This is a genomic window from Pantoea sp. GL120224-02, assembly GCF_900215395.1.
GTDB lineage: Bacteria > Pseudomonadota > Gammaproteobacteria > Enterobacterales > Enterobacteriaceae > Pantoea > Pantoea communis.
Map to the genome: position 1 here is coordinate 1 of NZ_OBEC01000015.1, position 113,676 is coordinate 113,676.

Consider the following 113,676-nt stretch of genomic DNA (forward strand, 5'->3'; position numbering starts at 1 on the left):
AATGCCGCACTCTTCTTTCCGGCAGCACCAGCCCTGGCGCCATCGCCATTATCTCTTCCATTATCCGCGGTATTTTTCCCCCTGAGATGCCCGGTAGCAGGCTCAGATGACTTCTCAGATACAGTGCGGACTGCTTAAAACTCATCTGATAAGGTTCCACGCCTTTCAGGCTGTACGCCATCTGCGCCATCATGAACCTCAGAAGGTTATAGGCCAGGACCACGCCCCACAGCTCCTGACGCACAAGTTCTGGCTTTTTGCTTCTCAGCGTCAGCTCATTATTCAGCAGGTGTTGTTTCATCTCGCGGAACCCATGCTCTATTTCCCAGCGATGGCCGTATAAGTCCACGACATCTGCTTTGGGATACCTCAGGGGGTCGCACATGGATGTCAGGATTTGAACCGTTTTTCCGTTGAGCTCTTTGCTGATAAGCCTCGCCGTCAGCGTATCTGTAGCACCCTGCCATTTTTTCTTCGCCTGCGGCGACAGCTGTAATTCCACCAACTCCTGCCCGGCTCCTAAGCTACGGACTACACGGTACTGTGCTCCTTTGCGCAGTGGCAGCATCCAGTGTCTTTCCGTTCCCGCCGACTGCCAGGCGTGCAGCAGACCCAGTGCATAAAAACCTTTATCAAAGAGGGTCAGAGAGTAGTCGGGGGTCTGTGGGATAAGCTGAGCGGCAAGATCGGCTTCGCCGGCAGCTGAGACGCTGTCGAACGCGGCTGCTGACAGCAGGTGACTGGTGACTTCCATCTGGCAGACCATGCGCACCTGCGGCCACTCAGAGCACTTATTCGTATTGGCCGTTCGCCCGAAAGCGGCATCATTTTCTGGTGTGTCAGGGGGGCGCCATACGGTGCCATCCACCGCCATCAGCGTCAGTCCGTTCCAGTGCGACAGCGGTGTCTTTTCAAACCAGAGGCGCTGCGTTTTCTCAAACATTAACCGGATAACATCTTCTCCAAAACGCTGCCGGGCCTGCACAACCGCGCTAGGCGCGACAAAGGGCCTTTTCCCCGGCAGAAGGATATCCAGATGTGAGACGAGCTGGGTCATCGAATGGGAGCGAAAAAGTGCCATGCCGGTCACAGCCCAGACCATCATTTCCATCGATAACCGGCGCTTTCGTAACGTCACTGTGCCGGTATCAGCAAGACACTCATCAATGAGCTCAGGAGAAAGGAGATCAGAAAGCGTCGAGAATTCCTGAGGCGTAAAGTGATGAACGATATCGAGAGCCTGACTGAGAAGCATAAAAAAATCCGTAATCCCTGAGAGATTACGGATTTTTGCAGAACTGCCAGATCGTTCAACCGATCATTTTTGTCTTAACTGATCGGCATTACGCCTCGACGGGGTTTTTTATTTCCGTTAACCGGCGACGACCACCAGTTTTTGATTCGCAAACTCCTTCAGGCCAAGATCGGACAACTCCCGTCCATAGCCTGAGCGTTTCACGCCACCAAACGGCAACTCCGCGGCGGTATCGCTTTGAGAGTTGATAAACACCATACCGGTCTCGATCTGCGATGCCATGTTGCGCCCACGCAAAATATCGCGCGTCCACACTGAACCGCCCAGACCGTAGTGCGAATCATTGGCCAGTGCGATGGCGGTGCGATCGTCAGCCACCACATAAACCTGTGCCACCGGTCCAAAGAACTCCTGGTAATAGGCGGGATTTTGCGGTGTGAGGCCAGTCAGTATCGTTGGCTGATAATAACAACCCACGCCTTCTATCACTTTTCCGCCCAGTTCAACATGCGCACCCTGCTTAACCGCATCCTCAACCTGTTTCACTAAACGGTCGCGAGCCTCTTTCGATGAAAGCGGACCCAGCGTGGTGCTTTCATCCAGTGGATCCCCCGGTTTGGCCGATTGCAGGGCCGCACTAAACTTCACCATAAACTCCGTCGCGATTTTTTCGTGCAGGATAAAGCGCTTCGCTGCGGTACATACCTGACCACAGTTACTTAATCGCGCCTGCGCGCCCTGGCGCACGGCTTCGTCAATATCGGCATCGTCCAGCACCACGAATACGTCATTGCCGCCTAACTCCAGCGTGGACTTTTTCAGATGCTTTCCGGCCTGCTCCGCCACAGCGCTACCGGCACGTTCAGAGCCCGTTAGCGCGACACCTTGCACGCGCGGATCGGCAATTAGATCGGCGACTTGTTGATTAGAGATAAACAGATTGCTCCACGCACCCTTTGGCGCACCCGCTTCTTCAACCAGTTTTTCGAAGACATCCGCACAGTGCGGCACAATATTGGCATGTTTCGCCAGAACCGGATTTCCCAATGCCAGATTTGGCGCCAGCACGCGCATCAACTGGTAATAAGGGAAGTTCCAGGGCTCGACGGCGACCACCACGCCAATCGGGTGATACTCAAGCCAGGCATCGCCCACCGTGCTGGGATAAGGTTGTGCCTGTAATAAGTGAGCCGCATGTTCGGCATAGTACCGAGCGATCTGCGCGCAGATTTTTACTTCCCCCCGGCTTTGACCAATTAACTTGCCCATCTCACGACTGGCAATCTCAGCTAATTCGTCAACGCGCTGATCAATCAAATCGGCCAGTCGGTGCAGCACCTGCAGACGTGGCTGCATATCGCCTTTACACCACGTAGAGTGGTAGAGTTCGTCAGCCGCGCTGAGTGCCTGCTGCATATAGGTGTCATCGTGATCAGGCCAGGATTTCAGCAACTGATTATTGGCCGGGTTGATGCTTTGGTAGGCTGACATAAAGGGCTCCTTGGCAGAAAAAATGACAAAGGCGGGACATGCCCGCCTGCGTGTTAAACGTTTTTACGCTCGACTGTTTTGTCGTCCCACGTCAGAACGTCCTGATCGGTCTTATCAAAAGCGCGGAGCAGCACATCGTCGCTACCTTGCTGACGCCAGATTTCTTCCGCGAGTCGTTCGTCATAATTCGCCACCTCAAAAATGGCTTCAGCAATTTCAGGTGAGGTGTGGCGCAGCGTGGCCCATTCGCCCACGTGGTGAGCTTTCGACTGTTCTGTGGCCATAAAGGTCTCCTGTTGTGGATTTATCCTTGCAGTTTTACCGCCAGTCCGGCGACGTATTGGCCCTGATAGCGGGCAATTCCCAGTTCTTCTGCTGACGGTTGGCGTGAGCCGTCACCGCCCGCAATGGTGGTGGCGCCATAAGGCGTGCCGCCGCGTACCTGAGAAATATCGAAAAGTTCTTTGGTGCCATAACCGATGGGGACGATAACCATGCCGTGATGGGCGAGGGTGGTCCAAACGGAGGTGATGGTTTGTTCCTGGCCGCCACCGGTGCCGGTAGAGGCGAACACACTGGCGAGTTTGCCGTACAGCGCGCCTGAGGCCCATAATCCGCCGGTGCGATCCCAGAAATTACGCATCTGACCGGCCATATTGCCAAAGCGGGTTGGCGTACCCACGATGATGGCGTCGTACTGGGTTAAATCTTCAGGTTTTGCTTCAGCCGCCGCCTGATTCACCTTGCCGCCCACCTGCGCAAATCTCTCCGCATCCATGCTTTCCGGTACACGAAGAATGGTGACTTCCGCACCGCTCACACTCTTTGCGCCTTCAGCCACGGCTTGCGCCATGGTTTCGATATGTCCATACATTGAGTAATAAAGCACCAAAACTTTTGCCATGGTTTTCTATCCTGCTGAGGGTGATGAGTATTCAGAAGTATAGAAGAGACTGCGTAAGGTGCCGGAAGGGAGGATAGATGGATACGTCTAGCGCTGCGCTTTTAACCCGGCTAACCGCTTGTAAGCTGGATGTTAATCTGGTTTATGATAGAAAAATAAGTGAATTATATGTTTCAAAGTATGAATATTAGCCGAATATCAGACTGGCCTGGCTATCCTTTTATCAGGTGGCGCGAATACTCCGCCGCCTTGCTTTTCACCACATTGGATGAAAAGGCCTAACCACAGATGCTCAATCCCTGGAGGAAATGATGGCACAACATCGTGGAGGATCAGGCAATTTCGCGGAAGATCGCGAGAGAGCCGCGGAAGCCGGTCGTAAAGGCGGAAAAAATAGCGGCGGTAATTTCAGGAATGACCCGCAACGCGCTTCCGAAGCAGGTGAAAAAGGGGGACGCAGTCGCAGCAAGAAATAATGTGATTGTGTTTGATCCCCCCCTCCGCCGGGTTCTCCCGGCGGTAACAAAGATTGCTTTTCCCCTCCTGACCAGGCAAAAATGATCGCCAATCGATTATTGTGGTGCGTTATGTCTGCTTCAAATTCCCGTCTCAGCCTGCGTATTACGCGTCAGGAACTCGTTCTCATCTTCATTACCATGGTTTGGGGTGGCACCTTTTTAGTGGTGCACCGGGCGATGGCACATTCCGGTCCCTTTTTCTTTGTGGGGCTGCGCTTTGCCACGGCATCGTTATTGCTGGCCTTTTTCTTCCGCCGTTATCTGAGGCACATGACATGGCTCGAAGTGAAAGCCGGTGCGTTGATTGGCCTGTCGATTGCGGGTGGCTACGGCTTACAAACCTGGGGGATGCAAACCATCTCCAGCAGCCAGTCGGCGTTTCTGACCGCGCTATATGTGCCGGTGGTACCGTTACTGCAATGGGTATTTCTGCGCCGTCCGCCAGGGTTAATGGCATGGATTGGCATTATGCTGGCGTTTACCGGTTTAGTGCTGGTGGCCGGGCCACAAGACGGTAGCCTGACGTTGAACGCGGGCGAGATAGCGACGTTACTCAGTACACTGGCGATTGCGGCTGAAATTATTCTGATCAGTCGCTTTGCAGGCCAGGTTGATGTGCGTCGCGTGACGCTGATCCAACTGATGGTCGCATCGGCTTGCGCTTTTGTCTTTATGATCCCTAATGGCGAATCGGTCCCAACGATCTCAACGCCATTGCTATTGAGTGCGCTGGGTCTGGGTGCGGCCAGTGCACTGATTCAGGTGACAATGAACTGGGCGCAGCGCAGCGTGTCACCGACGCGGGCTACGGTGATTTACGCCGGTGAACCGGTCTGGGCAGGGGTGGTTGGACGGATTGCGGGTGAACGTTTACCGGCCGCTGCCTTGTTGGGCGGTGTGCTGATCGTTTGTGGGGTGATCGTCAGTGAGCTACGACTTCGCCGCAAGAAAGCGGTGCCTGAGCAGGCACCGCTGGAGCCTTAAGGATGCTGTCGTGCCGCCTGGTTTGCCAGCGCGGCACCCCGACGTTTAAGAATGGCATTAAGAATAATGGCACCGAAGGTCGCGGTGCCAATTCCGCCAATGGTAAAACTGCCGATCTTTAAAGCAAAATCGCCAGCACCCAGCACTAACGTGGTGGCCACCATGATCAAATTGCCGTTCTGACTGAAATCAACGTTGTTTTGCACCCAGATCCGCGCACCTGCCACGGCAATTAAACCGAATACCACAATAGAGGCACCGCCAATCACCGGGCCGGGAATGGTATGGATCAAGGCACCAAACTTCGGTGAAAAGCCGAGTATCAGCGCAATCACTGCTGCCGCGACAAACGCCAGTGTCGAATAGACTTTGGTGACCGCCATTACGCCAATATTCTCGGCGTAAGTTGTCACGCCGCTGCCTCCCATCGAACCTGACAGCATGGTGGCGAGGCCATCCCCGACAAACGCACGTCCCATCCAGGGATCAAGATTGCGTCCCGTCATACCGGCGACGGCTTTAATATGCCCAAGATTTTCAGCCACCAGAATGATGGCGACAGGGGCAATCATCACTATCGCCTGCATATCAAATACCGGCGCGGTGGTGTGTGGTAAACCAAACCAGGGCGCACTGGCGACACCGCTAAAATCGACTGGCTTACCGAGGCCAAACACATTGGTGAGCAAGGCGTAGATCGTCCAGGCGACAATCAGGCCAACCAGAATCAGCAAGCGCTGAACCAAACCGCGTGTGAAGACCGCGACCACGCCAATGCACAGCACGGTCATGACGGCCATCCAGCTATCGAACATTGATGCTGATACGCCATGGACAGCAATTGGTGCCAGGTTCAGGCCAATTGCCATCACCACTGCACCCGTGACGACAGGGGGCATGAGCCGCTCAATCCAATCCGTACCCACCTTCATAACGATCAGGCCAATGAAGGTATAAAGCGCGCCGCAGGCAATGACGCCGCCTAGCGCCAGCGACAGATTAGGGTTCAATCCCTGGCCGTTGAATCCGGTCACCGCGATAATCACCCCGACAAAGGCGGCGCTGGATCCAAGATAACTCGGCACGCGTCCGCCAGTGACCACAAAGAACAGCAGCGTGCCGATACCGGAAACCAGAATCGCCAGGTTGGGGTCGAGTCCCATCAACAACGGCATTAGCACCGTCGCGCCAAACATTGCTACAGCATGCTGCAGGCCCATGACAAACGTCTGCCCGAACGGCAGGGTTTCATCCGGTGCAATCAGCCCATCTTCGGTCATGGCTGACTTTTTCTGCCAGCGGGGGAACCAGGAATTCGCCATCGTTTTCTCCAGGATATCGGTGGAACCGGACCGCGCAGAGCGGCGTTAGCGGGCGTCCTGCCGTAAAAGGTGATGATATCCACGGTCAAACCACGCCAGGCCATGGGAATCATCGTTATGTACCAGCGCAAGTGCTTCACACATCAAAACGTCGTGTGTGCCAACACTGACCACCTGGGTGATTTTGCAATCGAACGACACGGTGGCACCCTCCAGCAGCGGTGAACCGCTGGCCAGCGTGTGCCAGTTAGCCGCAGCAAAACGCTGATCCATCGGCGTTTTACCACCAAACAGTGTCGAAAGATCTTCATGACCGGCCGCCAGGGTGTTGACGCACAGATAGCCATTGTCCCGAAAGGTCGGCCAGACTGAGGCCGAACGATTCAGACACACCAGCAAAGTGGGCGGCGTATCCGTCACGCTGCAGACAGCAGATGCGGTGAATCCGGCGCGACCAGCCGGACCGTCGGTGGTGATAATATTGACCGCCGCCCCCAGTCGTGCCATGGCATGGCGGAAAGCATCGCGATCTACATTCGGTACAAGCGGCAGTTCAAGCACACTCATGGTTTCACTCCTCTGTTCAACTGGCGGCGCGCTGTGCAGGTGCAGCCGTTTCGGCCAGCCACCCCAGCAGCAGAGCGTTAAACTTATCGGCATCGGTCACGCTCATCGCATGCCCGCCCCACGGCATCTCAATCAGACTGCCATTCGGCAGCGCCTGGGCCAGTTGTGGAGAGCAGCTCCACGGCACCAGCAGATCGTCCTGGCTACAAATGGCTAACACAGGCTGATGAATCCGCGCCGCATGCGTACGGAAATCACTGTTCATTAATGCATGCAAGCGGCGCAGCAGATTTTCCATGCCCTGAAAATGGGTCACGTGATGGGCATCTTCAGCGGTGATGCGCGCCTGATGGCGCGCCAGCCATTCAGCCGGATAGAGGAACAGTGGCTGCGCTCGCACGAAGGCTTCAACGCCTACGTTGAGCAGGAGATCCTGCCGCACCTGGAAGCAGCGTTGCGTATGAGGATCCAACGAGAGCCAGCCATTAATCACCACGACGCGGCCGACACGATCGGGACAATCCAGCGCCAGCTGCAGGCCAATCAGGCCACCCAGTGCGTGGCCAATAATGTCGTAATGGTGAATGTCATGCTGCGCCAGTAGCTCAGCCAGTTCGGCGGCCATCATCGCCATACTGTAGCCTTCAGGCAGCGTATCGGCACTGCGACCGGTACCGCGCTGATCGTAAGTTACCACGCGATAATGGGGAGCGAGCGCCGCCAGCTGGGGTTGCCAAAAGCCCGCCACGCCACCCAGGCCGGACGACAGCACCAGTGTTGGCGCGTCGGCAGCGGTTAAACCATGAATCTCAAGGTGCATTACGCCTCCTGCGGCCCGATGTGCGCGACGCTGGCAATTTCAATCAGCGCATCTGGTTTAACCAATCCACACTGAATGCAAAAGCGCGCGGGTTTGTCGCCGGGGAAATACTCGGCGTAGACCTGGTTAATCGCGGCGTAATGGCTCCAGTCGGTGAGGAAAATAGAGTTGAAAGTGACGTCACTCATGCTGCCACCGGCGGTCTCGATCACCTTTTTGATGGTTTCCAGTACGTGTCGGGTTTGTGCCGCGGCATCGCCGACGTGGACGACATTGTTACTGGCATCGAACGGTAGCGTGCCTGACACGTACACCACGCCATCGGCCAGGGTTCCTGGCACAAAGGGCGCAATCGGGGTGCCGCTGCCGGCAGGAATAATCACACTTTTAGGCATCGTCGCAGTTCCTTATCGTTATGGTTTTGCAGGTGAGATGGACCCTAAGCTTTCAGAGCTTCACAAAAAGTGTCCGTGTCGCTAACCCAGCCAAAGAAGGTTTCGATGTTGAAAATCGCCGCTTGTTGGGCAAATGCCGGTCCGGCCTGATAAGTGGCGTCTTCCAGCACCACGCCAAAATATTCGAGGAAGAAGCCATCGCGCAGTGTCGACTCAACGCACACGTTGGTGGCAATGCCGGTGAACATCAGGTGGCGGATACCGCGGCTGCGCAGCATGCTATCGAGTGGCGTATTGAAGAAGCCACTGTAGCGCGGTTTGGGCAGCACGATGTCTCCTGCCTGCGGCACCAGTTCATCCACCAGCGCATAATCCCACCCGCCTTTCGACAGCAGCGTGCCCTGTAACTCCGGGCGCTTACGCATGGTTTTCAGTGCATTCGATTTATGGAAGTTAGGCGAGCCGGCATCACCCGCTTCAACGTACTGGTCATCCCAGCCGTTCTGGAACCAGATAATCTGCATGCCAGCGGCGCGCGCCGCGGTTACCGCCTGATGAATTTTGGCGATCACTGGCTTTGTGGCGGAGACATCAAAACCAGCAAGATCCAGATAACCCCCTTCGGTGGCATAGGCATTCTGCATATCGACGACGATTAAGGCGCTTTGCGTCGGCGGCAGTGCAATCGCTTCTGGTCGGGCGGGCAGGGTGATATTGGACAAACTCGACGTATGGGCGCAAGTCACGGTACTCATCAGGCAACCTCCTTCTGCGAAGTGATAACGTTTTGACGACACTGCATTAATGGCTGGATACGCTCACCGAAATCTTCAATACCTTGCAGGAAGTCATCGAAGGTCAGAAGCACGCCCTGTGTGCCGTCAACCTCAGCGACTTCATCCAACATTCGTGCCACATTGGCGTATGAACCCACCAGGGTGCCCATATTGATGTTCACGGCTGATGTGGGATCGGCCATCTGACGCACGTTGGTGTCGCTGCCGGACTTGGTATCCTGCTGACTTTGTGTGGTGAGCCAGGCGAGCGCTTCTTCATCAGCACCCGCTTTGTAATGCTCCCATTTGGCGCGTGCGGCTTCGTCGCTTTCGGCAGCAATGATCATAAACAGCACATAGGAACCGACATCCCGTCCGGCTTTATCTGCTGCGACTTTCATGCGGCTGGCGGTCGGGGCGAAGGCGGTAGGCGTGTTGACCCCTTTACCGAAACAGAAGTTGTAATCGGCATGCTGCGCGGAGAATGCCATGCCGGCATCGCTCTGACCGGCGCAGATCACCTTCATCGGTTTCTGCGGTTGCGGGCTCACGCGGCAGTCGTTCATGGTGAAAAATTCACCCTTGAAGTCACTCTGACCGGTGCCCCATAAATCGCGCAGCACGGTGACGTACTCGGTGAGGTATTGGTAACGGCTGGAGAAGTATTCATCACCCGGCCACAATCCCATCTGTTCGTATTCGGGTTTCTGCCAGCCGGTGACCAGATTGACACCGAAACGACCATTGGAAATCGAATCGATGGTGGCGGCCATGCGCGCCACAATTGCTGGGGGCAGCGTCAGAGTGGCTGCCGTGGCATAGATTTCAATTCTTGAGGTCACCGCCGCGAGCCCCGCCATCAATGTGAAGGATTCGAGATTGTGATCCCAGAATTCGGTTTTACCCCCGAAGCCGCGCAGTTTGATCATCGAGAGCGCAAAGTCGAAGTGATAATGCTCGGCCTTCAGCACAATCTCTTTATTCAGTTCAAAAGTCGGTTTGTACTGCGGCGCATGGGTGGAGATGAGCCAGCCATTATTGCCAATCGGGATAAATACGCCAATTTTCATGTGAAACCTCTCTGCATTGAACGGGCATTGCTCTACGCGCTGCACTGCTTCCTGCACGCATCCTGCGAGCGGCGCTCAGTCACAAAACTGCAAAGCCTGTGCCACATTTTTAAATACCTTGTACAACAATGTGTTAAAACCCATGGAAGGATGAAAGTGGAGTGGTTGGTCTAAATCAGACCGTTTGGTCAAAACTTTTTGCACGTTTTTCATGCGCACGGTGGTCAAAAAAGGTGCAGGGAGAGCGATTAGGCAGGAAAGAGGGGCTTTGTTATGATGCGAACAGGCAGGATTGAGGAGGTAACAGTGTGAAAAGCGATGAAAAACAACCGGGCCGACGTTCACGTGCCGTTGCCGCAAAACGGGCTGCGATACTGGAAGCGGCGTTAAGCTTCTTCTCGCAGTTCGGTATTCACGGTACCAGCCTCGATAAAGTGGCAGAGCGTGCCGACGTCTCCAAGACCAATTTGCTTTACTACTATCCCTCAAAAGAGGTGCTGTATATCGCGGTTCTGAAGGAGATCCTTGATGTCTGGCTGGCTCCACTGCGCGCACTGCGCCACGATCAGGACCCACTGACCGCCATTCGGAAATATATCCGTCTTAAGCTGGAGGTGTCGCGCGATCACCCGCAGGCCTCGCGCTTGTTCTGTCTGGAAATGCTCCAGGGTGCGCCGTTACTCAAAGGTGAACTGGCCGGGGATTTAAAAGCGCTGGTGGATGAGAAGGCGGCGATCATCGAGCAGTGGATTGCGGAAGGGCGGTTAGCCGGGGTGCAGCCGCAGCATCTGTTTTTCCTGCTGTGGGCCACCACGCAACATTACGCGGATTTTGCGTCACAGGTTGAGGCGATCACCGGCCAGACCCTGAGTGACCCGGAATTTTTCGAGCAAACGCTGGAGAATGTACAGCGCATGATTATTGAAGGGATCCGCGTGCGTTGATCCCGCTTTAACCAGGAGAGTGCATGGATTCGCTATCACAACTGACGTTGGGCGCGGCGGTCACCGTCGCGGTGATGGGCAAGCGCGTGCCGCTATGGCAATCGGCGCTGGTGGGTGCGATTGCCGGCACCTTGCCCGATCTGGATGTGTTTATCGATCATGGCGATGCGATTCGCAATATGACGCTGCATCGAACTGAGAGTCATGCGCTGATATGGCTCACGCTAGTTGCGCCTCTGCTGGCCTGGCTGATCGCAGGTGCAACACGCAGTCGCTCCCACTGGCGCGGCTGGTGTCTGGCAATTTGGCTGGCCCTGATCACGCATCCGTTGCTTGATCTGACAACGGTGTACGGCACGCAGCTGGGGTTGCCGTTTACCGATTTCCCCTACGCGATTGGCAGCATGTACATCATCGATCCGTTGTATACCTTGCCGTTGCTGATCGCGCTGGGGGTGGCGCTATGGCGGCGTGATGGAGTCGGACTGCGCTGGAATCAGGCGGGTTTGCTGATCAGTACGCTGTATCTTGGCTGGAGCATGGTGGTGCAGGGCGTGGCGACGCAGCATATCGATCGTGATTTAACTGATCAATCCATCAAGCCGCAGCAGGTGCTGGTGACGCCAACGGCATTTAATACCCTGGTGTGGCGAACCGTGATTATGACCCCCGATCGTTACGGTGAGGCCTATTGGTCACTGTTGTCACCCGATCGAGCACTGGAAATTCATTGGCACCCGCGCAACCCGCAACTGTTCGATGCGTTTAAAGGTGACTGGTATGCCGAGCGGGTGGCGTGGTTCAGCCATGGTTTTTACGCCATGCGCCAGCAGGGTGAAGAGACCTTGATTTCGGATTTAAGGATGGGGGAAGCACCCAATTACACCTTCACCTTCAATCTGGGATCGGCACATGTTCCCGAACCGGCACCAGAAAGGGAGCCTTCTGTGCGACCTTCACTGGCGCAGGCATGGCATAAATTACGCGAAAGGTTATAAAAAAAAAAGCCCCGAGCATTCGGGGCTTTTTGTCGGCAGTGCTATCAGGCTTTACGACGACGTAACAACCAGCCCATGGTGAGAATGACGAACCACAGCGGCGTGACCATCAACGCCTGACGAGTATCATCCTGCAAGGTCAGCAAGACAATTACAAAGGCGAAGAACGCCATGCACACCCAGCACATCAGCTTGCCCAGCGGCATCTTGAACTTCGACTCAGCGTGACGTTGCGGATGCTGTTTGCGGTAAGCCAGGTAGCTGCACAGGATGATGGTCCAGACGAACATAAACAGAATCGCCGATACCGTGGTGACCATGGTGAATACCGTCATCACATCGGGGATCAGGTAAATCAGCGCAACGCCGCACAGTAGGCAGAAGCAGGAGAAAAACAGCCCGGTGGTGGGAACCGCGCGTGCCGACAGGCGGCCAAATGCTTTGTGTGCCACGCCTTGTTCTGCCAAACCGTACAACATACGGCTGGTGGAGAAAATGCCACTGTTAGCGGATGATGCAGCAGAAGTCAGCACCACGAAGTTAACGATGCTGGCGGCGGCGGGTAATCCGATCAGCACAAACATCTCAACGAAGGGGCTGCGGTCCGGCATGACCTGATTCCACGGCGTCACCGCCATGATCACCAGCAGTGCCAGAACGTAAAACATAATGATACGCACCGGAATAGCGTTAATCGCACGTGGCAGCACCTTGTGCGGATCTTTGGTTTCCGCTGCGGCCGTGCCGACTAACTCAATGCCGACGAAGGCAAACACCGCAATCTGGAAGCCAGCAAAGAAGCCGCTCAATCCTTTCGGGAACATACCACCGTGATCCCAGATATTGCTCAGGGCTGCCGCGCTGCCGCTGGGCGAAGGATAATGCATGCTCACCAGCACGATGCCAGTCACGATCAGGGCAACAATCGCCACGATTTTAATAATCGCGAACCAGAACTCCATCTCACCAAACAATTTCACCGTCGCAATATTGAGTGCCAGGAACACAAATATACACAGCAGTGCACTCATCCAGATGGAGAAGTCGGGGAACCAGAGTTGGAAATAGGCACTAATGGCCACCACATCGGCAATGCCCGTCACCACCCAACAGAACCAGTAAGTCCAGCCGGTAAAATAGCCCGCCCACGGGCCGAGTAAATCGGCGGCAAAATCGCTGAAGGATTTATATTCGAGATTAGAGAGCAGCAATTCGCCCATTGCGCGCATCACGAAGAACAGCATAAAGCCGATGATCATATAAACGAAAATGATCGAGGGGCCGGCCAGGCTGATAGTTTTACCTGAGCCCATAAACAACCCGGTGCCGATCGCGCCACCGATGGCAATCAGTTGGATATGGCGGTTATGTAGATTACGCTGGAGCTTATCGGGCTGCTCGGCCTCGATAAGCGCCTCTTTGGATTGATCAACCATAAATATATCTTTCCTGTTTTGATGTTGTGTCAGCTCTACTGGCTGTTAGATAACGTGCCGTTTGATAGGGCAAGTGGCATAAGATAGTGGAAAGGTTGCAACTCTCGGTAATTGTTTTTTTACAATTGTGACCTTTTGCGGGGTTTACTCTGTCAGTAAATATTTACATGGCATAATCCACGGTGAATTTGCGTAAATCTTCAGCAATTAAGCCTTTTCTGCGTTATCTCTCCATTTTGCCACCTACACTTACGTCTTCTTTTTATGAGTAAACGTGAGGTGTGATGCGCGCATTATTAGCGATTGCTCTGTTGGCATTATGTGGCTGGTGGAGTTTGCCGTGGCTGAAAACGCATCTGCCGCCACAGTGGAATCCATTTACACCGCTGTCGGTGACTGACCCTCCAGGATGGATGATGCGCTACAAATTGCAGCGCCTGGGTCACGATCCTGCGGCATGTATGGCGGTGATGCATCGAGCCAGTCAGCAGGGGTGGGTACAATTTCGCGCCGTGCCAGCACTGCAAGGTGATTGCCCTATTGACCAGCCTTTGCGCGTGAGTGGTTTTGGTGAAGTGACATTGAGCAGCAGCTTTCTTGCCAGTTGCCCGATGGCGGTGAGCAGCACAATGTTTGTCCTCAACAGCACTCACGCCCTTCAGCAGGCAGGTATCAACAGCCCGATTCGGCGAATCACCCACGTCGGCAGTTACGCCTGTCGAAATATCTATCATCGCCAGCAGGGGCGTTTAAGCGAGCATGCAACAGCAGATGCATGGGATGTGACTGGGTTTCAGCTTGCAGATGGACGCTGGCTGCAGGTGGCAAAAAACTGGCATCAACCTGAGGATGCGGCTGCAGGGCTTCGCGCTTTATGGCACAACGGCTGTGCGACCTTTGGTAATGCGTTAGGACCGGATTACAACGCCGCGCATGCCGGACATTTTCACCTGGGGATGCGCGGCGCCGGATACTGTCGTTAGTCAGACGGCGGGATTAAGCCCTCGTTTTATCAGGAAATGATTAGCGGGCCAGGAGAATAGAAAACCGATGATCATGGCCAGTTGTAACATAAACCAGAAAGCCACCAGCAATGGATTGATTTGTTGGTTGAGAACAAATTTTAGTGCCAGTGCCATAAAGATAAAAATACCTAATTGATAAATCAGCAGGGGAAACGTTTCGGTTTTAAACGCTAATAATAACGCCCGGCCAAATGAACGTTTTTCACGTTGACGGATAGCCAGGAACTGGAAAAATAAACCCACCACCAGAGAAACAATCAAGCAAATAATTGCCTGCATCCAGAGCGTTGGCATAATGGCGAACTGATTTAGCAAGGTGATTATTGGTAGGGTCATTATGTCGCCAAATATACAGGCCGCGGCAGATAATGAGGTGGAAATAAATATTGTTTGCCAGCTGGCATTACTCTGAATTTTTTGTGGAACCAGCAGCGCAAGTTTTACCTGACGTGAAGGTTTACGGCCCAGATACCACCAGGCTAACCATCCGATGAACGGCATATAGAGGCCGGTCAGCGGCCAGATGATATTCATGATTGCCACCGGATGCGGGTGACGGAAAAGATCTTTTAAGATCATCAGCGCTGTACAACCGCCCAGTACAAGGAAAGGTAATGCCAGCTGGTTCATCATAGTCAGCCCCGTTATGATGCTCGAATACGCATGACAATGCGCCAGTATGGGTGAGGGCGCAACGTCTTCCCCTGAAAAGTCCACAGCGTCATCCCCCGCACATCCTCTAAGCGTAGCTGGAAAAGAGGGTGACGGAAATCACGTTATACCGCTCACTACAGAAATCACTGGGATTAAGAATGAACCGAATAGCCGTCGTCCCACAAATACCGCTATTACTCTCAGTAACCGCTTTCAAAGTGAGTGATTTTAGTTAATGACGATGCTAAAAATTTATCAATCTAATGATGATTTTCGATGAATAGGGTGATTGAAACTCCTTCGGAAAAATCCTATTCTAATAAGGAAGGAGGATTAAAGTTGTGAAGCTGTTGGCAAAATGTATCTGTTTTCAGTTCCCCATAATGGTAACGCGTTGACAACAGGATAGTTATGATTGTTACCCCGCGGGCTGCTCTCATTTCAATCAATATTTTTTCTCTAGTTAATTTATTTTTTGTGTTAATCAGAACGAATAACAAGTTAAAGCGTGAAACAACGCTGAGGCAATAATGACGACCGATAATTATTTCGTCTGGCGTGGCGAAACTGAAAATGAATTTCAGGCGCTGACGGAAGTGATTCAAGTAAAAACGCTATTACAAAAACACATTGAAGCGATGGGTTTCGATTCATTCGCTTTCCTGGTTCAACATCCCGTGCCTTTTACCCGGCCGCGCGTGTTTTTGTTCAGTACTTACCCGGAAAGCTGGGTTAAGCGCTATGAAAGCGAAAATTATTATGCTGTCGATCCGGTGCTGTTGCTTTGTCAGCGGCCGGGACGAGGCGTGGAATGGACGCGGGATTTATTTACCGGTGCCGGTAATTTATGGGCTGAAGCGAATGCGGCAGGGCTCAACAGCGGCTTTTCTTGTTCGGCAATGGCGCCAAATCGTGCCATTGGTATATTATCTATAGCATCATCGCTTCACAGTCAGACTCAACACTTACGCGTTCAGCTAGAGGTGAAACTGCACCTTCTGGCGGAACTGAGTTTGCGCGTGCTGGAGCGGCTAAATGATAGTTCAATGGCGGTTTTATCTAACGATTTTAGTCAACGCGAACTGGAAATTTTGAAATGGACAGCGGAAGGAAAAACTTCTGCGGAAATTTCACTGATTTTAGCGATTTCAGAACATACGGTGAATTTTCACCAAAAGAATATGCAAAAGCGTTTTAATGTTTCCAATAAAACGCAGATTGCGTGTTATGCGGCGGCAATTGGCCTGATATAGCAAAAAGGCAACTACTAATTTTAGTAGTTCCCACTCTTTAGTCAGTTGTCTACCCTGCGCCGGAACTTTGCCAGGCTGGCGCAAAGAAATCATTGCAAACATGGGGATGTCAGGGGCGCATGATGAAAGTAATTCAAACACAGCTTAAGGATATGCCGTCCTCTCTGTTGGCAGAATTAGGAACGTATCGCTATAGCGTTTTTGCGCGGGGTGAAGGTTGGTCTATCCCGCCGCGCTTAAGTACGCCCGGACAGGAGTATGATCGCTTTGATCGCTCCGATGTCACCTGGATGATCGCCTGGAATGCGCGCCAGGGGATTTGCGGCTGTGCACGTTTGTTGCCCTGGCATGAACCAGAAGTGCCTGAAGGCATGGTGCTGCCGTTCGATCAGGAAAAAGTCTGGGAAATGTCACGCTTTTCAGCACGCCTTGAGGTGGATGCAGAACTGCCACTGACGATTTTGTGGCATGCGGTGCAGTTGGCGGAACTCAGCGGTATGGAGTACCTGATCAGCTCAGCAACGCCGATGCTGGAAAAAATGTTTGAGCAGCACCACGTCGTGTACGAACCTTTATCACCCGGGTTGATTCAATCTGAGGATAATCTGTTTGCCATTCGTATTCCGGTTCATCAACCGGCACTGGCGGACAAGTATCGTGGCACACGCCGGTTTAGCCCGGAAGAGGTGCTGCCGTCACTGGGTGTTTCAGTGAACTGGCAGTCGCACAGTTGACCACCCCGCGCATTGCGCGGGGCTTCACCGCTTACTGACGGTAGGCGGTTTTAATCTGACGAATGGTGTTGCTGAACACTTCCGCCTGCGGCTTATCCGCTAACGCGCTTTGCACATAGCGCTCCATGTTAATGATCACCTTACCGGCATCCGCCTGACCCATCCCTTTCAGAATCAGCGTCACCATCATTTTCAGGCAAGCGACTTCATCGGCCAATGCCTGGGTATCCCGCGATGTTGAAAAGTCTTCATCACTCATCTTTGACTCCTTGGTGGTGTTACTGAATGTAGACACAATATCTGTGTGTAAAAAACAGAGTATATCATATGGTTGAATGAGGAATTTATCCCAGGCGAAGCGGTGGAGATTAAACCTACATTAAATGGATGTTTGCGTTATTAACAGGCAGGAAGAATCAGGCGTTGAAATTATTTTTATTAAGCAAAGCTCAGCGGTCAATGAAAAGAGCATAAATTATAACATAATGATATTAGTCACAATTTCACATTTTAATTCTTGCATGCTAAGCGTTTCACTCAAAAGATATCTGGGATTGAGCTCAATTTGATGTGTATCATTTCATTTGAGATTTATCTGCGTAGCCAGATGTTTTTTCCCCGGCAAACCCGGTAAGATGGCCCTCCTGAAATATATTTTTCCCCTCACTAACCTGCGGAGTAAGTCCCGTTGATCAGTCTGCTTCTTGTTGATGACCATGAACTGGTACGCGCCGGTATTCGCCGCATACTGGAAGATATGAAGGGATTGGTAATTGCCGGGGAAGTGGCTTGTGGTGAAGACGCGGTGAAATGGTGCCGCAGCAATCCGGTCGACGTGGTGCTGATGGACATGAATATGCCGGGCATCGGCGGTCTGGAGGCCACGCGAAAAATTGTGCGCTTCAATCCTGACATCCGCATTATTATGCTGACCATCCATACCGAAAATCCGCTGCCGGCAAAAGTAATGCAAGCCGGTGCGGCGGGTTATCTGAGCAAAGGTGCGGCCCCGCAGGAAGTGGTGAGTGCGATTCGTTCGGTGCACTCAGGCCAGCGCTATATCGCATCAGATATTGCGCAGCAAATGGCGCTTAGCCAAATCGAGCCGCAAAAAGCCGAATCGCCCTTTAGCTGTTTGTCGGAAAGGGAATTGCAGATTATGCTGATGATCACCCGAGGGCAAAAGGTGACGGAAATTTCCGAGCAGCTTAATCTCAGTCCGAAAACCGTTAACAGTTACCGTTATCGTATGTTCAGTAAGTTGAACATCAGTGGCGACGTAGAGTTAACGCATCTGGCCATTCGACATGGTCTCTATAATGCGGAGCCGTTAATCAGTAGTGAGTGACGTTTTCAATTCCAAAGCCTTTCTAAGCACCGTGACCAGTCAGCCCGGCGTCTACCGCATGTATGACGCGACAGGCACGGTGATCTATGTCGGTAAAGCGAAAGACCTCAAAAAGCGCCTGACCAGTTATTTCCGCACTCAGGTGGGCAGCCGAAAAACCGAAGTCCTGGTCAGTAACATCCAAAACATCGACGTGACGGTGACGCATACCGAAACCGAAGCGTTGCTGCTTGAACACAATTACATCAAGCTCTATCAGCCTCGCTATAATGTGCTGCTGCGTGATGATAAATCCTATCCCTATATATTTCTGAGTGCAGACGCGCATCCGCGACTGGCGATGCATCGTGGTGCCAAACACGCGAAAGGGGAATACTTTGGGCCTTTCCCTAATGGCTATGCGGTGCGTGAAACCCTGGCGCTGTTGCAGAAAGTGTTCCCGATTCGACAGTGTGAAAACAGTGTTTATCGCAACCGCTCTCGCCCCTGTTTGCAATATCAGATTGGCCGTTGCCTTGGGCCGTGTGTAGCGGGTTTGGTCAGCGAAGATGAGTATGCGCAGCAAACCGATTACGTGCGGCTGTTTCTCGCCGGTAAAGATGATCAAGTAATCAACCAGCTGGTCAAACGCATGGAAGAGGCCAGCTATGGATTGCGCTTCGAAGAAGCGGCGCGTCTGCGCGATCAGATTCAGGCGGTACGACGCGTCACAGAGAAGCAGTTTGTCTCCAATCAGGGGGATGACCTTGATGTGATGGGGGTGGCATTCGACGCCGGTATGGCTTGTCTGCACGTGCTGTTTATTCGGCAGGGCAAAGTGCTGGGTAGCCGCAGTTATTTCCCGAAAGTGCCTGCTGATACCGATCTCACCGAAGTGGTGCAAACCTTTGTCGGCCAGTTTTATCTGCAGGGGAGCGAAGCACGCACTTTGCCAGCTGATATTCTGCTGGACTTCAGTCTGCCCGAACGTGAGTTGCTGGCCGATTCCTTAAGTGAATTGGCCGGCCGCAAGGTCAATATTCAAAGCAAACCGCGCGGCGATCGGGCACGCTACCTTAAACTGGCGCGCACCAACGCTGCCACCGCTTTGACAACTAAACTGTCTCAGCACTCCACTATTCAGCAGCGACTGGCGGCGCTGGCCGTCTTTCTCGAACTCGACAGCATCAAGCGCATGGAGTGTTTCGACATCAGTCACACCATGGGTGAGCAGACGATAGCTTCGTGTGTGGTCTTTAACCGCGATGGACCGCTGCGTTCGGATTACCGCCGCTATAACATTGAAGGCATCACGCCCGGCGACGATTACGCCGCGATGAACCAGGTATTACGTCGTCGTTATGGTAAAGCGCTGGAGGAGGACAAAATCCCTGATGTGATTATCATCGATGGCGGTAAAGGCCAGCTGGCACAGGCGAAACAGGTGTTCGCAGAGCTGGATGTGCCCTGGGATAAAGATCATCCCATTCTGCTGGGCGTGGCAAAAGGCACTGACCGTAAAGCGGGTCTGGAAACGCTGTTCTTTGAAGCGGAAGGCGAGGGCGTTTCGTTGCCGCCAGATTCGCCTGCACTGCATGTCATTCAACATATTCGTGATGACTCTCACAATCATGCAATTTCGGGGCACCGGAAAAAACGCGCCAAAGTGAAGAACACCAGTGCACTTGAAAGCATTGAAGGGGTAGGGCCAAAACGGCGTCAACAGCTACTTAAGTACATGGGGGGCCTGCAACCCCTGATGAATGCCAGCGTGGATGAGATTGCTAAAGTGCCGGGGATTTCCTTCGCGCTGGCGGAAAAAATCTACTACTCGCTGAAACACTAGCATTGAAACAGGGGGGGCAATGTAGGAACATACGTTAAATTCTACTCACACCAGACAGTTACTGGCATATGCAATTTAACATTCCGACGTGTCTTACCCTGTTTCGAGTTGTACTGATTCCATTCTTTGTGCTGGCATTTTATCTGCCTTTTCAATGGGCACCATTTGCCACTGCATTGATCTTTGTCGTTGCCGCCGTGACTGACTGGTTTGATGGTTTTCTTGCCCGCCGCTGGAAGCAAACTACGCGTTTTGGCGCTTTCCTCGATCCCGTGGCTGACAAAGTGATGGTGGCCATTGCGTTGGTACTGGTCGCCGAGTATTTCCACGCCTGGTGGATTACCTTACCGGCAGCGACCATGATTGCGCGCGAAATTATTATCTCAGCCTTACGTGAGTGGATGGCGGAGATTGGTAAGCGCAGCAGCGTGGCGGTTTCCTGGATTGGCAAAGTGAAAACCACGGCGCAGATGTTCTCCCTGTTCGCCTTGCTGTGGCGTCCAGACGCAACCGTAGTGGGCGTGGGCGTGGTGGCACTGTATATCGCCGCGGTGCTGACCTTCTGGTCAATGTTCCAATATTTAAGCGCCGCACGCGGTGATTTGCTCGATAGCTGATCGATGCGATTTAAAAAGCAGCAAACGGACGCGCTGTGTGGATAATTCTATTGACTCATTGCGTCAGATAAGTAGAATGCATCGCATCGAACGGCAGCGAGTCTGCAAGAAGCTGAATAAAATCAGCGAGTTCGGTGAATTGCGGGAATAGCTCAGTTGGTAGAGCACGACCTTGCCAAGGTCGGGGTCGCGAGTTCGAGTCTCGTTTCCCGCTCCAAAATCTGTTTTAGTTAGTAGTAACCTCTTTGCGGGAATAGCTCAGTTGGTAGAGCACGACCTTGCCAAGGTCGGGGTCGCGAGTTCGAGTCTCGTTTCCCGCTCCAAATTTAGTCCTCCGTTGTTAACGGATGACACATCAGAATAAAGGCGCGTTGGCAGAGTGGCCATGCAACGGATTGCAAATCCGTCTACCTCGGTTCGACTCCGGGACGCGCCTCCAATTTACACCCTGCCCGGGTGGTGAAATCGGTAGACACAAGGGATTTAAAATCCCTCGGCTTATGGCTGTGCGGGTTCAAGTCCCGCCCCGGGTACCATATTTAGTAGTCGCTAAAACCAAATAAAATCAAAGCAATATGCAGTAATGTCGTGACCGCCCAAGGGCGGTTTTTTTGTGCCTGCAATACACTTCCGAATACCCATTCCAGTATCAATCCACGATATCAACTGCTCAGCGGCTCAACGGCTCAACAGCTCAACGGCTCAACAGCTCAACGGCTCTCGGGCACGATTAACCTCAGGCTTGCGGTTGCCCCACAGGCCCTTTGCTCATCGGCCCGCCCGGAATAGGCTGCTCGGTGGGCACGTTGGGGCGTCCATCTGGCCCAATTGGCCTGTCGGATTGCTGGCAGCCTATTAACGTTGCCAGACAAGTGATAATCATCATCCCAGCGAAAAAATGCTTCATCAAAAACGTCCTTTCTTCGGGCAACCCAGCGTTGCCTCCTAAGCGTAGTTGATCTCTCGCTGACTCAAGCACATAAAAAAGCTGTCAGCTCGTTGGAGATGACAGCTCAGAAACTCATCATTCTGGATGAAGTGACTCAAACTCACTTCATTAAAATCATCACCCCAGGTTACCGCTCAGGCGATCGCGGAAATCGCTACTGCGGTTATCCAGTCCGATGACGGTGACTGTTGCACCGTGACGTTGATAGCGGTATTCAATGGCATCCAGTGCCGCGACGCTGGATGCATCCCAGATTTGTGCATGCGTCAGGTCAATGGTGACGACTTTCGGATCGTGGCCGTAATCGAAATGTTCGAATAAATCATTGCTGCTGCCAAAGAACAGCGGGCCGCGCACCGTGTAATAGACCTGTTCACCGTCATCGCTTAACTTGCGCTCAGCATGGATAACATGGGCAATACGACGTGCAAACAGCATCATGGCGAGGATGACGCCAATCAATACGCCCAGCGCCAGGTTGCCAGTCCAAACGGTGACCACAACCGTCAGGGCCATCACCGAGGTTTCTGACCACGGCATACGTTTTAGCGTGGCGGGTTGCAGGCTGTGCCAGTTAACAGTTTTCACTGCGACCACCATCATGATGGCCGCGAGGACCACCATAGGAATCTGCGCCATGATCTGACTCAGTCCGGTGACCAGCAGCAACAGCACAATACCTGCCGCAATGGTTGAGATGCGCGTGCGTGCTTTGCCCAGCTCAACGTTAACAATGGTCTGACCGATCATGGCACAGCCAGCAATACCGCCATAAAAACCGGCCAAAATATTACCGACACCCAGTGCCCAGGACTCGCGGCGCTTACCTGAAGGCGTATCGGTAATATCGTCCACCAGTTTGGCGGTGAGCAGAGATTCCATCAAACCCACGAAGGCGATACTCAGCGCGGTAGGCCAGACAATCTGTAACGTCTGTAAATTAAACGGCACCAGCAGCGTGGTAAATCCGGGCAAGCCTGAACTCATTGGCCCTTCATCGCCAACGTTAGGCAAGCGATAACCCAGCAACAACGCCACCCCGGTGACGACGACAATGGCGACCAGCGGTGACGGGACGCTTTTCAGGATTTTGGGTAACAGCAGCACAATCGCCAGGGTCACGGCAAACAGCACCCATACCAATCCCGATTGCCCCCAGACGTGGGGAACCTGCGCGAAGAAAATCAGAATGCCCAACGCATTCACAAAGCCCAGCATCACTGAACGCGGAATATAGCGCATCATGCGGGACAGCCCGGCAAGACCAAAAATAATCTGAATGATACCGCCGAGGATTACCGCAGGAAGAATGTATTCAACCCCATGCGCGTGCACCATCGGTCCAATCACCAGTGCCACCGATCCCGCTGCTGCCGTGACCATGGCTGGGCGGCCACCTAAAATCGACAAGGTCAGACACAGCACCACCGAGGCGACAAGGCTCACTTTGGGATCGACACCCGCAATAACAGAAAAGGAGATCACTTCCGGGATCAGTGCCAGTGCGGTAATCACTCCCGCCAGACACTCACGGGTAAGCAGCGCAGGCGAGCGTAAAACGCTGCCCACGGTAATATCGTTCGCCGCAGGGGCGTGTTCTGTAGATCGGCTCATAAATGTGCAGGCTCTTTTATTATTTTGCGCATACCGTCACGGCATGGCAGCAACCAGTTGGACACTAAACGCGGATGATGTTAGCGGGCATTGAGGGATGAAGCTAGCGGGAGAGCGAAGAAGAGAGTGAGTCCGTCCCTGGAATCCGGTATTACACCGAGAGATCGTCAGGCGTTTTGTTAACCACCAGTTCGAGAAGATGACGATAAATATCCAGTTGGATCACATCATTTTCCATCTCAAGGCGATTAATCAGCGAAGCGATGATGGCTTTATTGGTGACCGGCATGCCGGCTTGCAGGATTTCAGCGATGATCTGCCCGAAAACTTCCATCTCGGTGCTGTCGCTGTTACCGGCGAGTTTAAAGTAGTCAGCGATAGCGTCACTGCTGGTGGCGGCGTTTTGCATGTATGAAGCCCTTCAGATCGGTCTGATGGCAACCTGGCCTTCAGTTCCATGATGAAAAAACTTACGCGCGGACAGGCGCGTAAGACCCAAACTCATCAACCAACGCAAAAAAGACGCCTCTGAAGGTGGAAATCCAAAAACACCTTCAGAGGCGACGCAAAGTGCATCATTCGTTACGGAGCCAGTCGCTGGCTCACGGGAAATAAACTTATACAATGAACCCTAACTTGTACAATGATATTTTTGAGGGATTTGTGCTTATTATTATTTATCAGTGATTTAAATAATTTGATTTACGCGAAACTTATACAAAATAGCTGTACAGGGATAGGCTTTGTGGCAGGCCGTATCTATTTGAGAACTGAGTGGAAGGGCAGAGGCGCGCGAACTACAGTGCTAATTTAAGCAAACTTTTCATCAGGCTGACACTTTGTTTATAATAACGCACTTGTTTAGTTAGGTCTCTAATCATTAGGCTACTACGTTTTGAGTGACTATCCGCAACCTTTTTCGCGTTTATTACATCTTACGGCACATGCATGGCGGCTGGCAGTCGATCGTCGCCTTAAAGAGAGTGGCTTAAGTATGAGCAGCTGGATGGCCATCGCGACAGTGGCCACGGCCACGGAGCCGCCGACCCAGAAAGCGCTGGCCCAACTGTTGGGATTAGAAGAAGCGAGCGTGGTGCCACTGGTAGATCGACTGGTAAAACAGCAGTTACTGGCGCGCGTGCAGCCGAATGAGGATCGCCGTAAACGCCTGCTGGTGTTGACCGAGCAGGGCAGCGTCGCATTTGCTGAAGTGAAAACCCAGGCAGACAGCTTGCGCGCACAGTTGCTGGCAGACATCGATCCTGAAGCGCTGGCAGTGACCGAGAAGGTTTTGCAACAGCTGCTGGCTCGACTGGGAAGTATCTAATCGTGGCAAAACGCAATCCTTATGCACAACGTGAATGGCTGCCTCATGAAAAACCGATGCTGCCGGGTTCACCTTCCACCCCAATCCACTCGCCCTCAAAGCGCGTGGCGTTTGGCATTATTGGACTGCTGATCTCCATCACCGGCGCGCTCAGTAATGCGCTGGTGACGGCCAATCTCACCAATCTTCAGGGCACCTTTGGCGCTTACAGCAATGAGATTGCCTGGCTGCCGGCTGTCTACGTGATGGGCAACATTTCCATCAACCTGCTGCTGGTTAAATTTCGTCAGCAGTTTGGCCTGCGGCTGTTTACCGAAGCTTTTCTCGTGCTTTACGTCATCGTGGCGTTCTTCCATATCCTGGCCAACGATCTCAGTTCCGCCATTATTGTGCGCACCGCTCACGGGATGGTGGGCGCGGCGCTAAGCTCCCTTGGTATCTATTACCAAATTCAGGCCTGGCCGGCGAAACACCGACTCAAAGCCCTGGTGATCGGCATCACCGCATCGCAGTTGGCGATCCCGCTCGCCCGTTTGTTCTCTACCGAATTGCTCCAGCTGGAAGAGTGGCGCGGTCTTTATCTGTTTGAGTTAGGGCTGGCGATGATAGCGCTCGGTTGTGTTTTGGTGGTGAAGTTGCCGCCGGGCGATCGTATCAAGACCTTTGAAAAGATGGATTTTGTCACCTTTATCCTGCTGGCACCCGGCATGGCACTGCTGTGCGGCGTGCTATCGCTGGGCCGCATCGAGTGGTGGTTTACCACGCCGTGGTTGGGTATTTCATTAGCCCTTTCGTTGGTGCTGATTGTTGCGGCAGTGGTGGTGGAACATAACCGCACGAATCCGCTGATTAACACCCGATGGCTGAGTAACGCCATGATTGTGCGATTGGGCATTGTGATGATCATGATGCGCATTGTGTTGGCTGAGCAAAACACCGGCGCGGTGGGCTTCCTGCAACAGCTTGGGCTGCTGAATGACCAGATGCGTGGCCTGGCTTTAGCGATTATCGCTGGGGTGATTTTTGGCATGATCGCCAGTGCATTGACCATCAAACCGACGCATCTCAGTTGGCCCATCGTCACCTCGCTGGTGGTGATGATCATCGCCTCGTACATGGATGCACAATCCAGCCCAGTGACACGCGGCAACAATTTGTATGTCAGTCAGTTTTTACTCGGCTTTAGCAGCGCGTTCTTCCTCGCGCCCGCGATGCTGTTAGGGATTGGCGGTGTGGTGACGCAGCCGAAAAATCTGGTGAGTTTTGTGGTGCTGTTTGGCATGAGCCAAAATCTGGGCGGGCTGATTGGCTCGGCTATACTCGGCACCTTCCAGACGTGGCGGGAGAAGTACCACTCCAGCCTGCTGGGCGATCAGCTGTCACAGCTTGATCCCAATGTCATCGAGCGCCTCAGCCAATACAGTTCACTGTTTAGCAGCCAGTTGCCCGACAACGTTCTGCTCAGCGCGCAGAGCAGCAGCCAGCTACAAGCTGTGGCCACACTCCAGGCTAACGTGCTGGCCTACAACGACACCTATTTATTGACTGCCGCGATGGCGCTGATCACCCTGATGTGGGTGCTGTGGCGATTGACGCGGCTGCGTTATATCAACTGGCGTCAGGCACGCCATAATTTGACGGAACAGCGTCAGCAAGCTTCAAACCCGACGGAGAATTCATGAGCCAACAGGACGATATTCAGGCTGCGGAGCGCGAACGCGCCAACCGCCGACGCATTCTTTCCATCGCTTTCGGCAGCGGCATAGTGATCGTTGGCGTATTGGTGATTTTATACGCCTGGCAGCTGTGGCCGTTTACCAGCACGATTCAGTCAACGGAGAACGCCTATGTGCGCGGGCAGGTCACCTTTATCAGCCCGCAGGTCAGCGGCTATCTGACCGACGTGAATGTGGTGGATTTACAACCGGTCACCAAAGGGCAGTTACTGATGACCATTGACGATCGTATCTATCGCCAGCGCGTGCATCAGGCGCAAGCGCAGCTGGATATGAAAATCGCTGCGCAAAACAATAACCAACAGCAACGCCGCAGTGCGGAAGCCAATATTCTCAGCAATAAAGCTGCGCTGGAGAATGCCAAAGCCCAGGCGCTGAAAAGCAGCCTTGACCTGAAGCGTGTAGAAAATCTGGCGGCCGATGGGTCGCTCTCCGTGCGTGAACGTGACGCGGCGCGTGCCGCTAACGCGCAGGCGCAAGCGCAACTTCGCCAGGCAGATGCGCAGGTTGCGGTATCGCAGCAGAGTTTACAAACGGTCATAGTGAATCGCGGTTCACTGGAAGGTGATGTCGCCAGCGCTAAAGCCGCACTGGAACTGGCCAATATCGATTTGGCCAACACGCGCATCATTGCGCCGGATAGCGGACAACTGGGTCAATTGTCGGTGCGTAAAGGCACTTATGTTACGGCAGGCACACGCCTGACCTCAGTGGTGCCGGACAACAAGTGGGTGATCGCCAATCTGAAAGAAACACAGCTGGCACGTGTGCGACCAGGATTACCCGTGACGATTCGGGTTGATGCACTGGACGGCAAGCGTTTTGACGGCCGGGTTGAATTTATTTCCCCCGCCGCCGGTTCGGAATTCAGTGCAATTTCACCGGACAATGCCACCGGTAACTTTGTGAAGATCGCACAGCGTATTCCGGTACGTATTCAAATCCTCGGCGATACTGAAGAATTGCGTCCCGGCATGTCGGTTGAAGTCAATATTGATACTGCAGCAGAGCCGCACAAGGATGCGCCATGAAGCGGTTAATCCTCGCCTCGCTGATGACGTTGATGGTCAGCGGCTGCGCGACAGAAGTGGAAAAGGCCCCATCATCCTTACCGATCCCGGACAGTTGGCGCCAGCAGGTTGGCCCATCGGCAGCACCCGAAGCACAGTGGTGGCAACGCTTTGGCGACGATAACCTTAACCGCTTAGTGAACCAGGCGTTGCAACATAACAGCGATATCCTGATTGCCCGTTCACGGGTCGATCAGTACCGCGCGCAATTGCGTGCTGCGCAGGGGGATAATTTCCCCACGCTATCCGCCGGGGTTGCCGCCACACACCAGCGCGCATTGTCGGCAGTAACCGGGCAACCGTATGAGAATGCCGTCTTCCAGGGACTGCTGCAGGCAAACTATGACGTGGACCTCTGGGGCAGTCGCAGCAACAGCATTCTTGCCTCGCAAGCGTCTCTGGATGCCCAGCGTGCTGCAGCTTCCGCGGCTGAATTAACGGTGGCCAGTTCGGTGGCCTCCGGTTACCTCAGTTTGTGCGCGCTGGACGAACAATTGCGTGTCACCGAAGCGACGCTGGCCACGCGTGAAAACTCGTTAAATCTGGCGCAGCGCCAGTTTGAAACCGGCTATACCTCACGACTGGAGTGGATGCAGGCGGCATCGGAATATCAGACCGCCAAAGCGCAGGTGCCGCAGTTACTGCATCAAATCGAACAACAAGAGAATGCACTCAGCGTGCTGGTGGGCATGAATCCGCGCGAGATTGCCCGTACCCGCAACTTCGACCATATCAAACCGCAGACGCTGCCGGCGTTGTTGCCGTCTCAGCTGCTCAACCGCCGCCCGGATATCGTGCAGGCACAGCGTCAGTTGATTGCCGCGGATGCCTCGCTGGCTTCGGCGCAGGCCGATTTATTGCCTTCACTTAATCTGACGGCGACCGGCACGCTGCAAAGTTTTCAACTGCATCAGTTACTCGACAATCCCTTCCGCCTGTGGAGCATTGGCGGCAGCATTCTCGCACCGCTATTAAACCGCGAAGCACTGACGGCGCAGGTGGATGTGGCGATGGCCGCACGTAACCAGGCGCTTTATGGCTATGAGAAAGTGGTACGCGGTGCCTTTTCGGATGTGGATAACGCGTTGGATGCCATTCGCCGCAGTGAGGAACAGCTGACGGAATTGCAGAAGCAAGAAGGCTATGTGACAGAAGCATACCGCATCGCACGTAATCGTTATCAGAACGGTTATGCCTCTTATCTGGATGAACTGGACGCGCAGCGCACCTTGTTTAACACTCAGCTCAATATTGTCTCAGTGAAAAACACTCTGTTGCTCGCACAAATCGATCTTTACCGATCGCTCGGCGGCGGCTGGCAGGGCTAAACATCATGCCACAAGCCGGTTTTGTGGCAGATTTTACGCTGTAAACCCGGCAATTTCTGCTTTTGCCATGAAATGAGGCGCTGCTTAAGTCATTCGTGCTTTTTTTTACTTGTCTTTACATATAGTGGTATTATTCGCGCGCTTTACAAAGTCTGAACGGATCAGTGCAAGTTCAATTACGCACACGGTCGCCATTAGTGGTGATTGGCTACGACAGGGGAAAAAAAGGAAATGATGAATAAAAAAGCGGCGCTTGCCTTAATCGTGACAGCGGCATTAATGACGGGTTGCGCACCGCGCACCGCGCCCATTCAGAACGTGAGCCAGACCGTTGGGCAGAGCTACACGGATAGTCAAATGCAGCGCGCCATTGTTGAAGCCGGTGCGGCCAACCACTGGGTGATTTCCCCGGCAGGCCCAGGCGTGATGAACGGTAAGCTGTCCGAGCGCGGTCATACGGCCGACATTCGCATCACTTATGCTGCAAACAGCTACCGCATTGATTACGTGAGCAGTACCAATCTGAAAGCGGGCAGTGGCCAGATCCATCGTAACTACAACCGCTGGATTCAGAATCTGAACCAGGGTATTCAGACGCGTCTTGCGGTTCAGGCCGTAAAATAAGCGCCATGCGTGATCGCTGACATAATGTTTTAAAGAAAGCGCTAACGCTGCCGAAAGAGAAAACAGGCGGGCCACGTGCCCGCCTTGTTAATCGGCGACATTCGCATGAGACGGATGACGGACTCGAACGCAAGCAGGGAAGGGATGCCGCACAGCGAAAATCTGACCATCCCTGAGGCTGAAGAAAGAATACAGGTATGAAACTCGCTTACACCCTGGTTGACTGGCACGCGATTGCACCAGGTCACAGCACTGCCGATGAGTGGCAGCACTGGGCCGGACAGCAAACCGCGTTGGACGCCACCCTACCGATCGCCAAACCCCAATTTTTGCCGATGATGACTGCACGCCGCCTGAGTGCGGGCAGCCGTGCGGCTGTGGAAAGCGGGCTGGCGCTACTGGCACGTCAAACGGTGGATGCCATTGTGTTTACCAGCCGCCACGGTGAGCTGGAACGTAATCTGCGCATACTCACGGCGTTAAAAGATCAGCAGGCGCTCTCTCCGACCGATTTTGCCATGTCCGTACACAACTCTGCGGTGGGGAGTTTAACCATTGCGGCGCGACAGCCGCTGGTCTCTTCGTCAATTTCAGCGGGCATGGACAGTTTTCAACAGGGTTTGCTTGAGGTCGCGGCTTTGCATCAGGCGGGCTACGCGCAGGTGCTGCTGGTGGATTTTGACGGCGTTGTACCTGCCTATTATCAGCCGTGGCTACCCGAAATTGACCGCTTCAACGCCCCTTACGCGGTGGCTTTGTTGCTGCAATCTGGCAATGAGTGGCGCTGCACAGCAGAGCCCGCGCGCCCCGCAGCCGAGACTTTGCCGCAAAGTCTGCAATTCCTGCAGGCGATGTTGCAAGGTGACGAACGAATGACGATTGCCGGTAAACGTCACCTGTGGCACTGGGAGCGTCATCATGGCGGATAATTCGTTAGCCCTGCGCTGGCGTGCTGGCTGCAACTTTTACTGGCGACTGGTGATGACTGCCGTGAGTTTTACGCTGTTCAGCGTGGGCGGTCTGCTGCTGTCTGTGACCTGGTTTAACCTGCTGTTGCTGATTCAGCGCGATGGCCTGCGTCGTCGTCAGATTGCACGCAGCAGCATTGCCTGGAGCTTCCGCTGTTTCCTGCGCTTTTGTCGCTTTGTCGGTGTCTACGATTATCGGATCATTGGTGCGGAGCTACTGCGCCAGGATCGCGGCTGTCTGATTGTCGCCAATCATCCTTCGTTAATTGATTATGTGATGATTGCTTCGGTGCTTCCGGAAATGGATTGTCTGGTAAAAGCCGAACTGCAGCACAATATTTTTTTTAATGGCGTCATCAAATGTGCCGATTACCTGATTAACAGCGAAGCCGATACCTTGTTGCCCGATAGCCAGCAGCGTTTAGCGCGCGGCGATACCATCCTGATTTTTCCTGAAGGGACGCGTACCCGTTATGGTGAACCGTTAAAGCTGCAACGCGGTGCCGCCAATATCGCGGTGCGTGCCGGATGCGATCTGCGCGTGGTACATATTAGCTGCACCCAGCGTATGCTCGATAAGCAAAGTCGCTGGTATCAGATTCCGCTGGTTAAACCCGTTTTTACTGTACGCGTACAATCGCGTATTGATAGCCAGGCCTTTAGTGAAGCCGAAGAAGATGCGCAGCCGCTCGCCGCGCGTCGCCTGACGCGTCACCTGCAACAGGCGCTGGTCCCTGAAGAGACAAAGTAAGTTATGCAAGCACTGATTGACGACATCAAACTGATGATTATCGACACGCTGAATCTGGAAGATATCAGCCCGGACGATATAGAAACCGACGCACCCTTGTTTGGCGAAGGGTTGGGACTCGATTCAATCGATGCCCTTGAGCTGGGACTGGCGGTGAAAAATCGCTTCGGCGTACAGCTTTCCGCAGAAAGCGAAACCTTACGCGCGCACTTTTTTTCCGTGGCCACGCTGGCCGCGTTTGTTGAACAACAGCAAGCCTGAGAACAGTCAAAATGATGAATAAAGACGAAATTTACCAGGAAGTGGCCTCGCTGCTAACCTCGCTGTTTGAAATTGATGCCGATGATATCCGCCCGGATGCCCGTCTGTATGAAGACCTCGAACTCGACAGCATTGATGCGGTGGACATGGTGGTGCACCTGCAAAAGCGTACCGGCCGAAAAATCAAACCTGAAGCCTTCCGTGCGGTTCGCACCGTGCAGGATGTGGTGGATGCCGTCGATCAACTGATGCGCGACGAAGCCTGATTTCCGGCATGCCAGCCTTTCTGCGCCTGATAAATGGTCTGGCCCTGCTGGCCTGGCCGTTTCTGGTGTGGCTTGCCGTCACCCATCCGCAATGGCGCGGCGTGATTGCTGTGTTAGCCCTGCTGTTTGGCTGGCGCATCTGGCAGTTACGTCATGCGCAGGGCGCGATGGGGCGAGTGATGCTGTCGCTGGCGCTGGTGGGGACCTTACTGTGCCTCGCCAGCATGCTGTTGCGCAGTCAGCATTTGTTGCTGTGGTATCCGGTGGTGGTGAATGGGCTGATGCTGCTGCTGTTTGGCACATCTTTGTGGAGCCCGATGCCGCTGGTCGAGCGTTTAGCGCGGCTGCGTGAAGCGGATTTCCCCGCGCGGGCCGTGCGCTATACGCGGCGCGTGACACAGGTATGGTGTGGATTTTTCATTATTAATGGCAGCGTGGCGTTGGTCACTTGCCTGCTCAATGATCTCTCGCTGTGGACACTCTGGAATGGGTGCATCAGCTATCTGCTGATGGGCACGCTGATGGGCGGCGAATGGTTGCTGCGTCAGCGTATGAGGAACAAGGCATGAAGGTGGTGAGTATCCGCGACTGGCTGGCTGCGCCGGATCGCGTGGTGGCCTGGCAAGGGCAGCAACAGCATTGGTTATCGGAGATGCGTCAGCAGGTGCTGGCGTTAATGGAAAAACTCCAAAGCCAGCCGGGTCAGCACTGGGCGTTGTGCTTCGATAACAGTTATCACTTCACGGCGGCGCTGCTGGCGTTATGGCACGCCGGTAAAACCCCGGTGATCCCCGGACATTGTCGGGCCGCGCAGCTGGAAGAGATGGCAGAACAATTGGATGGCGTGATCAGCGATATGCCGCTGGCGGTGTCCCTGCCACAATTGCGCTGGGACGGTGCACTGGCGCTGGGCGAACTGCCTGCCATCGCCGAAGATGCCGAACTGGTGCTATTCACCTCCGGTTCCACCGGGACGCCGCGTCGCGTGGTGAAATCACTGCGTGCACTCGATCTTGAAGCGCAATGGCTGGCAGCGTTATGGGCCGACCGTCTGCAGCAATGCCACGTGATTGCGTCAGTGAGCCATCAACATCTGTATGGCCTGACGTTTCGCATTGTGTTGCCGATGGCGCTGAGCTTGCCACTTGCCGCTCAGCAAATTTTTTACGGTGAACAGCTCGCCGATCAGCGTCGCGATCGTCGCTATGCCTTTATCAGTAGCCCGGCTTTTTTGCGTCGCCTGGATTCTGCCCTGGATGCACCTTCATGTGCGCTGATTGTTTCGGCTGGCGGGGCATTGCCCTGGGCTGATGCACAGCACGCTCAGCGCGCCTTTGAGTGTGCGGTGGATGAGATTTACGGCAGCACCGAAACTGGCGTGATCGGCTGGCGCTGTGTGCAGGCGGAAAACGCCCCGTGGCACTGTTTCCCCCAAGTTAAGCTGGTACAGCAGGAAGCCGGCTGGCGGGTGTTTTCAGCTCTGCTGGAAACCCCTGAAGGTTGGCCGCTCGACGATCGCATCGTGCAACAGCCCTCCGGCGTATTTCAGCTGGCGGGGCGTCAGGATCGGGTGGTGAAGATAGAAGATAAGCGCGTTTCACTCAGTGAGATCGAGCGAAGACTGCTGGCCTTACCCGGCGTAGAAGACGCGGCCGCTCTGGCGATTCAGCGTCACGGACGCCAGGCGATTGGCGTGGTGCTGGCTTTGCCGGACACGCTGGATGCCGCAACGCTGACCCAACGCAAGAAACAATGGAAAATCGCGCTACAACCCTGGCTGGAGCCAGTCGCCATGCCGCGTTACTGGCGTGTCGTCAACGCGATTCCGGTTACGGCGCAGAGTAAACGCGCCTGGCCCCAAATTGAGGAACTGTTTGATGTTGCCGGTTGAACTCAACGCCCTGCAGCAGGGCGCAACAATGACGCTGCGCCTGCATGCTGCCGCGGATCTGTTTTGGTTCCGCGGCCACTTCCCGACCTTACCGATTTTACCCGGCGTGGCGCAGCTCGACTGGGCTTTACATTACGGCCTGTCACGCCTGGCCATCGGTAAACACTTCCGTTCAATTGAGAACATCAAGTTTCAGCAGCCGGTGCCGCCTGATGCGAAGCTAGAGCTGCAGCTGAGCTGGCAGGAAGACAAATCACTGCTGAGCTTCAGCTACAGCCTGATTTACGCGGACAGCACTGAGATTGCCAGCAGCGGGAAGATTCGCCTGTGCTGAATGCGCCTTTCAAACCCTGTGTGCTGATTCCCTGCTACAACCACGGCGCCATGCTGGCCTCGGTGCTGGCGCGGCTGGCTCCCTTTAATCTGCCGGTGATTATCGTCGATGACGGCAGTGATACGCAGACTCAGCAGCAGATCGCTGACCTTGAGGCTCCACAGCTGGATATCCTCACCTTACCGGTTAATCAGGGCAAAGGTGCGGCGGTAATCGCCGGGATGCGCCGGGCCGCCGCAGCAGGATACAGCCACGCGCTACAACTCGACGCGGATGGTCAGCATCAGGTGGAAGACACGCCGCGCATGCTGGCGGAAGCGGAAAGCCATCCCGATTGCCTGATCTCCGGCCAGCCTGTTTACGATGATTCCATTCCGAAATCCCGCTTGTATGGCCGTTACATCACCCATTTTTGGGTGTGGATTGAAACGCTCTCCTTCTCGCTAAAAGACAGCATGTGCGGTTTTCGCGTCTACCCGCTGCAACCTTCATTGGCACTCTGCGATCGCCACCCGATTGGCCAGCGCATGGATTTCGACACCGAAATCATGGTGCGACTCTACTGGCAGGGCACGCCGAGCCGCTTTATCAGCACGCGCGTCACCTATCCGGAAAGTGGCCTGTCACATTTTGATGCCTTGCACGACAACCTGCGTATCTCATGGATGCACACGCGCCTGTTCTTTGGCATGGTGCTGCGCATCCCACAGTTACTGAGCCGGGGTAAAACGGCGCAGCACTGGGCCGCCACGCCCGAACGTCGGGGTCAGAGCGGGTTGCGTTTTATGCTGTGGTTGTATCGTCGCGCCGGGCGGCTGCCGTTTGTGCTGTTGCTATGGCCGGTGGTGGCGGTTTACTGGTTGAGCGGACGTGAGGCGCGTACCGCTTCTCAGCAATGGCTGACGCGGGTGCAGGCAGAAGCCAGTAAACAGCAGATTGCCCTGCGGACGCCGATCAATAGCTATCGCCACTTTCTGCGCTTTGGTTACAGCATGCTGGACAAAGTCGCCAGCTGGCGCGGAGAGGTGCAGTGGGGACGCGATATTGATTTTGCGCCGGGTGCCGAAGCGGTCATCCGTGCTGCGGAGGGCAAAGGACATTTGATCCTCGCGTCGCATCTGGGTGATATCGAGGCCTGCCGCGCCATGGCAAAGCAGGTCAGTGGGCTGGTGATCAATGCGCTGGTGTTTACCGATAACGCCCAGCGCTTTCGCGAGGTGCTGGAGAGCATTGCACCGCAGGCCGGGGTGAATCTGATGCCGGTCACCGATATCGGCCCGGATACGGCCATCCTGCTGCAGCAAAAACTGGATGCCGGGGAATGGGTGGCGATTGTCGGCGATCGTACCGCCGTGCATCGTCAGCGCGGGGGCGAACGCCGCGTGGTGTGGAGTGCATTTATGGGCCGTCCGGCACCGTTTCCGCAGGGGCCTTTTGTCCTGGCCGCCGCCTTACGCTGTCCGGTGCTGTTGATGTTTGCCTTACGGGAACAGGGCAGACTGCGAGTGCATTGTGAACCCTTTGCCGATCCGATCCTGCTGCCGCGCGCCCAACGACAGGCGGCGCTGCAGGCCACGGTGGATCGCTATGCCGAACGACTGCAGCAGCATGCGCTGATGGCGCCGCTGGACTGGTTTAACTTTTACGATTTCTGGACGTTACCAGAGGAGAAGAGCCGCGATGAGTGAACATATCTGGCGCGCTGAGGTTGAATTAACCGTGTCGTTCCACGACTGCGACCCGATGGGCGTGGTGTGGCACGGCAACTATTTCCGCTTTTTTGAAGTGGCGCGTGAAGCGCTGCTGCGCAGCATCAACTACAGCTACGGTGAGATGACCGCCAGCGGTTTTGTCTGGCCAGTGGTAGATACGCGTGTCAAATATCGCCAGCCGTTACGCTGTGAAGAGGTGATCCGCGTGGAAGCCCGCATTACCGAATACGAAAACCGCCTGCGTATCGATTATGTCATCCGCAATGTGGCGGGCCAGATCACCACCAAAGCACACACGCTGCAGGTGGCGGTTGATGCGGCAAGTCAGGAAATGAATTTCGTTTCACCCGATATTTTATTTGAACGCCTGGGAGTCAAACCGTGATCAGAACTCTTTGTCTGATGCTGACGTTGCTGTGTGCCAGCGCACAGGCCATCACGTTGGATCAGCTGCAGCAGCGTTTTGCCAGCCAGCCGGTGATCCGCGCCAACTTCGAGCAGGTGCGTACCATTTCTGGTATGTCGCAGCCGCTGGTGTCGCGTGGCCAGTTATTAATCGCCCAGCAACAAGGTTTGTGGTGGCATCAGGCCACGCCGTTTGTGATGACCTTGATTCTCGATGATAAGCGCATGGTGCAGAGCATGAGCGGTCAGCTGCCGCAGGTGATCACCGCCGACAGCAATCCGCAGATGTTTCAGTTCAATCATCTGCTGCGCGCCTTGTTTCAGGCCGACGAAAAGGTGCTGCGCGAGAATTTTGAACTCGATTTCCATGATAAAGGGAATGACCAGTGGCAGCTCAGCCTGACGCCTAAGGCGGCACCGCTGAACAAAATCTTCAATCGCATCGATCTACAAGGTGCAGCCTTCCTTAACAGCATTACGCTGGATGATAAGCAGGGCGATAAAACCGCCATCACCTTAAGTGATACCCGCACCAAGCCGAAACAACTGACTGATGAAGAGCGAGCGCGTTTTGCCCCAGCGCAGTGAGAAAACCGCTGCGCTGCTGTGGCTGGCGGTTTGTCTGGCATTGGCGGTGGCCCTGGCCATCCTGTTGCCGCGCAGCCAGCTGAACAGCAGCGTGCTGGCTTTACTGCCGCAACAAAATCTGGGGCAGGCACCCGCTGAAATCCAGCAAGGCTTTATGCAGCGGCTGGATCGTCAGCTGGTGTGGCTGGTGAGCGCCGATAACGATCACGGCGATGAAGCGGCAGAGTGGTGGCAAGCGCAGCTGCAGGCGCTGCCGATGCTGAAACAGGTGAGCGGTGCGCTGGATGATGACCAGATGCAGCGTTGGGGCACCTACGCCTTCCAGCATCGTAACGGCCTGATCGATCCGTTAACGCGCGCCCGTCTGCAAAACGGCGGTACGGCACAAGCCGACTGGATTCTGGCGCAACTGTTTTCAGCGTTTGCCGGTGTGAGCAGTAAAGAAATTCAAAACGATCCGCTGATGCTGGTGCGTGGCGCGCAGCTGGCACTGCAGCAGAATGCCAGCAAAATGGTACTGCATAACGGCTGGTTAACCGTGAATGACGCCCAGCAGCGCCGCTGGTATTTCCTGCACGGTGAACTGGCGAGCAATGCCTTTAGCATTCAGCAAAGTCATCAGTTGGTGACCGCCCTCAACCAGCTTGAACAGCAGTTAAAAACGCGCTGGCCAGATGCGCAGCTGTTAACGCGTGGCACAGTGCTGTTTAGCGATGATGCCAGCCAGCGCGCGCAGCATGATGTCGAGACGCTCGGCAGCGTCACACTGGCCGGCTTGCTGCTGCTGGTGTGGCTGGTGTTCCGCTCGCTGCGGCCCCTGGCGCTGTGTGCGCTCTCGGTGGCGATAGGCGCGATGGCGGGTACGGTGCTGACCTTGATCTTTTTTGGTGAGCTGCATCTCACGACTTTAGTGATGAGCCTCAGCATTGTCGGCATCTCTGCCGATTATACCTTGTACTATCTGACGGAACGCATGGTACACGGCGAACAAAACACGCCGTGGCAAAGCCTGCATAAAGTGCGCGCCACGTTACTGCTGGCACTGGGCACCACGGCGATTGCCTGGTTGCTGATGCTGCTGGCACCGTTCCCCGGTTTGCGCCAACTGGCGGTGTTCGCCGCCAGCGGGTTAAGTGCATCTTGCCTGACGGTGATCTGTTTTTATCCATGGCTGGTGCGTGGCCTGCCGGTGCGACCGATTCCCGGTATGGTGTGGCTGGCGCGCTGGTTAGCGGCATGGCGCCGCAACACGCTGTTAAAAGTCGGATTGCCACTGCTGGTGGCGCTCTATGCATTGAGCGGCATGATTCAGCTGCGCGTCGATGACGATATTGCTCATCTGCAGAGCGCTCCGGCTAAATTGCTGGCTCAGGATCGGCAACTGGCACAGCTCACGGGACAACAGGCCGACCAAACCTGGTTCGTGGTGTGGGGGGATAACGAGCAGCAGGCATTGCAACGTCTCAGCGCACTGACACCCAAGCTACAACTGGCGCAGCAGCAGGGCTGGATGGCAGGTTATCGCGTATTGCCGCTTAATTCGCTGGATCAGCAACAGCAGGATCTGCAGCTGTTGCAGCAGGCTGCGCCGAATATCCTGACGCGGTTAAAACAGGCGGGAATCACGTTAGCCAATGCCGATCTTGCGGCGATGCCAGTCAATGCCGATGACTGGCTGGCAAGTCCGCTGAGCGAGGGCTGGCGTTTGCTGTGGTTGTCGCTGCCGGATGGACGCAGCAGCGTGCTGGTGCCGGTCAATGGCGTGAAAAACAGTGCGGCGTTACTCGATTTAGCAACGCAGCAGGCGGGCGTGAGCTGGGTCGATCGCAAAGCCAGCTACGATGAACTGTTCCGTTTCTGGCGTACGCTGCTGAGTGGCCTGTTGGCGCTGGCGTTGTTGCTGATCACCGTCAGTTACATCGTGCGCCTTGGCCTGCAAGCGGGTTTACGCAGCGCCTTGCCTTCCTGGCTGTCGCTGGCGGCAGCGCTGGCAACATTAGGCTGGATTGGCGCCAGCCTGAACTTATTTGCCTTGCTGGCGCTGATTCTGGTGCTGGGCATCGGCATCAATTACACGCTGTTCTTCAGTAATCCGCGCGGTACGCCGCTGACCTCTATGCTGGCCGTCACGCTGGCGATGATGACCACACTGCTGACGCTGGGCATGCTGGTGTTCAGCAGCACAGCGGCGATCAGTGGTTTTGGTACGGTGCTGTGCAGCGGGATCTTTTGTGCATTCTTGTTAGCGCCGCTGGCGCTGGCACCAGGGAAAAGGAAGCAACGATGAAAACAGGTGCTTTGTTGTTGATGCTGAGCCTGCTGTTAAGCGGTTGTGCGCAGCATGACAGCCCATCCGAACGGCCCACCGCGTGGCTGAAACCGGGCGTGCGCGTCACGTTGCCTGCGCCGGGCATTTCACCCGCGTTTCAGCAGCAGCAACTGCTGACCGGCCACGCCAAAGGTAAAACCCAGTCACTGCTGGTGCTGTTAAGCGCCGATTCACAGCAAATCAGCCTGGCGGGTTTGTCCTCGCTGGGCATTCGCTTGTTCCGTGTGACCTATGATAAAAACGGGATTCATACGCAGCAGATGATGGCGCTGCCCGAAATGCCGCCAGCCAGCCAGGTGCTGGCAGATGTCATGCTGAGCCACTGGCCGCTGAGTGCGTGGCAGCCGCAGTTGCCGCCAGGCTGGCAGTTGATCGACAAGGGCGATCGTCGTGAGTTGCGCGATCCTGCCGGTAACGTGGTGACGTTGATTCGCTACCTGCAACGGGGAACCGTACGTGAACCGATCAGCATCGATCAGCGCGCCTTCGGTTATCAAATTCAAATCCAGCATCTGGACGCATCGTCATGATCTACATTTCGGCGTTTGGCATGGTGAATGCGCTTGGCAACTCATTGGAGCAGATTGCCGCGCAGTTAACCTCAGGCCACGCACCCGGCATGCAGCCGCGCGAAGGCTGGTTGCAGCAAGGTAAAACCTGCTGGCTGGGCGAGGTGCCGGGCGAACTGCCAGCTGTGCCCGCCGCACTTGCCACGCATAACACGCGCAATAATCAGCTGCTGCTGGCGGTGCTGGCGCAGATCCGTCCGGCCGTGGATGCGGCGATTGCCCGCTTTGGTGGTGAACGTGTCGCGGTGGTGCTGGGCACCAGTACCTCGGGCGTGGACGAAGGCGATCGTCAGGTTGACAGAGGCTTACCGGGTTACGATTACCGCATGCAGGAGTTGGGCGATCCGTCGCGTTTCCTGGCGCACTACCTTGAACTGGACGGCCCGGCGTACACGATTTCTACTGCCTGTTCCTCCAGTGCACGCGCGTTGATCAGTGGACAGCGCTTGATTGAGGCCGGTCTGGTGGATGTGGCGCTGGTGGGCGGTGCGGATTCATTGAGCCGCATGCCAATAAACGGTTTTGCCAGCCTGGATTCGTTATCCGAACGCCAGTGTGCACCGTTCAGCGCAGAACGTGACGGTATTTCTATCGGTGAAGCGGGGGCGCTGCTGCTGCTGACGCGTGAGCCGCAGTCGCTGGCGCTGCTTGGTGCGGGTGAGTCATCAGACGCATGGCATATGTCGGCTCCGCATCCAGAAGGCATTGGCGCCGAGCAAGCGATGAAGATGGCGCTGAAGCAGGCCCAATTGCAGCCGCAGGATATCGGCTACATTAATTTGCACGGCACCGCGACACCACTCAACGATCAGGTCGAGTCGGGCGTGGTTCATCGTTTGTTTGGCGATAGCGTGCCCTGTAGTTCCACTAAGCACCTAACGGGCCACACGCTCGGCGCGGCGGGTGCGACCGAGGCGGCGCTGGCGGCACTCATCGTGCAGCAGAATCTGGCGTTACCGGCGCAGGATTTTAGCGCCACTACCCTGGATAGCACGCTGCCGGTTTGCGGACTGCTGACTTTGCCACAGCCGCTGGCGCGTCCCATCATCGCCTCAAACTCTTTTGCCTTTGGCGGGAACAACACCTGCCTGATTGTAGGAAAGCCTCATGACTGATTTTCTGCCGGTGGGCGACTATCTGCCGCACCGTGCACCGATGCTGCTGCTGGATCGCGTGATTCAGGTCAGCGACGAGCGTGTGGTGTGTGAAGTGACCATCAACCACCAGGGCGTACTCGCGCCGTTTCTTAATGCGCAGGGCGAGCTGCCCGCGTGGTTTGGCGTCGAGATCATGGCGCAGACCGTTGGCGTCTGGTCTGGCTTTCATGCCCGACAGCGCGGCGATCGGAATATCCGCCCCGGCATGTTACTGGGGGGACGCGGCTATCGTGCCGCTGCTGCCACCTTTGCCGCAGACAGCACGCTGCGGGTGGAAATGCATCTGCTGATGCGTGACGACAAGCTCGGTAGCTTTGAAGGCGAGATCCGCAGTCAGGATACGGTCCTTGCCAGCGGTCGGCTGAATACCTATCAGCCGGATGAACAGGAACTTAACCAATTACAACAAGGGATGCAGGCATGACGCGCAGCGTATTAGTGACCGGCGCCAGTAAAGGGATTGGCCGCGCCATTGCGCTTCGCCTGGCGCAGGATGGTTTCAACGTGGTGGTGCATTACCACCGTGATGCAGCGGGTGCACAACAGACGCTGGCGGACATCACGAATGCGGGCGGAGTGGGGCGCACTCTGCAGTTTGACGTGGCCGATCGCGAAGCCACACGCACGGCAATTGAAAACGATATCGCCGAACACGGCGCCTATTACGGCGTAGTGAACAATGCCGGTATTACGCGTGACGGCGCTTTCCCGGCCCTGACCGAAGATGAGTGGGACAGCGTGATCCACACCAACCTCGACAGCTTCTACAACGTGATTCATCCCTGTGTGATGCCGATGATTGGTCTGCGTAAAGGCGGCCGAATCGTCACCCTATCCTCGGTGTCCGGTATCATGGGCAATCGCGGTCAGGTGAATTACAGCGCGGCCAAGGCAGGGATTATTGGTGCCACCAAAGCGCTGGCCATCGAGTTAGCAAAACGCAAAATCACCGTGAACTGTATCGCGCCAGGTTTGATTGACACCGGCATGACGGATCTGGAGCCGATGGTGATCGACGAAGCGCTGAAAATCATCCCGATGAAACGGATGGGCGCGGCTGAGGAAGTCGCCGGGCTCGCCAGCTATTTGATGTCGGATATTGCGGGCTACGTAACGCGTCAGGTGATTTCAATTAATGGAGGTATGCTGTGATGCAGCGGGTCGTGGTAACCGGAATGGGGGGCGTCACTGCCTTTGGTGAAAACTGGCCAGCGGTGGCTGCGCGCATTAAGCAGGGGCAAAATGCAGTGCGTAAAATGCCGGAATGGCAGATTTACGACGGCTTACACACCTTGCTCGGTGCCCCGGTCGATAACTTCGAACTGCCTGCGCACTACACGCGCAAACGCATTCGTTCGATGGGGCGAGTGTCGCTAATGGCGACGCGCGCCACCGAGTTGGCGCTGGAACAGGCCGGCTTGATCGATCACCCGGTGCTGACCAGCGGGGAAACCGGTATTGCCTATGGTTCATCTACTGGCAGCACCGGCCCGGTCAGTGAATTTGCCACTATGCTGACAGAAAAACATACCAACAACATTACCGGCACCACCTATGTGCAGATGATGCCGCATACCACGGCGGTGAACGCCGGGCTGTTCTTTGGCCTGCGCGGCCGGGTGATCCCGACTTCCAGCGCCTGCACCTCGGGCAGCCAGGCGATTGGCTATGCGTGGGAAGCGATCCGCCATGGATATCAAGCCGTGATGGTGGCGGGCGGTGCGGAAGAGTTGTGTCCTTCCGAAGCGGCGGTGTTTGACACGTTGTTTGCCACCAGCCAACGCAACGATGCACCGCATTCTTCACCGTCACCTTTTGATCAGCATCGCGATGGGTTGGTGATTGGCGAAGGCGCGGGAACCTTGATCCTCGAATCACTGGAGCATGCCCAGGCACGCGGCGCCACCATTTACGCCGAACTGGTGGGTTTCCACACCAACTGTGATGCGGCGCATATTACCCAGCCGCAGCGTGAAACCATGCAGATCTGCATCGAACGCGCGCTGAAAACGGCGGGTGTGACGCCGGAGCAGATTGGCTATATCAACGCCCATGGCACGGCCACCGATCGCGGCGACATCGCTGAAAGTCAGGCCACCGCGGCGATTTTTGGCAATGACACGCCAATCTCCTCGCTGAAAAGCTATTTTGGTCACACGCTCGGTGCTTGTGGTGCACTGGAAGCCTGGATGAGCATTGAGATGATGCGAGAAGGGTGGTTTGCGCCCACGCTGAATCTAACGCAGCCCGCCGCAGAGTGTGGCGATCTGGACTATATCATCGGCGAATCACGCTCGATCGATACCGATTATATTCAATCCAACAACTTTGCCTTCGGGGGTATCAACACCTCACTGGTGTTTAAACGTTGGCGCGACGCCTGAATTCCCGTCTGTCAGCGGCTTCAATAAGTGAAGCCGCGAAGCCTAAATTCCCACACAGTCAGCGGTTTCAATCAACGAAGTCACAACGCCTAAATCCCCCAGACTGACGGCGGTTTCAATAAACGAAGCCGCGGTACTCTTATTTTTACCGGCCTTAAATCCCCACATTTTCTGAGTGAAATTACAGTGGTCAGGGCAATTAGCGCAGGGTGTTTTCGTTTTCTTAACAAATAAGCGCATCTGACCACGCTGAGTTGAGGAAGTTCAGCGATTTTGCTTGCTTTCGTAATAACACTCCGCATAATCGCAAACCGTAATAAAAATGATTATCAATATATTTCGTATCAGGGGATATCCATGCGTACTTCGCCTTTCAATCCCGGACTGAAACCGACGCTGCTTGCTGTTCTGGTCAGTGCCGGTTGTTTGCCAGTGATGGCTGCTACCACCAACACCACAACGTCTTCAACCGCGGCCAAAAACGAGCAGCAGACGCTGACTGTGACCGCAACGCCACAAGCTGACTTCAAATCCGGCGGCAATGATTTAGTACCCGCGTACCTCGACGGGCAAATCGCCCACGGCGGCCGCCTCGGCATGCTGGGTGAGCAGAATGCCATGGACGTGCCGTTTAACGTCATCGGCTTCACCTCGAAAATGATTCAGGATCAGCAGGCGAAAACCATCGCTGACGTGGTGCGTAATGACGCAGGCGTTCAAAATGTTAAAGGCTACGGTAACTTTGCCGAGGCTTATCGCATCCGTGGCTTTGAATTGGATGGCGACGACATGACCTTCGGTGGTCTGGCAGGCGTGGTGCCGCGTCAGGTGATGGACGCTTCCCTGATTGATCGCGTCGAAATTTTCAAAGGCGCTAACAGCCTGGTTAACGGCGCGGCGTCATCTGGCGTCGGTGGCATGATCAACCTTGAGCCGAAGCACGCGGAAGATACGCCGATTACCCGCGTTGGCGTGGATTACACCTCTTCTTCTCAGGTCGGCGGAACGCTGGACGTGGGTCGTCGTTTCGGTGATAACAACCAGTTTGGCGTACGTTTCAATGCAGTTCATCGCGAAGGTGAGACTGGCGTCGATGGCGAAAAGAAACGCACCACGGCAGCATCATTGGGCCTGGATTATCGTGGCGATCGTCTGCGCACCTCACTGGACGTGGGCTATCAGAAAAAGACCTATCATGATGCGCTGCAAGGCGTGAAATTCGGCGACTTCATTCCAGAAGTTCCCTCCAATTCGCATAACTACAGCCAGAAATGGGTGTATAGCGATATGGAATCCGAATTCGGAATGGCGAAAGCGGAATACGATATCACCGATAGCTGGACGGCCTATGCCGGACTGGGTGCGCAGCACGCCCACGAAACCGGTAACTATGGTTCGCCAACGGTTACCGACACTAATGGTGATGGCACTATCAGCAGCTTCTACTCCAACCGCATACAGGACAACATGAGCGGTATGGTGGGTCTGCGCGGTGATTTCCACACCGGTTTCGTCAGTCATAAAGTCAATGTGGGCTATTCAGCATTAACCACCAATGCCAAAAACGCCTACAACATGTCGCTGGTCGGCACGCCGTTCAACATATACAACAGCGGTGATGTTGCAGAGCCGGCAGCGACCTTCGCCGGTGGTAAATTCTCAGATCCGCTGACGACAGCCCGCACACGTACGCAAGGTTATCTGCTGAGTGACACATTAGGCGTGTTTGACGATACGCTGCTGTTCACCGTGGGTGCGCGTCATCAGAAAGTGGTGGTGCGTAATTATGCTTACGGAACAGGCGCGGAAGATGTCAGTTCTCGTTATACCAATGATCGCTGGATGCCAACTTACGGCGTGGTTTATAAGCCGTGGAAACAGGTGTCCTTCTACGCGAACCACACCGAAGCGTTACAGCCAGGCAGCGTGGCACCTAACACCGCGACTAACTATGGCAGCGTAACGGGTGTTGCACACTCCAAGCAAAACGAAATCGGGGTGAAAACCGACTTCGGTCGTATGGGCGGATCGTTAGGTCTTTTTGAAATCAAGAAACCATCAGGCCTGTTAAACAGCGACGGCGCTTATGTGATGGATGGCGAGCAGCGTCACCGTGGGCTGGAAGCCAACGTCTTTGGTGAGCCGGTTCTGGGTCTGCGCTTGAATGCCAGTGCGACCTGGATCGATCCAGTGATGACGAAAACCTCCGGCGGCACCTATGATGGCAAACAGGCTATCGGTGTGCCTCGTTACAACTATGTGCTGGGTGCTGAGTACGACATCAAGCCTGTTGATGGTTTGACCGCGACAGCCATGCTGAATCACTCCGGTTCGCAGTATGCTAACTCAGCCAATACGTTGAAACTGGGTAGCTATACCACGCTCGATTTGGGTGTGCGTTACCGCATGAAGGTCAGCCAGAACGATCTGGTCTGGCGCGTGGGTGTGGATAACGTGACCAATGAGAAATACTGGGCCAACGTAGATGGTACTGGCACCTATCTGGTGCAGGGCGACCCTCGCACCTTGAAAGTCTCCATGAGCTACGATTTCTAATCCGGCTCTTAACAGGGACGCCATTGCGTCCCTGTTGTCATTTCATACTGAAATAATTCTGTACCTTGCCACGCATTCCATTACACTCAGTGCGGCAATCCCGCGCACAAAAGTCTTTTGTTATTGAGTCGACATGAGTTCACCCGCGCCACCTGACGATCACGACGAGCCTTTACGACAATCTCTGGATGATGCGCACTTCGCTATTGTGGTACTTGCAGTGACCTCTGTTACCCTTATAATCTTCGTCCTGATGGTGACGTTATGGATGAGCTAAGGTCAGCAACAGTTCATGGAAGCCTGCAAGGAGATGTCGATGGAAGCCCGAGATGACAAACTGATTGCCATAATTGGCCTGCTCTCCGCCTGTTTAATTGGCGTGGTGTTCCTGTTCACCATGACATGGCTGACCGATGTGCGCCATCCCGCCGATCCCACGCTTGATGTACAAACCTGTCCGCCAAAAGTTCATCCGACGCAACACTCTTAATTCAGTTTTTCCCGGTTGTGCCACTTAATTTGCTGACTGCGTAGCTCTAACGCCAGGGCTTCGTGTAGCGTGCGATTGCCATTGGGATCGCCCAGGCCAAACAGCGCGCCAGGTGAACGTCGATCGTCTGCCCAGGCCGGATATTCGACTACCGGATAGAGCGAAATGCCTTCCAGCGCCACCCCTTCGTCCAGCGCTAACAGCGCCTGTTCCGTGACATGCCGCAGCCAGGGCGCGCGCGTGTCTCCTTCGGCACCGGTTTCTGCCAGCAGCAATGGACGTTGATAGCGCTGCCAGCATTGCAACAACAGGCGATGCAGCGGTTGATAAGTGGCGTGTTCAGCAGGGATGGTGTCGCCGGAAAAGAACCAGTGGTTATCGGGATAGTAATTCAGGCCGAGAATATCGAGGAAGTCTTCACGCCCGCCCAGCTCTGGCGCATCACGCCCGGCAATCCAGTCCCAGGCTTCAAACTGGGCCTGATGCTGTGCATCTGCGTAGGGTTTGCTGTCGGGGTTGTCGGGGTCGGCGGCGATTTGCACTAGCGGATCGGTGAGTACAAAGCGCGCATCAGGATAAACCTCGCGAACCGCATGCATCGCCGCCAGCGAGGCGCGTACCAGCTGACGTTTTAGCTCGCGGCCGCGCTCGCTGGCATAGGGATCAAGCCAGGAAACATCTGCCCCGGCCCATGACCAAAAGGAGATTTGGTTGATTGGGGTGAAAAAAGGGTGTTCAACGCCTTCATCACGCATCAACTGCGCCATGGCACGTGCGAAACGCTCAAAATGATCGACAAAGGCGCTACGCCAGATATCGAGATGTTCCGGGTAGCCAAAATGCACCAGCTCCCAGATGATTTGCATATCGTGACGTGCGGCGGCATGGACCATCGGTAAAAAGCTGCGCCAGTCATATTCACCAGGCGTGGCTTCGATTAAGTGCCAGCGTGCACCGTCGCGGGCAGTGTGTAATCCTTCCTGCGCCAGCGCAGCGTAATCTTTCTCCAGTAACATATCGTGACCACTACTGATCACCATATCCATACGACGGCCCCCGCTGCGGCAGGCGGTGGAGCAGGGGAAGCTACCCTGGAAGAAACTGCGGAAAAGCTGCGGGTGATGGCGCGGGGATTGCTGAGTCATCATCCTCTCCTCACGGTAAACGTCGGATGCAGAACGCACGCCTAAGTCTAGACTGTAAACTAAAGACGCGTCAGCGAGCGGTAGCAGATATCTCTGATGGCCATCCGATGCGGTAAGACTAACAATAATAGATCCAGTGAATTCAGGGATTCGGTATGAGTGAAGCAGCATCCGTTCAGCAGCCGCCAGCGGGCGAAGGGTTACGAGAGATTGTTGATGCACGTTGTGCGCTGCATCCCGAGATGAGTGGCATCCATCCCCTCAACGATGGTTTAGACGCCTTTGCCGCGCGCTACCTGCTGATGGGCATGGCGCAACACACTATTGATGTGCAGTACTACATCTGGCACAACGACATGTCTGGCCGTCTGTTATTTAGCGCATTGCTGGATGCCGCCGAACGGGGCGTCAAAGTTCGCTTGCTATTAGATGACAATAATACGCCGGGCCTGGATGACACGCTGGCCGAACTCGATCGTCATCCCAATATTGCGGTGCGCTTATTCAATCCCTTTTCCTTTCGCACCCTGCGCGCGCTCGGTTATCTGACTGATTTCGCACGACTTAATCGACGCATGCACAACAAGAGCCTGACGGTGGATGGGGCCGTGACACTGGTCGGTGGGCGCAATATCGGCGACGAATATTTCGGGACTGGCGATGAGCCGCTGTTTACCGATTTGGATGTGCTGGCGATTGGTCCGGTGGTACACCAAGTCGCGCACGATTTCGAGCGCTACTGGCAGAGCAAAGCGGTTTCCCCCTTGCGCGCGGTGGTAGATGTCTCGGGCGATGCCCATCAGGCAGTGCGTTTACCGGCAGAGTGGCAGCAGAGTGAAGCCGTTCAGCGTTATCTGGCGCGGCTGGAGCACTCTTCTTTTGTCAGCCAAATGGAACAGGGATCAATGCAGATGACGTGGGCCGAATCGCGTCTGCTGAGTGATGATCCGCGCAAGGGACTTGGCAAAGCGAAACGTTCCAGCCTGTTGCCGCAACGCATGCTGGAGGTGATTGGCACACCGCAACAGCAGTTCGATATCATTTCGGCGTATTTTGTGCCCACGCGTGCCGGCGTGGCTCATCTGGTCGCACTGAAGCGGCGGGGTGTCAAAATCGCCATACTCACCAATTCACTGGCGGCCAATGATGTGTCCGTGGTGCACGCAGGTTATGCGCGCTGGCGTAAAAAGCTGCTGCGTCATGGAATTGCGCTGTATGAGATGAAGCCACAAGCGAATGCCAGTGAAGCCCCACATGACCGTGGGTTAACCGGTAATTCCGGCTCAAGCTTGCATGCGAAAACCTTCACCGTCGATAACCGAAAGGTGTTTATCGGCTCGTTTAATTTTGATCCCCGCTCTGCGGTGCTGAATACCGAAATGGGACTGGTGATTGAGAGTGAAGCTTTGGCGCAGCAAACCCATCAGCGCTTTATTGCCGGGATGCGCGATCGCGCCTGGGCACTGCGTCTGGACAACTGGGGGCGGGTGAACTGGGTTGAATATCCCGGTGAAGCAGGTGAGGTGGTGCACAAGCATGAGCCGCAGTGTACGTGGATACAACGACTGTTGGTGCGATTGGTGTGGCGCTTACCGGTGGAGTGGTTGTTGTAAATGCCGCAGGACATGCTGGCGCACCGGACAACAATCGCCCCCACATTGTGGGGGCTGATGCCGATTACCGTGTAGCAGAGGGCGTTTTAACTTCATTGCGCTGTGGTTTACCTGAGAACAGGAAACGCAACAGCGGAATGCGCAGATGGATTTCGTACAGCGTAAAAGCAATCCCAAACACCATCAGCAAGCCCACAAAAAAGCCCAGCGTGTTGCTGCTAATGTGTGGGGTGACGTAGATGCCATACAAAATGGTCAGCGGATGGTGCACCAGATAGATAAACAGTGAGGCATTCACTAAATACATGATGCGCGGTGAGTGGCTGTTCAGCAGCTTGTGGCCAAAGCTAAAGCAGACATTCAGCATACAAAGTCCCATCAGGGTTGAGATCACCTCATCGATTTCATACAGCCAGCCATCGCCGCTGCTGTAGCGTTGATTCAGGCTATAGGCGATAAACACCGCAATGGCGCCAAAGCACATCACCGGATTGAAGCGCACAAACAAGGCTTTCAGCGCCTGATGTTTCCATGCCAGCGCACCGAGCATAAAGAACGGCAGGAACGTCAGGGTTTGCATCACGGCCACGCTGAACAGACCGTCGGCGAACACGGCCGGTACGGCATAAAACAGCGCGCGGCGGAGCAGACACCAGACCAATGCATAAGCCAGAAGTGCCAGCGTCAGTTTCCCCCAGCCTACCTGCTGATAATCAATCTTCCGCTGCTGAGTGCTCAGCCAGCGGAAGGTCAGCATGCCGAATGCCGTCAGAATCACTAAAACCAGTAAAAACCACAGGTGAGAAATCAGTTCCCACGCCAGCGTGTTGTACTTGTCATACCAAGAAAAGCTATCCCAATGACCCACTTTGTCGGTCAGATTTTTAAGCATAAAAAACTGCGGCAGGGTAATGAGCGGAATGGCGGTTAACAGCGGGATACCTACACGCTCCATGCGGACCTTCAGCCAGTGTTGTGGCTGATAGCGCAGGTAAAGCATGTAGGAAAAATAACCAGAAATAACAAAGAACACCTGCATGCGGAAGGCGTGGATGAAGTCATTCAAAACGGTTAACCACATTGAGGCATCGTGGCTATTCACGGCCCAGCGCTGTGTGGAGTAAATCAACGAGACGTGAAAGGGCACGCCTAATAACATTAAGTACGCTCGAATGGAGTCGAGAAAATATTCGCGTTCGGGTTTTGCTGAACTCATAAGCTTCCAATTTGTCAGTTTACTTGCCGGTTTCACCCTGAAACCGGATTATGCTGGATGAAAATTCTACCGCCTGTAAACAGCGTATACTATCAGGTGATTCTGTATCTTAACCTGAAGGGTTTAATTATCCGAAAAGCACACTTTCAGCTTACAAATCAGCGGAACAATCTTGTGCATAAGCTGTCGGAAAACCGAATAATCCTTTAAGATAAACGGGTTTGATCTGAGCACACGAAAGGGGGGGATGTGCTAAATAAAGTGAATAAAAAAGTGGGACTGGTAAAAATGCGCTGGGTAGGCGCGGCAGTTCTGCTGGCGTTGTACGCCAACAATAGCTGGGCGTTCAACATTGATGATGTAGCAAAACAAGCCAAGGCGCTGGCAGGGAAGGGTTACGAAGCGCCGAAGAGCAATTTACCCTCTCAGTTTCGTGATATGAAATTTGCGGATTATCAGCAGATCCAGTTTAACCACGACAAAGCATACTGGGGCAAACTGCGCACGCCGTTTAAGCTCGAGTTTTACCATCAGGGCATGTATTTTGATACGCCGGTGAAAATTAATGAAGTCACCGCCTCATCAGTACGTGAAATCAAATATAACCCTGACTATTTCAACTTCGGCAACGTGAAACACGATGCTGATTCCGTCAAGAACCTCGGGTTTGCCGGATTCAAAGTACTGTATCCTTTAAACAAAAAGGGTAAAGACGACGAAATCACCAGTTTCCTGGGCGCCAGCTATTTCCGCGTGATTGGCGAAGGTCAGGTGTATGGTCTTTCAGCGCGCGGCTTAGCGATTGATACTGCACTGCCATCAGGTGAAGAGTTCCCGCGCTTTAAAGAGTTCTGGATTGAACGTCCAAAACCTCAGGACAAGCAGCTGGTGATCTATGCACTGCTGGATTCACCACGTGCGTCCGGTGCTTATCGCTTCATTATCAAGCCGGGCAAAGAGTCGACGGTGGATGTGCAGTCTAAGGTTTACCTGCGTGATAACGTCGGCAAGCTGGGTGTTGCGCCACTCACCAGCATGTTCCTGTTTGGTGCTAACCAGCCTTCACCGGTGACCAACTTCCGTAACGAATTGCACGATTCTAACGGATTGTCGATTCATGCTGGCAACGGCGAGTGGATCTGGCGTCCGCTGAACAACCCGAAACATCTGGCGGTGAGCACGTTCACCGTGGAAAACCCTAAAGGGTTCGGTTTGCTGCAGCGTGGCCGTGATTTCAGCCATTATCAGGATCTCGACGATCGCTACGACCTGCGTCCAAGCGGTTGGGTTGAGCCACAGGGCGACTGGGGTAAGGGCCGAGTTGAACTGGTCGAAATCCCAACGGCCGATGAAACCAACGACAACATCGTGGCCTTCTGGACGCCAGAGTCATTGCCTGAGCCGGGCAAAGAGATGAACTTCCAGTATCGTCTGCACTTCACGCGTGATGAAAACCAACTGCATCAGGATGATGTGGCGTGGGTGAAAAACACGCTGCGTTCTGCGGGTGATGTGAAGCAGTCTAACCTGGTACGTCAGCCGGATGGCTCCATTGCCTTTACCATCGACTTCGTCGGTAAAGCGATGAGCAAATTACCGGACAATACCCAGGTCGCGCCTCAGGTCAGTGTGGGCAACAACGCCGACGTGGTTGAGCAGAGTGTGCGCTACAACCCGGTGACCAAAGGCTGGCGTTTGGTATTGCGTCTGCGCGTGAAAGATAACAAGCAGCCGACCGAAATGCGTGCGGCGCTGGTGAGCGGCGACAAGACATTGACGGAAACCTGGAGCTATCAGCTACCTGCCAATGAATAAATCGACTTTTTTACCTCAATCTTACGTGGAGGCCCTGCCGCTTGATGCGGCGGGGCGCGCTCGTCTGAGTGATTCGTTACAGAATGCCCAGGCGTTCCACGCTATTCATACGGCGCTGGGGCAAGATGTTGCCGCCAGCGATCGCCCGGATGATGCGCCGCTAAAATCGGTGTCATCACGCGTACAGATGGCCTGGCCGGATTCACTGGCCGAGGGTCAACAACTCAGTAAGGATTATCTCGACCGCACCACGCTGAAGGCGATGCCTAAAGTGAAGCGCTCGCTGATGTTCCCTGAGATCTGGCGCACCAACCCGATCGCGCGTGCATGGGATTCTGTGCGTGGGAAAAAATCCACGCCGCGTTATGCCACAGCGGAAGAGCAAAAGACCGAAGATAAGTGGCGTCATGTCGGTTCTATGCGCCGTTATGTCCTGCTGATTCTGACGATTTTACAGACGGTAGTGGCGACCTGGTACATGAAAACCATTCTGCCATATCAGGGCTGGACGCTGCTCGATCCTATCGAGTTGTTTAACCAGAACTGGCTGCAGTCGGTAGAGCTGATCCTGCCTTACATTTTGCAAACCGGGATATTGTTCCTGTTTGCCATTCTGTTCTGCTGGGTGTCCGCTGGTTTCTGGACCGCGTTGATGGGCTTCCTGCAGTTGATGATGGGTCGCGACAAATACAGCATTTCGTATTCGACCACGGGTGATGAGCCGCTCAATCCGGAGCATCGTACTGCGCTGATCATGCCGATCTGTAACGAAGACGTTGAACGCGTATTCGCCGGTCTGCGTGCCACCTGGGAATCGGTGCAGCGCACAGGTAATGCCGAGCACTTCGATGTCTATATCCTGAGCGACAGCTACGATGCCGATATCGCCATCGCTGAGCAGAAAGCCTGGATGGAGCTGGTGCGTGATGTCGGAGGCGCAGGCAAGATTTTCTATCGCCGTCGCCGTCGTCGTGTGAAGCGTAAAAGCGGTAACATCGATGACTTCTGCCGTCGCTGGGGCAGCAATTACAGCTACATGGTGGTGCTGGATGCTGACAGCGTGATGAGCGGTGAGTGTCTCACCGGACTGGTGCGCATGATGGAAGCCAATCCGAACGCCGGTATTATCCAGTCGTCGCCAAAAGCGTCAGGCATGGACACCCTGTATGCGCGTTGTCAGCAGTTCGCGACCCGCGTCTATGGCCCGCTGTTTACCGCCGGTCTGCACTTCTGGCAGTTGGGTGAATCGCACTACTGGGGCCATAACGCCATCATCCGTGTTCAGCCGTTCATCGAGCACTGTGCGTTAGCACCGCTGCCTGGTGAAGGTTCTTTTGCCGGTTCAATTCTGTCACATGACTTCGTTGAAGCCGCGCTGATGCGCCGTGCCGGTTGGGGGGTGTGGATCGCCTATGATCTGCCGGGCTCTTACGAGGAGCTGCCGCCGAACCTGCTGGATGAACTGAAGCGAGACCGTCGCTGGTGCCACGGTAACCTGATGAATTTCCGACTGTTCCTGGTGAAGGGGATGCACCCGGTTCACCGTGCGGTGTTCCTGACCGGTGTGATGTCTTATCTGTCAGCACCGTTGTGGTTTATGTTCCTCGCCTTGTCCACCGCGTTGCAGGTGGTACATACGCTGATGGAACCGACCTACTTCCTGCAACCCCGCCAGCTGTTCCCGGTGTGGCCGCAGTGGCGTCCTGATCTGGCGATCGCGCTGTTCTCTACCACGTTGGTACTGCTGTTCCTGCCGAAGCTGCTCAGTGTGGTGTTGATCTGGTTCAAAGGTGCCAAACCGTATGGTGGTGCCATTCGTCTGTTCTGCTCGCTGATTCTGGAAATGCTGTTCTCGGTGTTGCTGGCACCGGTGCGTATGCTTTTCCACACGGTATTCGTGGTCAGCGCGTTCCTCGGCTGGGAAGTGGTGTGGAACTCACCGCAGCGTGATGACGATGCTACACCATGGGGCGAAGCTTTCCGTCGTCATGGTTCTCAGATGCTGTTAGGTATCGTTTGGGCGGCCGGTATGGGTGTGCTCGATCTGAACTTCTTATGGTGGCTGGCGCCGATTGTGTTCTCACTGATTCTGTCACCGTTTGTGTCGGTGATGTCGAGCCGTGCAACGGTGGGACAGAAGAGTAAGAATGCGAAGCTGTTCCTGATCCCGGAAGAGTATGAACCACCAAAAGAGCTGGTTGATACCGATCACTACCTGCAGTTGAACCGCGAGCGGGCGTTGAAGAATGGCTTTATGCATGCCTTATTCAACCCGGCATTCAATGCACTGGCAACCGCAATGGCCACGTCGCGTCACAAACAGAGTGCGTTGCTGGATCATGCACGCGACCGCCGTGTCGATCAGGCACTGAGCGATGCGCCTGAGAAACTGAACCGCGAGCAGCGTTTGCAGCTCATCAGTGACCCGGTAGTGCTGGCGCGCGTGCACTCACGCCTGTGGGAAAGTGCAGAGAAATATCATCAATGGGTGGAGAGTTATCAGAAATTGACACTCAATCCTGAGGCGCTTCCACAGCGCTAACCTCGAAAACTTAAAAGCGGCAGCGATGCCGCTTTTTTTTTGCCAACATTCTGACTAACACAATCTTTACGCGCACAGGTGTAGTTATTCCACCCGTGACCCGGTTAAACTAACGCCAGTTCATTGTGAGTAAATGTTGTGAATTATTTCCTTAAATTAACCCTATTGTGTGCCACCACACTCGTGTTGAGCGGCTGCGGCAGTATTATCAGCCGAACCATCCCAGGACAGGGACATGGCAGCCAGTATTATCCCGGTGTGCAATGGGATGTGCGTGACGGGCCATGGCGCGTGCTGACCATCCTTGATCTGCCACTCTCGCTGGTGATGGACACGCTGTTGCTGCCCGTCGATGCCAGCCACGGCCCTTACGAGTAACGCTTACGCCCATTTATCCGATGGGCTATCGTCATCTTCCCATTCCTCTGCCGCAGCTTCACCCTCTTCGAGATCGCGTGGTGGCTCCAGCTGGAATTCCCCTTCATCCCACTCGTGCAGGGTGTTTTCCGACTGCCACTCCTGACGCAGTTCCACCTCGTCGAAATCGCCGTCAAATATCGCCTGGGCTGCTTCGCCGCTGCAGATCGGCAGGCATTCACCTTGCTCATCTTCACCGTCAAAGAATTCTGCCTGCCACATGATGTCACCATCCTGCATCACGTACTTTTGTAGCGAGAACTGGCTCACGCTGGCATCGTCCTCGTGCACATCCGTCTGGCTGGCGAGAAACTCCTCGCGTGCGGCGTCGATAGCTTCTTCAAGCGTGCTGTACAAGCTCATAATGAACTCCATGTCTGTTGAAAGGGATTTCACAGAAGAATAGACGAAAAATGGAAGTGTGCAGGGCAGGCATAGAATAACGGCGGGCGGATGAATGCAATTCAACCGCCCAAACCGTTTAGATCATCTTTTGCGGGAAATGCAGTACAGGACGTACTGACTCGCGAATAATAGGAGCAGAGTAACGAATGCAGCATTTAATACAGGGTTTCACCTTTTTAAAATTAATACGAGCGGTTGATAAAGCCTGATTTAAATTATAGAGCGTACCGATAAAAACCATATCCTCCTTAACGGGTAGACGTTTACACTCTTTCCGATGCAAGAGGTGGTAGCCCTCTTGATCGGTACTGATTGTCACGTAGTAATAGATGCCTTTATTCATATTATAGGTTCCTGCGATATATTTGCTGTGTGTAATCTTTTTATATTTTTAGAAGGGCAGTTATTTGGCTAACTGTCACGGTTGAAATTAACTGGAATCGATTTCGCTAACAAATTCCAGAAAGGAATAAGCATAGCTCTCCTTTTGTAGAAACAGAATATAAAGGGGGTGGACTAAGACAATACCTTGTTATGTAAGTTAATTTTACTGGATTGATAAGCGGAGCAAAAGCATTCAGCAATATTAAATAGGAATAGGCCTGGAATGCGTGAAAATTAGATCCGTGACCACCTGTTTCAATTGATGAAGCTTTTTGATGCTGCTGGATGAGAATTCAAAGAGATGCGCATTTTGTTGTTTACATTTCGTTAACAAAGATGAATATTCTACATTTCTACAGGTTATTCTGCTCCATGGATTAAGTTAAAGCTGGACCGAACAATGCCATCAGCCTGAATTCAGACTGGTCCGGTTTGACTAAAATTGACAGACTATCGTCGTGAAATAACGCAAATTTCTTCAGGAAAGCGTGGAGCACAGACTGTGCTCCACATCACATTAATACAGCGATGGTTGACCTTCAGGGCGGGTTTTAAAACGGCGGTGCAACCACATGTACTGCTCTGGTGCCAACAGAACGGTTTCTTCAACCACTTTATTCATCACGATAGCGGTATCAAGTTCATTCTCGAGCGAGAACTTATGGCGAATGTCAGGCATCATTTTAAGCTCATAACCGCGTCCGTTGGGCAGGCGGCGGGCGAGAAACGGGATCACGCTGGGATTGCCCAATCGAATCAACATATGCGTGCCCGTGGTGGTTGCCGCATCCTGCACGGCAAAGAACGGGGCAAACACGCTACTGCGCGGGCCATAATCATGATCAGGCGCGTACCAGATGATGTCGTTGTTCTTCATGGCGCGAATCATGCCTTTGAGATCTTTGCGATCCAGCATGCTCTTATTTGAGCGCATGCGTCCCCAGGTTTGCAGCCAGTCGATGAGCTTATTGTCATTCGGCCGGTAAACGCCAATGCCTGGGTTGTGCATGCCAAACACGCGAGCACCCAGCTCCAGCGTCAGGAAATGCATGCCAATCAATAAAATGCCGCGTTTTTCCGCAAGCGCATGGCTGACATGTTCGAGCCCGGAAGTGGCCACCCATTTTTGAATACGCCAGTCAGGCCAGAACCAAGCCATACCGGTTTCAATCAGCCCCATGCCAACCGATTCAAAGTTGTGCTTCACCATGGCTTCACGTTCGCTAGTAGGCATATCCGGAAAACAGAGTTCCAGGTTACGTTGCGCGACTTCCACACGACGTTTTAAGAAGCGCATGGCAATGCGGCCCAGGCCACAGCCAGTCGTATGCAGCACCGGGTAAGGAAGTAACACCAGCAGATAAAGAAAGCCGATACCTATCCAGGTCAGCCAGTAACGCGGGTGAAGAAGTTCACGGGAAAATTGGGGAAGTTGAGTCATGGAAATGTCAGTATCCTACGTCTTGTGCCAGAGAATCCGGTTTCTGTTATTTGTCGTGATTATGCCATTTTTTCGTGCTGACTGAAATCAAGCATAGCCTGCAGGCGGGTGTAAGGCAGTCAGATTGCGCATTAATCTACCACTGCGGCGGAGAATTGCGTCGGTAATCACGCCATTCAGGATTATCTGACCAGGGGCTTTGCATCGAGCGGAATTCAGGTATCATGTGCGCGCTGAATTTCTCTGATTGCTAACAGGATCGAACACCATGCCAGTGTTACATAACCTTGTTTCCAATAAAGAGCTGAAAGAACGTATGCTGGCTGAAAACGAGCCGCGTACCACAGTCTCTTTTTACAAGTACTTCCAGATTGCCGACCCGAAAGTCTTCCGTGATGCCCTGTACATTGCGCTAACAAAGCTCAAGGTCTTTGGACGCGTCTACGTGGCAAAAGAGGGGATCAACGCGCAAATCAGCGTTCCTGCCAGCCAGTACGAAGCCATGAAAACTGCACTGTATGCGTTTGACCCGGCGTTAAATAACCTGCGAATGAACATTGCGCTGGACGATGATGGCAAATCTTTCTGGGTACTGCGCCTGAAAGTTCGTGAGCGCATTGTGGCCGATGGCATTGAAGATGAAAGCTTTGATGCCAGCGATGTCGGTGCCTATTTAAAAGCCGCAGACGTCAATGCGATGCTGGATGATCCCGATGCGGTGTTTGTCGACATGCGTAATCACTACGAATTCGAAGTGGGCCATTTCGATCAGGCGATGGAAGTCCCGGCCGACACCTTCCGCGATCAGCTGCCGATGGCCGTGGATATGCTGCAGGAGCATAAAGACAAAAAGATTGTCATGTACTGCACCGGCGGGATCCGCTGCGAAAAAGCCAGTGCGTGGATGAAACACAAAGGCTTCAATGATGTTTACCACATTGAAGGCGGCATCATTGAATATACCCGCCGTGCGCGTGAGCAAGGTTTGCCTGTCCGTTTCAAAGGTAAAAACTTTGTGTTTGATGAACGTATGGGCGAACGTATTTCTGACGATATTCTCTCGAGTTGCCACCAGTGCGGCGTGCCGTGCGATAGTCACACTAACTGCGTCAATGACGGATGCCATCTGCTGTTCATTCAGTGCCCGAGCTGTGCGGAGAAATACCACAACTGCTGCAGCCCGCTGTGCATGGAAGAGGCGACATTAACACCGGAAGAGCAGCGTTCACGCCGCGCAGGCCGTGAAAACGGTAATAAGGTGTTCAATAAGTCACGCGGTTTACTCAACATGACGATGGCGATCCCCGCGCCAGAGAAGAAGTAAACTGCATCCAGCCTTAGGCCGCATGACCTCAGGCTGGTTCTGCCTTACTGCCGCACGCCTTCCACTGAGATAATCAGCTCAGCTTTCTGCGATGCCGGTCCAAGATCTTTAGTGATATTAAAATCCTTCAGCACGATCTCACCGTTAGCTTCAAATCCGGCACGATAGCCGCCCCAGGGATCCTTGCCTTCGCCCAGCAGTCGGGCGTCCAGCGTGATCGGCTTTGTCACGCCGTTGAGCGTCAGGTCACCCGTGATCTTGTACTCTTTGCCCTCTTTTTTCACTGCGGTTGAGGCAAAGGTGGCTTGTGGGAATTTGGCGGTGTTAAGGAAATCCGCGCTGCGAATATGCTTGTCACGTTCGGCATGGTTAGTATCGAGGCTGGCGGTGTTCAGGGTCACGTTAACCTTATCGGCCGCTGGGTTGGCTTCGTCAAAAGTAAAAGTGCCGTCAAAATCTTTGAACGTCCCGTATAGCCAGCTGTAACCCAGGTGCTGAATGCGGAACTGAACAAAGGCGTGCTGGCCTTCTTTATCAAATTTATAGTCTGCTGCGCTGGCCAGCAAACTGGTGCCTAACAGGCTGGCGGCACTCAGTGTCAGTAGCGTCTTCTTGAGCATTTTACTTCTCCTTTTCAGAGGTTAACGGGATGCGGTAACCCAGCATCCTTTTCAATGTGACGTCTCGATCAATAAAATGGTGTTTTAATGCCGCCAGCCCATGCAGCGCGGAAAACAGCACTAATCCCCAGGCCAGCCACAAATGCAGATCGCCAGCCAAATCAGCCTGTTCACCTGCTCCACTTAACAGGGCGGGCACTTCGAACCATCCGAACACCGAGATAGCTTTGCCATCGGCGGTCGATATCAGGTAGCCGCTTACCAGTAGCAGCAACAACAAGCCATACAACAGCCCGTGAGCCAGGCTGGCGGAGCGGCGAATTAAGGGAGAATAGTGTGGTAAGAGTGCGGGTGGGGGAGAAATAACACGCCAGCCAAGGCGCAGCAGTAATGTGGCAAATAGGAGCATGCCAATGCCTTTGTGGATTTCCGGGGCGCTGTGATACCAGCCATCGTAATATCCCAATCCGACCATCCACAGACCCAGCGCAAACATGCCGTAAATGACCAGCGCCATTAGCCAATGCAACATAATGGTCATTAGCCCGAAATGTTGTCTGGAGTTACGCCACATAAAAGTGAATCCATATCTGGAAATAGGTGGTAATAAGCATCCATACTTTGAAATATGAAAGCAATTAAGCTTACCTTTCTATAAAATTTAAAAAGACATTCGGAAATTGTGCGTTTATATCGATGTCTGCGTCAGAAATATTGAAGATGGTTGTATAGGTGGCGGGGAAATATAATTGAATTGAATATTGCTACACCTAATGCGGCAATCTTAACGCTTAAATGTCAGGAAAGAACTATTAATGTAAGTTTGCGTCAATATAAGGCTGGCGCCTGAGGCGCCAGCGAGACAACGTTAAGCAAAGCGCGAAAGTGAAAACGGCTTCAGGTCAAAGGAGAAGGGCTTATCCTGGGCAAATTCACTGGCAAGTTCACCTAATACGCTGGCAAATTTAAATCCGTGTCCACTCAAGCCGGTAATAATTAATCGATTTGGCTCGCCTGGAAGGGTATCTATAATAAAGTCTTCGTCAGGTGTGTTGTCATAACTGCAGGCCTCACCGTGTAAGCAAACGCCAACCCCCGGTAAGAACTGACGCAGGAAACTGAAGGCTTCACTGCCGTCTGCAGCGATACTGCCGAAAGGTTTACGATCTTCGGGTTTCTGCATCAGCTGCCCGCCATCGTGACGTCCCACTTTTAATGCATTGTTGTCGGCAGGGAAGCCATAAAAGTGACTGCCATCAGGCATCTCCACCGTGAAGCCAGGAAATTGGTTGTTCTCGCTATAACGTCCATCTGCCTGATACCAGGCAAAGACTTTACGCACCGGTTGTACTGGCAAATCTTTTACCAGCTCACTCACCCAGGTTCCGGCACTGACCAATAATTTACGCGCGCGAAACACGCCGTCGCGGGTAGTGACTTGCTGCAAGTCACCATCGCGTGCGATCTCACTCACCGGGCAATTAAACAGTTGTGCGCAGCCCGCCTGTTCAGCCAGCTGTATCCAGCTACGAACCGCCTGCTCACATTTCAGGAAGCCGGAGTGAGGTTCGAATACCCCAACGTAGCCGTCGGGCACAGAGATCTGCGGCCAGCGCTTGCGCACTTCGTCTGCCTGCAGGATTTTTACTTCCAGTTGATACGTTTTGGCGCTGTCGATGACATTTTGGATAAATGAGGAAGTGAGGGGGGCCAGATTGAGGATGCCGCTTCGATGCATAATGCGTTCACCGCTCTGACGTTCCAGCTCCTCCCACAAGGTTTGTGCGCGCAGCACCAGCGGGACATAGCGTTCACCTTCGCCATAGGCATGGCGGATCAGGCGTGTTTCACCGTGGTGTGTGCCCTGGCTGTGCGGAGGATGGGCACTATCAATCATCAATACCGATAAGCCTGCCTGGGTTGCGTAAAAACCGGCGGCGGCTCCCACCGATCCGCTGCCCACCACAATCAGATCATAAACCATAACCACATCACTCCTGCCAAACGACGAAATTTTTCAACAGCATAGCAAAAAAATCGTGTCCATGAAAAAGGCACCCTATTGGGTGCCCTTTCACGCGAAGTAAGAAATTAGTGCTTTTGATTATCGCGTAGGTATTGCTCTGTGGACTCAATCTTTGCAATGCCAGCTTCGAGTATCGAGATGAACTGTCTGGCTACGTCGGTAGTCAGCCAGTAGGTGGGTCCCACGTCAGCTTCTTCTTCTTTCTGATCCTGCGATGATAGCGAGTGCAGGCGGATCATCATGGCGTCATAACTGTCTACGGTACTGATGTCCCATCCAACCAGCGGATGAGTCTGAATGACGTCTTTATTTCTGTCCATTATAACCTCCTTATTACTCGTTAAACGAAGTGCTTCTTGAGGTTCAATGCGGCTTTTCTTGCACTAGCGGAACAATTATAACATGAAACAGGCGGTACAATAGTTAAAACGTGTGGCGATTAAAAAGAGAACGATAATAAATGCGTTCAGAATGCGACTTTTGTCGAATAATAAAGTGCCCGCTGCTTCGGGCCTTTATTCGATAATCGTGACAGTGGCTACACCTTAGTTATCGGCGGCGTTAGGAGAAAACTTTACGCTGCAGCGACAAGTAAAAAAAGGCCAGTTTCAGGCCTGCGCTTCTGGAGGCAGCTGGCCATTACGCCGCTGAATCTCTTCAGCCAACCGAGTAAAGTGCTGCTGTAACTGTGCGTCGTGGTTCTGATTTTGCGCTTCGAGCGACAGATTATGCACCAGTAACTGACTGGCGCGATCGTCGAGGCAGAACGTCAAACTGGCAAAGGCATTTTCCAGCACCGTTAAACGTCGCTGCTGTTCAGCAATTAATGCCAGCAATTCACCGAAGGTCATCGCCTCTTCTGGTTTTTCAGTAGTCATGTAAAACACCTCCCGTAAGCATGACGAGGCAAGGATAGGGGATCGTTAAACATGAGTCTAGATGCAGCGACTTTATCTGGCGAGAGGGAAATTAAAACAAAAAAACCGGGTGGCGAAACCCGGCAAAAACGGCACAGTGGCAGTTAATCAGTAATAAACCAGTCGTCTGCGCTTTCCCACGTTTCTTGTAAAATATCGCTAATGCGTTCGCGTGACGCTTTACAGCCACCAAATACGCTCAATTGATTGCCGCCCGCATAACGGACTTTGACATGGTGATTATCTTCGGGAAAATCACGGGAAATACGACGGGTGAGTTCGGCACTGAGTGCATCCAGTGCACCTGCGGGAAGGGGCTGAGTTTTCGCTACGGTAATTTCAACACGCATAAAAGCCTCCGGGATAATATACTGGTTATTTGTACAGTAAAATTATCCCAAAGGCAAGCCATGCATTATTATTCTTTGATGCGCCAGTTCAGCGTCTCACCTGCAAGGAACGGCACCAGTGTGTCATCGGTCACATTGATGGTGTCCTGCACTGTCCATGACTCGCGGACCAGCGTCAGCGTGCCTTCATTCAGTGGCAGGCCATAGAAGTTCGGGCCGTTTTCTGAACAGAACGCTTCAAAATGTTCCAGCGCATTCAACTCTTCGAATACCGCGGCATAGGCAGGCAGAGAGGTCGGTGCGTTAAACACGCCGGCACAGCCGCAGCTGGCTTCTTTCAGATGACGCAGATGCGGTGCCGTGTCCGTGCCGAGGAACACGCGACGATTGCCACTCGCCACCAGGGCGCGCAGCGCTTCCTGATGAATATTGCGTTTCAGGATCGGCAGGCAATAGAGATGAGGGCGAACACCGCCCACCAGCATGTGGTTACGGTTAAACATCAAATGCTGTGGTGTAATGGTGGCACCCAGCAGGTCGTTGCCCGCAGCCAGATATTCTGCCGCTTCTTTAGTGGTGATGTGTTCCATCACCACTTTCAGGGCTGGGAAGCGCTGACGCAGCGGTTCCAGCACGGTTTCGATAAAGCGTGCTTCACGGTCAAATATATCGATGTGCGAATCCGTGACTTCACCGTGTACCAGCATCGGCATACCGATCTGCTGCATACGATCCAGCACGCTGGCGATGGAATCAACATTGGTGACGCCGTGGCTGGAGTTAGTGGTGGCATGCGCGGGATAGAGTTTTGCTGCCGTGAAGGTCCCGTCGCGGAAGCCACGCTCAATTTCATCCGCATCTAATGAATCGGTGAGGTAGCAGGTCATCAGTGGCGTAAAAGCGTGTTCAGCGGGCAGCGCAGCCATAATGCGCTCGCGATAGGCAATGGCGGCCTCGACGCTGGTCACCGGTGGAACCAGGTTTGGCATGACAATCGCACGACCATTGACCGCACTGGTATAAGGCAGAACTGCATTAAGCATCGCGCCATCGCGCAGATGGATATGCCAATCGTCAGGGCGGCGAATCGTGATTTGCTGGGGTTGGGCTGTCATTCAAAAAGGCTCCGGCTGAGAAAAAACGAATGGGCACGTTTAGGCCGGGGAGTAATCATAAGGGTGTGAGCAACCGTTTGCACGGGATTTTACTGCCGGAAACAAAAACCGCACCCGAAGGTGCGGTGGTTGAGGTTAATCCGTAAACGGAATCACCAATTGTCCCGGCTTCACTTCAATACCCTTGGCAAATTTCTTCGCCAGTGCTTCCCCTTTACTACGGTCTTCGCTCAGCACATAGGCAGGCTTCTCATTGAAGTAGCGTTTGAGAGACTCATTAAGATAAGGCGTCAGTGTTTTCATGATGGACGCCATCTTTTCTGGTTGTACTTGCGCGTCGACAATTTCAATATCATGCAGATAAATTGCGCCTTCCTGCGCATTGAAAATCGGCTGCGCTTTCATCTTCAGCTGCATCTCAGCCTGCTGTGGACCAAACAGCGAGCTGACATTGATGTTTGCTTTGCCGGAGAGGGTAATCTTACCGGGTTCTTCACGACCAATCTGACTGGTGAGATCGCTGAGCACGATGTGTGCATTAACCAGCCCGGATACGCCGACGTCTTTTTCGAAGTTATTGCGCTTCTGCAGCGCTTGATTCACTTCCTGTTCGCTAATGGTGTATTGCGTCAATTGATTACAGCCGCTCAACAGCACGGCTAAAAACAGGGCTAATAGCCCAGACATCGCCTTTTTCATAGATCCTCATCCTGAACGATACGGCAAAACAGCCATAGCCTGCCTGAAACCGGGCCAGGTGTCACCAGGAGAGGGATGAGAAACGCCGCAGCGTTTCTCATCGGACGGGGCTATGCCGCGATGGAAGAGAGCAGGTTAATCTGGGTTTGCTTCGCCATATTGTCGCGGTAATCCGCTACGCGACTCGGCCATTCGATGCCAGCCACTAAGGTGAGCGAACGCAGGAGCGGAAACAGATTGATATCGTCTTCAGACAGTTCGCCATTCACGGCATTGGGTTTGACGATGAGCTTATCGAGTTGGCGCAGGTCATCACTGATGTTTTTTATCAGCCCGGGCGCGTGTTTACGCAGCTCAGTGAAATCTCCGACGCTGGCCTGTTTTTTCTCACGGAAGTAACTCCGCGCTTCCGGCGTGGCAAATTCCGCAAACGAGGCATCAGCGATGCGCGGAATCAGCAGCTTATTGATATAGCCGTTAACGCGGCGCAGCCATTCGCTGATGGCGGGGTTGTTTTTGCCATTAAGCAGCGGCTCGCGATCCTGCTTATCCACCAATCGGACAATGTCCATACTCTCTGGCATCGCACTGCCATCGGCTTTTTGCAGAATGGGCGCCATCTTCTGCCCGATGAGTTTTTTTGGCATCTGCTCATCGTCATTGAGCATAACGATCAATTCAACCGGCAGGTTCTTTAAGCCAAAAATCATGCGTGCTTTCACGCAGAAAGGGCAGTGATCGTAGATGTAGAGTTTCATCCCGTTTCTCCTGTGTAAATCTAAGGGTGACAAAGGTCACCCTTTTTCCGGACGTGCGGGAAGTATGGAAGAGATCCTCCGAAGGGGCAAACTAGCTGCTGAAGATGATCGGTGCCACCGGGCGCGGCTGGAACTGCCACCACAATGCCAGCAGAGTGATGATGCCAACGCTGCTCAGCAACATCCAGGGCAGTTCAGGCAGAGCCAATTGCTGGCCCATGTCGAACATCCACCCACCACCGGAGTAACCAATCAGACCGCCGATAGCCAGACCTAAACGACTGAATCCCATGTAACTGCCCCGCGCGCGTGAACTGGCCAACGATGCGCTGAGCGTCTCGCGTGCCGGTTCGGCGATGATGGACCCCAGGTAGAACACGCCGATTAACAAAAACAGCGAAGGGAGAGATTGGGTCATGCCGACAGGCAGCAGGCTAAAGGTCATCAGGAATAAACCCGCCATAAGCCGGGTTTCCAGGCGGAAGCGTTTTTCGCTCCAGCGGGCCAGCGGATAGAGCAGGCTGAGCGACAGCATGGCTTCGATGGCGTACATCCATTTCACGGCGGCGGGCGCACCAGCCACCTGATTCACCATCACCGGCAGCATCAGCATGACCTGCACGGCCAGAATGTAGTAGCCGGTCAACGTCAGCACATAGAGGCGAAAACGTTTATCCTGCCAGACACGCTGCATACCTTCGCGCATCGCAATGCGTTCCGTTGAGATGCGCCACGCCGGTAGCCACACGGCGTTAAATATCGCCGCAGCGACAAACACCGCTGCACCCACCCAGCACACCAGGCGGAAATCCCACGCCAGCAACCAACTGCCAATCAGCGCCCCTAGCACCGCTCCCGCGCTGTCCTGCATCATCAGCAGCGAGAAGAAGCGACCGCGTTCACGAGCGCGCACCAGTTTTACCACCATGGCGCTGCGGGGCGGGTCAAACAAGGTGCCACCGAGGCCGGAAAGCAAACAGGCCAGCCACAGCATCCAGGGTTGATGCGCCAGCGCCATGCAGGCAAATCCGGCTGCGCGCATCAGCATGCCCGTCACAATCAGCGGACGTGCGCCAAAACGGTCCGCAATCGCGCCGCCGAAAATGCCTAGCCCCTGCTGTACAAATTGACGCAAACCCAGCGCGATACCCACCATTAACGCCGCCCAGCCCAGTTGCTCAACGAAATGGATAGAAATCAGTGGAAATACCACGAAAAAGCCTAACACTACCAACATGTTATCGACTAAGAGGAATGTTTTACCGAGGCGTCGTGCCCGCGCTACCCGAGACATGCTTAATCCTGAGCAATAGAAGAGAAAAGTGACCAGTTGGTCTATTTTCCGCCTGCGCTGACGGGAAAGACAGCGTATCCAGGATGATATTTTTTCATCGAATCCGCAGAAAAATTAATCCTGGATAAGGATGAATTGCGTGGCAGGGGCTTGAGGGTTTTACCGTAGTGAAAGGGACGGTTATAGTGAGAAGTATCGCCTCAGGCGTACATCTTTCTTAAAGTTATGGATTTCAGGAGTCATGATGTTTGGCTATCGTTCTGCTGGACCCCGCGTGCGCCTGACTACCGATCGTTTGGTGGTCCGTTTAGTTCACGAGCGCGATGCCTGGCGATTGGCAGATTATTATGCAGAGAACCGCGTCTTTCTTAAACCCTGGGAGCCGGTGCGCGACGAGAGCCACTGCTATCCCTCGGGCTGGCAGGCACGCCTTGGACTGATCGCGGATATGCATAAACAGGGCTCTGCCTACTATTTTGTGCTGATGGACCCGGAAGAGCATGAAGTGCGCGGAGTGGCCAATTTTAGCAACGTGCTGCGCGGTTCATTTCACGCCTGTTACCTCGGTTATTCATTAGGCGAGAAGTGGCAGGGGCAAGGCATGATGTTTGAAGCGTTGCAGTCAGCGATTCGCTATATGCAACGACAGCAACGCATTCACCGCATTATGGCTAACTATATGCCGCATAATCAGCGCAGCGGTGATTTGCTGGCGCGTCTCGGATTCGAGAAAGAGGGTTATGCCAAAGATTACCTGCTGATTGATGGACGCTGGCAGGATCACGTGCTGACCGCGCTGACGTGGCAGGAGTGGACCGCGGATCGGCGTGGACAATAAAAGGAAAACCGCATGAAGATGGCTTTATCCGCGCAGGCGCTGCGTGTGATCGGTTGCCTGTTAGAGAAACAGGTCACCACTCCGGATCAATATCCGCTTTCCCTTAACGGCGTGGTCACCGCCTGTAATCAAAAATCCAACCGTGAACCGGTGATGAACCTGAGTGAAATGGAGGTGCAATCTCAGCTTGATGAGCTGGTGAAAAAGCATCTTGCCACCTCCAATAACGGGTTCGGTCAACGCGTCAGTAAGTATGAACAGCGATTCTGTAACTCTGCATTCGGTAATTTGCAGCTTAACAGCGCAGAAGTGGCGGTGCTGACGCTACTGTTCTTACGCGGCGCACAGACGCCGGGTGAGCTGCGTACCCGCAGTGGACGTTTGCATGAGTTCAGCGATATGAATGAGGTCGAGCAAACGTTGAACGGCTTAATCACCCGTGATGACGGCCCGATGGTGGTGCGTCTGGCACGTGAGCCGGGTAAACGCGAAAGCCGTTATATGCATCTGTTCGGCGGCGATGTGGCTGAAGCACCCGCCGCGAGCACGGATGAGATGGACAGTGAAGATTTGGTCAGCCGGGTTGCGCAGTTGGAACAACAGGTGGCTCAGCTGCAATCCCAGCTGGAGCACCTGTTGCAGAAGGAGCAATAACATGACGCTACGTATCGGTATTGTTGGATTAGGCGGCATCGCGCAAAAAGCCTGGTTGCCCGTGTTGTCGCACGCCACCGACTGGCAGCTGGCAGGGGCGTTTTCGCCGAATCAGGCTAAAGCCCAGCCGATTTGCGACAGCTACCGCATGCCATATTTCAGTCAGCTGGACGCGCTGGCAGCCGCCAGTGATGCGGTCTTTGTGCACAGTAGCACCGCCAGTCATTTTGAAGTGGTGCAGGCGTTGCTGCTGGCGGGCAAAGATGTTTGCGTGGATAAACCATTAGCCGAAACCCTGCAGCAGGCGGAAGCGCTGGTGGCTTTAGCGGAGAAGCGCAAACGCAAACTGATGGTGGCGTTTAATCGTCGCTTTGCGCCACGCTATCAACAGTTGAAAGCGGAAATGCCGCGAGCGGCTTCACTGCGTATTGAGAAGCATCGTGCGGATAGCGTGGGTCCACAGGATCTGCGTTTCACTTTGTTGGATGACTACCTGCACGTGGTGGATACAGCGCTGTGGCTGGCAGGGAGCAAACTGACGCGTGAGCAGGGCTTTATTGAAACTAACGAGGAGGGGGCGATGCTGTATGCCGAGCATCACTTCTCGGCGGGGGCACTGCAAATCACCACCAGCATGCATCGTCGCGCGGGCACGCAGCGCGAGGTGGTGAGCGCCATCTGCGACGGTGACTACATCGAAATTAATGAGATGCGTGACTGGCAGCAGGAGAACCTCGGCGGCTTACGCACCGATCCGGTAGCCTCCTGGCAAAGCCATCTTGCTCAGCGTGGTTTCAGCGGTGCGGCACAGCATTTTATCCAGTGCGTACAAAATCAGACGATGCCTGAAACCAGCGGTGAACAGGCGCTGGCAGCGCAGCGTCTGGTGGAAAAACTGTGGCGCGATGCCGAACAGGAATAACCCCTTGTAACACTCAATGCTGGTCATTTCCCGCCGTGGCAGTAGACTATCGCCGGACATCAGCAGATGTCCGCGCTAAGTTGCTCATTTATCCGACACTTTTCAGGATGCGCCACTCAAAATGAATTTGTTGAAATCGCTGGCTGCGGTCAGTTCGATGACCCTTTTTTCCCGCGTGCTGGGCTTTGCCCGTGATGCCATAGTGGCACGCGTTTTCGGTGCCGGTATGGCCACCGATGCCTTCTTCGTGGCCTTTAAACTGCCCAATCTGCTGCGCCGTATCTTTGCGGAAGGCGCCTTTTCTCAGGCGTTTGTGCCCATTCTTGCCGAATACAAAAGCAAGCAGGGAGAAGAGGCCACACGCGTATTTGTGGCCTACGTTTCCGGTTTGCTGACGCTGGTGCTGGCGGTGGTGACGGTGCTCGGCATGATTGCCGCGCCCTGGGTGATTATGGTCACTGCGCCCGGATTTGCTGATACCGCCGATAAATTCGCGCTGACCAGTTCGCTACTACGCGTTACCTTTCCTTATATTCTGCTGATCTCCCTGGCGTCGCTGGCCGGTGCGATACTCAACACCTGGAATCGTTTCTCGGTTCCGGCATTTGCGCCGACGTTATTAAACATCAGCATGATTGGCTTTGCGGTGTTTGCTGCCCCGCATTTCCATCCACCGGTGATGGCGCTGGCATGGGCTGTGGTGGTCGGTGGGGTGTTGCAACTGTTCTACCAACTGCCGCACTTGAAGAAAATCGGCATGCTGGTGTTGCCGCGCCTCAACCTGCGTGACGCCGGCGTATGGCGCGTCATGCGCCAAATGGGACCGGCGATTCTTGGCGTATCGGTGAGCCAAATATCCCTGATCATCAACACCATTTTCGCCTCATTCCTCGTCTCGGGTTCAGTGTCGTGGATGTACTATGCTGACCGTTTGATGGAGTTCCCGTCGGGCGTATTGGGTGTCGCACTGGGCACGATTTTGCTGCCATCGTTAGCGAAGAGTTTCGCCAGCGGCAATCATGATGAGTACTCGCGTCTGATGGATTGGGGCCTGCGCCTCTGCTTCCTGTTGGCCCTACCGAGCGCTGTTGCCCTCGGCATCCTCTCTGGCCCACTGACCGTGGCGCTGTTCCAGTACGGTAAATTCACCGCGTTCGATGCCGCCATGACGCAGCGTGCGCTGGTGGCGTATTCGGTAGGATTGATGGGGCTGATTGTGGTCAAAGTGCTGGCGCCCGGATTCTATTCGCGTCAGGACATTAAGACCCCGGTGAAGATTGCGATTGTGACGCTGATCATGACGCAGGTGATGAACCTGGCGTTTATCGGCCCGCTCAAACATGCCGGATTGTCGTTGTCGATTGGATTAGCGGCTTGTTTGAATGCCGCGCTGCTGTACTGGCAATTACGTAAACAGGATATCTTCCAGCCGCAGCCGGGTTGGTTTAGCTTCCTGGTGCGTCTGATGATTGCGGTTGTGGTCATGGCAGCAGCGCTGCTGGGCATTCTGCATGTGATGCCGGCCTGGGAAGAAGGGCAGATGTGGTGGCGGTTACTGCGTCTGGCTGCAGTCTGTGCTATTGGCGGTGGTGCTTACTTTGTCATGCTGGGTCTGTTGGGCTTCCGCCCGAGAGATTTTGCCCGCCGCACGCTGGCATAAAAAAATCCCGCCTCGGCGGGATTTTTCTTTATTAGCCTTTGCGGCTGAGCGTCGACTGACCTTTGCCTAATCCATCGGGACCGTAAAACGCCTGAGTCTGGTGCGGTTTCAGTACCGAGAGCGCATCATTAGTGAAGCTGATTTGATGCTGCAGCAGAATACCGTTATGAGTGTTGGTATCGCGCAAACGGCGGGTATGCTGCTGAATGCTCTGCCAGCGGCGTTCACGATCGCTGTGACCATCATAGGGCGCCTGAGTACCGAGTGATTTTTCGGTATTTCGGCGCATGTCGTCCAGATAATTCAACGTCGTCAGCAGCGCGCTTTTATCTTCTGATATGCGCTGCAACAGGTTGCCATTAACCTGGCCGGCAGACAGTTGCTGTTGCTCTTCATCCATCACCACAGTGAGTGAAGCCAGCACGTCCTGCATTTTATCTAAGGTGGTCAGCAGATTGTCCATTGGGATTAGTTACCCTCTAAATACGCCTTGGTATCGGCGATCAGCGCGTCGGCGATCTTACCGGTATCCATTTTCAGTTCGCCATTACGAATAGCGGTTTTCAGTTGTTCAACACGTGCAGTGTTGATGTCTTTGCTGCCCGGCTGCATTAACTGCGCCTGAGCCGTGCTCAACTTCACTTCGGCACCGCTTTCGCTGGTGCTGGCGTTGGTTGAAGCAGTCACGTTTTGGCGCACCTTGCCGTTGTTATCGTTGGTGTCGCGGGATTGTACAGTGCTCACCGGAATTAAAGGCTGCGTTCTGTCGATGCTCATGGTCGTGCTCCTGTAAGGTCAGCTGAGGGTCAGTCAACTGAGTCAGCATAGGGTAATGTCTGTGTTGATATCTCTATCGGCAGAACAACAAGGTTCTTTAACGCTTTATAGCGATATCAGAATATTCCCATCCGCGTCGACGCGCCCACTGACAACCTGACCATTTCCCATGCGCACGCGCACCATTTGTGCCGCGCTGGCGTTGTTCAGCGCACGTCCTTCGCTACTGGCATTAAACCCGTTTCCGCTGGCTACCACCATCACATTTTGTCCTGCTTTGACCCGCCAGGGCTGACGCAGCATCATTGCGGTCACCGGCTGTCCAGGCGGGATATCGCGCAGCGCAATCGCATCGGTCACGCTGTTGTTATCGAACAGGGCTCGCGGAGGCAGTTCATCCAGACGCCCGGTCTCGAGACGGAAATCATTCGGGTCGAGGGTACTGCCACGGGCGACCTGACGGCTGGCAACTAAATACTGACCGGTCACCTGTACCTGAACTTGCAGGAAACGACGATTCTGATCGCAACTGGCGGCAATGCTGAGATTACCCCACTGGCGGCTGTTGCCCGGCAGTTGTAACGCCGGTGCCTCGCAGGTCGGCCACTGCTCTTTGGGTGTGCGCACCACCACGGTCATCCCCGCGGCATGTTGCGGATCGCGCGCTTTAAAAAACTGCGTTAACTGTGCGGTCAGGTCCGCCGCATGGCCGGGCAGCGCGAAGGCCAACAACAACGTGGCCAGCAAAGATAAAGAACTGCGCATAAACGCCTCCTGTCGAGAAGATGGCCTGAGTCTACTCTTCGCGCGAAAAATTCAATGTCAAAAATAGCCGTGATTTTTGCTGCTATTCAGACGATCGCCCTTGCATTTGTCCACTTAAGCTGTCAGCTCGAAATTCTCATTCGCGGAGGAAGCATGCTCGACAAACTCGATGCCGCGCTGCGATTTGGTACAGAAGCGTTAAATCTGCGTGCTCAGCGCCAGGAAATCCTGGCGTCCAATATTGCCAACGCCGATACCCCGGGCTACCAGGCGCGGGATATCGACTTTGCCAGCCAGCTGAGCAAGGTGATGGAAAATGGTCGCGCGGAGGGGAGCAGCATGGCGCTGAAAGTCACCTCTTCACGCCACATCGCTGCTGAAACCAACTCTCAGCCATCCATGGGCCTGATGTACCGCATTCCCGATCAACCTGCCGCGGATGGCAACACCGTGGATATGGATCGTGAACGTACCCAGTTTGCTGATAACAGCCTGAAATACCAAACCGATCTCACCCTCATCAGTAGCCAAATCAAAGGCATGATGAGCGTTCTGCAGGGGCAATAACCATGGCATTGCTGAATATTTTTGATATCGCCGGTTCTGCGATGACCGCGCAATCACAGCGCCTCAACGTCAGTGCCAGTAACCTGGCCAACGCCGACAGCGTCACCGGGCCGGATGGCCAGCCTTATGTGGCAAAACAGGTGATATTCCAGACCGATGCCGCTCCTGGCGCGGCGACCGGTGGCGTCAAAGTCGCGGGCGTGGTGAACGATCCTACCCCGGCCAAATTGGTGTATGACCCCGGTAATCCGATGGCGGATGAGAAGGGTTACGTCAAGATGCCAAACGTCGATGTCGTATCAGAAACCGTCAACACCATGTCAGCGTCCCGCAGTTATCAGGCCAACGTCGAAGTGTTGAACACGGTGAAATCAATGATGATGAAAACCCTGACGATGGGTCAATAACGGAGCACGAACATGAGCGTAGCAGTCGGCGTTAATGCCAATCTTGACCCAACGGTACTGAGTTCGTCCAGTTCAACAGGGACGGGAAACAGTGCTCAGGACTTGCAGAACCAGTTCCTGACCATGCTGGTGACGCAGTTGCAGAACCAGGATCCCACCAACCCAATGGACAACAGCCAGCTCACCACTCAGCTGGCGCAGATTAACACCCTGAGCGGCATTGAGAAGCTGAATACCACATTGGGTTCTATCTCTGGTCAGCTCACCACCAGCCAGTCACTGCAGAGTACGACGCTGATTGGGCATGGTGTGATGATTGATGGCAGCCAGATCCTGGTGGGCAGTGGTACCACGACACCTTTCGGTGTGGAGTTGAGTACAGCCTCTACCGCCACCACCGCGACCATCAAAGATTCGAACGGCACTGTGGTTCGCACTGTCGATTTGGGCGCATTGACGTCCGGCGTTCACGCCTTCTCCTGGGACGGCAAAGATGCGAATGGCACGACAGTGGCTGATGGTAAATATTCTGTATCAATTGCCGCCAGTAATGGCAGCACACAATTGGTGGCACAACCGCTTAATTACGCTTACGTGAATGGCGTGAGTACGGTGGATAACACCTCAAAACTGGACCTCGGCACCATGGGCTCCGCCACTCTTGATGAAGTTCGTCAGATTCTCTAATTCAATTTTAGCAGGAGACACGTTATGTCTTTTTCTCAAGCTGTCAGTGGTATGAATGCGGCCTCCAGTAACCTGGATGTCATTGGTAACAACATCGCCAACTCCGCGACCGCGGGTTTCAAATCCAGCACCATTTCGTTCGCGGATATGTTTGCTGGTTCAAATATCGGTATGGGTACCAAGGTCGCTGCGGTTATTCAGAACTTCAACGACGGTACCACGACCTCAACCAGCCGTGGTCTGGACGTGGCACTGAGCGGTAACGGTTTCTTCCGAATGACCGATGCCGCGGGTAGCGTGTACTACTCTCGTAATGGTCAGTTCACGCTGGATGCCAACCGTAACCTGGTGAACACTCAGGGCATGAGCGTGACCGGCTATCCGGCAACCGGTACCCCGCCGACCATTCAGACGGGTGCAAACCCGGTGGCATTGAGCGTACCGACGACGCAGATGTCGGCGCGCGCGACCACGACCGCCGGTTTGGTGTCTAACCTGAACTCCACAGATAGCGTGCCAACAGTGGCAACCTTCAGCTCGTCAGACGTCGATAGCTACAACGCCAAAAGCACCGTCACTGTGTATGACTCACAGGGTAACGATCATGCTCTCGACCTCTATTATGTGAAAACCAGTGATAACAACTGGGATGTGCACGCGATTGATTCCACGACTGGAACGTCAGCAGGTGATTTCTCCATGACCTTTGACTCCAACGGTAAGCTGCAATCTATCACAAGCGGCGGGACAACCACCGCAGGCGCAACCACTGTTGGCTTGACTATTCAGGGATCTAATGGTGCTGCGGCTAATCAGGCCATCACGTTGAGCGTACTTGGAAGCCAGCAACAAAACACCGGCACCACGTCATTCGGAAACCCAACGCAGGATGGTTATGCGCCGGGCGACCTGACCAGCTACGCCATCAACGATGACGGCACCATTACCGGTACCTATTCGAACCAGAAAACTCAGCTGCTGGGTCAAATCGTTCTGGCCAGCTTCTCTAACCCGGAAGGCCTGCAGTCAGAAGGCGATAACGTCTGGTCTGCGACCAACTCTTCGGGTCAGGCAGCTATCGGTTTGGCTAACACCGGCACTTACGGTTCACTGACTTCAGGTGCACTGGAAGCCTCCAACGTCGATCTGAGTAAAGAGCTGGTCAACATGATCGTTGCACAACGTAACTATCAGGCGAACAGCCAGACGATTAAAACGCAGGATCAGATCCTCAACACCCTGATCAACTTACGTTAATTCGCTAACGGGATTGCATTATGGATCACGCAATATATACCGCGATGGGCGCCGCCAGTCAGACGATGGAACAACAATCGGTGACCGCCAGCAACCTCGCCAACGCCTCAACGCCGGGCTTCCGCGCCCAGCTCAACGCGTTGCGCGCGGTGCCGGTCAACGGCTGGTCGCTGCCGACGCGCACCTTAGTGGCTGCCTCAACGCCGGGTGCCGATATGACGCCAGGCGCCATGGACAACACCGGACGCCCGCTCGATGTGGCGGTACAGCAAGATGGCTGGCTGGCGGTGCGTACCGCTGACGGTTCTGAAGCCTATACCCGCAACGGCAACATGCAGATCAGCTCGACCGGTATTTTGACCATTCAGGGCAATCCCGTGATGGGCGATGGCGGTCCAATCGCCATTCCACAAGGCTCCGAGCTGACTATCGCGGCTGACGGTACCATCACCTCGCGTAATGCGGGTGATGCGCCAAACGCCACGGTACAGATTGGCAAGCTGAAGCTGGTTAAGGCCACGGGCAAAGAGTTACAGCGCGGTGACGACGGTATGTTCCGTCCAACCCAGGCGACGCAGGCGACACGCGGTGCGGCTTTAGCCCCTGATGCAACTGTCGCCGTTATGCCAGGCGTGCTGGAAGGCAGCAACGTTAAGCCAGTGGAAACCATGGTCGACATGATCGCCAACGCCCGACGTTTCGAGATGCAGATGAAAGTCATCACTAACGTCGATGAAAACGAACAAAAAGCCAATCAACTGCTCAACATGAGCAGCTAAGGCGTAAGGAAAACAACATGATTCGTTCTTTATGGATCGCTAAAACCGGCCTTGACGCCCAGCAAACCAATATGGACGTCATTTCGAACAACCTTGCGAACGTTTCAACCAACGGGTTTAAACGTTCGCGTGCCGTGTTCGAAGATCTGATGTATCAGACGCTGCGTCAGCCGGGCACGCAGTCATCGGAACAGACCACATTGCCTTCAGGCTTGCAGATTGGTACCGGTGTGCGCCCAGTGACCACCGAGCGTCTGCATACCCAGGGCAACCTGTCGCAGACCAGCAACTCAAAAGACGTGGCGATCAACGGTCAGGGTTATTTCGAAGTGCAGATGCCAGACGGTACCTCTTCATATACGCGTGACGGTTCATTCCAGGTAGATCAGAACGGTCAGCTGGTGACCAACGCCGGCTATCCGGTTCAGCCTGGGATCACTATTCCGGCGAACGCCACCAGCATCACCATCTCGCGTGACGGTGTGGTGAGCGTGACGCAGCAGGGGCAGACCAACCCAGCGCAGGTGGGACAGTTGACGCTGAGCACCTTTATGAACGATGCGGGCCTCGATAGCCTGGGTGAAAACCTCTATCAGGAAACGCAGGCATCCGGTGCGGCGACGCAGAGTACGCCAGGGCAGAACGGCGCTGGTTTGCTGTATCAGGGTTATGTTGAAACCTCTAACGTCAACGTGGCGGAAGAGTTGGTCACCATGATTCAGACGCAGCGTGCTTATGAAATCAACAGCAAAGCGATCACCACCTCTGATCAGATGCTGCAGAAATTAACCCAGGTTTAATCTGGGGCCGTTGGGCCAGCCTGGCTGGCCCGATTAAGAACATGAATAAGGTCAGAACTCCGTGGCGAAGCAAGTGATTCTCAAGCCTGGGCATTGGTTAGTAGCCACGCTGCTACTGACATTAAACGGTTGTGCGTTAGTCCCGCGTACGCCTCTGGTGCAGGGTGCCACAACGGCAGAACCCACGCCTTCCGCACCGCCAGTGGTAAACGGTTCCATTTTCCAGGGCGTTGCGCCACTGAACTATGGCTATCAGCCGCTGTTCGAAGACCGCCGTCCACGTAACATTGGCGATACTCTGACGATTACGCTGCAAGAAAATGTCAGCGCCAGCAAAAGTTCTTCAGCCAATGCGAGCCGCGATGGCAGCAACAGCTTTGGCGTGAGCACTGTGCCAACCGGCCTGAGCGGTCTGGTCGGCGCCGCCGGTGAGAAAGCCGGACTGGATGCCAATGGCAAAAATGACTTCGCTGGCAAAGGTGGCGCAACGGCCAATAACACCTTTACCGGCACCATCACCGTCACCGTGAATCAGGTGTTGTCGAATGGCAACCTGCGCGTGGTCGGTGAGAAACAGATCGAAATTAACCAGGGAACCGAATTTATTCGCTTCTCCGGTGTGGTTAACCCACGCACCATCAGCGCCAGCAACGCCGTGTTGTCAACGCAGGTGGCCGATGCACGTATTGAGTATGTCGGAAACGGGTATATCAATGAGGCGCAAACCATGGGCTGGTTCCAGCGTTTCTTCCTGAACGTGTCGCCGATGTAATCGAGGTAATGATGAAAATGAACACTCTGCTGCGTCTGAGCCTGAGCCTGCTGCTCGGTGTCAGTCTGATGGCCCAGGCTGACCGCATTCGCGATCTGACATCCGTACAGGGCGTGCGCGAAAACCAGCTGATCGGTTACGGCCTGGTGGTGGGGCTTGATGGGACAGGTGACCAGACAACGCAAACCCCGTTTACCACCCAGACGGTAAGCAACATGCTGTCGCAGCTCGGTATCACCGTGCCTACCGGCACCAATATGCAGCTGAAAAACGTGGCGGCGGTGATGGTCACGGCGAAGCTGCCGTCGTTTGCGCGGCAGGGGCAGAATATTGACGTGGTGGTCTCTTCGCTGGGTAACGCCAAAAGCCTGCGCGGTGGCACGCTGTTAATGACGCCGATGAAAGGGGTCGATAACCAGGTGTACGCGCTGGCGCAGGGAAATATTCTGGTGGGCGGTGCAGGTGCATCTGCAGGCGGCAGCAGTGTGCAGGTTAACCAGCTAAACGGTGGCCGCATTACTAATGGTGCAACGGTAGAGCGCGAGCTGCAAAGTAACTTTGGCAGCCAAAACACCATCAATCTCCAACTGAATACTGAAGATTTCACCATGGCGCAGCGTATTGCCGATGCGATTAATAGCCGTGGCGTGGGTTCAGCGCAGCCACTTGATGCGCGTACCGTGCAGATTCGCGTTTCACCCAACAACAGTTCACAGGTGCGCCTGCTGTCAGAAATCCAGAATATAGACGTTTCCGTGCCGGTTGAAGATGCCAAAGTCATCATCAACTCGCGTACCGGTTCGGTGGTCATGAACCGCGAGGTGACGCTCAATACCTGTGCTGTGGCGCAAGGCAACTTGTCGGTGACAGTGAATCAGCAGCAGAACGTCAGCCAGCCGAACACGCCGTTCGCCGGTGGACAAACCGTGGCGACGACGCAGACGCAGATCGACTTGCGCCAGAGCGGCGGAGCCTTGCAGCGTGTTAACGCCAGCGCCAACCTTAATAACGTGGTCCGTGCACTTAACGCCCTGGGCGCAACGCCGATTGAGCTGATGTCGATTCTGCAGTCGATGCAAAGTGCAGGCTGTCTGCGCGCCAAACTGGAAATCATCTGATGACCGATACGCAATCGCTGATGAGTGCGGCCTATGACAGCCGCTCACTGAACAACCTGAAACGCGAAGCAGCCGCCGACCCGAAAGGGAAGGCGCTGCAGGTGGCAAAACAGGTTGAGGGAATGTTCGTACAGATGATGTTGAAGAGCATGCGTGAAGCGTTGCCGCAGGATGGCATCTTTAGCAGCGACTCAACGAAGATGTACACCTCAATGTACGATCAGCAGATTGCGCAGGAAATCGGTAAACGCGGGCTGGGTATGGCGGATTTGATCGTCAAACAGATGCAGCCCGCGCAAGAGCCTGATGAAACCGCTGGCACGGTACCGATGAAGCTGGATAACAGCTTCATTTATAGCAATCTGCCTTCCAACCAACTGGAGCAGATGGTACGCAAAGCGGTGCCGCGTCTGCCGGTCTCGCCGTCCAGTTTCCCAGCGGATAGCAACGACTTTATTGCCCAGTTATCCCAACCCGCGCAGGCCGCGAGTCAGCAGAGTGGTATTCCTCATCACTTGATCCTTGCCCAGGCGGCGCTGGAATCGGGCTGGGGTCAGCGCCAGATCCTGACGCGTGACGGCAAGCCGAGCTACAACGTGTTTGGCATCAAGGCCGGTGGTGACTGGAAGGGCGCAACCACCGACATCATGACCACCGAATATGAAGGTGGCGTGGCGAAGAAAGTGCGTGCCACCTTCCGTGTGTATGGTTCCTATATGGAAGCACTCAGCGACTACGTCAAACTGCTGTCCAATAACCCGCGCTATGCCGCCGTTGCCAATGCCGCAACGCCGGAGCAGGGCGCACGAGCCCTGCAGGCAGCGGGCTACGCCACCGATCCGAAATATGCGCAGAAATTGGTGGGAATGATCCAGCAATTCAAAAACATGGGCGAGAAAGTCGTGAAGGCGTACAGCCAGGATATCACCGATTTGTTCTGATTTTTTACCTCAAGTTTCACTTAAGCACGCCGATAACCATCATAAGCTGCGGGCGTTTTAGCCCGCCCAATCGCACTGATGACTGCCAGCCCGGTTAACGGGAAATAAAGGAACCGAGATGTCCAGCATAATTAACTCAGCGATGAGTGGGCTGAGCGCCGCACAGGCCGCATTAAGCACCACCAGTAACAACATCAGCAACTACACGGTAGCGGGTTACTCACGTCAGACAGCTATTTTGGCTCAGGCAAACAGCACTCTGCAGGGAAACAGTTACTATGGTAATGGTGTGACGCTTTCCGGTGTACAGCGTGAATATGATGATTTCATTACCGCTCAGTTGCGGAGTTCAAGTGCTAACTATAGCGCGGTGAATACTCAATATAACCAGATTTCTAACATCGATGACTTGCTGTCAACGTCGACGACTAGCTTGTCCACGTCGATTCAAAGCTTTTTCACCAACGTCTCGAACGTGGTCAGTAACGCTAACGATCCCTCAGCGCGTCAGTCAATGCTGAGCTATGCACAGGGCTTAGTGAATCAGTTCCAGACGACTGCACAGTACCTGACCAATATGCAAAACAGTGTCAACACTGATATCACGTCAAGCGTTGACCAAATAAACACATATACCAGTCAGATCGCGGACCTTAACACACAGATTGCCAAACTCACCACTGGTGGTGGTGCTGCGCCTAATAACTTGCTGGATCAGCGTGATCAGTTAGTTAACAACCTTAATGATATTGTCGGTGTGACGGTTTCACAGCAGGATGGTAGTTATATAGTCGCAATGGGCAGCACCACGCTGGTTAACGGCAGAAATGCTACGAGTTTGGTGGCAATGCCTTCAAGTGCTGATAGCTCGCGTCTGACCGTAGGCTATGTCGATAAACAGGCTGGTAATGTAGAGATTCCAGAGAAAACCCTCACCACAGGTTCGTTAGGCGGATTACTCAGCTTCCGTTCTCAGGATCTGGATGCTGCACAAAACCAGCTAGGCCAGCTAGCAGCTGCTTTTAGTACCAGTTTCAACACGGTGCATAAACAAGGTTATGACACTAATGGTGATGCGGGCACTGACTTCTTCACTATCGGCTCGCCAACCGTCACCAGTAATAGTAAAAACACCTCCACTGCCAGTATTTCCGCGGCATGGACAGATTCCAGCGCCCTTAAAGCCTCAAATTATACAGTGACTTTCGACGGCACCGATTGGTCAGTCACGCGTCTTTCTGACAATGTCAAAGTCACACCAACCCAGGATACGGATGGCAGTGGCAATACGACGCTCAGCTTCGATGGCGTTGAATTGACCGTGAGTGGTAGCGCTAATGCCAAAGATAGTTTCCTGATAAAACCGGTACAAAACGTCATCAGTGGGATGTCGGTAGCGATAACAGATGAGTCGCAGATAGCCGCAGCTGCAAGCGCGAATAGTGGTGAAAGTGATAACACGAATGCACAGAAACTACTGGATTTGCAGGATGCCAAACTGATCAATGGCAACGCGACTATTGCACAGGCTTACGCCAGTATTGTGAGTTCTGTGGGAAACAAAACAAGTACCCTGGAGACGGCAAGCACAACACAGCAAAATGTCGTGACGCAATTGAGCGACCGTCAACAATCAGTTTCGGGTGTAAACCTGGATGAAGAATACGCTAATCTGACGAAATATCAGCAATTTTACATGGCCAATGCACAGGTACTGCAAACCGCTAGTACCATCTTTAACGCGCTGCTCGGTATTCGCGGCTAAGCATAGAGGATAACAATTATGCGTCTTAGTACCACGATGATTTTTAACCAGCAGGTGCGAGGTATCACTGAATCGCAATCTTCATGGTTAAAAGTGGGAGCTCAACTCTCGAGCGGTCGTCGAGTCACCAATCCGTCAGACGATCCCATCGCGGCATCACGTGCCGTAGTATTAGCCCAATCACAAGCTAAAAGTAGTCAGTACGCTACCGCGCGCAGTTTTGCTAACCAAAGTTTGTCGATGGAGGAGAATGTGCTGTCGAGCGTCACAACGAGTGTCACCAAAGCGCAGGAAATTATCGTTGCATCCTCCACGGGGACGCTTAGCGATGATGACCGTTTGGCGTACGCTACTCAGCTGCAGGGCATACGCGATGACATTCTTAGCCAGGCAAACAGTAAAGATGGAAATGGTCGTTATATTTTTGCCGGATATAAAACGGATTCCGCGCCTTTTACCGATACAAGCGGTACCGTCAGTTACGTAGGAGGCACTGACCCGATCACGCAAAAGGTTGATGAAAGCCGCAGCATCACTGTCGGCGATACCGGTATTACAGCATTTATGTCGATAAGCAGTAATGCGACACCTGAACCTGATGGAACCCCTAGTGAAACTAACCTGTTCACTATGCTCGATTCAGCCATTGCCGCACTAAAGGTACCACAGCAGGACGCTGATGATGCCACCAAACAAGATTTTGCCGATACCATGAACAAAACGAACCGTGGTCTGAACAATTCACTGAATAACGTGCTTACGGTGCGTTCAAAGGTGGGTACTCAGATGGCTGAGCTCGACTCGCTGGACACTCAGGGGGATGACCGCGATTTGATCATGAGCTCCCAGATGACTGATTTGGTCGATGTTGATTACACCTCAGCAATTTCAAGTTACACCATGAAACAAGCTGCTCTGCAAGCGTCTTACAAGACATTTACTGATATGTCGCAGATGTCACTGTTCCAGCTGAATTCATAAGATCTGACTTGAAAATTTGAGCGTGCTTAAACCGGGCGCGCTTAGTTTCTCCCACCGCCTTTTGGGGCCGTGGGATTTTTTTTGCCTGTCATTTCGTCGCACCGTTCATCGCACCTGGCACCTGCGGAGCCGCGGTCTGTTTGTGTACTCTGCCAGATCATCACCTCTTCGCACCTGCCTCCTGCGGCGCAGCGGTCTGTTTGTTTACTCTGCCAGATCATCACCAGTCATTGCGGCAGAGCAGGATCGACAGGCAATAAAAAACCCCGAACCAGTCGGGGTTTTGTTAACGCTGATTAGCAACTAAGACTTAAACGCTTTCCGGACGTGTAGCCGGTGCCGTCGCCTGATGCGTGGCGCTATGGCCGCCCGCAGAGCCACGGCCTTCGAAGTCAAACGGTGGGCGAACCCAATCGCTGTGACGAACGACTTCTGGCTCCCATGCCGGAGCAGGTGCTTTGGTCATTGGCGCCGTGGCGTGGTGCTTCCAGCGGGTATCAGCGTTGCTCACTGCGGTATCACGTGCAGCAACAGGAGCATGCGGTTCAGTAACCGGTGCAGCAGGCGCTTCAGCAGCCACGGGTGCAGCCAGTGCTTCTTCCACTTGCGCCGCAACAGCAGGCTCAACGTCAGCAGGCGCTTGCTCAGCCACGGCTTCGCTGACCTGTGGTGCGGTAATTTCCGCAGCAGGGACTTCTTCAGCTGGTGTCACTTCAGTAGCAGAAACTGTCTCAGTCGATGCAGGCGCCGCAGCCGGTGCCACTTCAAACGATGCAGCAGCAACTTCCGCAGCGGGTGCAACTTCAGCCTGAATATCTTCAACTTCATCAGCGATGACTGTGTCAGCCGGTGCCGTTGTCACTTCATCGGCCGGTACGGCTTCAGCAGCGGTTTGTTGTGCAATCTGCTCAACAGCGGCAGAAATCACGGCAGGCTCTTCATTAACAGGCGCAGCGACTGGGGTCAGGTCATCGGTGTTCACCACCGGCACTTCAGTGTGTGCCTGTGGCTCAGACTGATGAACAGCCTCTTGCGCTGCTGGCTGAGTAACCTGTTCTGCTGCTGCCGCAACCGGCAGTGCGTCCGCTTCACCGGTATGTTGATAGCTGTAATCAGGCATTTCGTTCAGCGCTTCCTGAGAGGAGAACTGATCGTGGGCCTGAGCAACCGGGTAGGTAATCCAGACTTTGCCGGATGCCATCTCTGGAGAAGAGGCAGCCGATTCCAGCGGCATGGCAGATTGGGTTGGGTAACGCTCATCACGGTAGCGACGACGACGTTGGCCGCTCACGCGCAGATGACGTGGTGAACGACGTGAGCGACGCGGCATGTTGGCGCTATCACGGTTCTCGTTATCATCCTGTTCATCCTGAGCGACTTCAGATTGCTCATTGAATGCAGTGCGCTGTGCATTTTCCACAACCGCTTCCGTGGCTGCTGGTGCTGAGATGGCTGCCGCCACTTCGCCAGTATCATCCACGCGCACGCGCTGGGTCAGTTGACGCTGTTTACGGCGTGGCATGACCTGCACACGTTCTTCTTCCTGCGCAACGTTTTCATCAGTGATTTCGGTCTGAGCAATGGTTTCAGCGGCTTTTTGATCCTGCTGCTGATTACGTTTCTCATCCTGACGACGACGCTGGCGTTCAGCTCGCTGCTCACGACGCTGTTGCTGCTGCTCATCACGCTGCTGCAGCTGCTCATCGGTCAGCGCTGGACGTTCACCACGAGGCTCGTTCTGACGTTTGTTACGGCGATTGTCCTGATTGTCACGCGGCTCGCGGGCTTCACGTGGTTCACGCGATTCGCGTGGCTCACGCGCTTCACGGCCTTCGCGACCCTGAGCATTTTCACCGTTGCGCGGAGTGCGATCGCGACGATTATTGCTACGACGGTTGTTACGGCGGTCGCCACGCTGCTGATTATTCTCACTTTCAGCGGCTTTCTCTTCTGGTTTAGCTTCAACAGGTGCAGCAGCAGGCGCATCGCCAGCAAACAGTTTTTTCAAACCGCCTAACAGGCGAGCGACAAAGCCAGTGCTGGCAACGGCAGGTGCCGCGGCGGCAGCTGCCGGTTTTGCATCCGCTTTAACCGCACTACGGCTCTCTTTTTCCACTTCAACCGGCGCAGGCGGCGCATCAGGCATCACAAAGGCGGCCAGGGCTGGCTGCTCAGGACGACGACGTTCGGCATGCTCTTCTTCCGAAGGCAGCGCCATTTCGGCTTCATGCAGTTTCGGCAGGTGGTAAGACAGTGTCTGCGTCTCTTCGCCTTTGCGCACGCGCAGCACAGAGTAATGTGGCGTTTCCATCTGATCGTTTGGCACGATGATGGCACGCACGCCACCCTGGCGTTTCTCGATCGCACTGACTGCATCACGCTTTTCGTTCAGCAGGTAAGAGGCGACGGGCACCGGTACAATCGCATGCACTTCTTTGGTGTTGTCTTTCAGCGCTTCTTCTTCAATCAGACGCAAGATAGACAGCGAGAGCGATTCGTTATCACGGATGGTGCCGGTGCCGCTACAGCGTGGGCAGACGTGATGGCTGGATTCACCCAATGATGGGCTAAGACGCTGACGCGACATTTCCAGCAGACCGAAACGCGAAATGTGACTGATTTGAATGCGTGCACGATCCTGACGAACCGCTTCACGCAGACGGTTTTCAACCGCGCGCTGGTGTCGAACCGGTGTCATGTCGATGAAGTCGATGACAATCAGGCCGCCGAGGTCGCGCAGGCGCAGCTGACGAGCGATTTCATCAGCCGCTTCGAGGTTAGTATTGAATGCCGTCTCTTCGATGTCGCCACCGCGTGTTGCACGGGCGGAGTTGATATCGATGGCGGTCAGCGCTTCGGTGCTATCGATAACAATTGAGCCACCGGAAGGCAAGCGCACTTCGCGCTGGAATGCCGATTCAATCTGCGACTCAATTTGGTAGTGGCTGAACAGTGGAATTTCACCGGTGTACAGTTTGATTTTGCTGCTGAAGTCCGGGCGTCCGAGCGCAGCAATATGCTGACGGGCCAGCTCCAGCACTTTCGGGTTATCGATCAGAATCTCACCAATATCCTGACGCAGATAGTCGCGGAAGGCACGTACAATGACGTTGCTTTCCTGGTGGATCAGGAAGGGGGCAGGGCGGCTATCAGCGGCTTTTTTGATCGCTTCCCAGTGCTTCAGTCGGAAACTCAGGTCCCACTGCAGCGATTCGGCAGATTTGCCAACGCCTGCGGTACGCACGATCAAACCCATACCGTCTGGCAGTTCCAGTGCGGACAGCGCTTCCTTCAGTTCGGTGCGATCGTCACCTTCAATACGGCGGGAAATACCCCCGGCACGCGGGTTATTCGGCATCAGGACTAAATAGCTACCGGCCAGAGAAATGAAGGTGGTTAAGGCTGCACCTTTATTTCCACGCTCCTCTTTATCGATTTGCACGATAACTTCCTGACCTTCACGCAACACCTCTTTGATGTTAGGACGGCCATGTGCGTTGTAATTAGCAGGGAAGTATTCGCGGGAAATTTCTTTCAGAGGGAGGAAACCGTGACGTTCAGCACCGTAATCGACAAATGCCGCTTCGAGGCTGGGTTCAACACGGGTGATTTTACCTTTGTAGATATTGGCTTTTTTCTGCTCGTGTCCGGGGCTTTCGATATCCAGATCGTACAGACGTTGGCCGTCAACAAGGGCAACGCGCAACTCTTCCTGCTGAGATGCGTTAATTAACATTCTTTTCATCGTGACTTACTCGTTATTCTCACATGAGTGATGTAGCTGCGGGCATCGTTACCCTGGACGAGAATCAACCGATGGCCCCGTGTCTTAATGCACTGACGTCAACCTCACGGCTGTCGTCGGCTAAAGGGGCGCAAATCTTGTCGGTGGCCTGTTTTTCATAAGGAAAAACAGCGCCTGAAGGTGGAATAGCTATAGAAAATTCAGAAATCCACACATCCCAGTCTGTCGTCCAGGCTGCAACCCGCAGCCCGCTAAGTGCCTGATTTAACATTACGTCTTACGCCATTGCTGCGTGTCCGTTCAATCCGGCAAAATGACTTATTTCGCTCTTTTTTCCTGCCTGAATTTTTCCAGGGCAGAAACCCCTGCATTATTCCATTGCTCACTCACATATAGCAAGGCGACTTTTGCCGAGCTGTGAAGTTTGTGCATCCTTAACCTGTTCATTTGCAGGGCTTAACATCGCATCGGTGAAAAAGTCATCATTATGACCTTTTGTCCGCGCGACAAAGAGAGAGTTAAGCACAGAAAAAGGGGTGGCGCTATCCAGGGACACTATTTAGAATCGCCGCCATGAAAACAGAGAATCCCGGCGTACTTTATGTCGCCATTACGGCTGAAAATGCCGAACAACGTATTGATAACTTTTTGCGCACTCAGCTCAAGGGCGTGCCTAAAAGTATGATTTATCGCATCTTGCGTAAGGGCGAGGTGCGCGTGAATAAAGGACGCGTGAAACCCGAGTATAAGCTGCAGGTGGGGGATGAAGTGCGCATTCCGCCAGTGCGTGTGGCCGAGCGTGAAGAGCAGGCGGTATCACCGAAACTCGATAAGGTTGCCGCGCTGGCGAATGCCATCCTGTATGAGGACGATCATCTACTGGTGCTGAACAAGCCATCAGGTACCGCCGTACACGGGGGTAGCGGTCTTAGCTTTGGTGTGATTGAAGGTCTGCGCGCGCTGCGTCCTGAAGCCCGTTTCCTCGAACTGGTACATCGTCTTGACCGCGACACTTCCGGTATTTTGCTGGTGGCAAAAAAACGTTCTGCGCTGCGTTCGCTGCATGAGCAGTTACGTGAAAAGGGCATGCAAAAAGATTATCTGGCACTGGTGCGCGGTGACTGGCCTTCACATTTGAAAGCGGTGCAGGCACCGTTGCTGAAAAATATTTTGCAAAGCGGTGAGCGCGTGGTGCGTGTCAGTGCGGAAGGCAAGCCCTCCGAGACCCGTTTCAAAGTGGAAGAGCGTTTTGGTTTCGCCACTCTGGTAAAAGCCAGTCCGGTGACCGGGCGCACGCACCAGATCCGTGTGCACACGCTGCATGGTGGCCATCCTATCGCTTTTGACGATCGCTATGGCGATCGGGACTTTGATCGTCAGCTCGCGTCAACGGGCCTGGCGCGGTTGTTCCTGCATGCTGCAGCGCTGACCTTTACCCATCCGAATACCGGGGAAGTTCTGCGAATGGAAGCGCCGCTGGATAATGCGCTGAAACACTGCCTGGCGCAGTTGCGTCAGAAAAAAGCCTGAATTTCCGGGCATCAATCCAGCGCGTTGATGCCCACTTTGATCAGCATCTTATTTAACGCTATCAGTGGTAATCCAATCAGCGTATTGGGATCGCGCCCCTCCAGCCGCTCAAACAAGCAAATCCCCATACCTTCGCTTTTAAAGCTGCCCGCACAATTCAACGGCTGCTCTTTTTCCACATAGTGACGAATTTCTGCCTGACTTAAATGACGGAAATGTACGTTGAACGGTTCACAAACCACCTGCTGTTGTGCCGTTTGTGGCTGAATCAAGGCGAGCCCGGTATAAAACGTAATCACTTTGCCACTGGCCGCAGCCAGTTGCCGGCAGGCATTCTCCACCGTATGCGGTTTTCCGGTGATGTTGCCATCAAGCACGCAGACCTGATCGGAACCAATAATCCAGTTTTGTGGAAACCGAGCGGCTAGCGCCTGGGCTTTTGCCAGTGCTAAGCGTTGCACTAACTGCGGTGCGGTTTCGTTCGGTTGCGGCGTCTCGTCGCAATCGGGCGCAACGGCAATAAAAGGCAGGCCAAGCTTGCTCAGCAAGGCCTGACGGAATGGGGAAGTGGAGGCCAGAATTAACGGTGTCATGATTTTTTTTCAGAATAGATAGCGTAAAGATGACAGGCATTTTAAACTATGCGCCGCACTGGATGCGACTAACGGGTGAAAGATGCTGTAAACCGGCCTTTTTCTTTGACTCTATGACGTTACAAAGTTAATATGCGCGCCCTATGCAAAAGGTAAAATTACCCCTGACGATCGATCTGGCCCGCGCCGCGCAAAAGCGCCTTGATTACCAAGGTGTGTATGCACCTGAATTGGTGGCGCGCCTGGCCGAAACGGTCGTGAGTGTGGACAGTGATGTGGAATGCACCATGTCGTTTGCGATTGACAACCAGCGCTTAGCGGTTCTGCAAGGAACAGCTGATGTGCAGGTGACATTGTCGTGTCAACGCTGCAACCAGTCATTCCCGCATGCTGTCCACGTAAGCTATTGCTTCAGTCCTGTCTCTTCTGATGAGCAGGCCGAGGCACTGCCGGAAGCTTACGAGCCAGTTGATATCAATGATTTCGGCGAAATCGACTTGCTGGCAGTTATCGAAGATGAACTCATCCTCGCGCTGCCTGTAGTTCCGGTGCATGATTCTGAACACTGTGAAGTGTCCGACGCGGACATGGTATTTGGCAAGTTGCCTGAAGAGGCAGAAAAACCAAATCCCTTTGCCGTATTAGCCAGTTTAAAGCGTAAGTAATAGGAGTAAGGTCCATGGCCGTACAACAGAATAAACCAACCCGTTCTAAGCGTGGTATGCGTCGTTCGCACGATGCGCTGACCACCGCAGCTCTGTCAGTAGATAAAGTTTCTGGTGAAACTCATCTGCGTCACCATATCACTGCGGATGGTTACTACCGCGGTCGCAAGGTTATCACCAAGTAATTCTTTGCGGTTACGCAAGGCGATACCTTGACACGTTTGACCCTGGCAGTTGATGCCATGGGCGGGGATTTCGGTCCCTGCGTGACAGTGCCTGCATCCTTGCAGGCACTGGCCTCTCATACGAATCTGGTTCTTCTTCTAGTCGGTGATCCCGACATCATCTCGTCATTTCTTGCCAAAGCGGATTCCTCGTTACTGGGGCGTGTGCAGGTGATCCCTGCCGAATCGGTTATTGCAAGTGATGCCAAGCCTTCACAAGCCATTCGAAACAGCCGCGGCAGCTCGATGCGTGTGGCACTCGAGCTGGTGAAAGAGGGTAACGCGCAAGCCTGCATCAGTGCAGGCAATACCGGCGCGTTAATGGGTCTGGCTAAGATGTTATTGAAGCCGCTGGATGGCATTGAGCGTCCGGCGCTGATGACCGTTCTGCCGCATCAGCAGCAGGGTAAAACGGTGGTGCTGGATCTCGGCGCAAATGTGGAATCGGATAGCGATATGTTGGTGCAGTTTGCCATCATGGGCGCTGTCATGGCCGAGGAAGTGCTGGAAATCGACAGACCGCGTGTCGCGCTGCTCAACATTGGGCAGGAAGAGACCAAGGGGCTGGAAACGATTCGCACAGCATCTGCGGTTCTGCGGGATACGCCGCAAATCAACTATATTGGTTATCTTGAGGGGAATGATCTCCTCACCGGCAAGACGGATGTGCTGGTCTGTGATGGCTTCGTGGGAAACGTCACGCTTAAAACCATGGAAGGCGTGGTAAGAATGTTTCTTTCTCTGCTCAAGTCGTCAGAGGATGGGAAAAAACGGGCGTGGTGGTTGAAATGGGTCGGGCGCTGGCTGCAAAAGCGTCTGGCTAAACGTTTCGGCCATCTCAACCCCGACCAGTACAATGGCGCTTGTCTGTTAGGATTGCGCGGAACAGTGATCAAAAGCCACGGTGCGGCGAACCAACGTGCGTTTGCCGTGGCGATAGAGCAGGCAGAGCAGGCGGTGCGCAGGCAAGTCCCAGAGAGGATTGCGGCGCGCCTTGACGCTGTATTAGCCAGGAGTGACAAAGCGTAGATGTTTACCAAAATTATCGGTACGGGTAGCTATTTGCCTGAGCAGGTTCGCTCCAATGCGGATCTGGAAAAAATGGTGGAGACTTCGGACGAGTGGATTGTCACGCGTACCGGTATCCGTGAGCGCCGTATTGCCGCGCCAGATGAAACGGTTGCCACTATGGGCTTTGCTGCTGCACAGCGCGCGCTGGAAATGGCAGGCGTTGCGGCCAGCGATGTTGGCCTGATTATCGTGGCGACCACCTCTTCCAGCCATGCCTTCCCAAGTTCAGCGTGCATGATCCAGCAGATGCTGGAGATCAATGACTGCGCTTCTTTCGATCTGGCCGCTGCATGTGCAGGTTTCACCTATGCACTTAGCGTTGCCGATCAGTACATCAAAAACGGTGTGGTCAAGCACGCGCTGGTGATCGGTGCGGACGTCTTAGCCCGCACCCTCGATCCTAACGATCGTGGCACCCTCATCCTGTTTGGTGACGGCGCTGGCGCTGTGGTGCTGGGGCAAAGTGAAGAGCCCGGTATCCTGTCAACGCATCTGCATGCTGACGGTCGTTATGGCAAGCTGTTGACGCTGCCGTATCAGGATCGTGAACATCAGGATGAGCCAGCCTATCTCACGATGGCCGGTAATGAAGTCTTTAAAGTCGCTGTGACCGAGCTTGCCCATATCGTGGACGAGACGCTGCAAGCCAACAACCTTGATCGCGAAATGCTCGACTGGCTGGTGCCACATCAGGCCAACCTGCGCATTATCAGCGCAACGGCCAGAAAGCTCGGCATGGGCATGGAAAAAGTGGTGGTGACGCTGGATCGTCATGGCAACACTTCAGCGGCTTCGGTGCCAAGTGCACTGGATGAAGCGGTGCGAGATGGCCGTATCAAGCCTGGCCAACTGATTTTGCTGGAAGCCTTTGGTGGCGGTTTCACCTGGGGTTCTGCGCTGGTTCGCTTTTGATTGACAGGAACGACAGATGACACAATTTGCTTTTGTTTTCCCAGGACAGGGCTCACAGACCGTCGGCATGCTGGCCGATCTGGCTGTGGAAAACCCGCAGGTTGAAGCCACTTTCCGTGAAGCTTCTGACGCACTGGGATATGACTTATGGCAGTTGGTACAACAAGGTCCAGCTGAAGAATTGAATAAGACCTGGCAGACGCAACCTGCGTTGCTGGCGGCCTCCGTCGCGATTTATCGCGTCTGGCAGAGCAAAAATGGCCCGCAGCCTACGCTGATGGCCGGCCATAGCCTGGGTGAATACTCTGCGCTGGTCTGTGCTGGCGTATTGAACTTTGCGGACGCAATCAAGTTAGTCGAATTACGCGGCAAACTGATGCAGGAAGCGGTTCCTGAAGGGACCGGTGCCATGCAGGCAATCATCGGGCTTGATGATGAGTCTATCCGTAAAGCGTGCGAAGAAAGCGCGCAAGGTCAGGTGGTTTCGCCGGTGAACTTCAATTCGCCAGGCCAGGTGGTTATCGCGGGTAACAAAGAAGCGGTTGAGCGTGCAGGTGCTGCCTGTAAAGCGGCCGGTGCCAAGCGTGCGTTGCCATTACCTGTGAGCGTGCCATCGCATTGCGCGTTGATGAAGCCTGCAGCAGATAAACTGGCTGTGGCACTGGAAAGCATCACTTTCAACGCACCATCTGTGCCTGTCGTCAATAACGTTGACGTCAAGTGTGAAACCGATGCCGTGGCAATCCGCAGTGCACTGGTTCGCCAGCTGTATAGCCCGGTGCGCTGGACCGAAGCTGTTGAATTTATTGCCACCCAAGGCGTTGGCCAGTTGCTGGAAATCGGTCCAGGTACAGTCCTGACCGGTCTGACCAAACGTATTGTGGATAGCCTGACCGCTGCAGCCGTGAACGATTCTGCTTCACTCTCTGCGGCGCTTACACAGGAATAAGAGGAAAAACATGAGCTTTGAAGGTAAAGTAGCGCTGGTGACTGGCGCAAGCCGCGGCATTGGCCGTGCAATCGCGGAAACGTTGGTTGCGCGCGGTGCGAAAGTGGTGGGAACCGCCACCAGCGAAAGCGGTGCGGAAGCAATCAGTGCTTACCTCGGCGATAACGGCAAAGGTCTGCTGTTGAACGTGACCGATGCGGCCTCTATTGAGAGCGTGCTCGAGAAAGTTCGCGCTGAATTTGGCGAAGTGGACATTTTAGTCAATAATGCAGGCATTACGCGTGATAATCTGTTGATGCGCATGAAGGACGATGAGTGGGCGGATATCCTCGATACCAACCTGACATCAGTCTTCCGTCTTTCTAAGGCGGTTATGCGTGCCATGATGAAAAAACGCGTGGGCCGTATCATTACCATCGGTTCTGTAGTTGGAACCATGGGTAACGCGGGTCAAACAAACTATGCGGCAGCAAAAGCAGGTTTGATTGGCTTTAGCAAATCACTGGCGCGAGAAGTCGCGTCACGTGGCATTACCGTAAACGTCGTGGCTCCGGGCTTTATTGAAACGGACATGACGCGTGCACTGAACGAAGATCAGCGCTCGGGCATTTTGGCAGAAGTGCCGGCAGGTCGTTTAGGCGACCCGCAGGAGATTGCCAATGCTGTTGCATTCTTAGCCTCTGACGAAGCCTCTTACATCACGGGTGAGACGCTCCACGTCAATGGCGGCATGTACATGGTCTGATAATCACGAAAACATTTGCATTATCTGCGGTAAACACCGCAGAATAGCGCAAAATCGTGGTTCGACCAGCCGGGATTTTGTTGCATCTTTTTCAACATTTTATACACTACGAAAACCATCGCGAAAGCGAGTTTTGATAGGAAATTAAATAGTATGAGCGATATCGAACAACGCGTTAAGAAAATCGTAGCTGAGCAGCTGGGTGTTAAAGAAGACGAAGTGATTAACACTGCTTCTTTCGTTGAAGACCTGGGTGCAGATTCTCTTGACACCGTTGAGCTGGTAATGGCTCTGGAAGAAGAGTTTGATACTGAAATTCCAGACGAAGAAGCTGAGAAAATCACTACCGTTCAGGCAGCGATCGATTACATCAATAGCCACCAAGGCTAATGAATATCTTCAGGCGGTCACCTCGACCGCCTGAGTTTTATGTTTGCCCCACATAGCGTTATTTTTTCCCTCCCTGGAGGACGTACGTGTCTAAGCGTCGTGTAGTTGTGACTGGTCTTGGCATGTTGTCTCCTGTCGGCAATACCGTAGAGTCTACCTGGAGTGCTCTCCTTGCCGGTCAGAGCGGCATCAGCCTGATCGACCATTTTGATACTAGTGCCTACGCAACACGCTTTGCGGGCTTAGTAAGAGATTTTAATTGCGATGAATTCATCTCGCGCAAAGATCAGCGCAAGATGGATGACTTCATCCAATACGGCATTGTGGCTGGTATTCAGGCTATGGCGGACTCCGGTCTGGTCGTGACTGATGAGAATGCCGGTCGCATCGGCGCAGCTATCGGTTCCGGCATCGGCGGACTGGGTTTAATTGAAGACAACCACAGTTCACTGGTTAACGGCGGTCCGCGCAAAATCAGCCCGTTCTTTGTTCCTTCTACCATTGTTAACATGGTGGCAGGTCACCTGACCATCATGTACGGTCTGAAAGGTCCAAGCATTTCTATTGCAACCGCTTGTACTTCAGGCGTGCATAACATTGGTCATGCTGCGCGTATCATTGCGTACAACGACGCCGATGTCATGCTGGCCGGTGGTGCTGAAAAAGCCAGTACCCCGCTGGGTGTGGGTGGCTTTGGTGCTGCACGTGCGCTCTCAACCAATAACAATAATCCGCAGGCGGCAAGCCGTCCGTGGGATAAAGACCGTGATGGTTTCGTATTGGGCGATGGTGCAGGCATTGTGGTGCTGGAAGAGTACGAGCATGCGAAAAAGCGCGGTGCGAAAATTTATGCTGAAATCGTCGGTTTCGGCATGAGCAGCGATGCTTACCACATGACGTCCCCGCCGGAGGATGGTTCAGGTGCTGCAGCAGCGATGGTGAATGCATTGCGTGACGCGCAGCTGAATGCTGAACAGATTGGCTACGTCAACGCGCATGGCACCTCAACGCCAGCGGGTGACAAAGCTGAAGCTCAGGCGGTCAAGTCTGTATTTGGTGCAGCGGCTCACAGCGTGATGGTGAGTTCTACCAAATCCATGACTGGGCACCTGTTGGGTGCAGCAGGCGCGGTAGAAGCGATTTATTCGATTCTGGCGCTGCGCGACCAGGCAGTTCCGCCAACCATCAACCTGGATAACCCAGATGAAGGTTGTGACCTCGACTTCGTGCCGCATACAGCACGTCAGGTGAGCGGACTGGAGTACACGCTGTGTAACTCCTTCGGATTTGGCGGCACCAACGGCTCGCTGATCTTCCGCAAGGTCTAAGTTTTACCCAGCCAAACAGAGGCCCGCAATGCGGGCCTTTTTTATATTTTGTCACGCAGTGGCGTGGATTCTTACCGCTGTCAGTGGTATTCAGACTGGCAGGGTAGCCAAAGGTGAGCGGTATGTGGATAAACGGCGTAGAGCAGTTCGAACTTTCTGCGCGCGATCGCGCGGTGCAGTTTGGTGATGGCTGTTTTACCACTGCTGCGGTAGTGGCAGGCAAGATACAACTGCTGAACGCCCATTTGCAGCGATTGCAGGAAGGCTGTGAGCGTTTATTCATTCCCTTACCGGATATGGCGCAGCTGGCCGAGGAGATGCAGCATGCCGCCAATGGTCAAACCCAGTCCGTTTTAAAAGTGATTCTGACGCCAGGCGTCGGTGGACGGGGATATAGCCGAACCGGTTGCACAACCCCGACGCGCATCCTCTCCCTTTCTCCGTGGCCGCAACACTACACCACTTTGCAGCAGCAGGGCGCAGCGCTCATAACCAGCCCAGTGAGACTGGCGCGCAATCCACTGCTCGCCGGCCTCAAACATCTTAACCGACTGGAACAGGTGCTGATCCGTCAGCAGCTTGACTACACCGATGCTGATGAGGCGCTGGTGCTTGACACTGCAGGGACGGTGGTGGAATGCTGTGCGGCCAATTTATTCTGGCGCAAAGGTGATCAGGTTTTCACGCCGCGTCTTGAGCAAGCGGGTGTCGATGGCATTATGCGCCGTTATCTGATGGCGCAGATAGCGTCGGAAGGCCAGGCTTGTCAGTTGATTGAAGGAAGCAGGGAGGATGTGCTGAACGCCGATGAAGTGGTGATCTGCAATGCCCTGATGCCGGTTTTACCTGTGCGGAAAATTGACGATGTTTCGTTCACCGCACGCACGCTGTACCAGCAGCTGTATAACAGTTGCCAGAAGATGGAAGCATCATGACCCGAATGAAAAAAATACTCGCCAGCGCTGTGGCGATTGCCGGCCTCGCGGCGGCATTGAGTTATTGGCAGATTGAACGTTTTGCCGATACCCCTTTGACCATTAATCAGGAAACGATCTACACATTGCCCGCGGGTAGTGGTCGGGTCGTGCTGGAAGCGCAACTGGAAAGCCAACACATCATTCCGGAAAGTATCTGGTTTGGGCCGCTTTTGAAACTTGAGCCTGAACTCGCGAAGTTCAAAGCCGGCACCTACCGACTGGAAAGCAATATGACGGTAAGACAGCTGTTGCAGTTGCTGGCCAGCGGTAAAGAAGCGCAATTTCCGGTACGGTTTGTCGAGGGCTCGCGCCTGAAGGAGTGGTTGGCCGAACTGCGTCAAGCGCCCTATATCAAACATACGCTAACTGACGATCAGTTTGCGACTGTCGCCGCTGCGCTGAAAATGGATGCAAATCAGCTTGAGGGCGCTTTCTATCCCGACACCTATTTGTATACAGCTAACACCAGTGATATATCGCTGCTGGAGCGGGCACACACGCGCATGAATAAACTGGTGGATGAGATCTGGCAGGGGCGGATGGACAATCTGCCCTATAAAAATGAGCAAGATCTGGTCACCATGGCCTCGATTATCGAAAAAGAGACCGGCGTGACGGAAGAGCGCGCGCGCGTTGCCTCGGTATTTATTAATCGCTTGCGCACCGGCATGAAGCTGCAAACCGACCCTACCGTGATTTACGGTATGGGTGATAACTACACCGGTACGATTACGCGTAAAGACCTCGAAACGCCGACCGATTACAATACCTACACGATTAGCGGTTTGCCGCCTGGTCCTATCGCGATGCCAGGCCGAGCCTCGCTGGAAGCGGCGGCGCATCCAGAAAAAACCAACTATCTCTATTTTGTCGCGGATGGCAAAGGCGGACATACCTTTACCACCAATCTCGCCAGCCATAATAAAGCGGTGCAGGTCTATCGGCTGGCTATGAAGGAAAAAAATGAAAAGTAAGTTTATCGTCATTGAAGGCCTTGAAGGCGCGGGCAAAACCACTGCGCGTGATGCCATTGTGGCGGTGCTGCATGAGCAGGGTATCGACGATGTGGTGTTCACCCGTGAGCCCGGCGGCACGCCGCTGGCAGAACAATTACGCGTGCTGGTGAAGCAGGGAATTGATGGCGAACAGGTGACTGACAAAGCCGAACTGCTGATGCTGTATGCCGCCCGTGTTCAATTGGTCGAGAACGTGATTAAGCCTGCGTTAGCGCGTGGCGCCTGGGTGGTTGGTGACCGTCACGACCTCTCATCCCAGGCTTACCAGGGCGGTGGCCGTGGCCTGGATACGCAGTTGATGGCCACCCTGCGCGATGCGGTATTGGGCGACTTCCGTCCGGACTTGACCCTCTACCTGGATGTGACACCGGAAATTGGCCTGCAACGCGCGCGTGCTCGCGGGGAACTCGATCGTATTGAGCAAGAATCACTGCGTTTCTTTGAACGCACACGTGACCGCTATCTGGCGTTGGCTGCCAGCGATGACACCATTTTAACCATTGATGCCACACAAAATATTGCAGAAGTGACATCGTCACTTAAATCAGCGCTACAAAAATGGCTGGCAGGTCAGGCGGCATGAACTGGTATCCGTGGCTGAATCAGCCCTATCGGCAGATTATCAGCCGTCATCAGAGCGGTCAGGCACACCATGCCTTGCTGATACAGGCCATTAATGGCATGGGTGACCATGCGTTAGTGTGGGGTGTTAGCCGCTGGTTAATGTGCCAACATCCGGAAGGCTTGAAGAGCTGCGGCCATTGCCACGGCTGCCAGCTGATGCAGGCGCAGACGCATCCTGACTGGTATCGTCTGGAAGCAGAAAAAGGCAAATCTTCACTGGGTATTGATGCGGTTCGTGACGTCACCGAGAAGCTCTACCATTTTGCTCAGCAGGGCGGAGCAAAGATTGTCTGGTTGCCGGATGCGGCGCAGCTCACTGAAGCCGCCGCCAATGCGTTGTTGAAAACGCTGGAAGAGCCTCCTGCCAACTGCTGGTTTTTCCTCAGCGTCCGTGAGCCATCACGTTTGCTGGCAACCTTGCGCAGCCGCTGCATGACATGGCATCTTTCCCCACCAGAAGAGTTGCCCAGTTTGCAATGGCTGCAGAAACAGTTGCCGCAATCCGAGCCAGTACTGCGAGCCGCTCTGCGCTTGAGCAATGGCGCACCTGCTGCGGCGTTGACCCTGCTGCAGCCTGAGCGTTGGCAGGCACGTGAGAAGCTGTGTGAAACCTTGCTCAGCGCGTTGAACCGCGATGTACTGCAACTGCTGCCCGCGCTGAACAGCGACGATGTGGCAGAGCGCCTCAGCTGGCTGATTTCATTACTGGTGGATGCCATGAAAGTGCAGCAGGGTGCCAGCAACTGGTTAAGCAACGGCGACCATCCTGAGGTCGTATCGCAACTGGCTCAGCAGCTTAACAGCAGTGCTCTCAACGCCAGCGCCCAGCAGTGGATGCAGTGTCGTGAGCAACTGTTGCATGTCGCCGCCCTGAACCGTGAACTGATTTTGACCGATCGCCTGTTAGCCTGGGGACGCTTAATGTCGCCCATGGCGGTCGGCTAAGCGTAAAAGAGAGAAGTATGTTTATTGTTGATTCGCACTGCCATCTTGATGGCCTGGATTATGAGAAGCAGCATCGCGATCTGGACGATGTGATCGCCAAAGCCGCCGCGCGTGACGTGAAGTTTATGCTGGCGATTGCCACCACGCTGCCGGATTACTACAAGATCAAGCAACTGGTCGGCGACAGGGAAAACATCGCCCTGGCGTGCGGCGTGCATCCGTTAAATCAGGAAGCACCGTACGATGTCGAAGAGTTTCGTCGACTGGCAGCTGAAGAGCAGGTGATTGCACTGGGCGAAACCGGGCTGGATTATTTCTATCAGCAGGAGACCAAAGCGCAGCAGCAAGCCTCGTTCCGTGAACACATCCGTACCGGCATCGCGCTGAATAAGCCGATCATCGTACATACCCGTGATGCACGTGAAGACACGCTGGCAATCCTGCGTGAAGAGCAGGTGGAAAAATGTGGTGGCGTGTTGCACTGCTTTACTGAAGATAAAGAGACTGCGGCGCAGTTGCTGGATATGGGCTTTTATATCTCCTTCTCCGGCATTTTGACCTTCCGCAATGCTGAGCAGATTCGTGATGCCGCGCGTTATGTGCCGCTGGATCGCATGCTGGTCGAGACTGACTCGCCGTATCTGGCGCCGGTTCCGCATCGTGGCAAAGAAAATCAGCCAGCTTTTACGCGCGATGTCGCGGATTATATGGCTGTGCTGAAGGGTGTGGATATCGAAACCCTGGCTGCAGCGACCACAGAAAACTTCTCGCGTCTGTTCCATGTCCCAATGAGCCGACTCGGCGGCTAATCCGCTTTATTTTAAACTCCGTATTAATTCTATAATCACTGACCTGTGCGGCATATAACGCGGCACGGGCAGTGATTTATTGCTGTTTCTCCAGGCAATTCAGTCAAAAACAACAGAAAGCAAGCGTTCGTCTTGAGCGAAACGTGATAGCCGTCAAAGTAACAAATATCGATTTATTTTACCCTTCGTAATAAATCAAAAGACGCTCAGCGTCACCCCGGTGAAGGATCCTCCCCCTTTGCCAGCGCACTGCGCAAATATGCACTCATACTCAGGAGCTTTTATGTTCAAGAACGCATTTGCGAACCTGCAAAAAGTAGGTAAATCGCTAATGTTGCCGGTATCGGTTTTGCCGATTGCCGGTATTTTATTAGGTGTTGGTTCGGCTAACTTCAGCTGGTTGCCTGCTGTCGTTTCACATGTCATGGCGGAGGCGGGCGGTTCCGTGTTCGCCAACATGCCGCTGATCTTTGCGATTGGCGTGGCGCTCGGTTTTACCAATAACGATGGCGTATCGGCGCTGGCTTCCGTGGTGGCTTACGGCATCATGGTGAAAACCATGGCGGTGGTTGCACCACTGGTGTTGCACTTACCGCCAGCGGAAATTGAGGCCAAACACCTTGCCGATACCGGGGTGCTGGGCGGGATCATTGCCGGCTCCATCGCCGCGTATATGTTTAACCGTTTTTATCGCATCAAGCTGCCTGAATATCTTGGCTTCTTCGCCGGTAAGCGTTTTGTGCCGATCATTTCCGGTCTGACCGCGATTTTCACTGGTATCGTGTTGTCCTTTATCTGGCCACCGATTGGTACCGCGATTCAGGATTTCTCCCAGTGGGCAGCCTATCAGAACCCGGTGGTGGCGTTCGGCATTTACGGTGTCGTTGAGCGTTCGCTGGTGCCGTTTGGTCTGCACCATATCTGGAACGTGCCTTTCCAGATGCAGATTGGTGAGTTCACCAACGCCGCAGGTCAGGTGTTCCACGGTGATATCCCACGCTATATGGCGGGCGATCCAACCGCAGGTAAACTCTCTGGCGGCTTCCTGTTCAAAATGTACGGTCTGCCTGCGGCTGCGATTGCTATCTGGCACTCGGCTAAGCCGGAAAACCGTGCTAAAGTGGGCGGCATTATGATCTCCGCCGCGCTGACCTCGTTCCTGACCGGTATCACCGAACCGATTGAATTTTCGTTTATGTTTGTGGCGCCGATTCTGTATGTGATCCATGCGATTCTGGCGGGTCTGGCATTCCCAATCTGTATTCTGCTGGGCATGCGTGATGGCACCAGCTTCTCACACGGTCTGATTGACTTTGTGGTGCTGAGCGGTAACAGCAGCAAGATCTGGTTGTTCCCGATTGTCGGTATCATTTACGGCCTGATTTATTACACCGTTTTCCGTGTGCTGATTGTGAAATTGAATCTGAAAACACCTGGACGTGAGGACACTGCAATGGAGCAGAGCAGCGCTACCGGTAGCGAGATGGCAGGCAAACTGGTGACTGCATTTGGTGGTAAAGAGAATATTACCAATCTTGATGCCTGTATTACGCGTCTGCGTGTGAGTGTCGCGGATGTGGCAAAAGTGAATCAAACTGAACTGAAAAACCTCGGCGCGCGTGGCGTGGTGGTGGCCGGTTCCGGTGTTCAGGCGATTTTCGGGACCAAGTCCGATAACCTGAAAACTGAGATGGATGATTATATTCGTAATATGTAAAGGATTGGGCTCGGCCTGAGGTCAAGGTCAAGGCAGAGGCCGAGCCTGTGCGATGAAGCGGCGGCAGATCGTAAAGACGCCATAAACCATCCCTGGGGCTCGGCCCGCGACATCCCTGTCGCGGGACGCTTTACTCCTCTGCCGCCGCTCCCTCGCACCTCACCTTAGGTGCGGTATGGGATAAAACCCTCGTTCCTCACTGGACTTAGCAGACTCATCGCCAGAAATTAGGGTATCGGTGTTAGCGGCATTTGGTAGTCATGCTACGTTTCACGGCCTATGGTTCCTGTCACGCGTCGCTATACATGTCTGCCGTCGCTATCTCCCACTTCAACGTAAATGCGATTACAGATAAACCCGCAGATACTCCGTCAGACACAGCAGCGCCATCGCCTGACCATAGGGCATCGACGTCAGCGGTACCTGGCGGTAATACTCCAAATCGCTGCCCATTGCGGTGCCAAACGACACCTGTTTTAACTCCCCGTCTTCATCAATATTGGCGATCACGCCACGCAAGGCTTTTTCGGCCATTGGGCGATACTCGTCAGACAAATACCGTTTACGCACCGCTTTGAGAATTCCATAAGCGAATCCCGCCGTGGCAGACGCTTCCGGATAGCTTTGTGGGTCGTCGAGTAGGGTATGCCAGAGACCGCTGCTGTGCTGACAAGCGGCTAATGCCTTGACCTGACTGGCCAATACCTGCTGCAGGAAACGACGCGTGGCATGTTGTTCCGGCCAGTTCATCATTTCGAGGAAATCCGGGATCACGATGGTCAGCCAACTGTTGCCGCGTGCCCAGCGGGCATTAGCAAAATTGTGTCGGCCATCGAAGGTCCAGCCGTGGAACCACAAACCGGTTTGACGATCCATCAGGTATTGAGTGTGGATCAGGAATTGATAGCTGGCTTCTTCAACAAACTCCGGGCGATCGAGTAACTGGCCAATCTTCGCCAGCGCCATCACGCTCATCATTAAGGTGTCGTCCCACAGCTGCTGGGTATTTTCGTTGTTGTAAACGATGTGCTGTAGACCGCCTTGCTCAGTGCGCGGCATTTCATACATCACCCACTCAGCCCAGCGTTCCAGCACCGGCCGCCATGCTGCATGACCGGTCTCTTCATAACGATAAGCCAGCGTCAGGAATGGGCATACCGTGTTCACGTTCTTTGTCGGTGTGCCTTCTGCTAAGCGCGCGCTAAACCAGTCATCGATAATCTTCAGGGTTGCCTGATCGCCCGTCTGCTGGGTGTAATGCAGCATGCCATATAGCCCGATGCCGTGCGTCCATTCCCAGCCAGCCCAACCCTTAGTGTCAATGACGCGGCCATCATCCAGCCGCAGCAAAAACTCGCCGCTGTGATCGGTGATATTGACCAGATTGTCAGTGAGTTTGTGGATGAGTTGCACTAATTCACTGCGTGGCAACAGGTATTCAGGCTGGCACAACAAGGCGCTGTGTTTTACAGGAAATACAGTCATGGTTCATTCCTATCGTTAATCAGGGTAGGGAGAGAGTGAAGCGTGCCGCGATGCGTGGATAGCGCGAGCGCTGCGGGCTTGTTACGGTTGAGGTAACCGACGTTGTTGTTGCCCCATAAGTTTTCATATGGCATACCCGCCAGGGTTTCGACGATGGTGCGCGCCTGCGGTGTTATACGTTCCGGGACCACACGGCCCGCTTCACGCATCTTCAGCGTCTCTTCGCGCAAAACAGTGTGGGTATGCAGATTCAGTTTGAAGCGCAGCGACACAATAAAGCCGCAGATCAGCACCCCAACGGTGCCGACGCTGAGGATCAGCAGAATGGTATGGCCCACCGCAGGAATCTGTTCAGTTTTACCGGAGGTGAAACCCGCCAGCTGCAACATGATGCCAACGATCATCACGGCACCGGCCTGCGAGGCTTTACGCGTCAATGTCATGATCCCGGCGAATATGCCTTCACGTCGCTGTCCGGTGATCACTTCATCGACATCGGCAATATAGGTGTAGGTATTCCATGGCACGTAGTTGATGCCGCCACGTCCTAAACCGGCGAAGGCCGAGATCAGCACTAACAGCGCGAAGTTATCGTTCATCCCGCTGTACCACAGTCCAGCGTAGGAGAGGGCGCTGAGGCCAAACAGCATCACCACCAGACGATAGGCTGGGGCCGGTCCGAGGCGTATACACAGCGGGATCATTGCCATCACCGCTATAAATTGCAGCACCGCCATCGTTCCCATCAGGCTGGAAGCGATTTGCGCGCTCTGCATCAGTACAAACACCACGTACCAGGTAAATACCGCATTAAAGACGTCCTGAGCGATGTAACCGCCCAGATACATGCCGAGGTGTTGACGGAAGATACGAATGCGCAACGTGGAGGCCAGCTCGATATACAGTCGTTTCAGGCTTTGGAACAGCGAGAGTTGCGCCTTTTCTTCTTCAGCCCGACGTGACTCGGCGGAAAAATCCTCCGGCGCGCGTTCCCAGGTGAAGCGCCACACCAGGAATAGCACCAGCGCACAGATGACCGAGAACACCAGGCTGGCATAAAAGAAGGAGATGGGATTCTCTTTGCCAAACCAGCCAATCAGGATGCCTGGCAGGAAGGCGGCCAGAATCGATGACAGTTGTGCCAGCGCGATACGTGCGCCGGAGAAGCGGGTCTTTTGTTTAAAGTCGTCGGTCATCTCCGGCACCAGCGTTTCGTACGGCACCAGAATCATGGTGTATACCATATCGAACAACAGATAGGTCAGCAGATACCACCAGAAACTCATGTCGCCGATCCACATCAGGCTATAACTGAACACGCACGGGATACCGAGCAGGATAAAGAACTTGCGGCGACCGAAGCGCTTGCCAAGCCAGGTGGATCCGAAGTTATCGGTGAGAAAGCCCATTAACGGGCTGACGACCGCATCCAGCACGCGGGCTGCAGCAAAAATAAAGGTGGCTTCAATCGGCGAAAGCCCACAGAAGGTAGTGTAGAAATAGAGCAACCAGGCGGCGGTAAGCGCCGTGGTGCCGGCGCCGAGGAAATCCCCGGAACCGTAAGCCAGATAATGGCCCAGACCAATCTTACGAGACTGCATGGCAGCTTCTCCTTGAAATCGACGGATGACACATCCCTCATTGCTCCGTACTGCTTGCCCGGATTGGATAGAAAGTAGAGCGCCGCGCAACGGCAAACCTTCGTGATTTGGCAAGGGTTGTCGGTTGAGTGGCAAAAACACAAAGAAACTGGCGTGATATCTCTAATTTATAAAACAGCGTTTCATTTTGGTGATCTGCGATGGCGTAAATTTGAGAGGGAGAGCACAGCAATGCTGTCTGGGGGATGAAATGGCGTAAAGGCAGCCATTTAACAGAAGAAAAGTGGTACTGAGGTTGAAAGCAAACGAATTCCTCGCGCATACTGCCTGACTGAACTCAGGCTTAAGGAAATGCACCATGGCTGAAGAAACCATTTTCAGTAAGATCATTCGTCGCGAAATCCCCGCCGACGTGGTTTATCAGGACGAACTGGTCACCGCCTTCCGCGATATTGCGCCTAAAGCGCCAACGCACATTCTGATTATCCCTAATGTATTGATCCCCACCACCAATGACGTGCAGGAAGCACACGAGCATGCGTTAGGCCGTATGATTACCGTGGCGGCGAAAATCGCGAAACAGGAAGGGATTGCCGAGGATGGCTATCGTCTGATCATGAACTGTAATCAGCATGGTGGTCAGGAGGTTTATCATATTCATATGCACCTGGTCGGCGGTCAGCCGCTGGGTCCGATGCTGTCTATTTAACCTCAGGCGGACCTTGTGATGCGTCAATGGCTGAGTGGCCTGCTGTTGCTGACCCTTGTCGGGTGCAGCAGTGACAAACCGATGATCAACACCTCGCAATCGCTGGTAATGGAATCTTCCGTGCTTTCTGCGGGCATCATTACCGACGAACCCACGCTGGCCAGCCGTGATGGGCAGATGCGCGCCTCAAGTGTGCTCTATAATCAGCGGGAAACGCCGGTGACCGTTCACTATCGTTTCTATTGGTACGACGAAAAGGGGCTGGAGATAACACCGGAAGAGCCGGCTCAAACTCAAATCGTCCCGGCGCATGGCAGCACTGAAGTTGTCTCGCAAATCGGTAACCTGACCGCCAGTAAGGTGCGTCTCTATCTTTATCTCTGAGGAGTAACCTGTGATTCGCAGTGTAAAACGTTCCAGCGCGCTGTTATTTGCGTTGATGCTCACCGGTTGTGTGGTGAAACAGCAAACCCCAGCGCCGGTTGAACCGACCCAGCCGACGACGCCAACCCAACCGGAGCAGCCACCTGTGCAGCCGGTATCGCCGCCGGAAACGGTGCCGCAGCCGCCAAAACTGAAAACCATTAACTGGAATGCCAGCGTGCAGCCGTTAGTCGGGAATATGGTGCAGTCTGCTGGTGTGAATCCAGGCAGCGTGCTGCTGGTGGATCGCATCAAGAACAGCACCAACGGAGCGTTGCAGAGTGATAAAGCCACCGACGCCATCCAGAATGCGCTGGCAAACAACGGCAAATTCACGCTGGTGACGCCAGAACAGCTGGCACAGGCAAAACAGACGCTGGGCTTATCCGCCGATGACAGCCTCAATTCGCGCAGCAAAGCCATTGGCCTGGCACGCAATGTCAACGCGCAGTATGTGCTTTACAGCAGTGCTCAGGGCGATGTGAAAGCGCCAACGCTGCAGATGCAGCTGATGCTGGTGCAGACCGGTGAAATTATCTGGTCAGGCAATGGTATTGCTCAACCCTGATCCCATACTGCAACAACGGATTCAGCAACAATGGCCGACGGCGCAAGCTGCCGGTCATTTTTTCGCGCTGCCGGGATTGAGTGGCAACAGTGTGCGGGTGAAAACCGAGCAGGGTGAGCTGCTGGCGCGTCGTGCGCCACAGCAACCGCTCCCGTTTGTTGATCGCCAACGCGAATATCGCATCTTGCGTCGAATGCGTGCTGCGCAACTCGGGCCGACGCCACTGGATTGGCATCATCCCTGGTTATTACAGAGCTGGTTGCCCGGCGAGGTGCTGACTCCTGAGCAATTCAATCAACAGCGTGATGCGGTGCTTGCCTTGCTACATCGCCTGCATCAGCAGCCGCTGACAGGCTATCGCTTGCGACTGACACCGCTGTTGCAACACTACTGGCAGCTGTGTCAGCAACGCCACTGGCGCTGGCAACATCAACTGCAGCGCCTGATCAGGCAGGGTGAACCCCGGCCGTTACGCCTCGTGCCGATTCATATGGATGTTCACGCGGGCAATGTGATTGCCACGTCAGACGGCTTACGTCTCATCGATTGGGAATATTCTGCCGATGGCGATGTGGCATTGGAACTCGCGGCGCTCTGCGCGATCGATGGTGAACACCCAATCGACTGGATTGCGGGTTACGCGCAACGCAGCCAGCTTGACGAAGCGCGACTTAAGCGACATATGCGGCGCTGGCAGCCGTGGCTGCATCTGCTGATGGCGAGCTGGTATCAGCTGCGTGCTGAACAGAGCGGTGACCCTCATTTGCAACAGCTGGCGCAGGCCAGCTGGCAGGATCTCTAACTCAGGATTGTAACCATGACCATGAATACCCCCGGCCCATTAATGCTGGATGTTGAAAGCTACGAACTCGACGCCGAAGAGCGCGAGATTCTGAAGCATCCGCTGGTGGGCGGACTGATTCTGTTTGCCCGCAACTTTCACGATGTGGATCAGCTGGCGGAACTGGTACGCCAGATTCGCGCTGCTTCGCGTAATCGTTTAGTGGTCGCCGTGGATCAGGAAGGCGGACGGGTGCAGCGCTTCCGTGAAGGCTTTACCACACTCCCGGCGATGCAATCTTTTGCCGCCTTGCACGATATCGCCACCGCGGGTGAAGTGGCACAGCAGGCGGGCTGGCAGATGGCCGCGGAAATGATTGCCATGGATATCGATATCAGCTTTGCGCCGGTGCTGGATATCGGCCACATCAGCGCGGCGATTGGCGACCGTTCCTTCCACGAAGATCCGACGATTGCATTGCAAATTGCTCGCCGTTTTATCAACGGCATGCACGAAGCGGGCATGAAAACCACCGGCAAACATTTCCCCGGCCACGGTGCGGTGAGCGCTGACTCCCACAAAGAGACCCCGCGCGACCCGCGTGATGCCGCCACACTGCGCCAGCATGATATGGCGATCTTTAAGCAGTTGATTGATGAGCAACTGCTGGATGCCGTGATGCCGGCGCACGTTATCTATACTGAGATCGATCCATTACCTGCCAGCGGCTCACCTTATTGGCTGCAAACCGTGCTGCGTAAAGAACTCGGTTTTAACGGGGTGATTTTCTCCGACGATCTGTCGATGGAAGGTGCTGCGGTAATGGGCAGTTATGCTGAGCGCGCACAGCAGTCGCTCAATGCGGGCTGCGATATGATCCTGGTGTGCAATCAGCGTGCCGGGGCGGTAAGTGTGCTGGATAACTTGACGCCGATCCAGGCGGAGCGTGTCACGCAGTTATACCATCAGGGACGTTACACTCGAGAATCACTGCAATCCAGTGAACGCTGGAAGCAGAATCATCATCAGCTGAGCGCATTACAGGAGCGCTGGCTGGAGCATAAAGCGTCGGGCAGATAAGCGTCGCTGCCCGGATTTCATTCCACGCTGAGGATAATCATGATCATCTATCTGCACGGTTTTGATTCCAATAGTCCGGGCAACCACGAAAAAGTGCTGCAACTGCAGTTTATTGACCCGGACGTCAGACTCATCAGTTACAGCACGCAACACCCCAAACATGACATGCAGTTTCTGCTGAAAGAGTGCGATAAATTGCAGCAGCAGGGCGGTGACGCGTATCCCTTGATTTGCGGGGTGGGGCTGGGTGGTTACTGGGCCGAACGTATCGGTTTTCTCTGCGGTATGCGTCAGGTGATTTTCAATCCCAACCTATTCCCGTATGAGAACATGGAAGGCAAGATTGATCGTCCGGAAGAGTATCTGGATATCGCCACCAAGTGCGTCAGTGATTTTCGTGAAAAGAATCGCGATCGCTGCCTGACCATTTTGTCCCGCCATGACGAGGCGCTGGATAATCAGCGCACGGCCGCACAACTGCATCCTTTCTATGAAATCGTGTGGGACGAACAGGCCAGCCATAAATTCAAGAACATCTCGCCGCATTTACACCGCATTAAGGCCTTTAAATCCCTTGCCTGAGCCTCCGCGCGCCGTGTGATGCGGCGCACAAAACGTTTAACATTCTGATAATGCGCTTGAAAGATTGATGTACATCAATTTTCTTATGATATGTCGTTAGCGCCGTGATATTCTGCCCTCAGCTCGCGATTTAACGTCGCCAACCCTATGTTTATTAAGGTTTTTAGTAACCATTAATTAACTATTGGTTTACAACTTTGAGGGGGTCTTTGTTGACTACATCTATGGAAAAAATCGTCATTATTGGCGGTGGTGCCGGCGGCTTAGAGCTGGCAACGCAGCTCGGTCACAAGCTGGGCAGGAACAAGAAAGCCGAGATTATTCTCGTCGATCGCAACCACAGCCATCTGTGGAAGCCATTGTTGCATGAAGTGGCAACCGGTTCGATGGACGAAGGGATCGATGCCCTGAGCTATCTGGCGCACGCGCGTAATCACGGTTTTCAGTTCCAGCTGGGTTCGTTGACGCAAATCAACCGCGAAAACAAAACCATTGAGCTGGCGGAAATCCGTGATGCTAACGGTGAATTACTGGTACCGCAGCGCGAGATGGCTTATGACCGTCTGGTGATGGCGCTGGGCAGCACTTCCAATGACTTCGGCACTCCGGGTGTGAAAGATCACTGCATCTTCCTCGATAACCCGCATCAGGCTCGTCGTTTCCACAACGAGATGCTTAACCTGTTCCTGCGCTTCTCCGCCAGTGAAGGTAGCCTGGAAAAAGTGAACATTGCGATTGTCGGCGGCGGTGCCACCGGCGTTGAGCTGTCAGCAGAACTCTATAATGCCGTGAAGCAGCTGCACAGCTATGGCTACAAAGGCCTTGATAGCTCTGCACTGAACGTGACGCTGGTGGAAGCCGGTGAGCGTATTCTGCCAGCATTGCCACCGCGCATTTCTGCTGCGGCACACCAGGAACTGACCAAGCTCGGCGTGCGCGTCCTGACGCAAACCATGGTGACCAGCGCGACAGAAGAGGGGCTCAATACCAAAGGCGGCGAATTTATTAATGCTGACTTGATGGTGTGGGCTGCCGGTATTAAAGCGCCGGACTTTATGAAAGAGATTGGCGGGCTGGAAACCAACCGCATCAATCAGTTGGTGGTGAAAGACACGCTGCAAACCACGCTGGATGATGACATCTACGCGATTGGTGACTGCGCCTCCTGCGCACTGCCGGGCGGCGGTTTTGTGCCACCGCGCGCGCAGTCTGCACACCAGATGGCGTCACGCGCGCTGGAAAATATTCTGGCGCAACGCAAAGGCAAACCGCTCAAAGCCTACGTCTATAAAGATCACGGTTCTCTGGTATCACTGTCGCGCTTCACCACCGTGGGTAGCCTGATGGGTAACCTGATGCGCGGCTCGATGATGGTAGAAGGGCGCATTGCGCGTTTCGTCTACCTTTCTCTATATCGCATGCACCAGATTGCGCTCCATGGATACTTCAAAACCGGCCTGATGATGCTGGTCGGTAGCCTGAACCGCGTGCTGCGTCCTCGCCTCAAGTTGCACTAATGTTTTCGGGCGGTCCTCTGCCGCCCGATGCCGCTCTGCCTGCCGTAACCCGCTGAAAAACGACAATTCAGTTTAAGGTTACGGCGGTATTTCAGCCTCTCTCAGAACTCTCCGAAAAACTGGCCCTGACGGCTTTCCGCTGCGTTTCCTCCATTAATCTGATGTTGCAATTACGGACCATCTGTAAAACTTATATCCACAAACACGGCGCGTCGCGCACGCCGGTTATGCCTCGGCTACACAGGATTTCGTAGCGGCAGGAATGCGCGGTAACAACATTCAGGAGGACATTCCTGTGAATAAATCAATGTTAGCGGGTATCGGTATCGGCGTGGCAGCAGCGTTAGGGGTTGCCGCCGTCGCCAGCATGGATGTCTTTGATCGCGGCCCGCAGTATGCACAAGTTCTCTCGGCTACGCCGATTAAAGAGAGCATTAAACAACCGCGACAGGAGTGTCGCAACGTGACGTTAACGCATCGTCGTCCGGTACAGGATGAGAACCGCATCGCCGGTTCGGTACTGGGTGCAGTGGCGGGCGGCGTGCTCGGTCACCAGTTTGGTGGCGGTCGTGGGCGCGATGTCGCAACGGTAGCGGGCGCGCTGGCGGGCGGTTACGGTGGTAACCAGGTGCAGGGGGCACTGCAGGATCGTGATACCTACACCACCAACGAGCAGCGTTGCAAAACCGTTTATGATAAACAGGAAAAAATGCTGGGTTATGATGTGACCTATAAAATAGGCGACCAGCAGGGCAAAATCCGCATGGAAAATGACCCTGGCACCCGCATTCCGCTTGACCGTAATGGTCAGCTGATCCTGAATTCGAATCAGGCCTGATTGGGCAAAGACACGTCACAGCAGCAGTAACGAAAAAAGCGCCGTAAGGCGCTTTTTTTATGGTGGCTATCGGCGCGGCGAGATTCATCTCGCGTCCCGATAGCCACCATGTTGCATGCAGAAGCGCAATGTATCGCTTCGCCAGGCGAGATGCGGCTGAGGACGCTAAATCCGGTTCTTCGCCAGCTCGGCAATGAAGCCCTGAATCCACTCCATCCGCACTTTGCGCTCTTCCAAATCACGAGTGAATCTCAGACGGGTCGGACCATCCAACTTCCACTGTTTAGGATCTTTTTGCAGCAGGCCAATCAACCAACCAGGATCGACATGATTCTGCGGCGCGAACTCGAAGAATCCGCCTTTTTCACTGGCTTCAATTTTACGCACGCCCAGTTCTCGCGCCACCAGACGTAAAGCCGCCACATCCAGAAGGTTGCGCGCCGCATCCGGCAACTTGCCAAAACGATCGATCATCTCAACCTTCAGTTCAGCCAGTTCCTGCTCGTCACTGGCTGAGGCAACGCGTTTATAGAGTGACAAACGCGTGTTCACGTCCGGGATAAAGTCATCCGGCAGCAGCGCAGGCATGCGCAGTTCGATTTCGGTCTGGTTGCTGGTGAGATCTTCCAGCGATGGCTCGCGCCCGGCCTTCAGCGCATCCACGGCGTTTTCCAGCAGTTCCATATACAGCGTGAAACCGATCGTTTCCATCTGGCCGCTTTGATCTTCGCCCAGCAGCTCGCCGGCACCGCGAATCTCAAGATCGTGCGTCGCCAGCGCAAAGCCCGCGCCCAGGTCTTCCAGCGAGGCAATCGCCTCCAGACGCTTCTGCGCATCAGTGGTCATGGCTTTTGGATGCGGCGTTAACAGCCAGGCATAGGCCTGATGGTGTGAGCGCCCGACGCGGCCACGCAGCTGATGCAGCTGCGCCAGGCCAAAGTGGTCAGCACGCTCAATGATGATGGTGTTGGCGCTCGGCACATCAATACCGGTTTCGATGATGGTGGTACACACCAGCACGTTAAAACGCTGGTGGTGGAAATCATTCATCACCCGTTCCAGCTCGCGCTCGCGCATCTGGCCGTGGCCGATGGCGATGCGGGCCTCCGGCACCAGCTCCGCCAGCCGCTGTGCGGCTTTTTCGATGTTCTCAACATCGTTGTAGAGATAGTAAACCTGACCGCCGCGTAAAATTTCACGCAGCAGCGCTTCACGCACCACCAGGCTGTCGTACTCGCGCACAAAGGTTTTCACTGCCAGACGGCGGGCTGGCGGTGTTGCAATGATCGACAGATCGCGCATGCCGCTCATCGCCATATTCAGCGTACGCGGGATGGGGGTAGCAGTGAGCGTCAGGATATCAACGTCCGCGCGCATCGCTTTAATACGCTCTTTATGACGCACGCCAAAACGGTGCTCTTCATCGACAATCAACAGACCGAGATCGTGCCATTTCAGGTCGTTTGACAGCAACTTATGCGTGCCGATCAGAATATCCACTTTGCCTTCACGTGCCTGTTCCAGCACCTGACTCTGCTCTTTCGCGCTACGGAAGCGTGACAGCATCTCAATGCGCACTGGCCAGTTGGCGAAACGGTCGCGGAAGTTATCGTAATGCTGCTGCGCCAGCAGGGTGGTGGGCACCAGCACGGCGATTTGTTTGGCATTCTCCACCGCGAGGAAGGCGGCGCGCATCGCCACTTCAGTTTTACCAAAGCCTACGTCACCGCACACCAGACGATCCATTGCCAGCGGCTGGCACATGTCGCTCAGCACCGCATTAATGGCCTGGCCCTGATCCGGCGTAGTCTCAAACGGGAAGCCTTCGCAGAACAGTTGATACTGATCGCGATCGTGCTTAAAGGCGAAGCCGGTTTTGGCCGCGCGTTGGGCGTAGATATCCAGCAGTTCGGCCGCCACATCACGCACTTTCTCCGCCGCTTTCTGGCGTGCGCGTGACCAGGCATCGCTGCCCAGCTTGTGCAGCGGGGCATTCTCATCCGCGCCACCCGCATAACGGCTGATCAGGTGCAGTGATGAAACGGGCACGTACAGCTTGGCGTCGCCCGCATAGGAGAGCATCAGATATTCCGCGACAATGCCGCCGGCTTCCAGTGTAGTCAGGCCAATATAACGGCCCACACCGTGTTCCAGATGCACCACCGGCTGGCCGGGATGTAGCTCGGCGAGGTTGCGGATCAACACATCGGGATTGATGGTACGGCGATTATCCTGGCGACGACGGCTGACACGCTCACCCAGCAGGTCGCTTTCACAAATCAACGCGCGATGGCCCGCGCTATCAATAAAGCCGCGTTCGCTGGCACCAATCATTAAACTGTGCGGCTGTTTGGCGGCTTCTTCAAAGCGTTCAATCGGCTGTGGGCGCAGTTTGATGCGCGCCAGCAATTCCTGCAGGCTTTCACGACGGCCTTCACTTTCTACTGAGAAAATGATCTGCCCATCAAACTGCTCCATGAACTGACGCAGCAGATCGAGTGGCGCTTTCGCCTGGGCCTGCACCGTCAGTTCCGGCAGCGGTTGATAGCCGAGATTGGTATTGGCGGCTTTTTCTGGCAGCGTTTCGCTGCTGAGCTGCATGCGTGGCCAGGCTTTCAGTTCGCCGAGCAACGCGTCCGGGCGCAGCCACAACGTTGCAGGCTCCAGCAGCGGGCGCATAGGATCGATGCGGCGATTGTCGAAACGCGCGACAGCATCCTGCCAGAAGCGATCGGCGCTGCCGTGCAGATCGCCACTGTTGAGTACCAGCGTGTTAGCAGGCAGATAGCTGAACAGGGTAGGCAACTCCTGCTCAAAGAACAGCGGCTGCCAGTATTCGATCCCGGCAGGCAGCGTGCCTTTGCTCACCTGCTGATAGACATGCTCCGGCTCGCGGCGCACATCAAATAGCTCGCGCCAGCGGCTGCGGAACAGCTCAATCGCCGCTTTATCAGTGGGAAACTCGTGCGCAGGCAGCAAATTGATGGCGTCAACCGCTTCCAGCGTGCGTTGGCTGTCCGCATCGAACAGGCGCAGGCTGTCAATTTCGTCATCAAAGAAGTCGATACGATAGGGCTGATCGCTGCCCATTGGGAACAGATCCAGCAGCGCGCCGCGCGTGGCGTACTCGCCGTGCTCCATCACCTGATCGACATGGCGATAGCCAGCCTGCTCCAGCTGATCACGCAGCGCATCGCGCGAGAGTTTTTGCCCCTGCTTCATCACCAGCGCATGTCCATGCAGGAAGCTGTGCGGACAGACGCGCTGCATCAGCGTGTTGACCGGCATAATCAGCATGCCGCGCGTCAGATTGGGCAGTTGATAAAGGGTGGAAAGACGGGCAGAGATAATGTCCTGATGCGGCGAGAAGCTGTCGTAAGGCAGCGTTTCCCAGTCGGCGAGATTGGTGACCGGCAGATCGGTGAACTGGCGAATCTCCTCCTGCAGACGCAGGGCAGATTGCATATCCGGCGTAATCATCAGCACCGGACCCGGGTGGCGTTCGGTGATACTGGCGCACTCAACCGCCTGCGCGGCACCAATCAGTTCGCCGAGCTGACGATGATCGCCCGCTTTCGCAGGCAGGGTATAACGACTCTGTTCCGACATAAGGACTCGACATTCTCTCCTTGGATTCCAGGGCGTCATCATTCCATAATCTGCCCCCAGGATCATCTGTCGCGGTGCTATTTCTCATCGCCCTTCATACTTCGCGCTGTGGCCGCGTTAGCTGCGTCTGCGAACCCCGGTCACTTACTTGATTGCTGTGTGTAGTGCATGCGCGGACGATCGACGTTAGCCCAGGACAGCTCTTTTTCCAGATGATAGCTGTGGTT

At 54.3% G+C, this 113,676-nt stretch carries 117 protein-coding genes and 4 tRNA genes (1 of these 121 only partly in view); 80 read left to right on the forward strand and 41 right to left on the reverse strand.

Annotated elements, in window-relative coordinates; translation table 11 throughout:
* The 4 genes from CRO33_RS21705 to wrbA form a co-directional block, all read right to left on the reverse strand.
* On the reverse strand, positions 1–1,255 hold a 1,255-nt coding region (locus CRO33_RS21705), incomplete at its 3' end, for an IS4 family transposase (protein ID WP_097119567.1).
* Between the two features lie 117 nt (positions 1,256–1,372).
* Positions 1,373–2,746 carry an NAD-dependent succinate-semialdehyde dehydrogenase gene (locus CRO33_RS21710; protein ID WP_097119568.1) on the reverse strand — a complete coding sequence of 458 codons (1,374 nt, stop codon included), beginning with the start codon at positions 2,744–2,746 and terminating at the stop codon, positions 1,373–1,375.
* Positions 2,747–2,799: 53 nt separating this feature from the next.
* On the reverse strand, positions 2,800–3,030 hold the full coding sequence (locus tag CRO33_RS21715; protein WP_038647733.1) for a YccJ family protein: 231 nt from the start codon (positions 3,028–3,030) through the stop codon (positions 2,800–2,802).
* A 20-nt stretch (positions 3,031–3,050) separates the two neighbouring features.
* Complete coding sequence (wrbA, locus tag CRO33_RS21720; protein WP_034820354.1) at positions 3,051–3,650, reverse strand: NAD(P)H:quinone oxidoreductase; 600 nt, start codon at positions 3,648–3,650, stop codon at positions 3,051–3,053.
* 311 nt (positions 3,651–3,961) lie between these two features.
* Here wrbA and CRO33_RS21725 point away from each other — a divergent pair, with 311 nt between their 5' ends.
* Both CRO33_RS21725 and CRO33_RS21730 read left to right on the forward strand, forming a co-directional pair.
* Positions 3,962–4,126, forward strand: coding sequence for a general stress protein (locus tag CRO33_RS21725; RefSeq protein WP_071845623.1), 165 nt, complete (start codon positions 3,962–3,964; stop codon positions 4,124–4,126).
* A gap of 111 nt (positions 4,127–4,237) precedes the next feature.
* Positions 4,238–5,152 carry a DMT family transporter gene (locus CRO33_RS21730; protein ID WP_097119569.1) on the forward strand — a complete coding sequence of 305 codons (915 nt, stop codon included), beginning with the start codon at positions 4,238–4,240 and terminating at the stop codon, positions 5,150–5,152.
* On the opposite strand, the gene rutG is transcribed toward CRO33_RS21730, so the two are convergent.
* Genes rutG through rutA form a run of 6 tightly spaced genes read right to left on the reverse strand, consistent with a single transcriptional unit; the run spans position 5,149 to position 10,102 of the window.
* Positions 5,149–6,474, reverse strand: coding sequence for a pyrimidine utilization transport protein G (gene rutG / locus CRO33_RS21735; RefSeq protein ID WP_097119570.1), 1,326 nt, complete (start codon positions 6,472–6,474; stop codon positions 5,149–5,151). The genes CRO33_RS21730 and rutG overlap by 4 nt on opposite strands.
* Positions 6,475–6,519: 45 nt before the next feature.
* Entirely contained in the window at positions 6,520–7,041 is a 522-nt protein-coding gene (gene rutF, locus CRO33_RS21740) for an NADH-dependent FMN reductase RutF (RefSeq protein ID WP_097119571.1), read from the reverse strand.
* Between the two features lie 16 nt (positions 7,042–7,057).
* Entirely contained in the window at positions 7,058–7,861 is an 804-nt protein-coding gene (rutD, locus tag CRO33_RS21745; RefSeq protein ID WP_097119572.1) for a pyrimidine utilization protein D, read from the reverse strand.
* The gene (rutC, locus tag CRO33_RS21750) at positions 7,861–8,256 is read right to left on the reverse strand and encodes a pyrimidine utilization protein C (RefSeq protein ID WP_058959636.1); all 396 of its coding nucleotides are present in this window, start codon (positions 8,254–8,256) and stop codon (positions 7,861–7,863) included. Before rutC ends, rutD begins: the two co-directional genes overlap by 1 nt.
* 44 nt (positions 8,257–8,300) lie before the next feature.
* Positions 8,301–9,011 (reverse strand): pyrimidine utilization protein B, encoded by a 711-nt coding sequence (rutB, locus tag CRO33_RS21755; RefSeq protein ID WP_097119573.1) that lies wholly within the window; start codon positions 9,009–9,011, stop codon positions 8,301–8,303.
* Entirely contained in the window at positions 9,011–10,102 is a 1,092-nt protein-coding gene (rutA, locus tag CRO33_RS21760; RefSeq protein WP_058959634.1) for a pyrimidine utilization protein A, read from the reverse strand. Before rutA ends, rutB begins: the two co-directional genes overlap by 1 nt.
* A 308-nt stretch (positions 10,103–10,410) precedes the next feature.
* On the opposite strand from rutA, the gene rutR reads away from it, so the two are divergent.
* Together rutR and CRO33_RS21770 are read left to right on the forward strand one after the other, a co-directional pair.
* Positions 10,411–11,046 carry an HTH-type transcriptional regulator RutR gene (rutR, locus tag CRO33_RS21765; protein WP_034820328.1) on the forward strand — a complete coding sequence of 212 codons (636 nt, stop codon included), beginning with the start codon at positions 10,411–10,413 and terminating at the stop codon, positions 11,044–11,046.
* Positions 11,047–11,069: 23 nt separating this feature from the next.
* Positions 11,070–12,044, forward strand: coding sequence for a metal-dependent hydrolase (locus CRO33_RS21770; protein WP_097119574.1), 975 nt, complete (start codon positions 11,070–11,072; stop codon positions 12,042–12,044).
* 44 nt (positions 12,045–12,088) lie between these two features.
* Here CRO33_RS21770 and cycA read toward each other — a convergent pair whose 3' ends face one another.
* Complete coding sequence (gene cycA, locus CRO33_RS21775; protein ID WP_058959632.1) at positions 12,089–13,480, reverse strand: D-serine/D-alanine/glycine transporter; 1,392 nt, start codon at positions 13,478–13,480, stop codon at positions 12,089–12,091.
* Positions 13,481–13,764: 284 nt separating this feature from the next.
* On the opposite strand from cycA, the gene CRO33_RS21780 reads away from it, so the two are divergent.
* Entirely contained in the window at positions 13,765–14,463 is a 699-nt protein-coding gene (locus tag CRO33_RS21780) for an extensin-like domain-containing protein (RefSeq protein ID WP_097119575.1), read from the forward strand.
* Here CRO33_RS21780 and CRO33_RS21785 read toward each other — a convergent pair whose 3' ends face one another.
* On the reverse strand, positions 14,464–15,138 hold the full coding sequence (locus CRO33_RS21785; protein ID WP_034820313.1) for a DUF4396 domain-containing protein: 675 nt from the start codon (positions 15,136–15,138) through the stop codon (positions 14,464–14,466).
* A 551-nt stretch (positions 15,139–15,689) separates the two neighbouring features.
* Here CRO33_RS21785 and sdiA point away from each other — a divergent pair.
* Positions 15,690–16,412 carry a transcriptional regulator SdiA gene (gene sdiA / locus CRO33_RS21790; protein WP_034820310.1) on the forward strand — a complete coding sequence of 241 codons (723 nt, stop codon included), beginning with the start codon at positions 15,690–15,692 and terminating at the stop codon, positions 16,410–16,412.
* A gap of 122 nt (positions 16,413–16,534) precedes the next feature.
* Positions 16,535–17,146, forward strand: a complete 612-nt coding sequence (locus tag CRO33_RS21795) for an acyl-homoserine-lactone synthase (protein WP_034820307.1) — start codon at positions 16,535–16,537, stop codon at positions 17,144–17,146.
* Between the two features lie 31 nt (positions 17,147–17,177).
* Here the strand turns inward: CRO33_RS21795 and CRO33_RS21800 are convergent, their stop codons facing one another.
* Positions 17,178–17,405, reverse strand: a complete 228-nt coding sequence (locus CRO33_RS21800; RefSeq protein ID WP_034820303.1) for a DUF2594 family protein — start codon at positions 17,403–17,405, stop codon at positions 17,178–17,180.
* A 429-nt stretch (positions 17,406–17,834) separates the two neighbouring features.
* Here CRO33_RS21800 and uvrY point away from each other — a divergent pair, with 429 nt between their 5' ends.
* From uvrY to CRO33_RS21835, 7 genes are all read left to right on the forward strand, one after another.
* A complete protein-coding gene (gene uvrY / locus CRO33_RS21805; protein ID WP_034820300.1) occupies positions 17,835–18,494 on the forward strand; it encodes a UvrY/SirA/GacA family response regulator transcription factor in 660 nt (219 codons plus the stop codon).
* Positions 18,487–20,319: an excinuclease ABC subunit UvrC gene (uvrC, locus tag CRO33_RS21810; protein ID WP_034820298.1), complete on the forward strand. Its 1,833-nt coding sequence runs from the start codon at positions 18,487–18,489 to the stop codon at positions 20,317–20,319. Before uvrY ends, uvrC begins: the two co-directional genes overlap by 8 nt.
* A gap of 68 nt (positions 20,320–20,387) precedes the next feature.
* On the forward strand, positions 20,388–20,936 hold the full coding sequence (gene pgsA, locus CRO33_RS21815) for a CDP-diacylglycerol--glycerol-3-phosphate 3-phosphatidyltransferase (RefSeq protein WP_034820295.1): 549 nt from the start codon (positions 20,388–20,390) through the stop codon (positions 20,934–20,936).
* A 141-nt stretch (positions 20,937–21,077) separates the two neighbouring features.
* Positions 21,078–21,153: transfer RNA gene (locus tag CRO33_RS21820), tRNA-Gly, on the forward strand.
* Positions 21,154–21,183: 30 nt separating this feature from the next.
* A tRNA-Gly gene (locus CRO33_RS21825) sits at positions 21,184–21,259 on the forward strand.
* 42 nt (positions 21,260–21,301) lie between these two features.
* Positions 21,302–21,375 (forward strand) — tRNA-Cys (locus tag CRO33_RS21830).
* Between the two features lie 11 nt (positions 21,376–21,386).
* Positions 21,387–21,472, forward strand: a tRNA-Leu gene (locus CRO33_RS21835).
* 200 nt (positions 21,473–21,672) lie between these two features.
* Here the strand turns inward: CRO33_RS21835 and CRO33_RS24650 are convergent.
* The 3 genes from CRO33_RS24650 to CRO33_RS21845 form a co-directional block, all read right to left on the reverse strand.
* Complete coding sequence (locus CRO33_RS24650; protein WP_176505809.1) at positions 21,673–21,843, reverse strand: hypothetical protein; 171 nt, start codon at positions 21,841–21,843, stop codon at positions 21,673–21,675.
* 159 nt (positions 21,844–22,002) lie between these two features.
* Positions 22,003–23,499 (reverse strand): SulP family inorganic anion transporter, encoded by a 1,497-nt coding sequence (locus CRO33_RS21840; RefSeq protein WP_097119576.1) that lies wholly within the window; start codon positions 23,497–23,499, stop codon positions 22,003–22,005.
* Between the two features lie 151 nt (positions 23,500–23,650).
* Positions 23,651–23,908: a biofilm/acid-resistance regulator YmgB/AriR gene (locus CRO33_RS21845; protein WP_097119577.1), complete on the reverse strand. Its 258-nt coding sequence runs from the start codon at positions 23,906–23,908 to the stop codon at positions 23,651–23,653.
* Between the two features lie 486 nt (positions 23,909–24,394).
* Here CRO33_RS21845 and CRO33_RS21850 point away from each other — a divergent pair, with 486 nt between their 5' ends.
* The 23 genes from CRO33_RS21850 (at position 24,395) to CRO33_RS24655 (ending at position 46,245) form a co-directional block, all read left to right on the forward strand.
* Positions 24,395–24,826, forward strand: a complete 432-nt coding sequence (locus CRO33_RS21850) for a MarR family winged helix-turn-helix transcriptional regulator (protein WP_097119578.1) — start codon at positions 24,395–24,397, stop codon at positions 24,824–24,826.
* A 2-nt stretch (positions 24,827–24,828) separates the two neighbouring features.
* On the forward strand, positions 24,829–26,508 hold the full coding sequence (locus CRO33_RS21855) for an MFS transporter (RefSeq protein ID WP_097119579.1): 1,680 nt from the start codon (positions 24,829–24,831) through the stop codon (positions 26,506–26,508).
* Positions 26,505–27,593 carry an HlyD family secretion protein gene (locus CRO33_RS21860; protein WP_097119580.1) on the forward strand — a complete coding sequence of 363 codons (1,089 nt, stop codon included), beginning with the start codon at positions 26,505–26,507 and terminating at the stop codon, positions 27,591–27,593. The genes CRO33_RS21855 and CRO33_RS21860 overlap by 4 nt, the downstream gene beginning before the upstream one ends.
* Positions 27,590–28,960 carry an efflux transporter outer membrane subunit gene (locus CRO33_RS21865; protein ID WP_097119581.1) on the forward strand — a complete coding sequence of 457 codons (1,371 nt, stop codon included), beginning with the start codon at positions 27,590–27,592 and terminating at the stop codon, positions 28,958–28,960. Before CRO33_RS21860 ends, CRO33_RS21865 begins: the two co-directional genes overlap by 4 nt.
* Before the next feature lie 231 nt (positions 28,961–29,191).
* The gene (locus CRO33_RS21870; RefSeq protein ID WP_097119582.1) at positions 29,192–29,584 is read left to right on the forward strand and encodes a hypothetical protein; all 393 of its coding nucleotides are present in this window, start codon (positions 29,192–29,194) and stop codon (positions 29,582–29,584) included.
* Between the two features lie 197 nt (positions 29,585–29,781).
* Complete coding sequence (locus tag CRO33_RS21875) at positions 29,782–30,513, forward strand: beta-ketoacyl synthase chain length factor (RefSeq protein ID WP_097119583.1); 732 nt, start codon at positions 29,782–29,784, stop codon at positions 30,511–30,513.
* Entirely contained in the window at positions 30,503–31,303 is an 801-nt protein-coding gene (locus tag CRO33_RS21880; protein WP_097119584.1) for a lysophospholipid acyltransferase family protein, read from the forward strand. Before CRO33_RS21875 ends, CRO33_RS21880 begins: the two co-directional genes overlap by 11 nt.
* Positions 31,304–31,306: 3 nt before the next feature.
* On the forward strand, positions 31,307–31,564 hold the full coding sequence (locus tag CRO33_RS21885) for a phosphopantetheine-binding protein (protein ID WP_034820252.1): 258 nt from the start codon (positions 31,307–31,309) through the stop codon (positions 31,562–31,564).
* Positions 31,565–31,575: 11 nt separating this feature from the next.
* Positions 31,576–31,830, forward strand: a complete 255-nt coding sequence (locus tag CRO33_RS21890; protein ID WP_034820249.1) for an acyl carrier protein — start codon at positions 31,576–31,578, stop codon at positions 31,828–31,830.
* A gap of 8 nt (positions 31,831–31,838) precedes the next feature.
* Entirely contained in the window at positions 31,839–32,399 is a 561-nt protein-coding gene (locus CRO33_RS21895; RefSeq protein WP_097119585.1) for a hypothetical protein, read from the forward strand.
* Entirely contained in the window at positions 32,396–33,721 is a 1,326-nt protein-coding gene (locus CRO33_RS21900; RefSeq protein WP_097119586.1) for an AMP-binding protein, read from the forward strand. The genes CRO33_RS21895 and CRO33_RS21900 overlap by 4 nt, the downstream gene beginning before the upstream one ends.
* Positions 33,708–34,055, forward strand: coding sequence for an ApeI family dehydratase (locus CRO33_RS21905; RefSeq protein WP_097119587.1), 348 nt, complete (start codon positions 33,708–33,710; stop codon positions 34,053–34,055). The genes CRO33_RS21900 and CRO33_RS21905 overlap by 14 nt, the downstream gene beginning before the upstream one ends.
* Entirely contained in the window at positions 34,049–35,743 is a 1,695-nt protein-coding gene (locus tag CRO33_RS21910) for a glycosyltransferase family 2 protein (protein ID WP_097119588.1), read from the forward strand. Before CRO33_RS21905 ends, CRO33_RS21910 begins: the two co-directional genes overlap by 7 nt.
* Positions 35,736–36,152: an acyl-CoA thioesterase gene (locus tag CRO33_RS21915; protein ID WP_097119589.1), complete on the forward strand. Its 417-nt coding sequence runs from the start codon at positions 35,736–35,738 to the stop codon at positions 36,150–36,152. Before CRO33_RS21910 ends, CRO33_RS21915 begins: the two co-directional genes overlap by 8 nt.
* Positions 36,149–36,760 carry an outer membrane lipoprotein carrier protein LolA gene (locus CRO33_RS21920; RefSeq protein WP_097119590.1) on the forward strand — a complete coding sequence of 204 codons (612 nt, stop codon included), beginning with the start codon at positions 36,149–36,151 and terminating at the stop codon, positions 36,758–36,760. Before CRO33_RS21915 ends, CRO33_RS21920 begins: the two co-directional genes overlap by 4 nt.
* Positions 36,726–39,047, forward strand: a complete 2,322-nt coding sequence (locus tag CRO33_RS21925; protein ID WP_097119591.1) for an MMPL family transporter — start codon at positions 36,726–36,728, stop codon at positions 39,045–39,047. The genes CRO33_RS21920 and CRO33_RS21925 overlap by 35 nt, the downstream gene beginning before the upstream one ends.
* The gene (locus tag CRO33_RS21930) at positions 39,044–39,619 is read left to right on the forward strand and encodes a DUF3261 domain-containing protein (RefSeq protein ID WP_097119592.1); all 576 of its coding nucleotides are present in this window, start codon (positions 39,044–39,046) and stop codon (positions 39,617–39,619) included. Before CRO33_RS21925 ends, CRO33_RS21930 begins: the two co-directional genes overlap by 4 nt.
* Complete coding sequence (locus tag CRO33_RS21935; RefSeq protein WP_097119593.1) at positions 39,616–40,773, forward strand: beta-ketoacyl-[acyl-carrier-protein] synthase family protein; 1,158 nt, start codon at positions 39,616–39,618, stop codon at positions 40,771–40,773. The genes CRO33_RS21930 and CRO33_RS21935 overlap by 4 nt, the downstream gene beginning before the upstream one ends.
* Positions 40,766–41,239, forward strand: a complete 474-nt coding sequence (locus CRO33_RS21940) for an ApeP family dehydratase (RefSeq protein ID WP_097119594.1) — start codon at positions 40,766–40,768, stop codon at positions 41,237–41,239. The genes CRO33_RS21935 and CRO33_RS21940 overlap by 8 nt, the downstream gene beginning before the upstream one ends.
* On the forward strand, positions 41,236–41,967 hold the full coding sequence (locus CRO33_RS21945) for a 3-ketoacyl-ACP reductase FabG2 (protein WP_034820202.1): 732 nt from the start codon (positions 41,236–41,238) through the stop codon (positions 41,965–41,967). Before CRO33_RS21940 ends, CRO33_RS21945 begins: the two co-directional genes overlap by 4 nt.
* A complete protein-coding gene (locus CRO33_RS21950) occupies positions 41,967–43,199 on the forward strand; it encodes a beta-ketoacyl-ACP synthase (RefSeq protein ID WP_097119595.1) in 1,233 nt (410 codons plus the stop codon). Before CRO33_RS21945 ends, CRO33_RS21950 begins: the two co-directional genes overlap by 1 nt.
* Before the next feature lie 357 nt (positions 43,200–43,556).
* The gene (locus tag CRO33_RS21955) at positions 43,557–45,755 is read left to right on the forward strand and encodes a TonB-dependent receptor (RefSeq protein ID WP_058959611.1); all 2,199 of its coding nucleotides are present in this window, start codon (positions 43,557–43,559) and stop codon (positions 45,753–45,755) included.
* Positions 45,756–46,071: 316 nt separating this feature from the next.
* Positions 46,072–46,245, forward strand: a complete 174-nt coding sequence (locus tag CRO33_RS24655) for a hypothetical protein (protein ID WP_166931874.1) — start codon at positions 46,072–46,074, stop codon at positions 46,243–46,245.
* Here the strand turns inward: CRO33_RS24655 and CRO33_RS21960 are convergent.
* The gene (locus CRO33_RS21960; RefSeq protein WP_097119596.1) at positions 46,242–47,390 is read right to left on the reverse strand and encodes a beta-glucosidase; all 1,149 of its coding nucleotides are present in this window, start codon (positions 47,388–47,390) and stop codon (positions 46,242–46,244) included. The two genes, CRO33_RS24655 and CRO33_RS21960, sit on opposite strands and share 4 nt — an antisense overlap.
* 155 nt (positions 47,391–47,545) lie before the next feature.
* Between CRO33_RS21960 and CRO33_RS21965 the strand changes: the two genes are divergently transcribed.
* On the forward strand, positions 47,546–49,003 hold the full coding sequence (locus CRO33_RS21965) for a phospholipase D-like domain-containing protein (protein ID WP_097119597.1): 1,458 nt from the start codon (positions 47,546–47,548) through the stop codon (positions 49,001–49,003).
* A gap of 64 nt (positions 49,004–49,067) precedes the next feature.
* On the opposite strand, the gene mdoC is transcribed toward CRO33_RS21965, so the two are convergent.
* Positions 49,068–50,219 carry a glucans biosynthesis protein MdoC gene (gene mdoC / locus CRO33_RS21970; RefSeq protein ID WP_097119598.1) on the reverse strand — a complete coding sequence of 384 codons (1,152 nt, stop codon included), beginning with the start codon at positions 50,217–50,219 and terminating at the stop codon, positions 49,068–49,070.
* A gap of 279 nt (positions 50,220–50,498) precedes the next feature.
* On the opposite strand from mdoC, the gene CRO33_RS21975 reads away from it, so the two are divergent.
* The 3 genes from CRO33_RS21975 (at position 50,499) to CRO33_RS21985 (ending at position 54,954) form a co-directional block, all read left to right on the forward strand.
* Positions 50,499–52,034 carry a glucan biosynthesis protein G gene (locus tag CRO33_RS21975; RefSeq protein WP_176505813.1) on the forward strand — a complete coding sequence of 512 codons (1,536 nt, stop codon included), beginning with the start codon at positions 50,499–50,501 and terminating at the stop codon, positions 52,032–52,034.
* The gene (mdoH, locus tag CRO33_RS21980) at positions 52,027–54,576 is read left to right on the forward strand and encodes a glucans biosynthesis glucosyltransferase MdoH (RefSeq protein ID WP_058959607.1); all 2,550 of its coding nucleotides are present in this window, start codon (positions 52,027–52,029) and stop codon (positions 54,574–54,576) included. Before CRO33_RS21975 ends, mdoH begins: the two co-directional genes overlap by 8 nt.
* Before the next feature lie 138 nt (positions 54,577–54,714).
* Positions 54,715–54,954, forward strand: a complete 240-nt coding sequence (locus tag CRO33_RS21985) for a YceK/YidQ family lipoprotein (protein WP_058959606.1) — start codon at positions 54,715–54,717, stop codon at positions 54,952–54,954.
* 3 nt (positions 54,955–54,957) lie between these two features.
* On the opposite strand, the gene CRO33_RS21990 is transcribed toward CRO33_RS21985, so the two are convergent.
* From CRO33_RS21990 to CRO33_RS22000, 3 genes are all read right to left on the reverse strand, one after another.
* Positions 54,958–55,356: a MysB family protein gene (locus CRO33_RS21990; RefSeq protein WP_034820175.1), complete on the reverse strand. Its 399-nt coding sequence runs from the start codon at positions 55,354–55,356 to the stop codon at positions 54,958–54,960.
* Between the two features lie 118 nt (positions 55,357–55,474).
* On the reverse strand, positions 55,475–55,741 hold the full coding sequence (locus tag CRO33_RS21995; protein ID WP_034820172.1) for a hypothetical protein: 267 nt from the start codon (positions 55,739–55,741) through the stop codon (positions 55,475–55,477).
* 558 nt (positions 55,742–56,299) lie between these two features.
* Positions 56,300–57,223, reverse strand: a complete 924-nt coding sequence (locus tag CRO33_RS22000) for a Kdo(2)-lipid IV(A) acyltransferase (RefSeq protein ID WP_097119599.1) — start codon at positions 57,221–57,223, stop codon at positions 56,300–56,302.
* Positions 57,224–57,491: 268 nt separating this feature from the next.
* Here CRO33_RS22000 and trhO point away from each other — a divergent pair, with 268 nt between their 5' ends.
* Positions 57,492–58,547, forward strand: coding sequence for an oxygen-dependent tRNA uridine(34) hydroxylase TrhO (gene trhO / locus CRO33_RS22005; RefSeq protein WP_058959603.1), 1,056 nt, complete (start codon positions 57,492–57,494; stop codon positions 58,545–58,547).
* 44 nt (positions 58,548–58,591) lie between these two features.
* Here the strand turns inward: trhO and CRO33_RS22010 are convergent, their stop codons facing one another.
* From CRO33_RS22010 to mdtH, 10 genes are all read right to left on the reverse strand, one after another.
* On the reverse strand, positions 58,592–59,167 hold the full coding sequence (locus tag CRO33_RS22010) for a YceI family protein (RefSeq protein WP_097119600.1): 576 nt from the start codon (positions 59,165–59,167) through the stop codon (positions 58,592–58,594).
* Between the two features lies 1 nt (position 59,168).
* On the reverse strand, positions 59,169–59,741 hold the full coding sequence (locus tag CRO33_RS22015; RefSeq protein WP_097119601.1) for a cytochrome b: 573 nt from the start codon (positions 59,739–59,741) through the stop codon (positions 59,169–59,171).
* Positions 59,742–60,035: 294 nt separating this feature from the next.
* A complete protein-coding gene (solA, locus tag CRO33_RS22020; protein ID WP_097119602.1) occupies positions 60,036–61,151 on the reverse strand; it encodes an N-methyl-L-tryptophan oxidase in 1,116 nt (371 codons plus the stop codon).
* A gap of 107 nt (positions 61,152–61,258) precedes the next feature.
* Positions 61,259–61,513 (reverse strand): biofilm formation regulator BssS, encoded by a 255-nt coding sequence (gene bssS, locus CRO33_RS22025; protein ID WP_013508627.1) that lies wholly within the window; start codon positions 61,511–61,513, stop codon positions 61,259–61,261.
* 288 nt (positions 61,514–61,801) lie between these two features.
* Positions 61,802–62,071 carry a hypothetical protein gene (locus tag CRO33_RS22030; RefSeq protein WP_034820140.1) on the reverse strand — a complete coding sequence of 90 codons (270 nt, stop codon included), beginning with the start codon at positions 62,069–62,071 and terminating at the stop codon, positions 61,802–61,804.
* 143 nt (positions 62,072–62,214) lie between these two features.
* Entirely contained in the window at positions 62,215–62,460 is a 246-nt protein-coding gene (gene dinI / locus CRO33_RS22035) for a DNA damage-inducible protein I (RefSeq protein WP_097119603.1), read from the reverse strand.
* A 68-nt stretch (positions 62,461–62,528) separates the two neighbouring features.
* A complete protein-coding gene (pyrC, locus tag CRO33_RS22040) occupies positions 62,529–63,575 on the reverse strand; it encodes a dihydroorotase (RefSeq protein ID WP_097119604.1) in 1,047 nt (348 codons plus the stop codon).
* 135 nt (positions 63,576–63,710) lie between these two features.
* The gene (locus CRO33_RS22045) at positions 63,711–64,274 is read right to left on the reverse strand and encodes a lipoprotein (protein WP_038647632.1); all 564 of its coding nucleotides are present in this window, start codon (positions 64,272–64,274) and stop codon (positions 63,711–63,713) included.
* A 110-nt stretch (positions 64,275–64,384) separates the two neighbouring features.
* Positions 64,385–65,032, reverse strand: a complete 648-nt coding sequence (gene grxB, locus CRO33_RS22050) for a glutaredoxin 2 (RefSeq protein ID WP_058959598.1) — start codon at positions 65,030–65,032, stop codon at positions 64,385–64,387.
* A 91-nt stretch (positions 65,033–65,123) separates the two neighbouring features.
* Complete coding sequence (mdtH, locus tag CRO33_RS22055) at positions 65,124–66,326, reverse strand: multidrug efflux MFS transporter MdtH (RefSeq protein ID WP_034820128.1); 1,203 nt, start codon at positions 66,324–66,326, stop codon at positions 65,124–65,126.
* A 244-nt stretch (positions 66,327–66,570) separates the two neighbouring features.
* On the opposite strand from mdtH, the gene rimJ reads away from it, so the two are divergent.
* From rimJ to murJ, 4 genes are all read left to right on the forward strand, one after another.
* A complete protein-coding gene (rimJ, locus tag CRO33_RS22060) occupies positions 66,571–67,164 on the forward strand; it encodes a ribosomal protein S5-alanine N-acetyltransferase (protein ID WP_034820126.1) in 594 nt (197 codons plus the stop codon).
* Between the two features lie 12 nt (positions 67,165–67,176).
* Positions 67,177–67,818, forward strand: coding sequence for a DUF480 domain-containing protein (locus CRO33_RS22065; protein ID WP_034820121.1), 642 nt, complete (start codon positions 67,177–67,179; stop codon positions 67,816–67,818).
* A 1-nt stretch (position 67,819) separates the two neighbouring features.
* Positions 67,820–68,740, forward strand: coding sequence for a Gfo/Idh/MocA family protein (locus tag CRO33_RS22070; RefSeq protein ID WP_097119605.1), 921 nt, complete (start codon positions 67,820–67,822; stop codon positions 68,738–68,740).
* Positions 68,741–68,861: 121 nt separating this feature from the next.
* Positions 68,862–70,400, forward strand: a complete 1,539-nt coding sequence (gene murJ / locus CRO33_RS22075; RefSeq protein ID WP_097119606.1) for a murein biosynthesis integral membrane protein MurJ — start codon at positions 68,862–68,864, stop codon at positions 70,398–70,400.
* 31 nt (positions 70,401–70,431) lie between these two features.
* Here murJ and flgN read toward each other — a convergent pair whose 3' ends face one another.
* The 3 genes from flgN to flgA form a co-directional block, all read right to left on the reverse strand.
* Positions 70,432–70,863: a flagellar export chaperone FlgN gene (gene flgN / locus CRO33_RS22080; protein ID WP_058959595.1), complete on the reverse strand. Its 432-nt coding sequence runs from the start codon at positions 70,861–70,863 to the stop codon at positions 70,432–70,434.
* Between the two features lie 5 nt (positions 70,864–70,868).
* The gene (flgM, locus tag CRO33_RS22085) at positions 70,869–71,177 is read right to left on the reverse strand and encodes a flagellar biosynthesis anti-sigma factor FlgM (RefSeq protein ID WP_034830662.1); all 309 of its coding nucleotides are present in this window, start codon (positions 71,175–71,177) and stop codon (positions 70,869–70,871) included.
* 105 nt (positions 71,178–71,282) lie between these two features.
* Positions 71,283–71,942 carry a flagellar basal body P-ring formation chaperone FlgA gene (flgA, locus tag CRO33_RS22090; protein WP_097119607.1) on the reverse strand — a complete coding sequence of 220 codons (660 nt, stop codon included), beginning with the start codon at positions 71,940–71,942 and terminating at the stop codon, positions 71,283–71,285.
* 153 nt (positions 71,943–72,095) lie between these two features.
* Between flgA and flgB the strand changes: the two genes are divergently transcribed.
* The 11 genes from flgB (at position 72,096) to flgL (ending at position 82,016) form a co-directional block, all read left to right on the forward strand.
* Positions 72,096–72,509: a flagellar basal body rod protein FlgB gene (gene flgB / locus CRO33_RS22095; protein WP_097119608.1), complete on the forward strand. Its 414-nt coding sequence runs from the start codon at positions 72,096–72,098 to the stop codon at positions 72,507–72,509.
* 2 nt (positions 72,510–72,511) lie between these two features.
* Positions 72,512–72,916: a flagellar basal body rod protein FlgC gene (gene flgC, locus CRO33_RS22100; RefSeq protein ID WP_034830669.1), complete on the forward strand. Its 405-nt coding sequence runs from the start codon at positions 72,512–72,514 to the stop codon at positions 72,914–72,916.
* Between the two features lie 12 nt (positions 72,917–72,928).
* Complete coding sequence (flgD, locus tag CRO33_RS22105; RefSeq protein ID WP_034830672.1) at positions 72,929–73,603, forward strand: flagellar hook assembly protein FlgD; 675 nt, start codon at positions 72,929–72,931, stop codon at positions 73,601–73,603.
* A 24-nt stretch (positions 73,604–73,627) separates the two neighbouring features.
* A complete protein-coding gene (gene flgE / locus CRO33_RS22110) occupies positions 73,628–74,860 on the forward strand; it encodes a flagellar hook protein FlgE (RefSeq protein WP_097119609.1) in 1,233 nt (410 codons plus the stop codon).
* 20 nt (positions 74,861–74,880) lie between these two features.
* Entirely contained in the window at positions 74,881–75,639 is a 759-nt protein-coding gene (locus tag CRO33_RS22115) for a flagellar basal body rod protein FlgF (protein WP_034830676.1), read from the forward strand.
* A 17-nt stretch (positions 75,640–75,656) separates the two neighbouring features.
* Entirely contained in the window at positions 75,657–76,439 is a 783-nt protein-coding gene (gene flgG / locus CRO33_RS22120; RefSeq protein ID WP_034830678.1) for a flagellar basal-body rod protein FlgG, read from the forward strand.
* A 61-nt stretch (positions 76,440–76,500) separates the two neighbouring features.
* Entirely contained in the window at positions 76,501–77,211 is a 711-nt protein-coding gene (locus CRO33_RS22125; RefSeq protein ID WP_034830679.1) for a flagellar basal body L-ring protein FlgH, read from the forward strand.
* Between the two features lie 11 nt (positions 77,212–77,222).
* Positions 77,223–78,329, forward strand: coding sequence for a flagellar basal body P-ring protein FlgI (locus CRO33_RS22130; RefSeq protein ID WP_045813994.1), 1,107 nt, complete (start codon positions 77,223–77,225; stop codon positions 78,327–78,329).
* Positions 78,329–79,270, forward strand: a complete 942-nt coding sequence (gene flgJ / locus CRO33_RS22135; RefSeq protein WP_034830681.1) for a flagellar assembly peptidoglycan hydrolase FlgJ — start codon at positions 78,329–78,331, stop codon at positions 79,268–79,270. Before CRO33_RS22130 ends, flgJ begins: the two co-directional genes overlap by 1 nt.
* Before the next feature lie 118 nt (positions 79,271–79,388).
* Positions 79,389–81,035 carry a flagellar hook-associated protein FlgK gene (flgK, locus tag CRO33_RS22140; protein WP_097119610.1) on the forward strand — a complete coding sequence of 549 codons (1,647 nt, stop codon included), beginning with the start codon at positions 79,389–79,391 and terminating at the stop codon, positions 81,033–81,035.
* An 18-nt stretch (positions 81,036–81,053) separates the two neighbouring features.
* On the forward strand, positions 81,054–82,016 hold the full coding sequence (flgL, locus tag CRO33_RS22145) for a flagellar hook-associated protein FlgL (RefSeq protein WP_097119611.1): 963 nt from the start codon (positions 81,054–81,056) through the stop codon (positions 82,014–82,016).
* A gap of 310 nt (positions 82,017–82,326) precedes the next feature.
* Here flgL and rne read toward each other — a convergent pair whose 3' ends face one another.
* Together rne and CRO33_RS24470 are read right to left on the reverse strand one after the other, a co-directional pair.
* Positions 82,327–85,761 carry a ribonuclease E gene (gene rne, locus CRO33_RS22150; protein WP_097119612.1) on the reverse strand — a complete coding sequence of 1,145 codons (3,435 nt, stop codon included), beginning with the start codon at positions 85,759–85,761 and terminating at the stop codon, positions 82,327–82,329.
* A gap of 64 nt (positions 85,762–85,825) precedes the next feature.
* Positions 85,826–86,032 carry a hypothetical protein gene (locus tag CRO33_RS24470; protein ID WP_141399045.1) on the reverse strand — a complete coding sequence of 69 codons (207 nt, stop codon included), beginning with the start codon at positions 86,030–86,032 and terminating at the stop codon, positions 85,826–85,828.
* A gap of 302 nt (positions 86,033–86,334) precedes the next feature.
* On the opposite strand from CRO33_RS24470, the gene rluC reads away from it, so the two are divergent.
* On the forward strand, positions 86,335–87,291 hold the full coding sequence (rluC, locus tag CRO33_RS22155) for a 23S rRNA pseudouridine(955/2504/2580) synthase RluC (RefSeq protein ID WP_097119613.1): 957 nt from the start codon (positions 86,335–86,337) through the stop codon (positions 87,289–87,291).
* Positions 87,292–87,302: 11 nt separating this feature from the next.
* Here the strand turns inward: rluC and CRO33_RS22160 are convergent, their stop codons facing one another.
* Positions 87,303–87,884, reverse strand: coding sequence for a Maf family protein (locus tag CRO33_RS22160; RefSeq protein WP_176505810.1), 582 nt, complete (start codon positions 87,882–87,884; stop codon positions 87,303–87,305).
* A 143-nt stretch (positions 87,885–88,027) separates the two neighbouring features.
* On the opposite strand from CRO33_RS22160, the gene yceD reads away from it, so the two are divergent.
* The 14 genes from yceD to ptsG all read left to right on the forward strand — a co-directional run bounded on the left by yceD (position 88,028) and on the right by ptsG (position 100,256).
* Positions 88,028–88,549 (forward strand): 23S rRNA accumulation protein YceD, encoded by a 522-nt coding sequence (gene yceD, locus CRO33_RS22165; RefSeq protein WP_034830691.1) that lies wholly within the window; start codon positions 88,028–88,030, stop codon positions 88,547–88,549.
* Between the two features lie 14 nt (positions 88,550–88,563).
* Entirely contained in the window at positions 88,564–88,734 is a 171-nt protein-coding gene (gene rpmF / locus CRO33_RS22170) for a 50S ribosomal protein L32 (protein WP_007885783.1), read from the forward strand.
* Positions 88,735–88,761: 27 nt separating this feature from the next.
* Positions 88,762–89,802 (forward strand): phosphate acyltransferase PlsX, encoded by a 1,041-nt coding sequence (gene plsX, locus CRO33_RS22175; RefSeq protein WP_034830692.1) that lies wholly within the window; start codon positions 88,762–88,764, stop codon positions 89,800–89,802.
* Positions 89,803–90,756 carry a beta-ketoacyl-ACP synthase III gene (locus tag CRO33_RS22180; RefSeq protein ID WP_097119615.1) on the forward strand — a complete coding sequence of 318 codons (954 nt, stop codon included), beginning with the start codon at positions 89,803–89,805 and terminating at the stop codon, positions 90,754–90,756.
* Positions 90,757–90,772: 16 nt separating this feature from the next.
* Positions 90,773–91,705 carry an ACP S-malonyltransferase gene (fabD, locus tag CRO33_RS22185; protein ID WP_097119616.1) on the forward strand — a complete coding sequence of 311 codons (933 nt, stop codon included), beginning with the start codon at positions 90,773–90,775 and terminating at the stop codon, positions 91,703–91,705.
* Between the two features lie 10 nt (positions 91,706–91,715).
* A complete protein-coding gene (gene fabG / locus CRO33_RS22190) occupies positions 91,716–92,450 on the forward strand; it encodes a 3-oxoacyl-ACP reductase FabG (RefSeq protein WP_034830697.1) in 735 nt (244 codons plus the stop codon).
* A gap of 153 nt (positions 92,451–92,603) precedes the next feature.
* Positions 92,604–92,840: an acyl carrier protein gene (gene acpP, locus CRO33_RS22195; RefSeq protein ID WP_007885774.1), complete on the forward strand. Its 237-nt coding sequence runs from the start codon at positions 92,604–92,606 to the stop codon at positions 92,838–92,840.
* 86 nt (positions 92,841–92,926) lie between these two features.
* Positions 92,927–94,168: a beta-ketoacyl-ACP synthase II gene (fabF, locus tag CRO33_RS22200; RefSeq protein WP_097119617.1), complete on the forward strand. Its 1,242-nt coding sequence runs from the start codon at positions 92,927–92,929 to the stop codon at positions 94,166–94,168.
* Positions 94,169–94,290: 122 nt separating this feature from the next.
* The gene (gene pabC / locus CRO33_RS22205; protein WP_097119618.1) at positions 94,291–95,103 is read left to right on the forward strand and encodes an aminodeoxychorismate lyase; all 813 of its coding nucleotides are present in this window, start codon (positions 94,291–94,293) and stop codon (positions 95,101–95,103) included.
* Positions 95,100–96,119 carry an endolytic transglycosylase MltG gene (gene mltG, locus CRO33_RS22210; RefSeq protein WP_097119619.1) on the forward strand — a complete coding sequence of 340 codons (1,020 nt, stop codon included), beginning with the start codon at positions 95,100–95,102 and terminating at the stop codon, positions 96,117–96,119. The genes pabC and mltG overlap by 4 nt, the downstream gene beginning before the upstream one ends.
* A complete protein-coding gene (tmk, locus tag CRO33_RS22215) occupies positions 96,109–96,744 on the forward strand; it encodes a dTMP kinase (protein WP_097119620.1) in 636 nt (211 codons plus the stop codon). The genes mltG and tmk overlap by 11 nt, the downstream gene beginning before the upstream one ends.
* A complete protein-coding gene (gene holB, locus CRO33_RS22220) occupies positions 96,741–97,730 on the forward strand; it encodes a DNA polymerase III subunit delta' (RefSeq protein WP_097119621.1) in 990 nt (329 codons plus the stop codon). Before tmk ends, holB begins: the two co-directional genes overlap by 4 nt.
* Positions 97,731–97,747: 17 nt before the next feature.
* Entirely contained in the window at positions 97,748–98,539 is a 792-nt protein-coding gene (locus CRO33_RS22225) for a metal-dependent hydrolase (RefSeq protein ID WP_034830707.1), read from the forward strand.
* Positions 98,540–98,822: 283 nt separating this feature from the next.
* Positions 98,823–100,256: a PTS glucose transporter subunit IIBC gene (gene ptsG / locus CRO33_RS22230; protein WP_058959578.1), complete on the forward strand. Its 1,434-nt coding sequence runs from the start codon at positions 98,823–98,825 to the stop codon at positions 100,254–100,256.
* A gap of 345 nt (positions 100,257–100,601) precedes the next feature.
* On the opposite strand, the gene bglB is transcribed toward ptsG, so the two are convergent.
* A complete protein-coding gene (bglB, locus tag CRO33_RS22235; protein WP_097119622.1) occupies positions 100,602–101,741 on the reverse strand; it encodes a beta-galactosidase BglB in 1,140 nt (379 codons plus the stop codon).
* Positions 101,738–103,342, reverse strand: coding sequence for an MFS transporter (locus CRO33_RS22240; RefSeq protein ID WP_097119623.1), 1,605 nt, complete (start codon positions 103,340–103,342; stop codon positions 101,738–101,740). Before CRO33_RS22240 ends, bglB begins: the two co-directional genes overlap by 4 nt.
* Before the next feature lie 358 nt (positions 103,343–103,700).
* Between CRO33_RS22240 and hinT the strand changes: the two genes are divergently transcribed.
* From hinT to CRO33_RS22280, 8 genes are all read left to right on the forward strand, one after another.
* Positions 103,701–104,051 carry a purine nucleoside phosphoramidase gene (hinT, locus tag CRO33_RS22245; RefSeq protein WP_097119624.1) on the forward strand — a complete coding sequence of 117 codons (351 nt, stop codon included), beginning with the start codon at positions 103,701–103,703 and terminating at the stop codon, positions 104,049–104,051.
* An 18-nt stretch (positions 104,052–104,069) separates the two neighbouring features.
* The gene (locus CRO33_RS22250) at positions 104,070–104,435 is read left to right on the forward strand and encodes a YcfL family protein (RefSeq protein ID WP_058959574.1); all 366 of its coding nucleotides are present in this window, start codon (positions 104,070–104,072) and stop codon (positions 104,433–104,435) included.
* Between the two features lie 10 nt (positions 104,436–104,445).
* Positions 104,446–105,042: a penicillin-binding protein activator LpoB gene (gene lpoB, locus CRO33_RS22255; RefSeq protein WP_097119625.1), complete on the forward strand. Its 597-nt coding sequence runs from the start codon at positions 104,446–104,448 to the stop codon at positions 105,040–105,042.
* Complete coding sequence (thiK, locus tag CRO33_RS22260) at positions 105,002–105,844, forward strand: thiamine kinase (protein ID WP_441339776.1); 843 nt, start codon at positions 105,002–105,004, stop codon at positions 105,842–105,844. The genes lpoB and thiK overlap by 41 nt, the downstream gene beginning before the upstream one ends.
* Positions 105,845–105,859: 15 nt before the next feature.
* On the forward strand, positions 105,860–106,903 hold the full coding sequence (nagZ, locus tag CRO33_RS22265) for a beta-N-acetylhexosaminidase (protein WP_097119627.1): 1,044 nt from the start codon (positions 105,860–105,862) through the stop codon (positions 106,901–106,903).
* A 39-nt stretch (positions 106,904–106,942) separates the two neighbouring features.
* Entirely contained in the window at positions 106,943–107,485 is a 543-nt protein-coding gene (ycfP, locus tag CRO33_RS22270; protein WP_034822066.1) for an alpha/beta hydrolase YcfP, read from the forward strand.
* A gap of 212 nt (positions 107,486–107,697) precedes the next feature.
* Complete coding sequence (locus CRO33_RS22275) at positions 107,698–109,002, forward strand: NAD(P)/FAD-dependent oxidoreductase (protein ID WP_097119628.1); 1,305 nt, start codon at positions 107,698–107,700, stop codon at positions 109,000–109,002.
* A 295-nt stretch (positions 109,003–109,297) separates the two neighbouring features.
* Positions 109,298–109,840 carry a glycine zipper 2TM domain-containing protein gene (locus CRO33_RS22280; protein WP_034822117.1) on the forward strand — a complete coding sequence of 181 codons (543 nt, stop codon included), beginning with the start codon at positions 109,298–109,300 and terminating at the stop codon, positions 109,838–109,840.
* A 165-nt stretch (positions 109,841–110,005) separates the two neighbouring features.
* Here CRO33_RS22280 and mfd read toward each other — a convergent pair whose 3' ends face one another.
* Together mfd and CRO33_RS22290 are read right to left on the reverse strand one after the other, a co-directional pair.
* On the reverse strand, positions 110,006–113,449 hold the full coding sequence (gene mfd / locus CRO33_RS22285) for a transcription-repair coupling factor (protein WP_097119629.1): 3,444 nt from the start codon (positions 113,447–113,449) through the stop codon (positions 110,006–110,008).
* A 140-nt stretch (positions 113,450–113,589) separates the two neighbouring features.
* On the reverse strand, positions 113,590–113,676 hold the 3' portion of the coding sequence (locus tag CRO33_RS22290) for a hypothetical protein (RefSeq protein WP_034822057.1). Its footprint extends 123 nt past the window's final position; the window shows 87 of its 210 coding nt (coding positions 124–210); its start codon lies beyond the right edge, outside the window; it ends in the stop codon at positions 113,590–113,592.

Excerpts from the sequence above, each read along its gene's own strand:
- CRO33_RS21710 (WP_097119568.1), bottom strand. The coding sequence starts at position 2,746 with ATGTCAGCCTACCAAAGCATCAACCCGGCCAATAATCAGTTGCTGAAA.
- CRO33_RS21715 (WP_038647733.1), bottom strand. The coding sequence starts at position 3,030 with ATGGCCACAGAACAGTCGAAAGCTCACCACGTGGGCGAATGGGCCACG.
- wrbA (WP_034820354.1), bottom strand. The coding sequence starts at position 3,650 with ATGGCAAAAGTTTTGGTGCTTTATTACTCAATGTATGGACATATCGAA.
- CRO33_RS21725 (WP_071845623.1), top strand. The coding sequence starts at position 3,962 with ATGGCACAACATCGTGGAGGATCAGGCAATTTCGCGGAAGATCGCGAG.
- CRO33_RS21730 (WP_097119569.1), top strand. The coding sequence starts at position 4,238 with ATGTCTGCTTCAAATTCCCGTCTCAGCCTGCGTATTACGCGTCAGGAA.
- rutG (WP_097119570.1), bottom strand. The coding sequence starts at position 6,474 with ATGGCGAATTCCTGGTTCCCCCGCTGGCAGAAAAAGTCAGCCATGACC.
- rutF (WP_097119571.1), bottom strand. The coding sequence starts at position 7,041 with ATGAGTGTGCTTGAACTGCCGCTTGTACCGAATGTAGATCGCGATGCT.
- rutD (WP_097119572.1), bottom strand. The coding sequence starts at position 7,861 with ATGCACCTTGAGATTCATGGTTTAACCGCTGCCGACGCGCCAACACTG.
- rutC (WP_058959636.1), bottom strand. The coding sequence starts at position 8,256 with ATGCCTAAAAGTGTGATTATTCCTGCCGGCAGCGGCACCCCGATTGCG.
- rutB (WP_097119573.1), bottom strand. The coding sequence starts at position 9,011 with ATGAGTACCGTGACTTGCGCCCATACGTCGAGTTTGTCCAATATCACC.
- rutA (WP_058959634.1), bottom strand. The coding sequence starts at position 10,102 with ATGAAAATTGGCGTATTTATCCCGATTGGCAATAATGGCTGGCTCATC.
- CRO33_RS21770 (WP_097119574.1), top strand. The coding sequence starts at position 11,070 with ATGGATTCGCTATCACAACTGACGTTGGGCGCGGCGGTCACCGTCGCG.
- cycA (WP_058959632.1), bottom strand. The coding sequence starts at position 13,480 with ATGGTTGATCAATCCAAAGAGGCGCTTATCGAGGCCGAGCAGCCCGAT.
- CRO33_RS21780 (WP_097119575.1), top strand. The coding sequence starts at position 13,765 with ATGCGCGCATTATTAGCGATTGCTCTGTTGGCATTATGTGGCTGGTGG.
- CRO33_RS21785 (WP_034820313.1), bottom strand. The coding sequence starts at position 15,138 with ATGATGAACCAGCTGGCATTACCTTTCCTTGTACTGGGCGGTTGTACA.
- sdiA (WP_034820310.1), top strand. The coding sequence starts at position 15,690 with ATGACGACCGATAATTATTTCGTCTGGCGTGGCGAAACTGAAAATGAA.
- CRO33_RS21795 (WP_034820307.1), top strand. The coding sequence starts at position 16,535 with ATGAAAGTAATTCAAACACAGCTTAAGGATATGCCGTCCTCTCTGTTG.
- CRO33_RS21800 (WP_034820303.1), bottom strand. The coding sequence starts at position 17,405 with ATGAGTGATGAAGACTTTTCAACATCGCGGGATACCCAGGCATTGGCC.
- pgsA (WP_034820295.1), top strand. The coding sequence starts at position 20,388 with ATGCAATTTAACATTCCGACGTGTCTTACCCTGTTTCGAGTTGTACTG.
- CRO33_RS24650 (WP_176505809.1), bottom strand. The coding sequence starts at position 21,843 with ATGAAGCATTTTTTCGCTGGGATGATGATTATCACTTGTCTGGCAACG.
- CRO33_RS21840 (WP_097119576.1), bottom strand. The coding sequence starts at position 23,499 with ATGAGCCGATCTACAGAACACGCCCCTGCGGCGAACGATATTACCGTG.
- CRO33_RS21845 (WP_097119577.1), bottom strand. The coding sequence starts at position 23,908 with ATGCAAAACGCCGCCACCAGCAGTGACGCTATCGCTGACTACTTTAAA.
- CRO33_RS21860 (WP_097119580.1), top strand. The coding sequence starts at position 26,505 with ATGAGCCAACAGGACGATATTCAGGCTGCGGAGCGCGAACGCGCCAAC.
- CRO33_RS21865 (WP_097119581.1), top strand. The coding sequence starts at position 27,590 with ATGAAGCGGTTAATCCTCGCCTCGCTGATGACGTTGATGGTCAGCGGC.
- CRO33_RS21870 (WP_097119582.1), top strand. The coding sequence starts at position 29,192 with ATGATGAATAAAAAAGCGGCGCTTGCCTTAATCGTGACAGCGGCATTA.
- CRO33_RS21875 (WP_097119583.1), top strand. The coding sequence starts at position 29,782 with ATGAAACTCGCTTACACCCTGGTTGACTGGCACGCGATTGCACCAGGT.
- CRO33_RS21880 (WP_097119584.1), top strand. The coding sequence starts at position 30,503 with ATGGCGGATAATTCGTTAGCCCTGCGCTGGCGTGCTGGCTGCAACTTT.
- CRO33_RS21885 (WP_034820252.1), top strand. The coding sequence starts at position 31,307 with ATGCAAGCACTGATTGACGACATCAAACTGATGATTATCGACACGCTG.
- CRO33_RS21890 (WP_034820249.1), top strand. The coding sequence starts at position 31,576 with ATGATGAATAAAGACGAAATTTACCAGGAAGTGGCCTCGCTGCTAACC.
- CRO33_RS21895 (WP_097119585.1), top strand. The coding sequence starts at position 31,839 with ATGCCAGCCTTTCTGCGCCTGATAAATGGTCTGGCCCTGCTGGCCTGG.
- CRO33_RS21900 (WP_097119586.1), top strand. The coding sequence starts at position 32,396 with ATGAAGGTGGTGAGTATCCGCGACTGGCTGGCTGCGCCGGATCGCGTG.
- CRO33_RS21905 (WP_097119587.1), top strand. The coding sequence starts at position 33,708 with ATGTTGCCGGTTGAACTCAACGCCCTGCAGCAGGGCGCAACAATGACG.
- CRO33_RS21915 (WP_097119589.1), top strand. The coding sequence starts at position 35,736 with ATGAGTGAACATATCTGGCGCGCTGAGGTTGAATTAACCGTGTCGTTC.
- CRO33_RS21925 (WP_097119591.1), top strand. The coding sequence starts at position 36,726 with ATGAAGAGCGAGCGCGTTTTGCCCCAGCGCAGTGAGAAAACCGCTGCG.
- CRO33_RS21930 (WP_097119592.1), top strand. The coding sequence starts at position 39,044 with ATGAAAACAGGTGCTTTGTTGTTGATGCTGAGCCTGCTGTTAAGCGGT.
- CRO33_RS21935 (WP_097119593.1), top strand. The coding sequence starts at position 39,616 with ATGATCTACATTTCGGCGTTTGGCATGGTGAATGCGCTTGGCAACTCA.
- CRO33_RS21940 (WP_097119594.1), top strand. The coding sequence starts at position 40,766 with ATGACTGATTTTCTGCCGGTGGGCGACTATCTGCCGCACCGTGCACCG.
- CRO33_RS21945 (WP_034820202.1), top strand. The coding sequence starts at position 41,236 with ATGACGCGCAGCGTATTAGTGACCGGCGCCAGTAAAGGGATTGGCCGC.
- CRO33_RS21950 (WP_097119595.1), top strand. The coding sequence starts at position 41,967 with ATGCAGCGGGTCGTGGTAACCGGAATGGGGGGCGTCACTGCCTTTGGT.
- CRO33_RS21955 (WP_058959611.1), top strand. The coding sequence starts at position 43,557 with ATGCGTACTTCGCCTTTCAATCCCGGACTGAAACCGACGCTGCTTGCT.
- CRO33_RS24655 (WP_166931874.1), top strand. The coding sequence starts at position 46,072 with ATGGAAGCCCGAGATGACAAACTGATTGCCATAATTGGCCTGCTCTCC.
- CRO33_RS21960 (WP_097119596.1), bottom strand. The coding sequence starts at position 47,390 with ATGACTCAGCAATCCCCGCGCCATCACCCGCAGCTTTTCCGCAGTTTC.
- CRO33_RS21965 (WP_097119597.1), top strand. The coding sequence starts at position 47,546 with ATGAGTGAAGCAGCATCCGTTCAGCAGCCGCCAGCGGGCGAAGGGTTA.
- mdoC (WP_097119598.1), bottom strand. The coding sequence starts at position 50,219 with ATGAGTTCAGCAAAACCCGAACGCGAATATTTTCTCGACTCCATTCGA.
- mdoH (WP_058959607.1), top strand. The coding sequence starts at position 52,027 with ATGAATAAATCGACTTTTTTACCTCAATCTTACGTGGAGGCCCTGCCG.
- CRO33_RS21990 (WP_034820175.1), bottom strand. The coding sequence starts at position 55,356 with ATGAGCTTGTACAGCACGCTTGAAGAAGCTATCGACGCCGCACGCGAG.
- CRO33_RS21995 (WP_034820172.1), bottom strand. The coding sequence starts at position 55,741 with ATGAATAAAGGCATCTATTACTACGTGACAATCAGTACCGATCAAGAG.
- CRO33_RS22000 (WP_097119599.1), bottom strand. The coding sequence starts at position 57,223 with ATGACTCAACTTCCCCAATTTTCCCGTGAACTTCTTCACCCGCGTTAC.
- trhO (WP_058959603.1), top strand. The coding sequence starts at position 57,492 with ATGCCAGTGTTACATAACCTTGTTTCCAATAAAGAGCTGAAAGAACGT.
- CRO33_RS22010 (WP_097119600.1), bottom strand. The coding sequence starts at position 59,167 with ATGCTCAAGAAGACGCTACTGACACTGAGTGCCGCCAGCCTGTTAGGC.
- CRO33_RS22015 (WP_097119601.1), bottom strand. The coding sequence starts at position 59,741 with ATGTGGCGTAACTCCAGACAACATTTCGGGCTAATGACCATTATGTTG.
- solA (WP_097119602.1), bottom strand. The coding sequence starts at position 61,151 with ATGGTTTATGATCTGATTGTGGTGGGCAGCGGATCGGTGGGAGCCGCC.
- bssS (WP_013508627.1), bottom strand. The coding sequence starts at position 61,513 with ATGGACAGAAATAAAGACGTCATTCAGACTCATCCGCTGGTTGGATGG.
- CRO33_RS22030 (WP_034820140.1), bottom strand. The coding sequence starts at position 62,071 with ATGACTACTGAAAAACCAGAAGAGGCGATGACCTTCGGTGAATTGCTG.
- dinI (WP_097119603.1), bottom strand. The coding sequence starts at position 62,460 with ATGCGTGTTGAAATTACCGTAGCGAAAACTCAGCCCCTTCCCGCAGGT.
- pyrC (WP_097119604.1), bottom strand. The coding sequence starts at position 63,575 with ATGACAGCCCAACCCCAGCAAATCACGATTCGCCGCCCTGACGATTGG.
- CRO33_RS22045 (WP_038647632.1), bottom strand. The coding sequence starts at position 64,274 with ATGAAAAAGGCGATGTCTGGGCTATTAGCCCTGTTTTTAGCCGTGCTG.
- grxB (WP_058959598.1), bottom strand. The coding sequence starts at position 65,032 with ATGAAACTCTACATCTACGATCACTGCCCTTTCTGCGTGAAAGCACGC.
- mdtH (WP_034820128.1), bottom strand. The coding sequence starts at position 66,326 with ATGTCTCGGGTAGCGCGGGCACGACGCCTCGGTAAAACATTCCTCTTA.
- rimJ (WP_034820126.1), top strand. The coding sequence starts at position 66,571 with ATGTTTGGCTATCGTTCTGCTGGACCCCGCGTGCGCCTGACTACCGAT.
- CRO33_RS22065 (WP_034820121.1), top strand. The coding sequence starts at position 67,177 with ATGAAGATGGCTTTATCCGCGCAGGCGCTGCGTGTGATCGGTTGCCTG.
- CRO33_RS22070 (WP_097119605.1), top strand. The coding sequence starts at position 67,820 with ATGACGCTACGTATCGGTATTGTTGGATTAGGCGGCATCGCGCAAAAA.
- murJ (WP_097119606.1), top strand. The coding sequence starts at position 68,862 with ATGAATTTGTTGAAATCGCTGGCTGCGGTCAGTTCGATGACCCTTTTT.
- flgN (WP_058959595.1), bottom strand. The coding sequence starts at position 70,863 with ATGGACAATCTGCTGACCACCTTAGATAAAATGCAGGACGTGCTGGCT.
- flgM (WP_034830662.1), bottom strand. The coding sequence starts at position 71,177 with ATGAGCATCGACAGAACGCAGCCTTTAATTCCGGTGAGCACTGTACAA.
- flgA (WP_097119607.1), bottom strand. The coding sequence starts at position 71,942 with ATGCGCAGTTCTTTATCTTTGCTGGCCACGTTGTTGTTGGCCTTCGCG.
- flgB (WP_097119608.1), top strand. The coding sequence starts at position 72,096 with ATGCTCGACAAACTCGATGCCGCGCTGCGATTTGGTACAGAAGCGTTA.
- flgC (WP_034830669.1), top strand. The coding sequence starts at position 72,512 with ATGGCATTGCTGAATATTTTTGATATCGCCGGTTCTGCGATGACCGCG.
- flgD (WP_034830672.1), top strand. The coding sequence starts at position 72,929 with ATGAGCGTAGCAGTCGGCGTTAATGCCAATCTTGACCCAACGGTACTG.
- flgE (WP_097119609.1), top strand. The coding sequence starts at position 73,628 with ATGTCTTTTTCTCAAGCTGTCAGTGGTATGAATGCGGCCTCCAGTAAC.
- CRO33_RS22115 (WP_034830676.1), top strand. The coding sequence starts at position 74,881 with ATGGATCACGCAATATATACCGCGATGGGCGCCGCCAGTCAGACGATG.
- flgG (WP_034830678.1), top strand. The coding sequence starts at position 75,657 with ATGATTCGTTCTTTATGGATCGCTAAAACCGGCCTTGACGCCCAGCAA.
- CRO33_RS22130 (WP_045813994.1), top strand. The coding sequence starts at position 77,223 with ATGAAAATGAACACTCTGCTGCGTCTGAGCCTGAGCCTGCTGCTCGGT.
- flgJ (WP_034830681.1), top strand. The coding sequence starts at position 78,329 with ATGACCGATACGCAATCGCTGATGAGTGCGGCCTATGACAGCCGCTCA.
- flgK (WP_097119610.1), top strand. The coding sequence starts at position 79,389 with ATGTCCAGCATAATTAACTCAGCGATGAGTGGGCTGAGCGCCGCACAG.
- flgL (WP_097119611.1), top strand. The coding sequence starts at position 81,054 with ATGCGTCTTAGTACCACGATGATTTTTAACCAGCAGGTGCGAGGTATC.
- rne (WP_097119612.1), bottom strand. The coding sequence starts at position 85,761 with ATGAAAAGAATGTTAATTAACGCATCTCAGCAGGAAGAGTTGCGCGTT.
- CRO33_RS24470 (WP_141399045.1), bottom strand. The coding sequence starts at position 86,032 with ATGTTAAATCAGGCACTTAGCGGGCTGCGGGTTGCAGCCTGGACGACA.
- rluC (WP_097119613.1), top strand. The coding sequence starts at position 86,335 with ATGAAAACAGAGAATCCCGGCGTACTTTATGTCGCCATTACGGCTGAA.
- CRO33_RS22160 (WP_176505810.1), bottom strand. The coding sequence starts at position 87,884 with ATGACACCGTTAATTCTGGCCTCCACTTCCCCATTCCGTCAGGCCTTG.
- yceD (WP_034830691.1), top strand. The coding sequence starts at position 88,028 with ATGCAAAAGGTAAAATTACCCCTGACGATCGATCTGGCCCGCGCCGCG.
- rpmF (WP_007885783.1), top strand. The coding sequence starts at position 88,564 with ATGGCCGTACAACAGAATAAACCAACCCGTTCTAAGCGTGGTATGCGT.
- CRO33_RS22180 (WP_097119615.1), top strand. The coding sequence starts at position 89,803 with ATGTTTACCAAAATTATCGGTACGGGTAGCTATTTGCCTGAGCAGGTT.
- fabD (WP_097119616.1), top strand. The coding sequence starts at position 90,773 with ATGACACAATTTGCTTTTGTTTTCCCAGGACAGGGCTCACAGACCGTC.
- fabG (WP_034830697.1), top strand. The coding sequence starts at position 91,716 with ATGAGCTTTGAAGGTAAAGTAGCGCTGGTGACTGGCGCAAGCCGCGGC.
- acpP (WP_007885774.1), top strand. The coding sequence starts at position 92,604 with ATGAGCGATATCGAACAACGCGTTAAGAAAATCGTAGCTGAGCAGCTG.
- pabC (WP_097119618.1), top strand. The coding sequence starts at position 94,291 with ATGTGGATAAACGGCGTAGAGCAGTTCGAACTTTCTGCGCGCGATCGC.
- mltG (WP_097119619.1), top strand. The coding sequence starts at position 95,100 with ATGACCCGAATGAAAAAAATACTCGCCAGCGCTGTGGCGATTGCCGGC.
- tmk (WP_097119620.1), top strand. The coding sequence starts at position 96,109 with ATGAAAAGTAAGTTTATCGTCATTGAAGGCCTTGAAGGCGCGGGCAAA.
- holB (WP_097119621.1), top strand. The coding sequence starts at position 96,741 with ATGAACTGGTATCCGTGGCTGAATCAGCCCTATCGGCAGATTATCAGC.
- CRO33_RS22225 (WP_034830707.1), top strand. The coding sequence starts at position 97,748 with ATGTTTATTGTTGATTCGCACTGCCATCTTGATGGCCTGGATTATGAG.
- ptsG (WP_058959578.1), top strand. The coding sequence starts at position 98,823 with ATGTTCAAGAACGCATTTGCGAACCTGCAAAAAGTAGGTAAATCGCTA.
- bglB (WP_097119622.1), bottom strand. The coding sequence starts at position 101,741 with ATGACTGTATTTCCTGTAAAACACAGCGCCTTGTTGTGCCAGCCTGAA.
- CRO33_RS22240 (WP_097119623.1), bottom strand. The coding sequence starts at position 103,342 with ATGCAGTCTCGTAAGATTGGTCTGGGCCATTATCTGGCTTACGGTTCC.
- hinT (WP_097119624.1), top strand. The coding sequence starts at position 103,701 with ATGGCTGAAGAAACCATTTTCAGTAAGATCATTCGTCGCGAAATCCCC.
- CRO33_RS22250 (WP_058959574.1), top strand. The coding sequence starts at position 104,070 with ATGCGTCAATGGCTGAGTGGCCTGCTGTTGCTGACCCTTGTCGGGTGC.
- nagZ (WP_097119627.1), top strand. The coding sequence starts at position 105,860 with ATGACCATGAATACCCCCGGCCCATTAATGCTGGATGTTGAAAGCTAC.
- ycfP (WP_034822066.1), top strand. The coding sequence starts at position 106,943 with ATGATCATCTATCTGCACGGTTTTGATTCCAATAGTCCGGGCAACCAC.
- mfd (WP_097119629.1), bottom strand. The coding sequence starts at position 113,449 with ATGTCGGAACAGAGTCGTTATACCCTGCCTGCGAAAGCGGGCGATCAT.